The sequence below is a fragment of the Pseudomonas sp. GW822-FHT04H02 genome (assembly GCF_058800645.1).
On the sequence record NZ_JBXAMM010000002.1, the window covers coordinates 1 to 112,071 of the forward strand.

At 63.0% G+C, this 112,071-nt stretch carries 104 protein-coding genes, 2 tRNA genes, 1 rRNA gene, 1 other RNA gene and 1 pseudogene (1 of these 109 only partly in view); 58 read left to right on the plus strand and 51 right to left on the minus strand.

Annotated features, from left to right (window positions below; genetic code table 11):
* Window positions 1-85 precede the first annotated feature (85 nt).
* The 7 genes from rrf (at window position 86) to yfiB (ending at window position 12,056) form a co-directional block, all read left to right on the plus strand.
* A 5S ribosomal RNA gene (gene rrf, locus AC1RMG_RS06700) occupies window positions 86-201 on the plus strand.
* Window positions 202-364: 163 nt separating this feature from the next.
* Entirely contained in the window at window positions 365-3,817 is a 3,453-nt protein-coding gene (gene recC / locus AC1RMG_RS06705; protein ID WP_493168796.1) for an exodeoxyribonuclease V subunit gamma, read from the plus strand.
* Window positions 3,814-7,506 carry an exodeoxyribonuclease V subunit beta gene (gene recB, locus AC1RMG_RS06710; protein ID WP_493168798.1) on the plus strand — a complete coding sequence of 1,231 codons (3,693 nt, stop codon included), beginning with the start codon at window positions 3,814-3,816 and terminating at the stop codon, window positions 7,504-7,506. Before recC ends, recB begins: the two co-directional genes overlap by 4 nt.
* Window positions 7,503-9,584, plus strand: a complete 2,082-nt coding sequence (recD, locus tag AC1RMG_RS06715) for an exodeoxyribonuclease V subunit alpha (protein ID WP_493168800.1) — start codon at window positions 7,503-7,505, stop codon at window positions 9,582-9,584. The genes recB and recD overlap by 4 nt, the downstream gene beginning before the upstream one ends.
* A gap of 116 nt (window positions 9,585-9,700) precedes the next feature.
* Window positions 9,701-10,282, plus strand: coding sequence for a regulatory sequestration protein YfiR (gene yfiR / locus AC1RMG_RS06720; protein WP_026020227.1), 582 nt, complete (start codon window positions 9,701-9,703; stop codon window positions 10,280-10,282).
* Entirely contained in the window at window positions 10,279-11,547 is a 1,269-nt protein-coding gene (gene dgcN, locus AC1RMG_RS06725; protein ID WP_041115800.1) for a diguanylate cyclase DgcN/YfiN, read from the plus strand. Before yfiR ends, dgcN begins: the two co-directional genes overlap by 4 nt.
* Before the next feature lie 14 nt (window positions 11,548-11,561).
* Complete coding sequence (gene yfiB / locus AC1RMG_RS06730; RefSeq protein WP_015634043.1) at window positions 11,562-12,056, plus strand: outer membrane lipoprotein YfiB; 495 nt, start codon at window positions 11,562-11,564, stop codon at window positions 12,054-12,056.
* Window positions 12,057-12,102: 46 nt separating this feature from the next.
* On the opposite strand, the gene AC1RMG_RS06735 is transcribed toward yfiB, so the two are convergent.
* Window positions 12,103-13,053, minus strand: coding sequence for a LysR family transcriptional regulator (locus tag AC1RMG_RS06735; protein WP_011059110.1), 951 nt, complete (start codon window positions 13,051-13,053; stop codon window positions 12,103-12,105).
* A gap of 149 nt (window positions 13,054-13,202) precedes the next feature.
* Here AC1RMG_RS06735 and AC1RMG_RS06740 point away from each other — a divergent pair, with 149 nt between their 5' ends.
* Together AC1RMG_RS06740 and mmsB are read left to right on the plus strand one after the other, a co-directional pair.
* Window positions 13,203-14,729, plus strand: a complete 1,527-nt coding sequence (locus AC1RMG_RS06740; RefSeq protein ID WP_019096001.1) for a CoA-acylating methylmalonate-semialdehyde dehydrogenase — start codon at window positions 13,203-13,205, stop codon at window positions 14,727-14,729.
* Between the two features lie 10 nt (window positions 14,730-14,739).
* On the plus strand, window positions 14,740-15,627 hold the full coding sequence (gene mmsB / locus AC1RMG_RS06745; protein WP_053156260.1) for a 3-hydroxyisobutyrate dehydrogenase: 888 nt from the start codon (window positions 14,740-14,742) through the stop codon (window positions 15,625-15,627).
* A gap of 331 nt (window positions 15,628-15,958) precedes the next feature.
* On the opposite strand, the gene AC1RMG_RS06750 is transcribed toward mmsB, so the two are convergent.
* The 3 genes from AC1RMG_RS06750 to AC1RMG_RS06760 all read right to left on the minus strand — a co-directional run bounded on the left by AC1RMG_RS06750 (window position 15,959) and on the right by AC1RMG_RS06760 (window position 17,430).
* Window positions 15,959-16,477, minus strand: a complete 519-nt coding sequence (locus AC1RMG_RS06750) for an RES family NAD+ phosphorylase (RefSeq protein ID WP_011059113.1) — start codon at window positions 16,475-16,477, stop codon at window positions 15,959-15,961.
* A complete protein-coding gene (locus tag AC1RMG_RS06755) occupies window positions 16,474-16,959 on the minus strand; it encodes an Xre family toxin-antitoxin system antitoxin (protein ID WP_015634047.1) in 486 nt (161 codons plus the stop codon). Before AC1RMG_RS06755 ends, AC1RMG_RS06750 begins: the two co-directional genes overlap by 4 nt.
* A 126-nt stretch (window positions 16,960-17,085) precedes the next feature.
* A complete protein-coding gene (locus tag AC1RMG_RS06760) occupies window positions 17,086-17,430 on the minus strand; it encodes a cupin domain-containing protein (protein ID WP_011059115.1) in 345 nt (114 codons plus the stop codon).
* Window positions 17,431-17,716: 286 nt separating this feature from the next.
* On the opposite strand from AC1RMG_RS06760, the gene kynB reads away from it, so the two are divergent.
* The 3 genes from kynB to pdxR all read left to right on the plus strand — a co-directional run bounded on the left by kynB (window position 17,717) and on the right by pdxR (window position 21,080).
* Window positions 17,717-18,370: an arylformamidase gene (gene kynB / locus AC1RMG_RS06765; RefSeq protein WP_368994782.1), complete on the plus strand. Its 654-nt coding sequence runs from the start codon at window positions 17,717-17,719 to the stop codon at window positions 18,368-18,370.
* Between the two features lie 93 nt (window positions 18,371-18,463).
* Window positions 18,464-19,315, plus strand: a complete 852-nt coding sequence (gene kynA, locus AC1RMG_RS06770; RefSeq protein WP_011059117.1) for a tryptophan 2,3-dioxygenase — start codon at window positions 18,464-18,466, stop codon at window positions 19,313-19,315.
* A gap of 265 nt (window positions 19,316-19,580) precedes the next feature.
* The gene (gene pdxR / locus AC1RMG_RS06775; RefSeq protein ID WP_065364673.1) at window positions 19,581-21,080 is read left to right on the plus strand and encodes a MocR-like pyridoxine biosynthesis transcription factor PdxR; all 1,500 of its coding nucleotides are present in this window, start codon (window positions 19,581-19,583) and stop codon (window positions 21,078-21,080) included.
* Window positions 21,081-21,107: 27 nt separating this feature from the next.
* On the opposite strand, the gene AC1RMG_RS06780 is transcribed toward pdxR, so the two are convergent.
* From AC1RMG_RS06780 to antA, 5 genes are all read right to left on the minus strand, one after another.
* Complete coding sequence (locus tag AC1RMG_RS06780; RefSeq protein ID WP_493168803.1) at window positions 21,108-22,316, minus strand: benzoate/H(+) symporter BenE family transporter; 1,209 nt, start codon at window positions 22,314-22,316, stop codon at window positions 21,108-21,110.
* A 186-nt stretch (window positions 22,317-22,502) separates the two neighbouring features.
* Window positions 22,503-23,903: an amino acid permease gene (locus AC1RMG_RS06785; protein ID WP_011059120.1), complete on the minus strand. Its 1,401-nt coding sequence runs from the start codon at window positions 23,901-23,903 to the stop codon at window positions 22,503-22,505.
* A gap of 67 nt (window positions 23,904-23,970) precedes the next feature.
* On the minus strand, window positions 23,971-24,993 hold the full coding sequence (gene antC / locus AC1RMG_RS06790) for an anthranilate 1,2-dioxygenase electron transfer component AntC (RefSeq protein WP_065364671.1): 1,023 nt from the start codon (window positions 24,991-24,993) through the stop codon (window positions 23,971-23,973).
* A 17-nt stretch (window positions 24,994-25,010) separates the two neighbouring features.
* The gene (gene antB / locus AC1RMG_RS06795; RefSeq protein WP_011059122.1) at window positions 25,011-25,502 is read right to left on the minus strand and encodes an anthranilate 1,2-dioxygenase small subunit; all 492 of its coding nucleotides are present in this window, start codon (window positions 25,500-25,502) and stop codon (window positions 25,011-25,013) included.
* A gap of 2 nt (window positions 25,503-25,504) precedes the next feature.
* Window positions 25,505-26,893, minus strand: a complete 1,389-nt coding sequence (gene antA / locus AC1RMG_RS06800; RefSeq protein ID WP_493168805.1) for an anthranilate 1,2-dioxygenase large subunit — start codon at window positions 26,891-26,893, stop codon at window positions 25,505-25,507.
* 369 nt (window positions 26,894-27,262) lie between these two features.
* On the opposite strand from antA, the gene AC1RMG_RS06805 reads away from it, so the two are divergent.
* Window positions 27,263-28,276: an AraC family transcriptional regulator gene (locus AC1RMG_RS06805; protein ID WP_011059124.1), complete on the plus strand. Its 1,014-nt coding sequence runs from the start codon at window positions 27,263-27,265 to the stop codon at window positions 28,274-28,276.
* A gap of 6 nt (window positions 28,277-28,282) precedes the next feature.
* Here AC1RMG_RS06805 and AC1RMG_RS06810 read toward each other — a convergent pair whose 3' ends face one another.
* Window positions 28,283-28,756, minus strand: coding sequence for an Lrp/AsnC family transcriptional regulator (locus tag AC1RMG_RS06810; RefSeq protein WP_011059125.1), 474 nt, complete (start codon window positions 28,754-28,756; stop codon window positions 28,283-28,285).
* Window positions 28,757-28,943: 187 nt separating this feature from the next.
* On the opposite strand from AC1RMG_RS06810, the gene kynU reads away from it, so the two are divergent.
* Together kynU and AC1RMG_RS06820 are read left to right on the plus strand one after the other, a co-directional pair.
* Entirely contained in the window at window positions 28,944-30,194 is a 1,251-nt protein-coding gene (kynU, locus tag AC1RMG_RS06815) for a kynureninase (RefSeq protein ID WP_011059126.1), read from the plus strand.
* 110 nt (window positions 30,195-30,304) lie between these two features.
* Entirely contained in the window at window positions 30,305-31,708 is a 1,404-nt protein-coding gene (locus AC1RMG_RS06820) for an amino acid permease (RefSeq protein WP_125063627.1), read from the plus strand.
* A gap of 21 nt (window positions 31,709-31,729) precedes the next feature.
* On the opposite strand, the gene AC1RMG_RS06825 is transcribed toward AC1RMG_RS06820, so the two are convergent.
* The 3 genes from AC1RMG_RS06825 to AC1RMG_RS06835 all read right to left on the minus strand — a co-directional run bounded on the left by AC1RMG_RS06825 (window position 31,730) and on the right by AC1RMG_RS06835 (window position 33,679).
* Complete coding sequence (locus tag AC1RMG_RS06825; protein ID WP_019095167.1) at window positions 31,730-32,101, minus strand: MerR family transcriptional regulator; 372 nt, start codon at window positions 32,099-32,101, stop codon at window positions 31,730-31,732.
* 64 nt (window positions 32,102-32,165) lie between these two features.
* Window positions 32,166-32,741 (minus strand): NAD(P)H-dependent oxidoreductase, encoded by a 576-nt coding sequence (locus AC1RMG_RS06830; RefSeq protein ID WP_015634061.1) that lies wholly within the window; start codon window positions 32,739-32,741, stop codon window positions 32,166-32,168.
* A gap of 56 nt (window positions 32,742-32,797) precedes the next feature.
* On the minus strand, window positions 32,798-33,679 hold the full coding sequence (locus tag AC1RMG_RS06835) for a LysR family transcriptional regulator (protein ID WP_072442959.1): 882 nt from the start codon (window positions 33,677-33,679) through the stop codon (window positions 32,798-32,800).
* A gap of 214 nt (window positions 33,680-33,893) precedes the next feature.
* On the opposite strand from AC1RMG_RS06835, the gene AC1RMG_RS06840 reads away from it, so the two are divergent.
* Window positions 33,894-34,658 (plus strand): sulfite exporter TauE/SafE family protein, encoded by a 765-nt coding sequence (locus AC1RMG_RS06840; RefSeq protein ID WP_065364667.1) that lies wholly within the window; start codon window positions 33,894-33,896, stop codon window positions 34,656-34,658.
* 7 nt (window positions 34,659-34,665) lie between these two features.
* On the opposite strand, the gene AC1RMG_RS06845 is transcribed toward AC1RMG_RS06840, so the two are convergent.
* Entirely contained in the window at window positions 34,666-34,980 is a 315-nt protein-coding gene (locus AC1RMG_RS06845) for a putative quinol monooxygenase (RefSeq protein ID WP_410036411.1), read from the minus strand.
* A gap of 203 nt (window positions 34,981-35,183) precedes the next feature.
* Between AC1RMG_RS06845 and mdaB the strand changes: the two genes are divergently transcribed.
* The 8 genes from mdaB (at window position 35,184) to AC1RMG_RS06885 (ending at window position 44,669) form a co-directional block, all read left to right on the plus strand.
* Entirely contained in the window at window positions 35,184-35,774 is a 591-nt protein-coding gene (mdaB, locus tag AC1RMG_RS06850; RefSeq protein ID WP_015634065.1) for an NADPH:quinone oxidoreductase MdaB, read from the plus strand.
* 67 nt (window positions 35,775-35,841) lie between these two features.
* Window positions 35,842-36,753: a LysR family transcriptional regulator gene (locus tag AC1RMG_RS06855; protein WP_011059134.1), complete on the plus strand. Its 912-nt coding sequence runs from the start codon at window positions 35,842-35,844 to the stop codon at window positions 36,751-36,753.
* 220 nt (window positions 36,754-36,973) lie between these two features.
* Window positions 36,974-38,641, plus strand: a complete 1,668-nt coding sequence (ggt, locus tag AC1RMG_RS06860) for a gamma-glutamyltransferase (RefSeq protein ID WP_011059135.1) — start codon at window positions 36,974-36,976, stop codon at window positions 38,639-38,641.
* A 228-nt stretch (window positions 38,642-38,869) separates the two neighbouring features.
* Window positions 38,870-40,315 carry a SulP family inorganic anion transporter gene (locus tag AC1RMG_RS06865; RefSeq protein WP_011059136.1) on the plus strand — a complete coding sequence of 482 codons (1,446 nt, stop codon included), beginning with the start codon at window positions 38,870-38,872 and terminating at the stop codon, window positions 40,313-40,315.
* 190 nt (window positions 40,316-40,505) lie between these two features.
* Entirely contained in the window at window positions 40,506-41,855 is a 1,350-nt protein-coding gene (locus tag AC1RMG_RS06870; protein ID WP_011059137.1) for a GntT/GntP/DsdX family permease, read from the plus strand.
* On the plus strand, window positions 41,856-42,716 hold the full coding sequence (locus AC1RMG_RS06875) for a MurR/RpiR family transcriptional regulator (RefSeq protein ID WP_053156278.1): 861 nt from the start codon (window positions 41,856-41,858) through the stop codon (window positions 42,714-42,716).
* Window position 42,717: 1 nt separating this feature from the next.
* Window positions 42,718-44,184: an N-acyl-D-amino-acid deacylase family protein gene (locus AC1RMG_RS06880; RefSeq protein ID WP_258611453.1), complete on the plus strand. Its 1,467-nt coding sequence runs from the start codon at window positions 42,718-42,720 to the stop codon at window positions 44,182-44,184.
* A 116-nt stretch (window positions 44,185-44,300) separates the two neighbouring features.
* Window positions 44,301-44,669, plus strand: a complete 369-nt coding sequence (locus AC1RMG_RS06885; protein ID WP_011059140.1) for a glyoxalase superfamily protein — start codon at window positions 44,301-44,303, stop codon at window positions 44,667-44,669.
* A 6-nt stretch (window positions 44,670-44,675) separates the two neighbouring features.
* Here the strand turns inward: AC1RMG_RS06885 and gliR are convergent, their stop codons facing one another.
* The 4 genes and pseudogenes from gliR to AC1RMG_RS06905 all read right to left on the minus strand — a co-directional run bounded on the left by gliR (window position 44,676) and on the right by AC1RMG_RS06905 (window position 48,122).
* Window positions 44,676-45,704 carry an AraC family transcriptional regulator GliR gene (gene gliR, locus AC1RMG_RS06890; protein ID WP_053156284.1) on the minus strand — a complete coding sequence of 343 codons (1,029 nt, stop codon included), beginning with the start codon at window positions 45,702-45,704 and terminating at the stop codon, window positions 44,676-44,678.
* A gap of 172 nt (window positions 45,705-45,876) precedes the next feature.
* A complete protein-coding gene (locus AC1RMG_RS06895; RefSeq protein WP_370059467.1) occupies window positions 45,877-46,740 on the minus strand; it encodes a methyl-accepting chemotaxis protein in 864 nt (287 codons plus the stop codon).
* Window positions 46,735-47,796, minus strand: a pseudogene (locus AC1RMG_RS06900) (methyl-accepting chemotaxis protein); the annotation flags it as partial. The pseudogene AC1RMG_RS06900 and the gene AC1RMG_RS06895, both read right to left, overlap by 6 nt.
* Entirely contained in the window at window positions 47,793-48,122 is a 330-nt protein-coding gene (locus tag AC1RMG_RS06905) for a hypothetical protein (protein WP_146043145.1), read from the minus strand. The gene AC1RMG_RS06905 and the pseudogene AC1RMG_RS06900, both read right to left, overlap by 4 nt.
* Window positions 48,123-48,156: 34 nt before the next feature.
* On the opposite strand from AC1RMG_RS06905, the gene pmrG reads away from it, so the two are divergent.
* The gene (gene pmrG, locus AC1RMG_RS06910) at window positions 48,157-48,834 is read left to right on the plus strand and encodes a lipopolysaccharide core heptose(II)-phosphate phosphatase PmrG (RefSeq protein WP_493168811.1); all 678 of its coding nucleotides are present in this window, start codon (window positions 48,157-48,159) and stop codon (window positions 48,832-48,834) included.
* 50 nt (window positions 48,835-48,884) lie between these two features.
* Here pmrG and AC1RMG_RS06915 read toward each other — a convergent pair whose 3' ends face one another.
* The 3 genes from AC1RMG_RS06915 to AC1RMG_RS06925 all read right to left on the minus strand — a co-directional run bounded on the left by AC1RMG_RS06915 (window position 48,885) and on the right by AC1RMG_RS06925 (window position 50,672).
* The gene (locus tag AC1RMG_RS06915) at window positions 48,885-49,466 is read right to left on the minus strand and encodes a DUF2589 domain-containing protein (protein ID WP_053148965.1); all 582 of its coding nucleotides are present in this window, start codon (window positions 49,464-49,466) and stop codon (window positions 48,885-48,887) included.
* Between the two features lie 80 nt (window positions 49,467-49,546).
* Window positions 49,547-50,206 (minus strand): DUF2589 domain-containing protein, encoded by a 660-nt coding sequence (locus tag AC1RMG_RS06920; RefSeq protein ID WP_011059145.1) that lies wholly within the window; start codon window positions 50,204-50,206, stop codon window positions 49,547-49,549.
* 82 nt (window positions 50,207-50,288) lie between these two features.
* The gene (locus AC1RMG_RS06925; RefSeq protein ID WP_011059146.1) at window positions 50,289-50,672 is read right to left on the minus strand and encodes a hypothetical protein; all 384 of its coding nucleotides are present in this window, start codon (window positions 50,670-50,672) and stop codon (window positions 50,289-50,291) included.
* Between the two features lie 168 nt (window positions 50,673-50,840).
* Here AC1RMG_RS06925 and AC1RMG_RS06930 point away from each other — a divergent pair, with 168 nt between their 5' ends.
* On the plus strand, window positions 50,841-51,398 hold the full coding sequence (locus AC1RMG_RS06930) for a pesticin C-terminus-like muramidase (RefSeq protein WP_011059147.1): 558 nt from the start codon (window positions 50,841-50,843) through the stop codon (window positions 51,396-51,398).
* 42 nt (window positions 51,399-51,440) lie between these two features.
* On the opposite strand, the gene AC1RMG_RS06935 is transcribed toward AC1RMG_RS06930, so the two are convergent.
* From AC1RMG_RS06935 to AC1RMG_RS06955, 5 genes are all read right to left on the minus strand, one after another.
* Window positions 51,441-51,899, minus strand: a complete 459-nt coding sequence (locus AC1RMG_RS06935; RefSeq protein WP_493168813.1) for a hypothetical protein — start codon at window positions 51,897-51,899, stop codon at window positions 51,441-51,443.
* A gap of 85 nt (window positions 51,900-51,984) precedes the next feature.
* Window positions 51,985-52,182 (minus strand): hypothetical protein, encoded by a 198-nt coding sequence (locus AC1RMG_RS06940; RefSeq protein WP_053148968.1) that lies wholly within the window; start codon window positions 52,180-52,182, stop codon window positions 51,985-51,987.
* A 148-nt stretch (window positions 52,183-52,330) separates the two neighbouring features.
* Complete coding sequence (locus AC1RMG_RS06945) at window positions 52,331-53,797, minus strand: ArnT family glycosyltransferase (protein ID WP_493168816.1); 1,467 nt, start codon at window positions 53,795-53,797, stop codon at window positions 52,331-52,333.
* Window positions 53,798-53,930: 133 nt separating this feature from the next.
* Complete coding sequence (locus tag AC1RMG_RS06950; protein WP_169893843.1) at window positions 53,931-54,296, minus strand: hypothetical protein; 366 nt, start codon at window positions 54,294-54,296, stop codon at window positions 53,931-53,933.
* 20 nt (window positions 54,297-54,316) lie between these two features.
* Complete coding sequence (locus tag AC1RMG_RS06955; protein WP_015634075.1) at window positions 54,317-54,670, minus strand: winged helix-turn-helix transcriptional regulator; 354 nt, start codon at window positions 54,668-54,670, stop codon at window positions 54,317-54,319.
* 106 nt (window positions 54,671-54,776) lie between these two features.
* Between AC1RMG_RS06955 and AC1RMG_RS06960 the strand changes: the two genes are divergently transcribed.
* The gene (locus tag AC1RMG_RS06960; RefSeq protein WP_370058611.1) at window positions 54,777-55,811 is read left to right on the plus strand and encodes a zinc-binding alcohol dehydrogenase family protein; all 1,035 of its coding nucleotides are present in this window, start codon (window positions 54,777-54,779) and stop codon (window positions 55,809-55,811) included.
* A 100-nt stretch (window positions 55,812-55,911) separates the two neighbouring features.
* On the opposite strand, the gene AC1RMG_RS06965 is transcribed toward AC1RMG_RS06960, so the two are convergent.
* Together AC1RMG_RS06965 and AC1RMG_RS06970 are read right to left on the minus strand one after the other, a co-directional pair.
* A complete protein-coding gene (locus AC1RMG_RS06965; RefSeq protein ID WP_212805919.1) occupies window positions 55,912-56,430 on the minus strand; it encodes a hypothetical protein in 519 nt (172 codons plus the stop codon).
* Window positions 56,431-56,515: 85 nt separating this feature from the next.
* The gene (locus AC1RMG_RS06970; RefSeq protein WP_015634078.1) at window positions 56,516-56,986 is read right to left on the minus strand and encodes a hypothetical protein; all 471 of its coding nucleotides are present in this window, start codon (window positions 56,984-56,986) and stop codon (window positions 56,516-56,518) included.
* Window positions 56,987-57,351: 365 nt separating this feature from the next.
* On the opposite strand from AC1RMG_RS06970, the gene AC1RMG_RS06975 reads away from it, so the two are divergent.
* Entirely contained in the window at window positions 57,352-57,669 is a 318-nt protein-coding gene (locus AC1RMG_RS06975) for a hypothetical protein (RefSeq protein WP_011059155.1), read from the plus strand.
* 26 nt (window positions 57,670-57,695) lie between these two features.
* Here AC1RMG_RS06975 and AC1RMG_RS06980 read toward each other — a convergent pair whose 3' ends face one another.
* Window positions 57,696-58,478: an AraC family transcriptional regulator gene (locus AC1RMG_RS06980; RefSeq protein WP_015634080.1), complete on the minus strand. Its 783-nt coding sequence runs from the start codon at window positions 58,476-58,478 to the stop codon at window positions 57,696-57,698.
* Between the two features lie 115 nt (window positions 58,479-58,593).
* On the opposite strand from AC1RMG_RS06980, the gene AC1RMG_RS06985 reads away from it, so the two are divergent.
* The 3 genes from AC1RMG_RS06985 (at window position 58,594) to AC1RMG_RS06995 (ending at window position 61,936) form a co-directional block, all read left to right on the plus strand.
* Window positions 58,594-59,478, plus strand: coding sequence for an EamA family transporter (locus AC1RMG_RS06985; RefSeq protein ID WP_123473946.1), 885 nt, complete (start codon window positions 58,594-58,596; stop codon window positions 59,476-59,478).
* 268 nt (window positions 59,479-59,746) lie between these two features.
* Entirely contained in the window at window positions 59,747-61,387 is a 1,641-nt protein-coding gene (locus AC1RMG_RS06990) for an ArnT family glycosyltransferase (RefSeq protein ID WP_493168819.1), read from the plus strand.
* A 69-nt stretch (window positions 61,388-61,456) separates the two neighbouring features.
* Window positions 61,457-61,936, plus strand: a complete 480-nt coding sequence (locus AC1RMG_RS06995; RefSeq protein WP_041115866.1) for a GNAT family N-acetyltransferase — start codon at window positions 61,457-61,459, stop codon at window positions 61,934-61,936.
* A 1-nt stretch (window position 61,937) separates the two neighbouring features.
* On the opposite strand, the gene AC1RMG_RS07000 is transcribed toward AC1RMG_RS06995, so the two are convergent.
* The 6 genes from AC1RMG_RS07000 to AC1RMG_RS07025 form a co-directional block, all read right to left on the minus strand.
* On the minus strand, window positions 61,938-62,297 hold the full coding sequence (locus AC1RMG_RS07000; RefSeq protein ID WP_176707075.1) for a RidA family protein: 360 nt from the start codon (window positions 62,295-62,297) through the stop codon (window positions 61,938-61,940).
* Between the two features lie 43 nt (window positions 62,298-62,340).
* Entirely contained in the window at window positions 62,341-62,994 is a 654-nt protein-coding gene (locus AC1RMG_RS07005) for a DUF3726 domain-containing protein (RefSeq protein WP_065364649.1), read from the minus strand.
* Window positions 62,975-64,669 (minus strand): hypothetical protein, encoded by a 1,695-nt coding sequence (locus tag AC1RMG_RS07010; RefSeq protein ID WP_210482664.1) that lies wholly within the window; start codon window positions 64,667-64,669, stop codon window positions 62,975-62,977. The genes AC1RMG_RS07005 and AC1RMG_RS07010 overlap by 20 nt, the downstream gene beginning before the upstream one ends.
* The gene (locus AC1RMG_RS07015; protein ID WP_019092820.1) at window positions 64,670-66,229 is read right to left on the minus strand and encodes a BCCT family transporter; all 1,560 of its coding nucleotides are present in this window, start codon (window positions 66,227-66,229) and stop codon (window positions 64,670-64,672) included.
* A gap of 122 nt (window positions 66,230-66,351) precedes the next feature.
* Complete coding sequence (locus tag AC1RMG_RS07020; RefSeq protein ID WP_493168822.1) at window positions 66,352-67,401, minus strand: membrane dipeptidase; 1,050 nt, start codon at window positions 67,399-67,401, stop codon at window positions 66,352-66,354.
* The gene (locus tag AC1RMG_RS07025) at window positions 67,398-68,849 is read right to left on the minus strand and encodes an aldehyde dehydrogenase family protein (RefSeq protein WP_493168824.1); all 1,452 of its coding nucleotides are present in this window, start codon (window positions 68,847-68,849) and stop codon (window positions 67,398-67,400) included. The genes AC1RMG_RS07020 and AC1RMG_RS07025 overlap by 4 nt, the downstream gene beginning before the upstream one ends.
* Window positions 68,850-69,000: 151 nt before the next feature.
* On the opposite strand from AC1RMG_RS07025, the gene AC1RMG_RS07030 reads away from it, so the two are divergent.
* The gene (locus AC1RMG_RS07030) at window positions 69,001-69,876 is read left to right on the plus strand and encodes a LysR family transcriptional regulator (protein WP_011059166.1); all 876 of its coding nucleotides are present in this window, start codon (window positions 69,001-69,003) and stop codon (window positions 69,874-69,876) included.
* 78 nt (window positions 69,877-69,954) lie between these two features.
* On the opposite strand, the gene AC1RMG_RS07035 is transcribed toward AC1RMG_RS07030, so the two are convergent.
* The 3 genes from AC1RMG_RS07035 to AC1RMG_RS07045 form a co-directional block, all read right to left on the minus strand.
* Window positions 69,955-71,010 (minus strand): YkvI family membrane protein, encoded by a 1,056-nt coding sequence (locus AC1RMG_RS07035; protein ID WP_493168826.1) that lies wholly within the window; start codon window positions 71,008-71,010, stop codon window positions 69,955-69,957.
* Window positions 71,011-71,109: 99 nt separating this feature from the next.
* Entirely contained in the window at window positions 71,110-71,487 is a 378-nt protein-coding gene (locus tag AC1RMG_RS07040; protein ID WP_015634090.1) for a RidA family protein, read from the minus strand.
* A gap of 26 nt (window positions 71,488-71,513) precedes the next feature.
* The gene (locus AC1RMG_RS07045) at window positions 71,514-72,650 is read right to left on the minus strand and encodes an NAD(P)/FAD-dependent oxidoreductase (protein WP_493168828.1); all 1,137 of its coding nucleotides are present in this window, start codon (window positions 72,648-72,650) and stop codon (window positions 71,514-71,516) included.
* Window positions 72,651-72,815: 165 nt separating this feature from the next.
* Between AC1RMG_RS07045 and AC1RMG_RS07050 the strand changes: the two genes are divergently transcribed.
* Entirely contained in the window at window positions 72,816-73,445 is a 630-nt protein-coding gene (locus AC1RMG_RS07050; RefSeq protein ID WP_065364643.1) for a helix-turn-helix domain-containing protein, read from the plus strand.
* Between the two features lie 98 nt (window positions 73,446-73,543).
* Here AC1RMG_RS07050 and AC1RMG_RS07055 read toward each other — a convergent pair whose 3' ends face one another.
* On the minus strand, window positions 73,544-73,981 hold the full coding sequence (locus AC1RMG_RS07055) for a GNAT family N-acetyltransferase (RefSeq protein ID WP_019094137.1): 438 nt from the start codon (window positions 73,979-73,981) through the stop codon (window positions 73,544-73,546).
* 282 nt (window positions 73,982-74,263) lie between these two features.
* A complete protein-coding gene (locus tag AC1RMG_RS07060; protein WP_015634094.1) occupies window positions 74,264-74,812 on the minus strand; it encodes a GNAT family N-acetyltransferase in 549 nt (182 codons plus the stop codon).
* A 156-nt stretch (window positions 74,813-74,968) separates the two neighbouring features.
* Between AC1RMG_RS07060 and AC1RMG_RS07065 the strand changes: the two genes are divergently transcribed.
* A complete protein-coding gene (locus tag AC1RMG_RS07065) occupies window positions 74,969-75,823 on the plus strand; it encodes a helix-turn-helix domain-containing protein (protein WP_493168831.1) in 855 nt (284 codons plus the stop codon).
* 508 nt (window positions 75,824-76,331) lie between these two features.
* Here AC1RMG_RS07065 and ssrA read toward each other — a convergent pair.
* The 7 genes from ssrA to AC1RMG_RS07100 all read right to left on the minus strand — a co-directional run bounded on the left by ssrA (window position 76,332) and on the right by AC1RMG_RS07100 (window position 84,901).
* Window positions 76,332-76,725: a transfer-messenger RNA gene (gene ssrA / locus AC1RMG_RS07070) on the minus strand.
* 88 nt (window positions 76,726-76,813) lie between these two features.
* Window positions 76,814-77,101, minus strand: a complete 288-nt coding sequence (locus AC1RMG_RS07075; protein WP_015634102.1) for a PA2433 domain-containing protein — start codon at window positions 77,099-77,101, stop codon at window positions 76,814-76,816.
* Between the two features lie 210 nt (window positions 77,102-77,311).
* On the minus strand, window positions 77,312-80,122 hold the full coding sequence (locus AC1RMG_RS07080) for an FAD-binding and (Fe-S)-binding domain-containing protein (protein WP_368994647.1): 2,811 nt from the start codon (window positions 80,120-80,122) through the stop codon (window positions 77,312-77,314).
* A complete protein-coding gene (locus AC1RMG_RS07085) occupies window positions 80,119-80,790 on the minus strand; it encodes a LutC/YkgG family protein (protein WP_077933336.1) in 672 nt (223 codons plus the stop codon). Before AC1RMG_RS07085 ends, AC1RMG_RS07080 begins: the two co-directional genes overlap by 4 nt.
* The gene (locus AC1RMG_RS07090) at window positions 80,790-82,244 is read right to left on the minus strand and encodes a LutB/LldF family L-lactate oxidation iron-sulfur protein (protein ID WP_065364634.1); all 1,455 of its coding nucleotides are present in this window, start codon (window positions 82,242-82,244) and stop codon (window positions 80,790-80,792) included. The genes AC1RMG_RS07085 and AC1RMG_RS07090 overlap by 1 nt, the downstream gene beginning before the upstream one ends.
* On the minus strand, window positions 82,241-83,065 hold the full coding sequence (locus AC1RMG_RS07095) for a (Fe-S)-binding protein (RefSeq protein ID WP_060837473.1): 825 nt from the start codon (window positions 83,063-83,065) through the stop codon (window positions 82,241-82,243). The genes AC1RMG_RS07090 and AC1RMG_RS07095 overlap by 4 nt, the downstream gene beginning before the upstream one ends.
* 141 nt (window positions 83,066-83,206) lie before the next feature.
* Entirely contained in the window at window positions 83,207-84,901 is a 1,695-nt protein-coding gene (locus AC1RMG_RS07100) for a lactate permease LctP family transporter (RefSeq protein WP_373940329.1), read from the minus strand.
* A 261-nt stretch (window positions 84,902-85,162) separates the two neighbouring features.
* Here AC1RMG_RS07100 and AC1RMG_RS07105 point away from each other — a divergent pair, with 261 nt between their 5' ends.
* Complete coding sequence (locus AC1RMG_RS07105) at window positions 85,163-85,930, plus strand: FCD domain-containing protein (RefSeq protein WP_072451306.1); 768 nt, start codon at window positions 85,163-85,165, stop codon at window positions 85,928-85,930.
* An 81-nt stretch (window positions 85,931-86,011) separates the two neighbouring features.
* Here AC1RMG_RS07105 and smpB read toward each other — a convergent pair whose 3' ends face one another.
* Window positions 86,012-86,494 (minus strand): SsrA-binding protein SmpB, encoded by a 483-nt coding sequence (gene smpB / locus AC1RMG_RS07110; protein ID WP_011059180.1) that lies wholly within the window; start codon window positions 86,492-86,494, stop codon window positions 86,012-86,014.
* 117 nt (window positions 86,495-86,611) lie between these two features.
* Here smpB and AC1RMG_RS07115 point away from each other — a divergent pair, with 117 nt between their 5' ends.
* Genes AC1RMG_RS07115 through AC1RMG_RS07125 form a run of 3 tightly spaced genes read left to right on the plus strand, consistent with a single transcriptional unit; the run spans window position 86,612 to window position 88,764 of the window.
* A complete protein-coding gene (locus tag AC1RMG_RS07115) occupies window positions 86,612-88,015 on the plus strand; it encodes a sodium-dependent transporter (RefSeq protein WP_011059181.1) in 1,404 nt (467 codons plus the stop codon).
* A gap of 7 nt (window positions 88,016-88,022) precedes the next feature.
* Window positions 88,023-88,457 carry a type II toxin-antitoxin system RatA family toxin gene (locus tag AC1RMG_RS07120; protein ID WP_011059182.1) on the plus strand — a complete coding sequence of 145 codons (435 nt, stop codon included), beginning with the start codon at window positions 88,023-88,025 and terminating at the stop codon, window positions 88,455-88,457.
* Window positions 88,450-88,764: an RnfH family protein gene (locus AC1RMG_RS07125; protein WP_053149012.1), complete on the plus strand. Its 315-nt coding sequence runs from the start codon at window positions 88,450-88,452 to the stop codon at window positions 88,762-88,764. The genes AC1RMG_RS07120 and AC1RMG_RS07125 overlap by 8 nt, the downstream gene beginning before the upstream one ends.
* 60 nt (window positions 88,765-88,824) lie before the next feature.
* Here AC1RMG_RS07125 and AC1RMG_RS07130 read toward each other — a convergent pair whose 3' ends face one another.
* Window positions 88,825-89,352: an outer membrane protein assembly factor BamE gene (locus tag AC1RMG_RS07130; protein ID WP_011059184.1), complete on the minus strand. Its 528-nt coding sequence runs from the start codon at window positions 89,350-89,352 to the stop codon at window positions 88,825-88,827.
* Between the two features lie 98 nt (window positions 89,353-89,450).
* Here AC1RMG_RS07130 and fur point away from each other — a divergent pair, with 98 nt between their 5' ends.
* A complete protein-coding gene (gene fur, locus AC1RMG_RS07135) occupies window positions 89,451-89,855 on the plus strand; it encodes a ferric iron uptake transcriptional regulator (protein ID WP_011059185.1) in 405 nt (134 codons plus the stop codon).
* Window positions 89,856-89,949: 94 nt separating this feature from the next.
* Here fur and recN read toward each other — a convergent pair whose 3' ends face one another.
* Complete coding sequence (gene recN, locus AC1RMG_RS07140; protein WP_011059186.1) at window positions 89,950-91,623, minus strand: DNA repair protein RecN; 1,674 nt, start codon at window positions 91,621-91,623, stop codon at window positions 89,950-89,952.
* 250 nt (window positions 91,624-91,873) lie between these two features.
* Between recN and grpE the strand changes: the two genes are divergently transcribed.
* The 8 genes from grpE to AC1RMG_RS07180 all read left to right on the plus strand — a co-directional run bounded on the left by grpE (window position 91,874) and on the right by AC1RMG_RS07180 (window position 102,373).
* A complete protein-coding gene (gene grpE, locus AC1RMG_RS07145; protein ID WP_011059187.1) occupies window positions 91,874-92,440 on the plus strand; it encodes a nucleotide exchange factor GrpE in 567 nt (188 codons plus the stop codon).
* A gap of 102 nt (window positions 92,441-92,542) precedes the next feature.
* The gene (gene dnaK, locus AC1RMG_RS07150) at window positions 92,543-94,459 is read left to right on the plus strand and encodes a molecular chaperone DnaK (RefSeq protein WP_011059188.1); all 1,917 of its coding nucleotides are present in this window, start codon (window positions 92,543-92,545) and stop codon (window positions 94,457-94,459) included.
* Between the two features lie 322 nt (window positions 94,460-94,781).
* Complete coding sequence (dnaJ, locus tag AC1RMG_RS07155) at window positions 94,782-95,906, plus strand: molecular chaperone DnaJ (protein WP_015634112.1); 1,125 nt, start codon at window positions 94,782-94,784, stop codon at window positions 95,904-95,906.
* A 10-nt stretch (window positions 95,907-95,916) separates the two neighbouring features.
* Window positions 95,917-96,723, plus strand: a complete 807-nt coding sequence (gene dapB, locus AC1RMG_RS07160; protein ID WP_493168835.1) for a 4-hydroxy-tetrahydrodipicolinate reductase — start codon at window positions 95,917-95,919, stop codon at window positions 96,721-96,723.
* 256 nt (window positions 96,724-96,979) lie between these two features.
* A complete protein-coding gene (gene carA, locus AC1RMG_RS07165) occupies window positions 96,980-98,116 on the plus strand; it encodes a glutamine-hydrolyzing carbamoyl-phosphate synthase small subunit (RefSeq protein WP_011059191.1) in 1,137 nt (378 codons plus the stop codon).
* Window positions 98,117-98,245: 129 nt separating this feature from the next.
* Window positions 98,246-101,467: a carbamoyl-phosphate synthase large subunit gene (carB, locus tag AC1RMG_RS07170; protein WP_011059192.1), complete on the plus strand. Its 3,222-nt coding sequence runs from the start codon at window positions 98,246-98,248 to the stop codon at window positions 101,465-101,467.
* The gene (gene greA, locus AC1RMG_RS07175; RefSeq protein ID WP_011059193.1) at window positions 101,464-101,940 is read left to right on the plus strand and encodes a transcription elongation factor GreA; all 477 of its coding nucleotides are present in this window, start codon (window positions 101,464-101,466) and stop codon (window positions 101,938-101,940) included. Before carB ends, greA begins: the two co-directional genes overlap by 4 nt.
* 28 nt (window positions 101,941-101,968) lie before the next feature.
* Window positions 101,969-102,373 (plus strand): hypothetical protein, encoded by a 405-nt coding sequence (locus AC1RMG_RS07180; RefSeq protein ID WP_011059194.1) that lies wholly within the window; start codon window positions 101,969-101,971, stop codon window positions 102,371-102,373.
* Window positions 102,374-102,385: 12 nt separating this feature from the next.
* Here the strand turns inward: AC1RMG_RS07180 and AC1RMG_RS07185 are convergent, their stop codons facing one another.
* Window positions 102,386-102,694 (minus strand): YhbY family RNA-binding protein, encoded by a 309-nt coding sequence (locus AC1RMG_RS07185; RefSeq protein ID WP_007920867.1) that lies wholly within the window; start codon window positions 102,692-102,694, stop codon window positions 102,386-102,388.
* A 104-nt stretch (window positions 102,695-102,798) separates the two neighbouring features.
* Between AC1RMG_RS07185 and rlmE the strand changes: the two genes are divergently transcribed.
* From rlmE to infB, 11 genes are all read left to right on the plus strand, one after another.
* Window positions 102,799-103,428 carry a 23S rRNA (uridine(2552)-2'-O)-methyltransferase RlmE gene (rlmE, locus tag AC1RMG_RS07190; RefSeq protein ID WP_011059196.1) on the plus strand — a complete coding sequence of 210 codons (630 nt, stop codon included), beginning with the start codon at window positions 102,799-102,801 and terminating at the stop codon, window positions 103,426-103,428.
* A 201-nt stretch (window positions 103,429-103,629) separates the two neighbouring features.
* Window positions 103,630-105,534 carry an ATP-dependent zinc metalloprotease FtsH gene (gene ftsH / locus AC1RMG_RS07195; RefSeq protein WP_011059197.1) on the plus strand — a complete coding sequence of 635 codons (1,905 nt, stop codon included), beginning with the start codon at window positions 103,630-103,632 and terminating at the stop codon, window positions 105,532-105,534.
* Window positions 105,535-105,542: 8 nt separating this feature from the next.
* Entirely contained in the window at window positions 105,543-106,394 is an 852-nt protein-coding gene (gene folP, locus AC1RMG_RS07200) for a dihydropteroate synthase (protein ID WP_015634117.1), read from the plus strand.
* A 16-nt stretch (window positions 106,395-106,410) separates the two neighbouring features.
* A complete protein-coding gene (gene glmM / locus AC1RMG_RS07205; protein ID WP_019095644.1) occupies window positions 106,411-107,748 on the plus strand; it encodes a phosphoglucosamine mutase in 1,338 nt (445 codons plus the stop codon).
* A gap of 66 nt (window positions 107,749-107,814) precedes the next feature.
* Entirely contained in the window at window positions 107,815-108,570 is a 756-nt protein-coding gene (gene tpiA / locus AC1RMG_RS07210; RefSeq protein WP_015634119.1) for a triose-phosphate isomerase, read from the plus strand.
* Window positions 108,571-108,574: 4 nt separating this feature from the next.
* On the plus strand, window positions 108,575-108,958 hold the full coding sequence (secG, locus tag AC1RMG_RS07215) for a preprotein translocase subunit SecG (protein WP_123577437.1): 384 nt from the start codon (window positions 108,575-108,577) through the stop codon (window positions 108,956-108,958).
* Window positions 108,959-108,987: 29 nt separating this feature from the next.
* Window positions 108,988-109,073, plus strand: a tRNA-Leu gene (locus AC1RMG_RS07220).
* Window positions 109,074-109,169: 96 nt separating this feature from the next.
* A tRNA-Met gene (locus AC1RMG_RS07225) sits at window positions 109,170-109,246 on the plus strand.
* 130 nt (window positions 109,247-109,376) lie between these two features.
* Window positions 109,377-109,835 (plus strand): ribosome maturation factor RimP, encoded by a 459-nt coding sequence (rimP, locus tag AC1RMG_RS07230; RefSeq protein WP_041120545.1) that lies wholly within the window; start codon window positions 109,377-109,379, stop codon window positions 109,833-109,835.
* Between the two features lie 47 nt (window positions 109,836-109,882).
* Window positions 109,883-111,364 (plus strand): transcription termination factor NusA, encoded by a 1,482-nt coding sequence (nusA, locus tag AC1RMG_RS07235; protein ID WP_011059201.1) that lies wholly within the window; start codon window positions 109,883-109,885, stop codon window positions 111,362-111,364.
* Window positions 111,365-111,391: 27 nt separating this feature from the next.
* Window positions 111,392-112,071, plus strand: partial view of a translation initiation factor IF-2 gene (gene infB, locus AC1RMG_RS07240; protein ID WP_011059202.1) — the start only. Its footprint extends 1,837 nt past the window's final position; 680 of the gene's 2,517 nt are visible here — the first part of the coding sequence; its start codon is at window positions 111,392-111,394; its stop codon lies off the right edge, out of view.

The following is a 112,071-nucleotide window of genomic DNA, read 5'->3' on the forward strand; positions in this document are numbered from 1 at the left end:
CAAACCGAAAGTTTGCGAACACACAAACCTATTACATACCCATTCGCTGGCACGTTGCACAAGCAACGGACTGGCTACCGAATTTCTTGACGACCATAGAGCGTTGGAACCACCTGATCCCATCCCGAACTCAGAAGTGAAACGATGCATCGCCGATGGTAGTGTGGGGTTTCCCCATGTGAGAGTAGGTCATCGTCAAGATTAAATTCCGAAACCCCAACTGCACATGCAGTTGGGGTTTTGTTTTTGCGCGACATAAAAGCCCGGCGCTTTCTCTGTCACTGTTTGCTCGACCTGGCTGCCACTGCCCGGTGACAGTGCTAAGGTTCCGCCCTAGCTTTTTGCATTCTCCAAGGAAGCCTTTATGCCGGACGCCTCGTCCCTCAACCCTGGTTTCATGGTGGTTCACGGTAACCGCCTGGACGAGTTGCGCAGCCTGGTGGTCAGTTGGATGCGGCGTTATCCCCTGGCGCCCCTGGAAAATGAAATTGCCCTGGTACAGAGCAACGGTATCGCCCAATGGCTGAAACTGGCCCTGGCCGAAGACCCCGAAGTGGATGACGGCGGTGGCTGCGGTATTGCCGCTGCCATTGATGTGCAATTGCCGGGCAGTTTCATGTGGCAGTTGTACCGCCTGGTCCTGGGGCGAGACGAAATCCCGCCCAAATCCCTGCTGGATAAAGCTCCCCTGACCTGGCGGCTGATGCGCCTGTTGCCGGAGTTGATCGATGAGCCGCATTTCGAACCCCTGCAACGCTTCCTGACCCACGACAGTGACCTGCGCAAGCGCTATCAATTGGCCGAGCGTCTGGCCGATCTGTTCGACCAATACCAGGTATATCGAGCCGACTGGCTGGAGGATTGGGCCGCCGGCCGCCACCAACTGCGCAATGGTCGTGGTGAAACCAAGGCCCTGACGCCTGCCAACTGCTGGCAGGCCGAGCTATGGCGCGCGCTGCTGTTGGATGTCGGCACCGAGGGGATGGCCCAGAGTCGCGCAGGCGTTCACCAGCGCTTTATCGAGCGGATCAACCAACTGGAGGTGGCGCCCAGTGGCTTGCCGTCCCGAGTGATCGTTTTCGGTATCTCTTCGCTGCCGGCCCAGGCCCTGGAGGCACTGGCCGGGTTGGCCCGCTTCAGTCAGGTGCTGCTGTGTGTGCACAACCCTTGTCGCCATCACTGGGCCGATATCGTTGCCGACAAGGACCTGCTGCGCCACCAATACAAACGCCAGGCGCGCAAGGCCGGCATGCCTCAGGCCCTGGATCCGCAAACCCTGCACCAGCACGCCCACCCGCTGCTGGCCGCCTGGGGCAAGCAAGGCCGTGACTACATCAACCTGCTGGACAGCTATGACGATCCCAACAGCTATCGCAGCGCTTTTCGCGATGGCCGGATCGATCTGTTCAGTGACAGCCAGCCGGCCAGCATGCTCCAGCAATTGCAGGACGACATTCTCGAACTGCGCCCGCTGAACGAAACACGTGAGTTGTGGCCGCAGGTCGATATCCAGCACGACCAATCGATCCGTTTTCACATTGCCCACAGCGCCCAGCGAGAAGTGGAAATCCTTCACGACCAGCTCCTGGCGCGCTTCAGTGCAGAGCCCGACCTGCGGCCCCGGGATGTGATCGTCATGGTCCCGGATATCGACAGCTACGCCCCGCATATCCGCGCCGTGTTCGGCCAGTTGGAGCGGGATGACCGGCGCTTCATTCCCTTTACCCTCACTGACCAGGGCCAGCGTGGCCGTGACCCGCTGCTGATCGCCGTCGAACATCTATTGAAGCTGCCGGACAGTCGTTTTCCGGTCAGTGAGATTCTCGACCTGCTGGACGTTCCAGCCCTGCGTGCGCGTTTTGGCGTCGACGAAGCCGACCTGCCGACCCTGCACCGCTGGATTGAAGGTGCCGGCATCCGTTGGGGAATGAATGCCGAGCAGCGCGCAGAACTGGGGCTGCCCCCGGAACTGGAGCAGAACAGCTGGCGTTTCGGCCTGCGGCGCATGCTCCTGGGTTATGCCGTCGGCCGCTCCGACGCCTGTGACGGTATCGAGCCTTATGACGAGATCGGTGGCCTGGATGCGGCGCTGATCGGTCCCCTGGTCGCCCTTCTTGACGCCCTGCAGTTCGCCTACCAGCAACTCACCCAGCCGGCGGTTCCGGCGGAGTGGGGCGAGCGCCTGCACAACCTGCTGGAACAGTTCTTCCTTGCCAGCAACGAGCACGATGATTACCTGCTGGGACAGCTCGACGACCTGCGGGAAAACTGGCTGGAAACCTGCGAGTCTGTGGGCCTGCAAGATCAGTTGCCGCTGACGGTGGTCCGCGAAGCCTGGCTGGCCGGCCTGGACCAGGGGCGCCTGTCCCAGCGTTTCCTCGCCGGAGCGGTGAACTTCTGCACCCTGATGCCGATGCGCGCCATTCCCTTCAAGCTGGTGTGCCTGCTGGGCATGAACGATGGCGATTACCCCAGGGCGCAGCCGCCTCTGGACTTCGACCTGATGGGTAGCGACTACCGCCCCGGCGACCGATCACGGCGCGAAGACGACCGTTACCTACTGCTTGAAGCCCTGCTCTCGGCTCGTGACCAACTTTATGTCAGTTGGGTTGGCCGCAGCATTCGCGACAACAGCGAGCGCCCGGCCTCGGTCCTGATCGGCCAGTTGCGCGATCACCTGGCCAGCGGCTGGCGACTGCCCGATGAGCAGGACTCCCTGCTGGAGGCCCTGACCCAGGAGCATCCCCTGCAACCCTTCAGTGCTCGCTATTTCCACGACAGCGACACGCTGTTCAGCTACGCCCGGGAGTGGCAAGTGCTGCATCAGGTCCGAGAGGAACTGGGCGCAATCGAACGCCTGGAACCCTATGTCCAGGACGAGCCCCTGAGCCTTGCCCAGTTGCAGGATTTCCTGCGCAACCCGGTGCGGCATTTCTTCAGCCAAAGGCTCAAGGTGTTCTTTGAAGCCATGGAAGCACCGCTGGCCGATGAAGAGCCCTTCGTGCTCGATGCCCTGCAGCGCTACAGCCTCAGCGACAGCCTGCTGGAAGCGGCGCTGGGCGACGCAGCGCAGCCCGAGCAAGCCTTGCAGGCCCAGGCCCGGAGGCTGCAAGCCAGTGGCCTGTTGCCCATGGCCGGTTTTGGCGAATGCCTGCAGCGCGAACTGCTGGAGCCCCTGCCGGACCTGTTGCAGCGTTATCGGCAACTGCTCGACCTGTGGCCGACCCCGGTAACCAGTGCGCTGCCGGTGAGCCTGGAACTGCAAGGCGTGCGCCTGGAAGGTTGGCTCAGCAGCCTGCACCAGCGAGCTGATGGCGGGTTGTTGGCTGTGAGCGCCATCCCCAACGGCATCGGCTCGACCAAGACCCGTAAATGGCATCGGCTGATCAAGCCTTGGGTCAATCATCTGCTGGCCTGCGCCAGTGGCTACTCCTTGACCACCGCGCTGGTGGCCAGCGATGACAGCCTGTTGTTGCCGCCGCTGGAGCAGGAGGTGGCCCGGCAGATTCTCGGCAACCTGCTGCAGGCCTGGCAGGCCGGCATGCGCCAGCCGCTGCCGGTGGCGATCAAGACCGCCTTCGCCTGGCTGGGCCAGAGCGACCCGGACAAAGCCGCGGCCGCTGCACGCAAGACCTACGATGGCGACGGCCAGAACAGCGAGGGCGAACGCCGGCAAAGCCCGGCCCTGGCCCGCCAATTCGCCGACTACAACGCACTGATCGCCGATGAAACCTTCAGCGGTTGGGCCGAGACCCTTTATCGACCCCTGTTGAATGCTCCCTGGCGTTCGGCGCTCGGCGAGGAGGCAGGCGCATGACTGCACAAGCTCCCCTGGCCCTGGCATTTCCTCTGCGCGGCAGCCAGTTGATCGAGGCCAGTGCCGGTACCGGCAAGACTTTCACCATCTCCGCGCTCTACTTGCGCCTGGTGCTGGGCCATGGCGGCGAGGCGGCGGGTTTCGGGCGTGAATTGCTGCCGCCGCAGATACTGGTGGTGACCTTTACCGATGCCGCCACCAAGGAATTGCGCGAGCGCATTCGCACGCGCCTGGCGGAAGCCGCGCGCTTCTTTCGCGATGAAACCAGCGCCCCCGATGGCCTGATCGTCGAGTTGCGTGAGCAATACCCCGTCGAGCAGTGGGCCGCCTGTGCCAATCGCCTGGACATCGCCGCGCAATGGATGGATGAGGCCGCGGTCTCGACCATCCACAGTTGGTGCCAGCGCATGTTGCGCGAACATGCGTTCGACAGCGGCAGCCTGTTCACCCAGACCCTGGAAACCGATCACAGCGACCTGCTGGGCCAGGTTCTGCGCGATTACTGGCGGCTGTTCTGCTACCCGATGCAGGGGGATGCCCTGAACTGGGTGCGCAGCCATTGGGTCGGGCCGGCCGAACTCATGCCCCGAGTGCGGGCAATGTTCGGCAACGAGCGTCGGGACCCACCCGAGCAGACGCCGAGCGAGTTGATCGAAGCCTGCCTGCAAGAACGTCGTGAAGCCCTGGTGCAGATCAAGGCGCCCTGGCGCGAGTGGGCCGCGCAACTGCGGGAGATCTGCCTGCAAGGCGTGGCCGGCAAGAGCGTCGACGGGCGCAAGATGCAGGCCCGGTTCTTCGAGCCCTGGTTCGAAAAGATCAGTGCCTGGGCCGAGGACGAATCCGTCGAGCAACTGGACATCGGCACCGGCTTCACCCGCCTGACCCCCGAAGGCATGAGCGAGGCCTGGAAAGGCGCGGCCCCCGATCACCCCGGGCTCGACGCCATGGCCGGGCTCAAGGCCAGCCTCGATGCCTTGCCCAGCCCGGATGCGGCGGTCCTGCAACACGCCGCGCAATGGGTGGGGGCACGTTTCGAAGAAGAGAAGCGGCGGCGCGCCGAGATGGGCTTCGACGACATGCTGCTGCGCCTGGACAGCGCCCTGCAGAGCGATGGCGGCGAGCGCCTGGCGACCCTGATCCGCGAGCAGTTCCCGGTGGCCCTGATCGACGAATTCCAGGACACCGACCCGGTGCAGTACCGGATCTTCGAAAGCATCTACCGGATCGAGGCCAACGACCCCGAGACCGGCCTGTTCCTGATCGGCGATCCCAAGCAGGCGATCTACGCCTTTCGTGGCGCCGATATCTACACCTACCTGCGGGCACGCCAGGCCACCAGCGGGCGCCTGCACACCCTGGGCACCAACTTCCGTTCCAGCCAGGCGATGGTCAGCGCGGTCAACCATGTGTTCCTGCAAGCCGAACAGCGGCCGCAGGGACAGGGAGCCTTCCTGTTTCGCGAAGCGGATGGCGAGAACCCGGTGCCATTCCTGGCGGTGGCCGCCCAGGGGCGCAAGGAGCAATTGCTGGTCGACGGCCAGCCGGTGCCGGCACTTAACTTCTGGCAATTGCCTTCGGAACAGCCGCTGTCCGGGGCCCAGTATCGCCAGCATCAGGCGGCGGCTTGCGCCACGGCGATTGTCGGCCTGCTCAATGGCGGCCAGCAGGGGCGCAGTGGGTTTGTCCGTGAGCAGCAAGCGCTGAAAGGCTTGCTGCCGGCGGATATCGCGATCCTGGTGCGCGATGGCAAGGAGGCCCAGGCCGTGCGCGGCGAGCTGGCCGCCCGCGGGGTGCGCAGTGTGTACCTGTCGGACAAGGACTCGGTGTTCGCCGCCCAGGAAGCCCGGGATGTGCTGGTGTGGCTCAAGGCTTGCGCCGAGCCGGACGTGGAGCGGCCGCTGCGCGCGGCCCTGGCGTCCCTGACCCTGAACCTGCCGCTGCTGGAGCTGGAGCGGCTCAACCAGGATGAACTGGCCTGGGAAGCGCGGGTCATGCAGTTCCGTGGCTACCGGGCGATCTGGCGCAGCCAGGGCGTGCTGCCGATGTTGCGGCGCCTGCTGCATGACTTCCAGCTGCCCCAGGCGCTGATGGCCCGCAGTGATGGCGAGCGGGTGCTGACCAACCTTCTGCACTTGTCCGAGCTGCTGCAACAAAGCGCCGCCGAACTCGACGGCGAGCAGGCCCTGATCCGCCATCTGGCCGAGCACCTGGCGCTGTCCGGGCAGGCGGGGGAGGAGCAGATCCTGCGCCTGGAAAGCGATGAGCAACTGGTCAAGGTGGTGACCATCCACAAGTCCAAGGGCCTGGAATACCCCTTGGTGTTCCTGCCCTTCATCTGTTCCACCAAGCCGGTGGATGGCAGCCGCTTGCCGCTGCATTACCACGATGCTGCCGGCAAGCCCCAGGTCAGCCTGCGGCCCACCCCGGAGCTGATTGCCCTGGCCGATGAAGAGCGCCTGGCGGAAGACCTGCGGCTGCTCTATGTGGCCCTGACCCGGGCCCAGCATGCCTGCTGGCTGGGGGTGGCCGATCTCAAGCGGGGCAATCACAGCAGCTCGGTATTGCACCTTTCGGCCCTGGGTTACCTGCTGGGCGGCGGCGATGTCCTGGGCGAATCCAGCGCCTTGTTGCGCTGGCTGCTGGACCTGCAGCAGGGCTGCGCTGCGATTGGCGTGTCCGAGCTGCCCGTCGTCGATGACCAGCGCTATCAGCCACCGCGCAACGAGGCCACCCTGCTGGCGCCGCTGACGCCCAGCCGCCGCGCCGCGGAAAACTGGTGGATTGCCTCCTACAGTGCCTTGCGCATCAGCGACATCCTGGGGGCGGGCAGCACCGAGGCGCCGGAAAACCCCCAGGCGCAGAAACTCTTCGACGACGAACGCCTGGACCCCGAAGCTCCGCGGGAAACCCTGGCCAGCGGCGGCGATATCCACCGCTTCCCCCGCGGCCCGAACCCCGGGACCTTCCTTCATGGCCTGCTGGAGTGGGCCGGGGAGGAGGGTTTTGCCGCTGCCCCCGAGGCGATCGAGGACGCCGTGGGCCGGCGCTGCAATCGCCGCGGCTGGCAAGGCTGGATCCCGACCCTGAGCGACTGGCTGCAGCACCTGCTGCAAGCGCCCTTGCCCCTGGGCGAGGGCCAGGCACCGGTGGTGCTCGGGCAGTTGACCCAGTACCGGGTCGAGATGGAGTTCTGGTTCGCCAGCCACAAGGTCGATGTGCTCAAGCTCGATGAGCGGGTACGCCAGCAAACCCATCAGGGCGCGCCCCGAGTTACTGCCGAGTCGGTATTGCTCAACGGCATGTTCAAGGGCTTTATCGACCTGACCTTCGAACACCAGGGCCGCTATTACGTGGCCGACTACAAATCCAACTGGCTGGGCGCGGACGACGCGGCCTACACCGAGCAGGCCATGGAACAATCGATTCTCGACAACCGTTACGACCTGCAATACGTGTTGTACCTGCTGGCCCTGCACCGGCAATTGAAGGCCCGGCTGGCGGACTACGACTACGATCGCCATGTGGGCGGCGCCTTGTACCTGTTCCTGCGGGGCACCCGTGCCGCCAGCCAGGGGGCCTACTTCGCCCGGCCGCCTCGACAGTTGATCGAGCAACTGGACCGCATGTTCCAGGGCCAGCCCGAGCCACCCAAGGCCGAGCCCGCCTGGGAGCAGGGAGTGTTGCTATGACCCAGGACCTGTTCGATGCACTGGACCAGGCGCCGCAACCGGCCTTCGACCTGGCGCCCCTGAGCCGCGCCGAGGACTTGCTGCTGTTGCTTGAACGCTGGGTCGAGCGCGGCTGGCTGCGTTCCCTGGACCGGGCCTTTGTCGGCTTCCTGCATGAGCTGGACCCGGGCTGTGATCCGCTGGTACTGATGGCCGCGGCCCTGACCAGCCATCAGCTGGGGCACGGGCATGTCTGCCTGGACCTGTTCGAAACCCTCAAGGAGCCGGACTTCGCCCTGTCGCTGCCGCCCGAAGGCGACGCACAAAACGGCGCACCGGCGCTGCCGTCCCAGGTGTTGATGGGGCTTGAAGGGGCGCACTGGTGCAAGGTCCTGGCCGGCAGCCGCCTGGTGGCCCTGGCGGCGGATCATGCCGAGTCTTCCCGGCAGCGGCCGCTGGTGCTGTCCGGCAAGCGCCTGTACCTGCGCCGCTACTGGGCCGATGAGCGGCGTATCGACAACGCCTTGCGCCAGCGCCTGGCCTTGGCCGAGGCCACGCCGGAAAACCTCGCGGCGCGCCTCGACGGGCTGTTTGGCCCGGCCAAGGCGGCGGGGCCCGTCGACTGGCAGAAACTCGCCTGTGCCCTGGCCACCCGGGGCGCCTTCAGCATCATCACCGGCGGCCCCGGCACCGGCAAGACCACCACCGTGGTACGCCTGCTGGCCTTGCTCCAGGGCCCGGCGGTGGAAGCACGCAAGCCGCTGCGCATTCGCCTGGCGGCGCCTACCGGCAAGGCCGCGGCGCGCCTGACCGAGTCCATCAGCTTGCAGGTGCGTTCCCTGGCGGTGCCCGATGAGGTGCGGGAAATGATCCCCAGCGAGGTGACCACCGTGCACCGCTTGCTGGGCAATCGCCCGAGCACCCGGCATTTCCGCCATCACGCCGGCAACCGCTTGCCCCTGGATGTCCTGGTGGTGGACGAAGCCTCGATGATCGACCTGGAAATGATGGCCAACCTGCTGGACGCCTTGCCCATCCATGCACGCCTGGTGTTGCTGGGGGACAAGGACCAACTGGCCTCGGTGGAAGCCGGCGCCGTGCTCGGCGACCTGTGCCGTGACGCCGAGGCCGGTTGGTACAACCCGCAGACCCGGGCCTGGCTGGAGGCGGTCAGTGGCGAGAACCTGGGAGCCAGCGGCCTGCAGGAAGACAGCGCCCACCAGCATCCCCTGGCGCAGCAGGTGGTGATGCTGCGCCATTCCCGGCGTTTCGGCGAAGGCAGCGGCATCGGCCAGCTGGCGCGTTGGGTCAACCAGCAGCAGGCCGATGAAGCCCGGCGCCTGCTGGCGGCTCGCAGCCATGCCGACCTGTATGGCCTGAGCCTCAAGGGCGAGCAGGATCGGGCCCTGGAGCGGCTGCTGCTGGAGGGCCATGGCGAGGGGCCGCAAGGCTACCGCCACTACCTGAATGTACTGCGCAGCCAGCGCCCGCCGCCGGGTACGCCTCTGGAGGATCGGCGCTGGACCGACTGGGCGCGCCATGTCCTGCAGGCCTTTGATCGCTTCCAATTGCTGTGCGCGGTGCGCAAGGGCCCCTGGGGTGTCGAAGGCCTGAACCTGCGGATCACCCAGGCGCTGTTCAAGGCCCGGCTGATCGACAGCGACCAGCAATGGTACGAGGGTCGCCCGGTGCTGATGACCCGCAACGATTACGGCCTGGGCCTGATGAACGGTGATATCGGCATCGCCCTGAAACTGCCTGAGCAGGAAGGCTCGGAGGCGGGGCGTCAGGTGCTGCGCGTCGCCTTTCCGCGCAACGATGGCCAGGGCGGGGTGCGGTTGGTGCTGCCAAGCCGGCTCAATGACGTGGAAACCGTTTACGCCATGACTGTGCATAAGTCCCAGGGCTCGGAGTTCGCCCACACCGCGTTGATCCTGCCCGACGCCCTGAACCCGGTGCTGACCAAGGAGCTGATCTACACCGGTATCACCCGGGCCAAGGACTGGTTCAGCCTGATCGAGCCCCGTGCCGGAGTGTTCGAAGAGGCTGTTCGGCGCAAGGTCAAGCGTCTGAGCGGGTTGATGCTGGAGTTGGACTGACGCCCATGTTTCCGGCTTTTCTCAGGCATCGTGCTCGGGCGTTGGTCTCGCTGCATTTTCCCGGGCTGTGCTATCGTTGCGGCATCATTTCCGTGAAAATCAAAGAGAATCCCTGCATGGACGTGGCTGTCTTGAGGACAGAGCGCATTTTGGGGTGGAGACAGTGTGTGCTGTCGACCATTCTCTGCCTGTTCAGCCTGTTGGCCATCGCGCAGTCGGAGCCACCGGCGTCCGCGAGCCTGGCCGAGCAACGGGCCAAGGCTGTAACCCAAGTGGTGCTGGGCATTCTCAGCTACGCTCGCTGGCCCGTGGAGCCTGCGCAACTGCGTCTGTGCGTGGTTGGCCCCACCGAATACACCGATGACCTGCTCAAGGGCGCGACCCAGGCCACCGGCCGCCCGGTGCTGGTGCGGCGTCTGCTGGCCAACAACCCGTCGTTGGCCAGTGAGTGCGATTCGGTCTATGTCGGCAAATTGTCCAATGATGAGCGTACCCGTCTGTTCAACTCGCTGATCGGGCAACCGGTGCTGAGCATCAGTGAGGGGGGCGACCAGTGCACCGTGGGTAGCCTGTTCTGCCTGCGGGTCGGCGACAGCCAGGTGTCGTTCGAGGTCAACCTGGATTCCGTGGCGCGCAGTGGGGTGAAGATTCATCCCAGCGTGCTGCAGCTTTCCCGTCGTCGTCCGGCGGCCCCATGAAACTGTTCAAGCCCAACGCCCGCCCTACACTGCGGTCGGTCATCGGTCGCGGCCACCTGATCGTCGCTCTGCTGGCGATCTCCATGGCCAGCCTGTCCCTGACCTTTCTCGGGGTGTTGGCCCTGCGCGTGTACGCCGATCACAACCTGCACCTGATCGCCCGCTCCATCAGCTACACCGTGGAAGCTGCAGTGGTGTTCAACGACAGTGTGGTGGCCACCGAGGCCCTGGCCCTGATCGCCTCCACCGAAGAGGTGGCCGACGCCAAGGTGTATGACAGCCAGGGCCAGTTGCTGGCCAGCTGGCAGCGCCCGGAAAGCGGCTTTCTGACCAACCTGGAAATGCACGTTGCCAGCGCCTTTCTGGAAAAGCCCATCAGCCTGCCGATCCTGCACCAGGGGCGGGAAATCGGCACCATCAATGTCACCGGCCATGGCGGCAGCCTGTTGCGGTTTCTCCTCAGTGGCCTGGTGGGCATCGTGCTGTGCATCGCCCTCAGCGCCTGGTTGGCGCTGTACCTGGCGCGCCGCCAGCTGCGGGGCATCACCGGGCCGTTGCGCAGCCTCGCCGATGTGGCGCACGCGGCCCGGCGCGAACGGGCCTTCGATCAGCGGGTGCCGCCTGCGGAAATCGCCGAACTGGACAACCTGGGCAACGACTTCAACGCCCTGCTCGATGAGCTGGAAGCCTGGCAGACCCATCTGCAAAGCGAGAATGAAACCCTGGCTCACCAGGCCAGCCACGACAGCCTGACCGGCCTGCCCAACCGGGCGTTCTTCGAAGGCCGGCTGATCCGTGCCCTGCGTAGCGCCAACAAGCTCAACGAGCGCATGGCGGTGCTGTTTCTCGACAGCGACCGGTTCAAGGAGATCAACGATAACTTCGGCCACGCCGCCGGCGATGCGGTGCTGGTGGCTGTGGCCACGCGGATTCGCGCGCAGTTGCGCGAGGACGACCTGGTGGCGCGCCTGGGCGGGGACGAATTTGCCGTGCTGCTGACCCCGCTGCACCGGGTCGAGGATGCCCAGCGCATCGCCGACAAGATCATCAGCAGCATGGAAGTACCGATTCAACTGCCCGGCAGCCTGTCGATCCTGACATCGCTGAGTATCGGTATTGCCGTGTACCCGGATCATGGTGCGACACCGGGCAGTCTGTTGAATGCCGCCGACGCGGCCATGTACCAAGCCAAGCGCGGTTCGCGAGGCGGGCAACACACAGTGGGGGCGGAGCTCCCTATCGTTCAGGTTCAAAACAGGAGCTAATTCCCTTGTTCTCGATGACGCAACGTTCGGTTCGACTGTTCAGCACTCTGGTGTTCATGGCCCTGCTGGCCCTGGCCGGCTGTCAGAGCGTGCCGCCCAAAGGTCTGACCCCGAAACAGATCGCGGTACTGAAACAGGAGGGCTTCGAACTGACGGATGAAGGCTGGGCCTTTGGCCTGTCGGGCAAGGTGCTGTTTGGCAGCGATGTGGAAACCCTGAACCAGGCCAGCACCGAGATCGTCCAGCGCATCGGCAAGGCGCTGCTCAGCGTCGATATCCAGAAGGTCCGGGTCGACGGTCACACCGACGCGTCGGGCAAGGAGGCCTACAACGTGCAACTGTCCGTGCGCCGGGCCAAGAGCGTGGTCAAGGTGTTGACCCAGGTTGGCATGCGTGAAGAAAACATCCAGCTGCGCGGCCTGGGCAGCAGCGAGCCGGTGGCCTCCAACAGCACCGTGGCCGGGCGTACCGAGAACCGTCGGGTGTCGATCGTGGTGATCGCCGACTGATCGACGACCTGCCGGGTTGCGGCTGCAGCCTTGCGGCCGCTAAGGGTCAGGGGGCGGCGAAGCGCATGCTGCGACTCTCGCCCATGAGCAGCGGCCGATTCTGCTCGGTCACCTCGCGGATGTAATCCCATAACAGGGTGATGCGCTTCAACTTCCTGAGATCCTCCCGGCAGTACATCCAGAATTGCCGGGTCAGGTTGATTTCCTTGGGCAGCACTGGCAGCAGGCGCGGGTCCTGGGCCGCCAGGAAGCACGGCAGGATCGCCAGCGAGCGGCCCTGCTGCGCTGCCACGTACTGGGCAATCACGCTGGTGCTGCGCAGGTTGGCGCTGGCCCCGGGCACCACATTGGCCAGGTACAGCAGCTCGGAACTGAAGGCCAGGTCATCCACATAACTGATGAATTGATGCTCGCCCAGGTCGCCGGGGCGGCGGATCGGCGGGTGGCGGTCGAGGTATTCCTGGGTGGCGTACAGCTGCAGGCGGTAGTCGCACAGCTTGCAGCACACATAGGGGCCGTGCTCCGGGCGTTCCAGGGCGATGACGATATCCGCCTCGCGCTTGGACAGGCTGATGAAGTGCGGCAGCGGCAGGATATCCACCGAGATTGCCGGGTAGGCGTCGAGGAAGTGGCTGAGTTGCGGGGTGATGAAGAAGGTGCCGAAGCCTTCGGTGCAGCCCATGCGCACATGGCCGGACAACGCCACTCCGGAGCCCGAGACCTGCTCGCACGCCATGTGCAGGGTGCTTTCGATGGACTCCGCATAACCCAGCAGGCGCTGGCCCTCGGCGGTGAGGACAAAGCCGTTGGTGCGGGACTTTTCGAACAGCAAGGTGCCCAGGGCGGTTTCCAGGGACCCGATGCGCCGCGATACCGTGGTGTAGTCCACCGCCAGGCGCTTGGCCGCGCTGCTGGCCTTGCGGGTGCGCGCCACTTCGAGGAAAAACTTCAGGTCGTCCCAGTTCAGGGTGCTTAGCGAGGTGATGTTTTTTTGCATGATGGACCGGTTTTTATGTGCGTTCTTATTAGAAGTTTGCACATCTATACTCCAAAAACCGTCCGATACCAACTCGCGACAGCCCCTCTTTCAAGGCGCTTGCCCGCCTTGGTTTCCCTGCATAAGAACTCAAGAAGTCAGGAGACCCCATGAACGCATCCCTCAAGCCCGACGGCACCACCCTGCAACAGGTCAAACTGCTGATCGACGGTGAATGGGTCCAGTCCCAGAGCCAGGAATGGCACGACATCGTCAACCCGGCGACCCAGGAAGTGCTGGCCAAGGTGCCCTTTGCCACTGCCGCTGAAGTCGACGCCGCGATCGCCGCTGCCCAGCGCGCCTTCCAGACCTGGAAACTGACCCCGATCGGCGCGCGGATGCGCATCATGCTCAAGCTCCAGGCCCTGATCCGCGAGCACTCCAAACGCATTGCCGTGGTCCTCAGCGCCGAGCAGGGCAAGACCATCGCCGACGCCGAGGGCGACATCTTCCGCGGCCTGGAAGTGGTGGAGCATGCCTGCTCCATCGGCACCCTGCAGATGGGCGAATTCGCCGAAAACGTCGCCGGCGGCGTGGACACTTACACCCTGCGCCAGCCGATCGGCGTGTGCGCCGGGATCACCCCGTTCAATTTCCCGGCAATGATTCCGCTGTGGATGTTCCCGATGGCCATCGCCTGCGGCAACACCTTCGTCCTCAAGCCTTCCGAGCAGGACCCGCTGTCAACCATGCTGCTGGTGGAGCTGGCGGTGGAAGCCGGGGTGCCGGCCGGTGTGCTCAACGTGGTGCACGGCGGCAAGGACGTGGTGGATGCGCTGTGCACCCACAAGGACATCAAGGCGGTGTCCTTCGTCGGTTCGACCGCGGTCGGCACCCACGTCTATGACCTGGCGGGCAAGCACGGCAAGCGCGTGCAATCGATGATGGGCGCGAAGAACCACGCCGTGGTGCTGCCCGACGCCAACCGCGAACAGACCCTCAATGCCCTGGTGGGCGCCGGCTTCGGCGCTGCCGGCCAGCGTTGCATGGCCACCTCGGTGGTGGTGCTGGTGGGGGCGGCGAAACAATGGTTGCCGGACCTCAAGGCCCTGGCGCAGAAACTCAAGGTCAACGCCGGCAGCGAGCCGGGCACCGATGTCGGCCCGGTGGTCTCCAAGCGTGCCAAGGCGCGGATTCTGGAGCTGATCGAAAGCGGCGTGAAAGAAGGCGCCAAGCTGGAGCTCGATGGCCGCGACATCAAGGTTCCGGGCTACGAGCAGGGCAACTTCATCGGCCCGACCCTGTTCTCCGGGGTGACCACTGACATGCAGATCTACACCCAGGAAATCTTCGGCCCGGTGCTGGTGGTGCTGGAGGTGGATACCCTGGACCAGGCCATCGCCCTGGTCAACGCCAACCCCTTCGGTAACGGCACCGGCCTGTTCACCCAGAGCGGTGCGGCGGCGCGCAAGTTCCAGAGCGAAATCGACGTCGGCCAGGTGGGCATCAACATCCCGATTCCGGTGCCGGTTCCATTCTTCAGCTTTACCGGCTCCCGCGGTTCCAAGCTTGGCGACCTGGGCCCCTACGGCAAGCAAGTGGTGCAGTTCTACACTCAGACCAAGACCGTCACCAGCCGCTGGTTCGACGACGACAGCGTCAATGACGGTGTGAACACCACCATCAGCCTGCGTTGAGGAGCCTGACATGAACATTGCATTTATCGGCCTGGGCAACATGGGCGCGCCCATGGCCCGCAACCTGATCAAGGCCGGCCATCAGTTGAACCTGTTCGATCTCAACCAGAGCGTGCTGGCCGAGCTGGCGCAACTGGGCGGGCGTATCAGTGCTTCGCCCAAGGCCGCTGCCGAAGGTGCCGAACTGGTGATCACCATGCTCCCCGCTGCGGCCCATGTGCGCAGCGTCTGGCTGGGCGAGGATGGGGTACTGGCGGGTATTGGCCGCGGCGTTCCGGCGGTGGATTGCAGCACCATCGACCCACAGACCGCCCGTGAAGTGGCCGCAGCCGCCGCCAAGCAGGGCGTGGCCATGGCCGATGCACCGGTATCCGGTGGCACCGGCGGTGCCCAGGCCGGGACCCTGACCTTCATGGTCGGCGCCAGCGCCGAACTGTTCGCCACCCTGCAACCGGTGCTGGCGCAGATGGGCCGCAACATCGTGCACTGCGGTGAAGTGGGCACCGGGCAGATCGCCAAGATCTGCAACAACCTGCTGCTGGGGATCTCGATGATCGGCGTCAGCGAAGCCATGGCCCTGGGGGATGCCCTGGGCATCGACACCCAAGTGCTGGCGGGGATCATCAACAGCTCCACCGGCCGGTGCTGGAGTTCCGACACCTACAACCCGTGGCCGGGCGTGATTGAAACCGCCCCGGCGTCCCGCGGCTACACCGGAGGCTTTGGTGCCGAGCTGATGCTCAAGGACCTGGGGCTGGCCACCGAAGCCGCGCGCCAGGCCCACCAGCCGGTGGTGCTCGGTGCCGTGGCCCAGCAGCTGTACCAGGCCATGAGCCAGCGTGGGGAAGGTGGCAAGGACTTCTCGGCCATCGTCAACAGCTACCGCAAGCCGCAGTAAGGCGTCGCTTGTCGGGAGGGGCGCTGGCGGGGTTGCGCGGCAATCTCGCCGCCAGTGGTTTCTCTGGGTATCGTCAAACAAGGTCCTGCGGCTCAGCAGCGGCTACAAGGGGCGGTGTAGCCGCTGCCGCAGGCTGCGACGGCTCCGCAGGAGACGCAGCGGTCTCAAACCCGGCAGAGGTTTGTCTGGATATCGCCAGGCAAGGCCCTTCGGTCCTTTTCGCAGCTTCGCGGGCTCAGCAGCGGCTCCACGCGTCATTGAATGCAGCCCCTTCAGCCGGGGCATTTGCGGGAACCTGCGTCGGGCAGGTTCCCGCTTTTTTTTGCCCGGCTCAGTTCGGCCGGCTGGCAACGGTGCCGGAGGGAGGGTTGAGGCGGGTGTCGAGGCCGAAGCGTTCCTGGATCACCACCTGGTACAGCCCCTTGGCCAGCAGCGGATTGATCAGGATATTCCAGCTGTGCCGGGAAACCGACGAGGGCACCAGCACGAAAGGGTGGTCCGCCAGCAACTGATCGGCGAACTTCTGCTGGCCGGCGCTGGGAATCCCCGGCACCAGCCAGTTGGGGTTGGGAATACGGTTTTCATCGACTCGGTAGATGGCGGTCGGGTCCTGGATCAGGGCGCCGGTGAGTACATGGGGCACGCTGTCCAGGGCGGCAAAACCCTTGTGCACCGCCACTTCCAGAATCGCCGTGGCCGGGTCGGCGCTGGCGTACACCGCCTTCACGCCCTTGGAGTTCCAGCGGCCGCCACACAGCTCGGCGCCAATGCCGCTGTCCCAGCTGTCGGCGTGCCGGGCGGCGTCCAGCCGCCAGAAGTGAAGGGTGCTGCTGCCCGGCACACTGATCACTGATAGACCCCGTATTCCAGGCGGGTGAGGAACTCGTCCACCAGTTCGAAACCGATGGGGTTGGTCAGCAGGTCCACCGGTTTGTGGCCGTCCAGGCCCATCACCGGCTTGGCCATCCACTCCTGGGCCTCTTCACTGCTGCCGAAGATGTCCTCGGCCTTGGCCAGCACCTGGGCGAAGCGCACCGCACGGGCGCTCTGTTCCGGGTTCAGCGGCTCGTCCGGGGTTTTCAGGCGCCGGTGCAGGGTGCGTTCGGAAAGGCCGATGATCTTGGCCAGGACCTGTTCGTCCTTGAGCATGGGTACCGAGGAGACGAACTTGATGATCGCCGTCAGCGGGATGCCCTCCTCGGTCAGGCGATAGATCGAGATACGATCGTCAAAGCGTGCCCGGCCACCCAGAAGGATGTCCGAGGACTGCTCTTTCAATACCAGTTTGCCTCGCCGCTTGGGAACGAGGCCGGTGCCTGTCAGCGCGACCATGAGTGCTGCTCCTGCCTTTTGCCATTTGGCAGTGATTATATAGACATTTGGCAAAAGACGCTGGCTTGAATCGCAACACGGCCAGGGGAGCCCGGCTGGCGCGGGCTCCCGGTATCGAGGGAGGGCTCAGGCGAAGACGAAGTACTTGCGCACGGTTTCCACCACTTCCCAGGTGCCTTTCATCCCGGGCTCCACTACGAAGATATCGCCGGCGCGCAGGTGGATGGGGTCGCGGCCGTCCGGGGTGATCACGCAGTAGCCTTCCTGGAAATGGCAGTACTCCCACTTTTCATAGGCCACCCGCCATTTGCCCGGGGTGCAGATCCAGGTGCCCATGATCTTGCTGCCATCCTCGCTGGTGTAGGCGTTGAGGTTGACGGTGTGCGGATCGCCCTGGAGTTTTTCCCACTTGCAGGCGTCGAGCACCGGCAGCGGATGAGTGTCGCGAAGAACGGTGATGGGTTGGGACATGCTGTGCTCCTAGCAGGCAGAGAACTGAAGCCGCACCCTATAGCGCCTGGCGGGCAGGGGGTTGTCTGTACTCGACCTCGGGGTATCCAGAAGCGCAGCGCGGCCCCGAATCGAGGTGGCTGGGCGCAGGGCCGGGAAGAGGCGTGGCGGTTGCAAGATTCATTCGGCAAACAGGGCTTTGTTAGCAGTAATTGCGAAATATCCGCGGCTGCCCGAGTTATTTCGCAAGAATCTTTACCGGTTTCGCTCGTATCATTCAGCTCGGAGTGACCTAAGAGCCGCACGAATGGAAAATACACCACGCTGGTGGGATATCAGCCCGCCGTTGAGTACCGCAACCCCGACCTGGCCGGGAGATACGCCGTTCCAGGAGGAGCGCGTCTGGCAGTTCGGCCCCGAGTGCCCGGTGAATGTCGGGCGGGTGACCCTGTCGCCCCACACCGGTGCCCATGTCGATGCGCCCCTGCATTACCGGCCGGACGGCCTGCCCATCGGTGAAGTATCGCTGGATGTCTACATGGGCCCGTGCCGGGTCCTGCACTGCCTGGACAGCGGTGTTCTGGTGCAGCCCGAGGCGTTGCTCGGGCGCCTCGAAAACTTGCCTGCGCGAGTGTTGCTGCGTACTTATCCACAGGCTCCGCTGAGTGCCTGGGACCCGGACTTTACTGCCGTTGCTCCAGCCACTGTCGAGCTGCTGGCCAGCCTCGGCGTGCGCCTGATCGGCATCGACACCCCGTCCCTCGACCCCCAGCAGTCCAAGACCATGGACGCCCACAACACCGTGGCCCGCCATGGCATGGCGATCCTCGAAGGCGTGGTTCTCGATGAGGTTGCCGAAGGCGACTACGAACTGATTGCCCTGCCACTGCGCTTCGCTCACCTGGACGCCAGTCCGGTGCGGGCGATCCTGCGCCCCCTGGCCGATTCATTCCTACAATAAATACACAGCTGGCCCTTCGCGCCGTTGTGCATCCCGATCCGGGCTGCGCAGCCAGCGATGGGCAACCGCTGCCTGAGGCGAGGAGCCCACGCGATGAGCCAATGTCCCTTTTCAAGCAATCCGCCGGCTGAGTGGCATAACGCCGAGCTGAATTTTTCCGACTCCATGAGCTACGGCGACTACCTGGACCTGGGGCGCATCCTCAGCGCCCAGCACCCCCTGTCGCCGGACCACAACGAGATGCTCTTCATCATCCAGCACCAGACCTCGGAGCTGTGGATGAAGCTGATGCTGCACGAGCTCAAGGCGGCCCGCGAGCATGTGCGCCAGGGCCAGTTGCCGCCGGCGTTCAAGATGCTGGCGCGGGTTTCGCGGATTTTCGATCAACTGGTGCACGCCTGGGCGGTGCTGGCCACCATGACGCCGTCCGAGTACAAGTCGATCCGGCCTTACCTGGGCCAGTCCTCGGGCTTCCAGTCGTTCCAGTATCGGGAGATCGAATTCATCCTCGGCAACAAGAGCGCGGCCCTGTTGCGGCCCCATGCCCATCGTCCCGAACTGTTGCAATCGCTGGAAGCGTCGATTGCCACCCCGTCCATGTATGACGAGGCGATTGCCCTGATGGCCCGTAGCGGCTTGAGCATCGACCCTGCGCGCCTGGCACTGGACAGCACCACCACGACTCAGCATGACCCGTCGGTGGAAGCGGCCTGGCGCGAGGTCTACGCCAACCCTTCGGCCTATTGGGACCTGTACCAGTTGGCGGAGAAGTTCATCGACCTGGAAGACTCCTTCCGCCAGTGGCGCTTTCGCCATGTGACCACGGTGGAGCGCATCATCGGCTTCCAGCCCGGCACCGGCGGCACCGAAGGCGTGGGCTACCTGCGCAAGATGCTCGACACCGTGCTGTTTCCCGAACTGTGGCGAGTGCGCTCCTCGCTCTGACCCGAAAACGCCCCGCCTGCCGGGGCGTTTTCATGTGCCTGCCGGCGTCTGACTCCCTGAGACCCTGGTGCGGCCGCTGCCGCAGACTGCGATCGGCAGCGCAGCAGACGCGCTCTTGAGGTCTGGAAGGTCCTCCGGACCTTATCGCAGCCTGCGGCAGCGGCTACAGAGGTCGTTAGAGAGCAGCGGGCGCTGGCGGCAGTTGCGCTCTGGGGATAAGGTGGCCGCCTTCGGTGCACCATTTTTACTCTCTGAGGCAGACCACATGTCCCGGACCTTCGAGCTTGAAACCCTCAAGATGCGGCTCAGCGATCCTGAGTTCCGCCCTCTGGACCTGCACCAGCGCATCCAGCGCGCCTTGCGCGGGCTGATCCTCGACGGCGCCCTGGGCCCCGGCGTGAAGCTGCCGGCGACCCGGGCCCTGGCCAAGTCGCTGGCGGTATCGCGTGACACCGTGGAAAACGCCTATGTGCAGTTGCAGCGCGACGGTTTTGTCCTGCGGCGCAAAGGCTCGGGGAGCTATGTCTGCGAAACCATCGGTGCCCAATTGCGTGGCCCGTCCCGCCGGCGCCAGCTCCAGCAAGGGTTGCCGGCCCACAGCCCGGAACCGGGAGCGGGCCTGAGCCGGCGCGGCGCGGCACTGTTGGCGCGGGGTGGGGTCAGCGATCAGCAGGCGGTCACGGCCTTCGCTACCGGTTTGCCGGAAACCCGCAGCTTCCCGCTGGAGGTCTGGGAGCGCCTGCAACGCCAGGCATTGAAGGATTACCGTGCCAGCGTGCTGCTGCATGGCGATCCCCAGGGCGCGCTGCCCCTGCGCAAGGCGATTGCCGCCTACCTCAACCTGGAACGCGGGGCCAAGGTGCAGCCCGAGCAGATCCTGGTGCTGAGCAGCACTCGCCAGGCGCTGTTCCTGTGCGCGCAACTGCTGGTGGACGCCGGCAAGCCGATCCTGATGGAGAACCCGGGCTACTTCGGCGCGCGCAAGGCCTTCGAGGCGGCCGAGGCGCGGATCGTGCCCATTGATGTGGATGGCCAGGGCATCCGCACCGACCTGTTGCGAGCCGACCGCAGCGGCGCCCGCTGTGTCTATGTGACGCCCTCGCACCAGTACCCCACGGGTGCCACCCTGTCCCTGGAGCGCCGCCTGGAGCTGACCCGCTGGGCCGCCGAGCACGACCGGTGGATCATCGAGGACGACTACGACAGCGAGTTCCACTACGAGGGCCTGCCCACCGCCTGCGTCCAGGGCCTGGACCCGTTTCGGCGCACCCTGTACATCGGCACCTTCAGCAAGACTCTCTATCCGGGCCTGCGCATGGGCTACATGATCCTGCCCGCCGAACTGGTGGGGGCCTTCAGCAGTGCCCGCAGCATCATGGACGGGCACACGCCGCAGATCCTCCAGCTGACCCTGGCGCGGTTCATGGAGGAGGGGCACTACAACGCCCATGTACGGGCCATGCGCAAGCTCTACGCCGGGCGCCGGCAGGCCATGCTCGAGGCCATAGGGCGGCATTTGCCGGGCATTGCCAGGGCCTTGCCGCCACCCGGCGGTTTGCAGGTCCCGTGTCTTCTGGAACCCGGCTGGAGCGAAGAGCTGACCCAGCAACGTGCGGCCAGGGCTGGCATCCAGTTGCCGGGGCTCAGCCGGCTTTATGCGGGCGAGCAGAAGCAGCAGGGCTGGCTATTGGGCTATGCGTCCCTGAGCGCCCATGAGATCGAGGCGGCGATGGCGCGTCTGGCCCAGGCCCTGGGAAAGCCCTAGCCAGCGGCCTTTTTCCAGCGCCGGCGGTCAGGGCTTGGCGCGTTCCAGTGCCAGGGCGCTGCGCGGGCCCAGGATCAACAGGTGCACGGTCAGCCCGGCAACCAGCCCCCAGAAGGCACCACCGATCCCCAGCAGAGTGACGTTGGCGGCAGTGGCAAGGAAGGTGATCAGCGCGGTTTCCCGGGTGGCCGTATCGGCCATGGCGTTGGCCAGGCTGCCGCCGATTGCCCCCAGCAATGCCAGGCCGGCCAGGGTGGTGATAAAGGCCTTGGGCAAGACCATGAACAGGGTCGCCAGGGTGACCCCGAAGGTCCCCACCAGGATGTAGAAAACGCCGCAGGCGATACCGGCGATATAGCGTTTGCCCGGGTCCGGGTGGGCATCCTCGCCGGTACAGATCGCCGCCGTGATCGCCGCCACGTTGAATGCGTGAGCGCCGAACGGCGCCATGATCAGCGAGCCCAAACCGGTGACCGTGAGCAGCGGGTTGGCGCTGGTCTGGAAGCCGTCATTGCGCAACACCAGCATGCCCGGCATGTACTGGCCGGTCAGGGTGATGACGAACAGTGGCAGGGCCACGCCGAGCAAGGCCGACACGGAGAACTGTGGCGCAGTGAACAGGGGAGCGGCGAAGCTCAGGTGCACGTTGGCGAAGTCGACTCGCTCCTGGACGATCAGCAACGCCAGGCCGATGAACAGGATGCCCACCACGGCAAAGCGTGAAGTGAAGCGCCGCAGCACCGCATAGGACAGTACCAGCACGATCACCAGCAGTGGATCGGCACTCGCGCCGCCAAAGGCGTTGATCCCGAACTGCAGCAGGATGCCTGCCAGCAGGCCAGCCGCGATGCCCTTGGGAATCAGGCGCACCAGCTTGTCGAAAGCCCCGGACCCGCCCAGGACGATGAACCCCAGGGCGCAAATCAGGTAGGCGCCGATCACCTCGGCATAGGGCGTGAAGGGCATCACCGTGGCCAGGAAGGCCGCCCCGGGGGTAGACCAGGCGGTAATGATCGGCGCCCTGTAGCGCAGGCTCAGCCACATGCCGCTCAGGCCCACGCCCAGGGACACGGCCCAGACCCAGGAGGTGGTCTGGGCGGGTGTCAGCCGGGCCAGTTCAGCGGCCTGGAACACCAGGATGAAGGTCCCGCCATAGTTCACCAGCACTGAGATCAGTGCCGCCACGGTGGGAGAGAAGATATCGGCCGGTCTAAGGCCTGTCGCGGTTCTGTTCATAAGCCACTCTCCGTCAAGGAACAGGCTCCCTGGCCCAAGCGCCGGGAGAGGCCCGATTCTAGGTAACGGATGGACTATCGTTTCGAGCCACATTCTTGTTTGCTGGCAGACCACTTTGGCGGCGCCGACAAAAAAGCCCGGCCTTGGATAAGGCCGGGCTCGGGGGTGTGGCGTGAACCTGTGGGCTTAGCGCAGGGCGGGTTGCGAAGCTTTCTTCGCCCGGCTCAGGAGGTAGAAGCCCCAGATCACCAGGACCCACACCGGGATCGCGTACACCGAGGCACGGATGCCGGGGATCATCCACATCACGCCGACGATCATCACCATGAAGGCCAGGCACAGGTAGTTGCTCAGCGGCGACCAGAAGGCCTTGAACGAAGGCACCACGCCCTGCTCGGCCATGGCCTTGCGAAAGCGCAGGTGGGTCAGGCTGATCAGCGCCCAGTTGATCATCAATGCGGCCACCACCAGGGCGAACAGCAACTCCAGCGCTTCATGGGGCGCCAGGTAGTTGACCAGCACGCAGAGCAGGGTGATCAGCGCGGAAATGCCCAGGGCCAGGATCGGCACGCCCTGCTTGTTGAGCTTCATCAGCGCCTTGGGTGCGTCACCCTGTTCGGCCAGGCCATAGAGCATGCGGCTGTTGCAGTACACGCCGCTGTTGTACACCGACAGCGCCGCAGTCAGGACCACGAAGTTGAGGATCTGCGCTGCGGCATCACTGCCGATCAGCGAGAAGATCTTCACGAACGGGCTGCTGCTGTAGGCGTCGCCGCCAGCGTTGAGGCTCACCAGCAGTTCGTCCCACGGGTACAGCGACAGCAGCACCGCCAGGGCGCCGACGTAGAAGATCAGCACCCGGTAGACCACCTGGTTGATGGCCTTGGGAATGACCTTGCGCGGTTCGGCGGCTTCGGCGGCAGTGATGCCCACCAGTTCCAGGCCGCCGAAGGAGAACATGATGAAGGCCATGGCCATCAGCAGGCCGGTGCCGCCGTTGGGGAAGAAGCCGCCGTGTGACCACAGGTTGCTCACCGAGGCCTGGCTGCCGCCGCTGCCGCTGAACAGCATGTAGCAGCCGAGGACGATCATGCCGACGATGGCCACTACCTTGATAATGGCGAACCAGAACTCGGCCTCGCCGAAGAACTTCACGTTCATCATGTTGATCAGGTTGACCAGCACGAAGAACACCGCTGCGCTGACCCAGGTGGGGATCTCCGGCCACCAGAACTGCACGTACTTGCCCACCGCAGTGAGCTCGGCCATGCCCACCAGGACATACAGCACCCAGTAGTTCCAGCCCGCGAGAAAGCCGAAATAGCCGCCCCAGTACTTGTGCGCGAAGTGGCTGAAGGAACCGGCCACCGGCTCCTCGACAATCATTTCCCCCAGCTGGCGCATGATCAGGAAGGCAATGAACCCGGCAATCGCGTAGCCCAGGATCATCGAAGGTCCGGCGGATTTGAGAACCCCGGCCGAGCCGAGGAACAGTCCGGTGCCGATCGCCCCGCCCAGGGCGATCAGCTGAATATGGCGGTTCTTCAAGCCACGCTTGAGTTCACCCTGCTTCAAGGTTTGATCCACTAATGTGCGCTCTCTTCTAGTTGTTATCAGGATCGATCGGGGTCGATCACGGCGAATGCTGACGGGATCAGATATTACTCTCGGTGAACCGCTCGTAATACAGCTGAACGCGGTTAAGTTGCTGTTCTTGCAGCCAGATCCGGATCGAGTCGACCATTGGCGGCGGCCCGCACACATACATGTCGGTGTCCTGGTCCCGCAGTTCGCTGCTGTCAAAGTGTTCGCTGATGTAGCCGCGCTTGCCCGGCCAATCCGGGTCGGCGTCGCTGATCACCGGGGTGAAGCGAAAGTCCGCCAGGCGTTCGCCATGGGCCTGGATCCGCTCCAGCTCGCACAGGTCGCGGCTGTGGCGCACGCCGTAGTACAGGTGCACCGGCTGCTGGCAGCCCTGCTCGACGATCTGTTCGAGCATCGCCAGCAGGGCCGAGAGCCCGGTGCCACCGGCCACCAGGATCAGCGGACGGCTGATCTGGCGCAGGTAGAAGGCCCCCAGCGGCGCCTCCAGCTGGAGGGTGTCGCCCACCAGGCAGCGCTCGCGGATGTAGTTGCTCATCACCCCGTCGGGCAGCAGGCGGATCAGGAACTGCAACTGGTTGTCCGCCGCCGGCCGGTTGGCGAAGGAGTAGGCCCGGCTAGTGCCGGTACCGGGGATGCTCAGGCGGGCGTACTGGCCCGGGAGGAAATCCAGTGGCGCCTGATGGCCGCCCAGATCCAGGTGGAGGATGGCGGTGCTTTCGGACACCTGGCGCACGTCGATCACCGAGCCCTGCAACTGCACCGGGTCGGCGCTGTGGCACAGGCTGGAGTCGAAATCGAAATAGAACGCTGCGTCGGACTGCACCCGGGTCTGGCAGGTGAGCATCTTGCGCTGTTCCAGGTCCTGGGCGCTGAGGGCTTCTTCGTCCACATAGTCCTGGCTGTACTGGCCCGACTCGCAACGGCCCTGGCAGGTGCCGCACACCCCTTCGCGGCAGTCCAGGGGGATCTTGATGCCGTTGCGCAGGGCGGCGTCGAGCAGGATTTCATTGGCCTTGACCGGGAAGAACAGGGTCTTGCCGTCGGCAAAGCTGAACGCGACCTTGTGCGTCATGGGAGAACTTCCGTGGGTCAGAGGTGATAGAAATCGAGCACCGAGTTGATCGTGTCGTTGAGCAGCAGCACGTGCTTGCGCTGGATCAGCCAACTGTCGCCCTGGGGCTTGAGGTCGTAGGTGGCGTGGCCGTAGAACTCCTCGGAAGTGGCCAGGCGATAGAACAGCGTGTGCCAGTTCAGGCGTACCCGCAGCAGGCCGTTGTCGCCCTCGGCAATGCGCAGGTTGCTGACCATGTGCAGGGTGCGCGGCATAGGGATGGTCGAGGCCGCCTTGCCGGTGCGCAGGCGGAACACCCGGTCCTCCAGCCCCGAACGGTTGGCGTAGTAGATCAGCGACATCTCGCGTTTCGGGTCCCGGGTGTAGACGTGTTCCGAGTCCCACTGGGGCAGGTGGAACTCGCTGTCCACGGCAAACAGTTGCAGGTAGGCGTCCCAGTCCTGGGCATCGCAAAGCTCGGACTTGCGGTAGAAGAATTGCTCGATCTGGTACTGCAATTGCGCATTCATGCTTACACCTCACGCAGTTTCAGGGGCCGGCGCTGCAGGCCGTCCAGGAGGAACTTCTGCCAGTTCTGGTGCTGGTTGACGTACAGCCCCTCATGGGTGATTTCGGTGCCGGTCATGGCCGGCTGGATGCCCAGGTTCTCGCTGTTGGCGGTGGGGCCGCTGACCCAGCGGTGATGGCCGCGCGAGACATCGCTCCAGCGCTCCAGGCGCCCCTGGAAACCGCGCTGGGCCTCGCGAAATTCCACCAGGTCGTCCGGCGTGCCCATGCCCGAGACGTTGAAGAAATCCTCGAACTGGCGGATGCGGTTTTCCCGGTCGGCGTCGCTCTCGCCCTTGACCCCGATGCACTGGCTGATGATCTCGGTCTTGTTCCAGGCGATGGGGCGGATGATCCGCAACTGGGAACTGATCTGGTCGAGGAAGAACAGGCTGGGGTAGATGTTCAGGTTGCGCAGGCGGTGCATCATCCACTCGGCCTTGGCCTGGCCGTGCTCGGCCACCAGGCGCGGCATGATGCTGGCGTAGCCGGAGCGCACCGCCGGGTTGGGCATTTCGCTGAACAGCACGCTGTGGCCGTTCTCGAAGGCGAACCAGCCATCGTCGGTGCTGGCGTCGCCGGCGCCGAGCTTGCTGTAGTCCAGGGTGGCGCTGCTGCCGGCGCCGCTGTCGGCGTTGACCTGCTGGCGGTGCTGCACCGTGGCCACGTAGTTGTAGTGCACGGTGCTGACGTGATAACCGTCCAGGCCGTTCTCGTTCTGCAGCTTCCAGTTGCCGTCGTAGGTGTAGGCGGACTTGCCCGGCAGCACCTCCAGTTCACCGTCGGGGGACTGGGCGACCATCATGTCGAAGAAGATCCTGGCGTCGCCGAGGAAGTCTTCCAGGGAATTGTCGGCGGCCACGTCCAGGCTGATGAAGACGAAGCCCTTGTAGCTCTCGATGCGGGCCTTCTTCAGGCCGCGGGCGGCCTTGTCGAAGCCCTCGTCGTATTCCCCTGGCGCCTTGACCTTCACCAGGCGCCCGTCGCTCTTGTAGCACCAGGCATGGAAGGGGCAGGTGAAGGTGGACTGGTTGCCCTTGCCGACCCGGGTCAGGGTGGTGCCGCGGTGCTGGCAGGCGTTGACCAGGGCATTGAGCCGGCCCTCGCCGTCGCGGGTGATGATCATCGGCTGGCGCCCGGCGCGCATCGTGATGAAGTCGTGGTTGTTGGGCAGCTCGCTTTCGTGACAGGCGTAGATCCAGTTCTTCTCGAAGATCAGCTCCATCTCCAGGTCGAACAGCTCGGGCTCGGTGAACATGTCCCGGGCGATACGGAACACCCCGTCCGCGGGACGAAAATCCAGGCAGCTGCCGATGAAGTCTTGCCACTGCTCGACGTTTCTTGCACCACTCATGAGTCGGTACCTTTTTTATTCAGGCCAATCGGGTGCAGTCATTAGAGAGAGGGGAGGGGGCCTGCGGCTATCCGCTTAGTCGGCCAAGGTCATCCACAAAATTGCCCGTTCCCGGCAAGGCATGGAGCAGCAGGCCCTTGGGTAGCATCTACCCAGCATCGTGCAGGCAAGCGATGGATGGCTGCCTGTTGGTGCGCTGATCGGCTACTGTGAGCGCAGCCAATGAGAGTGATGGGGCCCGGTTATCCACTTAGTCGACGATTGCTATCCACTGGGTTGGCAGCGCCGTCGGCTGGCGCAAAACTTGCCCTGTCATACAAGACGCGCCGTCAGAGCGCGCTGAATAAAAATTGCCGTGGGTGCGCCGTGATGAATAGCAAGGCTGATGGGCAGTTTCGCGAGATTCGTATCGATCGCTTTGACCTTGAAGGGGCCAGGAACTGGATGGCGGGAATCTGTGGGCCTCACCGCCTGGAAACCGCCAACCCCGAACGCATTCGGTTCCACCACAGTGCCAACGTGCTCAGGTCCCGTTCCACGACCCTGGGCATCATCGAATACGGCACCGATGTGGTGGTGGATATCCAGGACACCGAGCGCTTCAGCAGCTACAGCCTGAGCCTGCCGTTGTGCGGCGAGCAGGAACTGAGCAAGGACGGGCGTCTCTTGCGCTCGGACCGCGGCCAGGGGGTGATCATCGCCCCCAACGAAAGCCAGGTGCTGGCCATCTCCGGAGACTGTCGCAAGCTGCAGGTGGTGATTTCCCGGCCGGCCATGAGCGAGGCCCTGGAAGGCCTGTTGCAGCGCCCGGTGCTGGAGCCGCTGCGTTTCGAGCCCGGCATGGATGCGCTGCACGGTGCCGCCGCGGCCTGGTGGCGCATGGCGCAGCATTTCATCGGCGAACTGGCACAGGGCAACGAGCTCTATGAACAGCTGGCCTTCACCCGGGAAATCGAAAGCTCATTGATCAAGGGCCTGATCCTGGCCCAGCCCAACAACTACTCCAGCGAGTTGCGGGCGATGCTCGGGGTCAAGCTGCCCCACTATCTGGTACGGGCCCGCCAGCACTTGCATGAACATGCCCGCGAGACCGTGCACCTGGAAGACCTGGAGGCCGCCGCCGGCGTCTCGCGCTTCAAGCTGTTCGAGGCCTTTCGCAAGTACTTCGCCCTGTCGCCCATGGCCTACCTCAAGCGCCACCGGCTCAATGGCGTGCGCCAGGAAATTCTCGAGCACGGCTCGGCGCGCAACATCTCGGAGATTGCCCTGGGCTGGGGCTTCACCCACCTGGGGCGGTTCTCCGCCGAGTACCGCAAGCTGTTCGACGAAACCCCGAGCGTCACTGCCCAGCGTCACCCCGCGCGGCGACCGGCCGGGTTCTAGGACGCCTTACTTGCGCTGCACCAGGTCCAGCAGGCTGTTCTGTTCCTTGATCTTCTGCAGGACGATTTCCGAGCGGATGTCGGTCACGCCCGAGGCGCGGTTCAGATGGTTGACGATGAAATCCGAGAAGTGCTTGAGGTTGCGCGCCTGGATGCGCAGCACGTAGTTGCTGGCGCCGGTGATCACGTAGGCGGCCACCACTTCCGGCCACTGCTGGACCTTGCCGATAAAGGTCTCGTGCCAGCCTTCCACGTCCTGGCGCAGGGATACGTGGACGATCGCCTCCAGCTCGATGCCCAGGCGCTCGGCATTGAGCTGGGCGCGATAGCCGCTGATGATCCCCTCCGTTTCCAGCAGGCGCAGGCGGCGCAGGCAGGCCGAGGGCGAGAGGGCGACTTTCTCCGCCAGTTCCTGATTGCTGATACGCCCGTCCTGTTGCAGGAAGTAGAGGATGCGCAGGTCCGTGGAGTCGAGGGTCATGGTTGGCATAAATCCGCGTTTTTTATTGGAGGATTAGAATTTTATTCGAGATTAGTACGACAGCGCGCTGCACTTTGCACGAAAATTCTCCCGGTCTTCGTCCATTATTTCTCAAGTTTTCGGGTTTCCAGGACCCCGTGCCCGGCCCCTTCCGGTGGGCATGACATTGACCAAGACAGGACTGCCAATGATCGATAAAAACCACTGCCTGCGTCTCGATGAACAGGACCCCCTGGCGCCGCTGCGCCAACAGTTCAGCCTGCCCGAAGGGGTGATCTACCTCGATGGCAACTCGCTTGGTGCCCGCCCCGTGGCGGCTGCCGAGCGGGCCCGGCAGGTGATCGAGCAAGAGTGGGGCGAGGGCCTGATCCGCAGCTGGAACACGGCCGGCTGGCGTGACCTGTCCCAGCGCCTGGGGGATCGGCTGGCGCCGCTGATCGGTGCGGGTGCTGGTGAGGTGGTCATCACCGATACCACTTCCATCAACCTGTTCAAGGTCCTCAGCGCCGCCCTGCAGGTCCAGGCCGGACGTGCGCCCCAGCGGCGGGTGATCGTCTCCGAAAGCAGCAACTTTCCTACCGACCTGTACATAGTCGAAGGCCTGACGCAGCTGCTGCAGCAGGGGTACTCCCTGCGCCTGGTGGACAGCCCGGAACAACTGCCGGCGGCCATCGACCAGGACACCGCGGTGGTGCTGCTGACCCACGTCAACTACAAGACCGGCTACATGCACGACATGCAGGCGACCACCGGGCTGATCCACGAGGCGGGCGCCCTGAGCATCTGGGACCTGGCCCACTCGGCCGGTGCGGTGCCGGTGGACCTGGGCCGCAGCGGCGCCGACTACGCCATCGGCTGCACCTACAAGTACCTCAATGGCGGCCCCGGCTCCCAGGCCTTCGCCTGGGTCGCTCCGGCGCTCTGCGACCTGGTTACCCAGCCGCTGTCCGGCTGGTTCGGCCATGCCCGGCAGTTCGACATGGCTACCCGCTACGAGCCTTCCAGCGGCATTGCCCGCTACCTGTGCGGCACCCAGCCGATTACCTCTCTGGCCATGGTCGAATGCGGCCTGGAAGTCTTCGAACGGACCGACATGCAGAGCCTGCGGCGCAAGTCCCTGGCGCTGACCGACCTGTTCATCGAACTGGTGGAGCAGCGCTGCGCCGGTCACGAGCTGAAGCTGGTGACCCCGCGTGAGCATGCCAAGCGTGGCAGCCATGTGAGCTTCGAGCACCCCGAAGGCTACGCGGTGATCCAGGCCCTGATCGCCCGGGGCGTGATCGGCGATTACCGCGAGCCGCGGATCATGCGTTTCGGCTTCACTCCGCTGTACACCCGCTTCAGCGAGGTATGGGACGCGGTGCAGATCCTCGGTGAAATCCTCGACCAGAAAACCTGGGCCCAGGCGCAATTCCAGGTGCGCCACAGCGTGACCTGAGGCGTGTTTCACCCCCTGGTTGCCGCCCTGTGCGGCGACCAGGCCAGCGGCACAAGGACGGGCCGTCACAACGATTTATACGTGCACACAACAATAAAGAGGCACTCAAAGTGACCACCTCCAATAAGGGTTTCGAAGCGATATCCAATCGCGAGCACGGCCTCAGGCGGCAGTTGACCGCCGGCCAGATGAGCATGATCGCCATCGGCGGGGCCATTGGCACCGGGCTCTTCATGGGCAGCGCCTACGCCATCGGTTATGCCGGCCCCAGCGTGCTGCTGAGCTACGCCATCGGCGCGTTGATCACCCTGATCCTGATGGGCTGCCTGGCGGAAATGACCGTGGCCCATTCCACCTCCGGCTCCTTCGGTGCCTACGCCGAGTTCTACGTCAGCCCGCTGGCCGGCTTCCTGGTGCGCTATGCCTACTGGGCGGCCATCGTGCTGGCGGTGGGTGCCGAAGTCACGGCCATCGCCATGTACATGAAGTACTGGTTCGCCAACGTTCCGGAGTGGGTGTGGATCATCTCCTTCTCCAGCGTGCTGATCGTGCTCAACGGCATCAGCGTGAAGACCTTCGGCAACTTCGAATACTGGTTTTCCACCATCAAGATCGCCGCCATCGTCGGCTTCATCATCCTGGCGGTGTACGTGGTGTTCGGCTCTGGCAACCCCGACTACGGGCTGCACAACTACAGCGCTCACGGCGGCTTCTTTCCCAACGGTTTCGAAGGCATGTGGATTGCCGTGATTGTGTCGATCTTCAGCTACCTGAGCGTGGAGATGATCGCGGTGGCGGCGGGCGAGGCCAAGGACCCGCAACGCGCGGTGAAACAGGCCTTTCGCGCCACCATCGTGCGCCTGGTGGTGTTCTATCTGCTGACCCTGGCGCTGATGCTGGCCATCGTGCCCTGGGCCCAGGCCGGCAAGGTCCAGAGCCCGTTCGTCACGGTGATGCAGACCATCGGTATTCCCGGGGCCACCGGGGTGATGAATTTCGTGATCCTGATCGCCGCGCTATCGGCGATGAACAGCCAGCTCTACATCACCACGCGGATGATGTTCAGCCTGTCCCGCGCCGGCTATGCGCCCAAGTCCATGGGGGCCCTGAGCAAGAACGGGATTCCGCTCAATGCCCTGCTGCTGTCCAGCTCCGGCATCGCCCTGGCGACCCTGGTCAACGTGCTGTACCCCGAGAGTTCGTTCACCCTGATGATGGCGATCTCGATGTTCGGCGCGATCTTCACCTGGTTCATGATCTTCCTCACCCATTACTGCTTCCGCCGCTATCACCAGCGCCACGGCGAGCAGCAGTTGTCGTTCCGCATGCGCCTGTTTCCCTACAGCACCCTGCTGGGGCTGGTGCTGATGGGGGCGGTGATGATCACCACCTTCTTCACCGAGGCGTTCAAGATGACCCTGGTGTTCGGGGTGCCGTTCCTGCTGTTGCTGACCCTGGTCTATTACCTGTGCTTTCGTAAGCCGCGGGTGGTCGCCGGCTTGTCGGAGGTCTGAAGCAAGGCCGCCCGGGCGGTCCTAGCGGCTGCCCAGGGGGCATTCCTCTCGCGCCTGTTGCAGGCTGGTCTCGAACAGCTCGAGCCGGCCCTGCAACTGCTGCAAATCCTCGATCTGCTGTTGCAGCTCGCGCTTTTTCTGCGCCAGGGCCGCCTGGGCCCGGTCCCAGGGGAAGGCCTGCCCCTGGTGGGTGGCGAACACCTGCTGCAGTTCCTTGAGCTTGAAGCCCAACTGCTGGGCGCACTTGATGAATATCAGTTGCTCGACGCTCTGCGCGTCATACAGGCGGTAGCGACCCTGGCGTGGCGCTTCGGGCAAGAGGCCGATGGCCTCGTAATGACGGATGCTCTTGACCGTGGTTCCGGACAGTTGCGCGGCTTGGCCGATGTACATGAAGGCTCCTTTTCCAGTACCGGGTCGTCGGGCGGTGGACGGCGTTGCGCATTATCCGGCGCTTTCACTGCCTGGCAAGGTGCTCCACTTGCAGCAGCCAGTCGGCCCGGCGTTCCTGGCTGGCGTCCAGCACCGGGCCGAAGGTCAGGGTGCGCAAGGGCTTGATGCCGCAGAAGGCCAGGGTGGTGCGGCGCATCTGCTGCAAGCCGGGCATGCGGTAGAACCAGCGGAAGTACCAGGGCGGTGTATCCATGGTCACCAGCAGGTGGGCGCTGCGGCCCTTTAGCAGCTGCTCCGGAAAGGCTTTGCCGGGGCGGTACTTGAAGGCGAAGCCCGGCAGCAGCACGCGATCGAGAAAGCCCTTCATCAGCGCCGGAATGCCGCCCCACCAGATGGGGAAGACCCAGGTCAGGTGTTCGGCCCAGAGGATGTCGGCCTGGGCCTGCTGCAGGTCTTCTTCCAGGGGCTGGATCTGGCGATAACCTTCGCGCAGCACCGGGTCGAAATGCAGGTCGCCGAGCCTGAGCTGGCGCACTTCATGGCCGGCTTCCTGCGCCGCCTTCACGTAGCGCTCGCTCAATGCCGCGCACAGGCTGTGGCGCGAAGGGTGGCCGAGAATCACCAGGATGCGTTTGCTCATTGCCGTGGTCCTTGAGGAATAAACCCCAAGGCTAAAGTCTGCCCCTAAGGGGAGAGTCAAGGCTCCAGCAGCGCACGGCACAAGCCCTGGGCATACAGGGGCAGGGCGTTGAAGTCGCGGGCGCACAGCAGCAAGCGGCGGCGTGCCCAGGCCTCGTTCAAGGGGCGGCTTTGCAGAGCCAGGTGCAGGTTGCGTTGCAGGGCCGCCAGGGGCACCAGGGCCAGCCCGGCGCCGCGGGCCACCATGCGCAGCACGGCGTCGAAGCCTTCGGCGCGGATGCGCAACTGCATGCGCCGGCCAAGGTGCAGGGCCTGTTCCTCCAGGTACACCGCCAGGGCGCTGTGGCTGGCCAGGCCGACATAGTCGTGGGCCAGGCTGTCGCTGAAGCTGGGGGCCGCCAGGGCACCCAAGGGGTGGTCCGGGGGCATCACCAGCACCAGGGGGTCGTCGCGAAAGGCCCGGGTCATCAGACCCTGGGTGTCCACCGCATCGGAGACGATCCCCAGGTCCGCCGCGCCCTGGCGCAGGGCGTGGGTGATGCGCTGGCTGGGCAGCTCCTGCAGCTCGATATCGACATGGGGCTGGCTGTGCAGGAAGTCTGCCAGCAGCTCTGGCAGGTACTCGCTGAGTGCGGTGGTGTTGCACAACAGGCGCACCTGGCCCTTGACCCCCCTGGCGTATTCGCCAAGGTCCTGCTGCAGGTGCTCGGCGTACAGCAGCAGCGTTCGCGCGTGCTGGGCCAGGGCCTTGCCTGCGGCTGTCGGGCGGATGCCACGACGCCCGCGTTCGAGAAACTCGATGCCCAGCGAGGCCTCCATGGCTCGGATTCGAGCGCTGGCGGCGGCCAGCGACAAGTGGCTGCGAGCGGCACCGGCGGTGATGTTGCCGGCCTCCAGAATGTTCAGGTACAGGCGCAGGTCGATCAGGTCGAAGTGCATGGGGCATCTCTCGGGGGGCGTCATTTTTGCAGGAGCCGGCTTGCCGGCGAAGAGGCCGCTGGGTTCTGCGCAAATCTCGAAATCGCTTTCGCTGGCAAGCCAGCTCCTGGGGCGGTACGGGCCATAGGTTTTTGTATGTGCCTATTGCCGGGCAAGAGGCTGGCTCAGTATATGGCAGATTTTCAGCAGGGCGAGCAGGGCGCAGGATAGGCCCATGAACAGCTCGCTCGCGTTTTATCAGAATCTCGGAATGGCCCTTTCCCTGTTGGTGATCGGCACTTTTGTGCTGGCCGGCATGGTCAAGGGGGTGATCGGTCTTGGCCTGCCCACCGTGGCCATGGGCCTCTTGGGGCTGGCTATGGCACCAGCGCAGGCTGCGGCCCTGCTGATTATCCCGGCGACCCTGACCAATCTCTGGCAACTGGCCTTTGGCGGGCATCTGCCGGCCTTGCTCAAGCGCCTGTGGCCGATGCTGCTGGCGATCTTTGCCGGCACCGCCGCCGGCTCCCTGTGGCTGGGAATCGACGCCGGGCATTGGGTGGTGCGGGGCTTGGGGGCGGCACTACTGCTATATGCCCTGAGCGGCTTGCTGTTGCCGACCCTGCGAGTGTCGGCGGCCCAGGAGCGCTGGCTGGGGCCGCTGTGCGGGCTGGTCACCGGGGTCATCACCTCGGCCACCGGGGTGTTCGTGATTCCGGCGGTGCCCTACCTGCAAGCCCTGGGGCTGAACAAGGATCAGCTGGTGCAGGCCCTGGGCCTGTCGTTCACCGTCTCGACCCTGGCCCTGGCCGGCGGCCTGCTGTGGCGCGGCGCCCTGGGCGGCGCCGAGCTGGGGGCCTCGCTGCTGACCCTGGCCCCGGCGCTGCTGGGCATGTGGCTGGGGCAGTGGTTGCGCCAGCGCATCAGCGCCCAGTTGTTCAAGCGGGTGTTCTTTGTCGGCATGGGCCTCTTGGGCGGGCACTTGCTGATCAGCGGCTAGCTTTTGCTCAGCGGCCAGCCGCGGCCGGGCTGAGCATGTCGATGGCGCGGATCTCGAAGTCGCGCTCCAGGTAGTCCATGCGCGCGTCGAGGAACTGCTGCATGTGCGGCAGGCTGGAGTGGCTATCCAGCGCCTCCTGGGAAGCCCAGACCTCGTAGAAAATGAACAGGCTCGGGTCCTGTCGGTCCCGCAGCATGTGGTATTCGATGCAGCCGGCTTCAGCGCGGCTGGCGGCTACATGGCCGAGAAAGAACGCCTCGAAGGCATCAGCCCGTTCCGGGCGGGTCTTGGCGTGAAGGATGAAGGCCGAGGGTGTGGGCATAAGGAGCACTCTTGCTGATGGGGAGGTCGGCAAAAATTCTAAGGCAACAATCCACCATTGATTCGTGCGTTTGAGTCAAATGTATTTTGAACAACCCGGGCTTATTCTCCGGCCCTGGCCTGGTTAACCTGCCGCCATCGTTTTCAATCTTCACAGCCCGCCGCCATCGATGCGCAACGGGTTGTTCCCGATGAGGCTGGATCATGAAAAAAGTACTGCTGCTCAATGGCGCCAAGCAATTCGCCCACTCCGATGGCCGCTACAACGCGACCCTGCACGACACCGCCCTGGCGGTACTGGATCGTGGCGGCCTGGAGGTCAAGGTCACCCATATCGACGAGGGTTATGACATCCAGGAAGAAGTGGCGAAGTTTCTCTGGGCCGACGTGATCGTCTACCAGATGCCCGGCTGGTGGATGGGCGCGCCGTGGATCGTCAAGAAATACATCGACGAAGTCTTCACCGAAGGCCACGGCAGCCTCTACGCCAGCGACGGCCGGACCCGCTCCGATGCCTCGCAGAAGTACGGCAGCGGTGGCCTGATCCAGGGCAAGCAGTACATGCTTTCGCTGACCTGGAACGCCCCGCAGCAAGCCTTCGACGATCCCACCGACTTCTTCGAGGCCAAGGGCGTGGACGCGGTCTACTTCCCGTTCCACAAGGCCAACCAGTTCCTGGGCATGAGCGCCCTGCCGACTTTCCTCTGCGTGGACGTGATGAAACGCCCGAACATCGAAGGCGATGTGCAGCGTTACGAGGAACACCTCAAGGCAGTGTTCAATCTGCCGGGCTGAATCCGGCTACTATTGAGTGCCTTGAAATTCAGGGGCGATGTTGCCCCGCTGCCGCCAGAGGACTCATGTGAAAGCCCGATCCGACGAGTTGCAAGTCTTCGTCTGTGTCATCGAGTGCGGCTCGATTTCCGCCGCCGCCGAGCAGTTGGCCCAGACCCCTTCGGCGGTCAGCCGCAGCTTGTCGCGGCTGGAGGCCAAGCTCGACACCACGCTGATCAACCGCACCACGCGACGCATGGACCTGACCGAGGAAGGGCGCTACTTCTTCGAACAGGCCAAGCTGATCCTCGATCAGATGGACGAGCTCGAAGAGCGCCTGTCCTCGCGCCAGCGCAACCCGTCCGGGCGCCTGCGGATCAACGCTGCGTCGCCCTTCATGCTGCACGCCATCGTTCCCTATGTGGCCGAGTTCCGCAGCCTGTACCCGGATATCCAGCTGGAACTCAACAGCAACGACCTGATCATCGACCTGCTGGAGCAGAGCACCGATATCGCCATCCGCATCGGCGTGCTGGCGGACTCGACCCTGCATGCCCGCTCCCTGGGCTGCAGCCCGCTGCACATCCTCGCCAGCCCTGACTACCTGGCCCGCCACGGTACGCCGCAGAGCGTGGCCGAACTGGCCGGGCACACCCTGCTGGGCTTCACCCAGACCGAGACCCTCAACCACTGGCCGCTGCGCCATGTGCATGGCGACCGCTGGCAGATCCAGCCGGGCATCAGCGCCTCCAGTGGCGAGACCCTGCGCCACCTGGCGCTGGAAGGGCAGGGCATTGCCTGCCTGTCGCACTTCATGACCATCGACGACATTCGCGCCGGGCGCCTGCAACCGGTGCTGGCCTCGTTCAACAGCGGCTATCGCCAGCCAATCAACGCCGTGTACTACCGCAACTCGCAACTGGCCCTGCGCATCCAGTGCTTCCTGGATTTCATCCAGGGCAAGCTGGCCGATTACGCCAACCCCGAGTTCCAGGGCTGAAGGCTCCCCCATTCCCCGCCTATCCCCCGTAGGAGCCGGCTTGCCGGCGAAGGGGCCCCCGGGTTTTGCGCAACTCTTGAAACTGCATTCGCTGGCAAGCCAGCTCCTACGGTTATCCATGGCGGAGGCTTGGGACGTTCGTGCCACGATTGGCGATTGCTCAACCCCCCGTCTCGGGCCTAAGGTTCTTGCCGTTCAATAACAAGAAAAGGAAGGACCTATGCGCATTCTGTTGTTCAAGACCCTGGCCCTGACGGCCGCTATCGCCGCCAGCAGCTCGGCCTTCGCCGTGACCCTGGAAGGCGGCGCGGTGGCCGCGCCCAACCAGTACGGCGCCGATGTCGCGGCGCAGATCCTCAAGAAGGGCGGCAACGCGGTGGATGCCGCGGTGGCCACGGCCTTCGCCCTGGCCGTGACCTACCCCGAGGCCGGCAACATCGGTGGCGGCGGGTTCATGACGATGTACATCGACGGCAAACCCTACTTCCTCGACTACCGGGAAACCGCGCCCAAGGCCGCGACCCGGAACATGTACCTGAATGAAAAGGGCGAGGTGATCGAGAACCTGAGCCTGGTGGGCGCTCGCGCCGCCGGGGTGCCGGGTACGGTGATGGGCCTGTGGGAGGCGCACCAGAAGTTCGGCAAGCTGCCGTGGAGCGAGCTGATCACCCCGGCCGTGGGTTATGCGAAGAACGGCTTCAAGGTGGCCGACAAGCAGTACCAGTACCGCGAGGATGCGTTGAAGCTGTTCAACGGCACCACCAACTTCGGCGACTACTTCGGCAGCATGAAACCGGGCGAGACCTTCCGTCAGCCGGAACTGGCCGCGACCCTGGAGCGCATCGCCGACCAGGGCGCCAAGGAGTTCTACAGCGGCAAGACCGCCGACTTGCTGGTGGCGCAGATGCAGGCCGACAAGGGCCTGATCACCAAGCAGGACCTGCAGGACTACAAGGTCCAGTGGCGCCAGCCGCTGCAGGTGACCTTCCGTGGCAACACCCTGTACACCGCGCCGCCGCCCAGCTCTGGCGGGGTGGCCCTGGCGCAGCTGATCAGCATCAAGGAAGAGCGCGCGGCGGACTTCAAGGGTGTGGAGCTCAATTCGGCCAAGTACATTCACCTGCTGGCGGAAATCGAAAAGCGGGTGTTCGCCGACCGCGCCGACTACCTGGGCGACCCGGCGTTTTCCGATGTTCCGGTCAAGCAACTGACCGACCCGGCGTATCTGAAAAAACGCGCCGCCGAGGTCAACCCCAACGCCATCTCGGCTACCGAGAAAGTGCGCCCCGGGCTTGAGCCGCACCAGACCACCCACTTCTCCATCGTCGATGCCCAGGGCAACGCGGTGAGCAACACCTACACCCTGAACTGGGACTATGGCAGCGGCGTGGTGGTCAAGGGCGCGGGCTTTTTGCTCAACGACGAAATGGACGACTTCAGCGCCAAGCCGGGCGTGGCCAACGCCTTCGGCGTAGTGGGCGGCGACGCCAACGCCATCGCCCCGGGCAAGCGCATGCTGTCCTCCATGAGCCCGAGCCTGGTGACCCGCGATGGCAAGGTCACCCTGGTGCTGGGCACCCCCGGAGGTTCGCGGATCTTCACCTCGATCTTCCAGGTGCTGAACAACCTCTACGACTACCACCTGCCCCTGGAAAAGGCCGTGGCCGCGCAGCGCGTGCATCACCAGCTGCTGCCCAAGGACACGATCTACTACGACGCCTATGCGCCGCTCACCGGCAAGGTGGCCGACGAGCTCAAGGCCATGGGCTACACCCTGGAAGACCAGGGCTGGGAGATGGGCGATATCCAGGCCATCCGGGTCAATGGCACCGCGCTTGAAACCGCTTCCGACCCACGCGGCCGCGGTGTCGGCAAGGTCGTCAAATAACCGCTGAACCCCTGTAGGAGCTGGCCGGGCGGCGTTCCGCTTGCCGGCGAAAGGGCACGCAAGCCTGGCGCCAGGTCGAGCGGCCTCTTCGCTGGCAAGCCAGCTCCTACCTTCGTTGTGCAGGCGCCGACGGCCGGCTGGTCGGAGGCGGCTCAATTCCGTAACATTCCCCGCCTTCTTTCCGCACTTCCCAGGGCCGCGCCTGCCGGTCCGTCTATCAGGTCAATCATGAAAGCAAAACGTCTGCGTGCCGATGTCCTGGCCGGACTCACCACCTCCTTTGCCTTGCTGCCCGAATGCATCGCCTTCGCCCTGGTGGCCCACCTCAACCCGTTGATGGGCCTGTATGGCGCGTTCTTCATCTGCACCCTGACGGCGCTGTTCGGCGGGCGGCCGGGCATGGTCTCCGGCGCGGCCGGCTCCATGGCGGTGGTGATCGTCGCCCTGGTAGTGCAGCACGGTGTGCAGTACCTGTTGGCCACGGTGCTGCTGGGCGGGCTGGTGATGGTCGCCTTCGGCCTGCTGCGCCTGGGCAAGCTGGTACGCATGGTGCCGCACCCGGTGATGCTGGGCTTCGTCAACGGCCTGGCGATCGTCATCGCCCTGGCCCAGCTGGAACATTTCAAGAGCGGCGAACACTGGCTCAGCGGCCAGCCGCTGTACCTGATGGCCGGGCTGGTGGCATTGACCATGGCCATCGTCTACCTGCTGCCGCGCCTGACCCGGGCGGTGCCACCGGCCCTGGTGGCGATCCTCGGGGTCGGCGCGCTGGTGTACCTGCTGGGCCTGCCGACCCGCACCCTGGGGGACATGGCCCACATCGCCGGCGGCCTGCCGAGCCTGGCGCTGCCCCAGGTGCCGTGGAACCTGGAGACCCTGGGCATCATCGCGCCCTATGCGTTCCTGATGGCCATGGTCGGCCTGCTGGAAACCCTGCTGACCCTCAACCTCACCGACGAAATCACCGAAAGCCGCGGCTACCCGGACCGTGAATGCGTGGCCCTGGGCGCGGCCAATGTGGTCTCGGGAATGTTCGGCGGCATGGGTGGCTGCGCGATGATCGGCCAGACCGTGATCAACCTCAGCTCCGGTGGCCGCGGGCGTTTGTCGGGCGTGGTGGCGGGCGCTCTGATCCTGCTGTTCGTGCTGTTTCTCTCACCGCTGATCGAGCGCATCCCCCTGGCGGCGCTGGTGGGGGTGATGTTCGTGGTGTCGCAGCAGACCTTCGCCTGGGCGTCCCTGCGGGTGATCAACAAGGTGCCGCTCAACGATGTGCTGGTGATCCTCGCGGTGACCGTGATCACCGTGTTCACCGACCTGGCCATGGCGGTGTTCTGCGGCATCGTCATTGCCGCCCTCAACTTCGCCTGGCAGCAGGCCCGCGAGCTGTACGCCGACAGCCACCTGGAAGCCGACGGCAGCAAGCACTACCAACTGCACGGCACCCTGTTCTTCGCCTCCACCACGCCGTTTCTCAACCAGTTCGATCCGGCGGGCGATCCTCGGCACGTGACTGTCGACTGTCGCCACCTGAGTTTTGTCGACTACTCGGCCATCGCCGCGCTGAAAACCCTGCGCGAGCGTTATGCCAAGGCCGGCAAGCAGTTGCGGGTGCTGCACCTGTCCGAGCGCTGCAAGAAGCTGCTCAAGCGTGCCCGAGAGCATCACGACTGAGATCGGCCACCGCGGCAGTGGATGAAAATACCCACTGCCGATTTTCATAAGCCGGCCTTTCACTTAGCTGTTCGCGACAAAGCCTGCCTCTTTACGAAAATAAGTTTCACTCGGTTTGAAGTTTACTTCCTTAAGTGATTAATGAATTTCACAACCATTCGAAAGTGACGCTGTTTTCAAGGAGGACGCCATGGCTCCCGCTACGGGTTCTTGGCTGCTGGGCTACGCCGCAGTCGCCATCATTGCGCTGATCGTGTTGATCGCCCGCTACCGACTCAACCCCTTTATCGTCATCACCCTGGTGTCGGTGGGCCTGGCGCTGATGGCCGGCATGCCGCCTTCCGGAGTGGTGAGCGCCTACGAGGCCGGGGTTGGCAAGACCCTGGGGCATATCGCCCTGGTGGTGGCACTGGGCACCATGCTCGGCAAGCTGATGGCCGAATCCGGTGGTGCCGAGCAGGTGGCGCGCACCCTGATCGACCGCTTCGGCGAACGCAACGCCCACTGGGCCATGGTCTGCATCGCCTTCCTGGTGGGGCTGCCGCTGTTCTTCGAAGTGGGCTTCGTACTGCTGGTGCCAATTGCCTTTACCGTGGCGCGGCGGGTCGGGGTGTCGCTGCTGATGGTGGGCTTGCCGATGGTCGCCGGGCTCTCGGTGGTGCACGCCCTGGTGCCGCCGCACCCGGGAGCGATGCTGGCGGTGCAGGCCTATCAGGCGTCGGTGGGGCAGACCCTGGTGTATGCGCTGCTGATCGGTGTGCCCACGGCGATCATCGCCGGGCCGCTCTACGCGCGGTTCATCGTGCCGCACATCCACCTGCCGGCGCAGAACCCCCTGGAGCGCCAGTTCATCGCCCGCGAGCCGCGCCTGCGCCTGCCGAGTTTCCGCCTGACCTTGGCCACCATCCTGCTGCCGGTGGTGCTGATGCTTCTCGGCGGCTGGGCCAACCTGCTGGCCGAGCCCGGCACCGGCCTCAACCAGTTCCTGCTGTTTATCGGCAACTCGGTGATCGCCCTGCTGGTGGCCACCCTGGTGAGTTTCTGGACCCTGGGGCTGGCCCAGGGCATGAACCGCGAATCGATCCTCAAGTTCACCAACGAATGCCTGGCGCCCACCGCCAGCATCACCCTGCTGGTGGGGGCCGGCGGCGGCCTCAACCGCATTCTCATCGACTCCGGGGTGACCGAGCAGATCGTCGGCCTTGCCCATGAGTTCCAGCTCTCGCCGTTGTGGATGGGCTGGCTGTTCGCGGTGCTGATGCGGGTCGCCACCGGTTCGGCCACCGTGGCCCTGACCACCGCTTCCGGGGTGGTGGCGCCGGTGGCCGTCGGCCTGGGCTACCCGCACCCGGAACTGCTGGTGATCGCCACCGGCGCCGGCTCGGTGATTCTTTCCCACGTCAACGACGGCGGCTTCTGGCTGGTGAAGGAATACTTCAATATGACCGTCATCCAGACCTTCAAGACCTGGACCGTGCTGGAGACCCTGATCTCGGTGATCGCCTTCGGCCTGACCCTGGTCCTCGCGGAGTTTTTGTAGATGGACATCCTTTACCAGATCCGCTCGCGCCTGGATTTTCTCAGCGCCGGGGAAGGGCGGATCGCCCGGCTGATGCTCGACGATGTGGGCTTTGCCGCCTCTGCCAGCCTCGACGAACTGGCCCGCCGCGCTGAAGTCAGTGCCGCCACCCTGTCGCGCTTTGCCCGCAGCGTCGGCTGCCGCGACTTGCGCCAGTTGCGCCTGCAACTGGCCCAGGCCAGTGGGGTGGGCAGCCGTTTCCTGGACCCTGCCGGCACCCCGGAACAGTCCGGGTTCTACCGGCAGATCGTTGGCGATATCGAAGCTGCGCTGCACCAGCATCTGGCAGGTTTCGAGGAGGCCCAATTCGCCGATGCGGTGCGCCTGCTGGGGCGCGCGCGGATGATCCACGCCTTCGGCATGGGCGGCTGCTCGACCCTGTGCAGCAGCGAGTTGCAAGTGCGCCTGGTACGCCTGGGCTACCCCATTGCCGCCTGCCACGACCCGGTGATGATGCGTGTCACCGCCGCCGCCCTGGGGCCGCAGCACGCGGTGATCGCCTGTTCGCTGACCGGTATCACCCCCGAGCTGCTGGAGGCGGTGGCCCTGGCCCGTACCTACGGCGCCGGGATCCTGGCCATTACCTTGCCCGACTCGCCCCTGGCGCAATTGGCGGATGTGCTGCTGCCGCTGCACAGCGCCGAGACCTCGCTCATCTACAAACCCACCGCGGCCCGCTACGGCATGCTGTTGGCCATTGATGTGCTGGCCACCGAGCTGGCCCTGGCCCTGCCCGATGACAACCAGGAGCGCCTGCGACGGATCAAGCTGGCCCTGGACCATTACCGTGGCGGCGACGATTGCCTGCCCCTGGGAGACTGACATGCGCTACCACACGCTGATCCGCAACGCCCTGATCATCGACGGCAGCGACCGTCCCGGTTACCCCGCCGACCTGGCCATCCTCGACGGGCGCATCGCGCGCATCGGCGATCTGTCCGCGGCCAGCGCCGAGCAAGAGATCGACGCCGCCGGGCGGGTGCTGGCCCCGGGTTTCATCGATGTGCATACCCATGACGACACGGTGGTGATTCGCCAGCCGCAGATGTTGCCCAAGCTCAGCCAGGGGGTGACCACGGTGATCGTCGGCAACTGCGGGATCAGCGCCGCGCCGGTGACCCTCAAGGGCGAGCCGCCGGACCCGATGAACCTGCTGGGCGAGCGCTCGATGTTCGTCTACCCGCGTTTTCGTGACTACCGCGCGGCGGTGGATGCCGCGCGCCCGGCGATCAACGTGGCGGCGCTGGTGGGGCACACCGCGCTGCGCAGCAACCATCTGCCGGACCTGTTTCGCACGGCCACGGCCGATGAAATCAGCGCCATGCGCGGGCAACTGCGCGAAAGCCTGGAGGACGGCGCCCTCGGCCTGTCCAGCGGGCTGGCCTACGCCAGCGCGTTTTGCGCCGAGACCGATGAAGTGCTGCAACTGGCCCAGGAATTGACGGCGTTCGGCGCGGTGTACACCACCCATTTGCGCAGCGAGTTCGAGCCGGTGCTGGAGGCCATGGACGAAGCTTTTCTGATTGGTCGCGCGGCCCGGGCACCGGTGATCGTCTCGCACCTCAAGTGCGCCGGCGCCGGCAACTGGGGGCGCAGCCCGCAACTGCTGGCGGCCCTGGAAAACGCCGCCCGGGAACACCCGGTGGGCTGCGACTGCTATCCCTACGCCGCCAGTTCCTCGACCCTGGACCTTAAGCAGGTCACCGATGCCTACCGCATCACCATCACCTGGTCCACACCGCACCCCGAGCAGGGCGGTCGCGACTTGAGCGAGATCGCCGCCGACTGGGGCGTCAGCCTGCTGGCCGCCGCCGAGCGCCTGCAACCGGCGGGGGCGGTGTACTACGGCATGGATGAAAACGATGTGCGGCGCATCCTCGCCCATCCGCTGTCGATGATCGGCTCCGATGGCCTGCCGGAAGATCCTTTCCCCCATCCAAGGTTGTGGGGCGCCTTCCCCCGGGTACTGGGGCACTTCAGCCGCGACCTGGGCCTGTTCCCGCTGCACACTGCGGTGCACAAGATGACCGGGCTGTCCGCGGCGCGCTTCGGCCTGCACCAGCGTGGCGAGATCCGCGAAGGGCACTGGGCCGACCTGGTGCTGTTCGACCCGGCGCGGGTGCGCGACGTGGCGGATTTCAAGGAGCCGCAGCGCGCCGCGCAAGGCATCGATGGGGTCTGGGTCAATGGCGTGTGCAGTTTTGCCCAGGGCCGGGCCAACGGTGAACGCCAGGGGCGCTTCCTGCCCCGGGAAGGTGACCTGCGCCCAGGATTTGCATCCGCTGGCTGATTTGTTGACCTCCATCACAATGATGGCGCTGTGCTATTAAAGAATCCCCGAGCGGCGCCGAACTGCTGATAATCGCCGTCTGTATAGTCGGCTCATTTCAGTCAGGGAGTCGCGCAATGAGCTTTGGCAAAACCACCCCCATCCTGCGGATCTTCGATGAAGCCAAGGCCCGGGAGTTTTACCTCGATTTCCTGGGTTTCTCCCTGGATTGGGAACACCGCTTCGAAGCCGATTTTCCGCTGTACATGCAGGTCTCGCGGGGCGAGTGCGTGCTGCACCTTACCGAGCACCATGGCGACTGCTCGCCGGGTGCGGCCCTGCGGATCGAGACCGATGAACTGGAAACCTTCCAGCAGCAGTTGCTGGCCAAGCAGTACCGCTTCTCCCATCCGCAGATCCAGGCCATGCCCTGGGGCAGTCAGGACATGACCATCAGCGACCCGTTCGGCAATCGCCTGGTGTTCACCAACGCCATCAGCGTGTAACGGGTTTCAGGCCTTGCCGGAGCTCTGCGCGCTCAGGCGGAACTGCCCCGGGGTCAGCCCGGTGCGGGTCTTGAAACTGCGGTGGAACGAGCGCGGTTCGGTGAACCCCAGGCAATCGGAGATGCCCTGGATCGACAGCTCGCTGTGGCGCAGATAGTGCTCGGCCAGCTCCTGGCGCAGGTCGTCGAGAATCTGCTGGTATGAAGTGCCAGCCTGTTGCAGTTGGCGCTGCAGGGTGCGTACCGACAGGTGCAGGTGCTGCGCCACCTGCTCCTTGCGCGGCAGGCCGTCCTTGAGCAACTGGCGCAGCACGTTGTGCACCTGCAAGGCCAGGGGCGCATCGCCCAGGGAAGCCATCATCGCCTGGGCATGTTCTTCCAGGGTCTTGAGCAGGCGCGCGTCGGCCTGGCGCAGGGGCATCTGCAGGTACTCCAGCGGCGCCACCAGCGCCGAGCAGGGTTGCTGGAACAGCACCGGGCAGCCGAACAACGCCTCGTACTGCGCCGCCTCGACGGGTTCCGGCAGGGCGTGTTCGAACCACACCGCGCTGGGCGACAACTGCGAATCGGCGATCCAGCGCGCATACAACAGCCAGGACGCCAGGACGTTTTCCACCAGGTGCCGGCGGATGTCCGGGCGCTGATGGCGGCAACTCCAGATCAGCCGCACCTGGTTGCCAGCGACTTCGGCGCGGCTGGTGCCCATGTCCCCCACCAGTTTTTCGAACGGCATGATGCGGCCCATGGCTTCGCCGAGGGTCGCGCAGTTCATGGTGATGTAGCCCAGCACATTCCACGAGCTGGGTTTGACGAAGCGCGCCGAATTGAGCCCGAACAGCGGATCGCCCGAGTGCTGGCAGAAGTAGTCCAGCAGCCGCTCATGCACCTCCATCGGCAGGCGCAGGCTGGTGTCGTTCAACTGCGCGGCGCTAAGCCCGGCCGCCGCCAGCGCCGGCTCGGTGGCAATACCCAATTGCTCCGCATAGAGCAGGTATTTCAGCAGGGGCGGGACCGAAGTAAAACCGAGGCTGGGCATGAACGGGTTCCTGGTGACTAATCCCTAGGACAGCAGGACGAAGACCGGGAAAGGTAAGGGCAAACCCTGATGGGTGTAAATGCTCGGGTCCGGGGATTGGCGCCTTTCGCCGGCAAGCCAGCTCCTACGGAGGGTGTAGGAGCCGGCTTGCCGGCGAAGGGGCCGCGGCGAATCAGACGCGGAAGTGGCTGACCATCATCTGCAACTGGCCGCCCAGGCGCGCCAGTTCAACGCTTGCGGCTGCGGTTTCATCGCTGGCGGCGGCGGTCTGTTCGGAGACGTCGCGCACGTTGATGATGCTGCGGCTGATCTCTTCGGCCACGGCGCTCTGTTGCTCGGCAGCGGCGGCGATCTGCTGGTTCATCGACTGGATGTTGGACACGGTGCGGGTGATGCTTTCCAGCGAGGCGCCGGCCTTGCGGGTCAGTTCGACGCTGCTGTCGGTCAGGCTGCGGCTGTTGTTCATCACGGTAGCCACTTGCTGGGTGCCGTTCTGCAGGCCGGCCACCAGTTCCTCGATCTCTTCGGTGGACTTCTGGGTGCGCTGGGCCAGGGCCCGCACTTCGTCGGCGACCACGGCGAAACCACGCCCGGCTTCACCAGCGCGGGCGGCTTCGATGGCGGCGTTGAGCGCCAGCAGGTTGGTCTGTTCGGCCACGGCCTTGATCACGTCCATGACGCTGCCGATCTTGTCGCTTTCCTGTTGCAGCACGGTCATGGCGTCGGTGGAGCGCACCACTTCACTGGCCAGGCGCTCGATCTGCTCGATGGCCTGGGCCACCACCTTGTCGCCCTGGCGGGCTTCGCCGTCGGCGGCGGCCGCGGCCTGGGAGGCTTCTTCGGCATTGCGCGCGACTTCCTGCACGGTGGCGGTCATCTCGTGCATGGCGGTGGCCACCTGGTCGGTCTCGACTTTCTGGCTGTTGACCCCGGCGCTGGTTTCTTCGGTCACCGCGGACAGTTCTTCGGCGGCGCTGGCGATCTGGGTCACGCCGTCGCGGATGCCGCTGATCAGCTCGCGCAGGGTCACGCCCATGCGCACGATGCCTTGTTGCAGCACGCCCAGTTCGTCGCGGCGGGTGACCCGCAGGTTCTCGGTCAGGTCGCCGGAGGCGATGCGCTCGACCACGGCCAGGGTTTCCTGCAGCGGGCGGGTGATCTGCCGGGTGATGATCACGGCGGCCAGTACACCGACCAGCAGCGCCAGCAGGGTGCTGATCAGCTGCAGGCTGCGGGCCTGAGCGCTCTCGATGTCGCGGCGGTCCAACTGGATCTGGTACAGGGCGTCACTGCGGCTGACGATGTCGGCGCCCTGGTCGGTCATTTCCTTGCGCGCCTCTACGGCGTTGGTGAAGGCGACCTTGAAGGCCTGCAGCGAGCTGCGGTAGCCGCTCAGGGCGGTTTCGAGCTGTTGCAGGGCATCGCGCTGGGTGCTGCTGAAATGGGACTTGAGCTGATCCATTTCGGCAATCGCAGCGTTGAGCTGGGTGACGGCTTTCTGTTCGGTGTCCGGGTTGTTGGTGGTGACGTAGCCGCGCACTTCATAGCGCGCCAGCTGGAAGGCTTCCTTGGCCTGGGTGATGGCCTGGAACTGCGTAAAGCGCTCGTCGCTCAGGGGCAACTGCTTGACCCAGGAGTTGATCCCGTTGATCAGGTCATTGGCGCGTTCGGCGTTCTGGTTCATCGCCAGTCGTGCGGCGTCGCCGCTGCGGTAGGCGTTGCGCATCTTGTTCAGCGAATCCTGATAGGCACTGATGGTCGCGCCCAGGCCTTGCAGGAGCTTGATGTTTTCCGGGCTCTGGAACGAGGCCAGGAGTTTTTTCTGCTGGGCGCTGAAATCGTCCAGGGTGTTCTGCACGCCTTGGGCGGCGGTTTCGTCGCCGTTGGCCAGCATGTACTGCAGGCGGGTGACCCGCAGCTTGGTCAGGCCGCTGTTGAGCTGAGTGATGTCGCTCATCCAGTTGCTGCGGTCGATCAGGCTGCCCAGGCTGGTCCAGCCGGTCAGTGCAAGGACGGTGGTCAGGGCCAGGACCAGGCCGAAACCCAGGCCCAGCTTAAGGTTGACGCTGATGTTGGCAAACCAACTACTCATTGAATTCCTCCAGGAACGTAGCTCTTCTTGATCTTGAGTTGGCTGGAAGATTGTTGTTGTTGGTGACCAGCAAGGTGTTTTGTAGGGGGTGTATCGGCGGGATGTGCCATAGCTGAAACGATTTCGTCGGCATTGTCCCAAGACAATGTTTTAGGCGATGGACGGCTATTTTGCGGGATGTGCCGCCGGTCCGTTGAGCTTTTTTTCACATTGATTTCACTCGGGCCCCACGCCCGGCGCCCTAGAGTCTGGGCGGTCGATGCCATAGGCATCGGCCAGCGTTCAATTGTCATCAGGCTTTCGTAGCCTTGCTGTGCGCTGCTCAAGACATAGGAACATTCTCGTAAGGGCGGCTGGGAATTGACTACAAGACTGGTGTTGCCGGCGAGCAAGCGGCCCTTCCTGGGGCGCGTCCTGGTCCGTTACAAGAGCCTGCTGGCGCTGCTGCTGGGCGCCTGCCTGGTGATTCCCCTGGGGCTGTTCCTGCTCCGGCCGGCCTCGGTGCCCGACCTGAGCCACGGCAACGGGGCCGGGCTCCAGGCCCTGACGGCCGCCTGGGACAAGGGCGAAATGATTGTGCTGGTGCGCCACATGGAGCGCTGCGACCGCTCCAATGCCGCGTGCCTGGGCCCGGCCGATGGCATTACCGACCGGGCCCGAGAGGTGGCGGTGGGGCTCGGCGCGCAGTTCGAGCACCTGGGCCTGGAGCGTACCGATATCTACAACAGCCCGTTGACGCGTACCGCGCAGACCGCGAGCTACATGTTCAGCAAGGTCAGCAGTGGCGATGGCTGGCTGTTCAACTGCAAGAACTCCATGTTGCGCGATGTCATGGCGCACAAGGTCGCCGGGCGCAACCTGGTGCTGGTGACCCACAGCGAATGCATGGCGCAGATGGAACAGGACCTGAAACGGGCGACCCCGACCCTGGGGTACGGCGCTTCCCTGTTCGTCTCCACCGATACCCTCAATGGCGCGCCGAAGATGCTCGGCCTGATCGAGGCCAGTGACTGGCGCTCGGTGAACCTCAAGCCCTGACCGCAGGCGGCCGCTCCGTGTGGCTGGCCTTCAGGGGCATAGGAAGCGGCTCAAGGTGCCAGCAGGTCCGGCTCGGCCGGTGGTGTGCCAGCCGCTGGCGGGGTGGCTGCCGGGCCGTCGTTGATGCGCTGCGGGCTGATCAGGTTGGTGAACTCCTCGATCAGGCGCTGGATCGCTTCCGGCGGCTGGCAGTCGCGAAACTCCATGCTGATCTGTACCTCGTCCGGGTCGCGTTCCTGGCCATCACGCTTGCCGCTGCCGAAGGTGACGAAAAACTTCTCGCTCTGCAGCTCGCCGTTCTCCAGGTCGTGGCTGGCCTTCTGCAGCTCGGTGGCCTGCATGCGCACCGACAGGTCGACAGTCATCTTGTGCAGGGCCAGGCCCTTGGGCGAGACCAGGGCAATCAGCGGCACATTGATGATGTGGTCTTCGTTGAGCGCCACCTCGACCATCTTGGCCTTCATCGGCGTGCCCAGGTCGTCGACGTTGTAGTCGAAGAACTGGTCGAACAACTTGATGTACTGCTGGGCGATCAGGTTGTGGGTGGCGGCTGCAGCCTGATGCATGCCGCGGGTGATATGGCTCAGGTCGCTGGCGGACATGGGCTCCTTGCTGCGAGAAAAAAACGCCATGGATCACGCTCCTTGTTCGGTGGCTGAAGTGCCCCGCCATGAAGGCGGGGCGGGTTACTGGGGCGAAGGCGCGGTGTGGATCAACCGCCGGTGCCGGTTTTCTTCTCGTCCGCGGCATCGGGCATTTTCAGCGCGTTGGCGGTGGGCAGCTTGTCGGTGTCGGTCGGTTGAGTGCTAGGCAGCCGCACAGGCTTGGTGGCTGCGTCGGTGAGGAAGTCGATGACCCGCATCAGGGCTTCCGGTGGGTCCTGGCGGACGATCTTGGTGCTGATGGCGTAGCGGGCACGGGTGTCGGTCTTGCGGGTCTGGGTCGATTTGTGGCTCGCCGCGCCCTTGACCGAAACGCTGAACGGGCCCCAGCCCATCTTCGCCTCGAAACTGCCGGAGGCTTCGGTGCTGCTGGTGTCCTCGGCCATCTGGCTGATGGTCAGCTCGAACTCGATGGAGCCTTCCTCGATGGTGATGTTGGGGTGACTGATGGCCGCCAGCAACGGGATGCGCATCGACTTCTTCACGGTGCCCTTGTACACCCCCTGCTCATCCACCAGGGTTTCGTCATAGTCGAACTGCACCGAAACCGCCTGGCCGTTCTGAATGCACACGCCCATCAGGAAGTCCGCATAGGCTTTGCTCGCGGCGACCTGCGCCTGAATCATCGCCATCAGTGGACCGGTGATCATCTTGTCCAGGGGCAGGGCGGCGATCACGCCGCCAATCAGGCCCTTATCGATATCTGCCATGGTCTAGCTCCTTGTTCTTTGTTGCGCGAAATGCGCCCTTGCAGGTTAAGAAAGCCGTGAAGGCCGATTCAGCAGGAATCGATTACCGGTGAGTGTTGGCATCCAGGCGGCGGATGTTGCCGATCTGCCGCAGGCTCAGGCCGTACTTGTCCGCCAGCACACTGCGGGAAATACCGCCCAGGCTTTCCAGTTGAATGTGCTGGTTGCGGATCTGCCGGCAGAAGTGGTCGGCCTTGGGGATCTCCAGGGCCAGGCCGGCGAAACGCTCGATCAGCGCGTTGAGGGCGTCGGGCGGCAGGATCAAAGCCAGGGAGGTACGTTCGGCGTGCTTGGGGATGTACTTGGGGCGGCCGCCGTATTCACGGGTCAGGCGGTAGGCATTTTCCAGTCCGATGCAGTCGATGAGGGCCTGGAGCGAGTGAGGGAGCTGGCGAACATCGATGAGTACGAGGTCTTTCACGTCCATTTGGTACCTCCTTGGAATTATGGATAAGGCTGGTTTGATCCTAAGGAGGTGTCTCGTCCTCTGTTCAGTGGGAAATTTCCCCCCTATTAAGGGGAACTATTACATTCTGATGTTGTATCGGTCGCTGGTGGTGCACTGGATTTTCCTAAACTGGATGAGGAAAAATCCATGTCACGCTACGCGATTGATTTCAGTTTTATCGCCGCTCTGGAAGGAGCTGCCATTACCCGCGGTTATGTGCCCGATCCGGACAAGAGCAAGAGTGGCGTCACGGTGGGCACAGGCTTCGATCTGGGGCAACGGAACGTAGAGGACCTGCAGGCGCTCAATCTGCCGGCGGACCTGATCCGGCGACTGACCCCCTACCTGGGGCTGAAGGGGCTCAAGGCCAAGGCGTTTCTCGACGGCCAGCCCTTGAACATCAGCAGTGACGAGGCGCTTTTGGTGGACGAGGCATTCAAGGCGCCCTTCGTCGATCTTCTGGCAGCGAACTACACCCAGGCCAGCGGAGTGGACTTTGCCCAACTGCCGGCACCGATGCAGACCGTTATCGCCTCGGTGGCCTTTCAGTACGGCAACCTGGCCAGTCGCACACCGAACTTCTGGGCCCAGGTGGTGGCCCGCGACTGGAAGAGTGCCCTGGCCAACCTGCGCAACTTTGGCGACAGCTACGGCACTCGCCGGCGCAAGGAGGCTGATCTGCTGGGCTCGCAGCTAACCTCGTAAGTGCTCGCCGCCCAGGCTCAAGGCCTGGGCGGCTTGCCGGTTTCAACGGCAGGGGTAGGTTTGCAGCAGGCTGGCGTTGCCCATGTGGCTGGTGTCGTCGGGTTGTGTGCCGCTGGGCAGCGAGCGCCAGTCCACCAACAGGCACATGGCCTTGAGGGAAATGCCCTTGGCCTGGCCGATGGGGTTGGAAAACTCATAGCGGTACAGCGCCTGGGTGGTGTTCTGCGGGGTTACGCTGCTGGCATTGATCAAGGTGCTGCGAGCCATGTCCGGCAGTTTGTCCTGGGTGATGGTGAAGCGCGGTTGTTCACCCTGTTGGGTGAACGCGCCCTGGTCCCGAGAGCGTTTCCACAGCTGCTGCCACTGGCTGTTGCCGGCGGCGGTGCTCAGGGTGGCGGCGTAGGCCTTGAGGGTGGCGGGTGGGAGATTGGTGGTTTCCAGGGCTTGGGCAGCGCTGGCCAACAGGCTCAGGCCGAGGATCAGTGAACGCAGAATCAACATGGGAATATCTCCTTTTCCAGGCCGCAAGGGCCTGACACGAACATAGGGAAGATCCCGGCAACGAGGGTATCGCCGGGGGCAAGGCTCAGCGGGCGTCGAGGTAGTCCCGACGCAGGCCTTCCTTGCTGCTCTTGGCGATCAGTTCCTTGGCCACGGTGTTCTCGATGGCGTTGTCGTTGATGTTTTCCACCCCAAGGATGTTTTGCGCCGCCAGTTGCTGGCGCAACCCGGCCTTCTGGGCAACGGCCCGGCTCAGGGTGCTACTGATAACGGTGATGCTCATGTCTGACTCCTTTTCGGGGAAAGCCCGTCGTTGGGCAGGAGTCATGGTTTCAAGGGCGGCGGGCGGGTATCAGCGGGAAAGGGTTCAAGGGGCATGGGCGGCAGGGATGGGCAAACGGCACCTGATTCAGGTGCCGTTTTTTTTGCGTTCAGCCGGCCGGAGCCAGGTTGACGAAGTAGTAGGCCTGGCGGCCCACCATGAGGGTCTGCTGGATCTGCAGCGGCGGCTTGGGCGCCTCGGCGCCACCCAGTACCGCCATGTGCTGCGGTGACTCGCGCAAGAAGGCCAGCAGTTGCGCCTCGTTCTGCAGGTCCTTGAGCAGGCTCTGGGTGTAGAACACGCTGGCGCCGGCGATGCGCTCGTTGGCCTGGTACAGCGCCAGCTGGTGCCCGCTACCCAGCAACGCCATGATCCGGTCGGTCACTGGAACGAACGACAGTTCGCGGTCGGCCCTGGGCGCGGCCCATTGGGCGTTGACCAGATAGCCGCCGATCACCAGGGCCATGAGCGCTATCAGCCACCCCCTGCGCTGGCGCCCCACGGTACTCCAGAAACCCGTGCCCGGGGCCCGCTTGGCCAGGCGCTGGTAGAGCACTGCGCCATATTCCGCCGCCAGCACCGCCGCGGCCGGGGTCAGGGACATCAGGTACACCGTGCGCTTGCTCGAAGCCAGGCACAGCAAGGCGAACTGCGCCAGCAGCCAGAGGCTGAAAAACAGCAGGTAGCGGTTCTGCACCAGGGTTTTACGGAAATGCCACAGGCCCAGGTAAACCAGGATGTTCCACGGCAGGAAGGCCTGGGGCAGCTTGGCCAGGTAGTAGTAGAAGGGCTCGTAGTGTCCGGCCTCCTCGAAGGAGCCGTCGAAGCGCCCGACGCTGTTGGTCCACAGCACTTCCCCCAGGGCCTGCAGGCCGCCGCGCTGGTAGAGCATGTACAGCCAGATCATCAGCGGCACCAGCCCCAGCAGGGTCAGCAGGCCCGGGCGCAGCCAGTGGCTGAAGGTGAAGCGCTTGTCGATCAGGCTGTCGGCCAGCAGGTAGGCGAAGATCACCACCCCGGGCATGGCCAGGCCGAGCACGCCCTTGCTCAGGGTGGCGATGGCGATCCCGCCGGCGAACGCCAGCCAGGAGAGCAGCGCCGGCTGCTGCGCGGCCTGGCGTCGATGGGCCTGGAAAAACGCCAGCAGGGCCAGGGTTACCCCGAGGCTGAGCAGGGCATCTTCGCCCACGCCGCGCACGTTGCTCCAGTAACTGGCCATGGTCGCCAGCATCAGCCCGGCCATGGCCGCCAGGGCTGCCGGCCGGCCAAAGCGGCGCAGCATGGCGTACAGCAGCATCACGCTGAACAGCCCGGCGAAGGCCGAGGCCAGGCGCACCGCCAGGGGCGTGCCGCCGAAGGCGCGGATGGCCCCGGCATCGAGCCACAGGCTCAGCGGCGGTTTTTCCAGGAATGGCGTGCCGAACAGGCGCGGCGTGACCCAGTCATCGTCCAGGTGCATTTCCATGGCGATCCCGGCCACCCGGGCTTCGGTGGAACCTTGCAACTGGTGGTTGCCCAGGGCGAAGAAGAACAGCAGGCAGGCCAGCAGAAACAGTAGCGGAGCGGGTCGTGACATGAGTTGTGCGCCGGCAGGTCGAGGGGCGCAGCCGGAAGGCCGCGGGCAAGCCCGAAAGTATACGTAGGCAAGTCTTAACGAATTGTGAACAAGTAGGGGTAAAACGTGCGGATGTTCTCCGGCTGTGCGCGGGTTAGCCCATGGCCTGCTGGTAGGCGGCCACGGCTTGCGGGAACAGCTGTTCGTAGAGGGGGTAGGCGATGCCCAGCACGGTGATCTCGATGGCATCGGCGCCACATTCGGCGGAGTAGTCCTGAATGCTCACGCCCAGGGCCGGCACGGGTTGGTCGAGGTGGTGTACTACTAGGTGCAGCCCGCTCTGGCTCGCTCCTGCCAGTGCACGAACCTGCTGCTGGAGGCCGGCATAGGCCGGGGCGGCGATGAATTGGCCGAAGGCCACACCCATGGGCGGGTCGGCCGACTCCAGGGCCGACCAACCGAGCAGGGTCGAGCCCTGGTAGACCTTGAACCTTGCTGGAGCATCCGGGTGGGTGGGCATGGGAGGGCTCTGGTGAGGGATCAGGTGAGGGCGCTTTCCTGCTGTTGCCGGCTGATGCGCCCGCGGCCCCAGGCCGACAGCGCCTCGATTACCGGCTGCAGCGATTGCCCCTCGTCGGTCAGGCGGTATTCCACCCGCGGCGGCACCTCGGCGTACACCGTGCGCGCCACCAGGCCGGCGGCTTCCAGGTCCCGCAACTGCTTGGTCAAAAGACGTTGGGAGATCCCCGGCAGGCGCCGTTGCAGTTCGTTGAAGCGCAGGAACTCGTTGGCCAGCAACTGGTGCAGGACCACGCCTTTCCAGCGGCCGTCGATCAGGTCCAGGGTGACCTCCACCGGGCAGCCTGGAATGTCCTGATAGTGTTTGTGTTTCATTGCCTGACGACCCTTTTGCGTAGCTGGTACGCAAAAGTACCCTACTTGTGCGGGCAGGGCATGAGGGATTTAAGTGTGCGCTTTCAACCGCCAAGGAAGCTCTGCAATGAAGGCCATCGCCTACCTCAAAGGCTCGCACCTGTCTGACCCCCACGCGTTCTGCGAGGTGCAACTGGACCCGCCGCCACTGGAACCTCATGACCTGCTGGTGGCGGTCGAGGCAGTGTCGGTCAACCCCCTGGATACCAAGGTCCGCGCCGGCCAGGTGGCGGTGCCCGACGAGGTGCGGACCCTGGGCTGGGACGCCAGTGGCGTGGTCCGCGCGGTGGGTAGCGCGGTGACCCTGTTCGCCCCTGGGGACGCGGTGTTCTATGCCGGCACCTTCACCCGCGATGGCGCCAATGCCGAGCTGCACCGGGTGGACGAGCGCCTGGTGGGGCACAAGCCGGCCAGCCTGTCCTTCGCCCAGGCGGCCGCCATGCCGCTGACCTCGCTGACCGCCTGGCAATTGCTCTTCGAGCGCCTGGGCCGGGTGCCCGGTGACCTCGCTGAACAGGGCACGCTGCTGATTGTCGGCGGTGCCGGTGGCGTTGGCTCGGTGCTGATCCAGCTGGCGCGCCGGCTGACCGCAATGACCGTCATCGCCACGGCTTCGCGGCCGGACAGCCGCCAGTGGTGCCTGGACCTGGGGGCCCATCAGGTGCTGGACCATTCCCGTTCGCTGGTGGAGCAACTGGCGGCCCTGGACCTGCCGCCCGTGACCCATATTGCCGCCCTGACCCATACCCAGCGGCACTATGCCGAGCTGGCCCGGATCATCGTGCCCCATGGCCATATCGCGCTGATCGACGATCACGACTTCTTCGATGCGGTGCCACTCAAGGCCAAGAGCGTATCCCTGCACTGGGAGATGGTGTTCACCCGCGCCCTGTTTAAGACCCCGGACATGATCGAGCAGCACCACATCCTCAACCGGCTGGCGCAGTTGCTGGACCAGGGATTGATCCGCTGCACCCTGAATGAAGTCTTCAGCCCGTTCAACGCCGACAGCCTGCGCCGGGCCCATGAGCGCGTGGAGCAGGGCGGCCTGCCGGGCAAGGTGGTAGTGGCCCGCGACGCCCAGCCCATCGCCTCCTTGTAGGCGCTGGCTGGGTGGGCGCTGATTGGGTGCTGGCTTGCCAGCGAAGGCGGCACCACCTCTGGCGCAGGGCCGCAGGGCCTCTGCGCCGGCGAGCCGGCTCCTATGGAAGTGGAGTGTCGGGGAGGGCTGATCGGCGCAGGTGGCGCCCGCTGCGCCACCAGAAGATGCCGCCGAGGAAGGCCCCAGAACAGCCGAACAGCGGTGCCACCGGCAGGTAGCGCGCCAGCCCTTCGGGCTCGGGTTCTTCATCCGGCGAGTCGGTGTAGAAGCTCGACGGGGCCAGGCTCATCACCAGCGGAATGGTCGGCATCGCCGCCAGTGCACCGCAGAACAGATAGATCAGCACATTGCGCCAGGCAAAGCGCTGGGCCAGCCAGAAGAACAGCACACAGGGCAGGACCGTGAAAATGCCGATCAGCACACCGCTCAACACCAGGGTCAGCAGGCCCACGAACAGCGTCTGGAGAATGATGTCCGTGTTCAACGAGCCGGCACCGGCCAGCATCCCCAGCATCATCAGCACGGCCACGAGCGTGGCCAGGGCCGTGACGCCGATGAAGTAGGCGGCGAACCAGTCTTCAGGCTGCACGGTACGAAGGGTTGGCGTTTTTGCGGGCATGGGAAATATCGCTTCTTGAGGTGAGTGACAAGGCCGGGGCCGTGGGAGCTTTCTTTGCCGGCATGCCGGCTCCTGCAGGAATTAGTCAGCGCAGATGACGCCCGCTGAGCCACCAGGACATCGCTCCCAGAAAGGCCCCGCAAGCGCCGAACAAGTGTGCCAACGGCGCATAGCGCTCAAGGATGTTGACGCCGTGCGGGAGGTTGAAAAAGCCGGGAGACAGGCCCACCACCATGGGAATGGCGGGCAGCGCCGCCAGGGCTCCACCCAACAGGTAGATCCACAGATGGCGCCAGGTGAAACGCTGGGCCAGCCAGAAGAACAGGATGCAGGGCAGGGCGGCGACGGCGCCTATCACCGCCACGCTCACCAGCAGTGCCACCACGCTGAAAGACAGGACATCGAGCAGATTGCTCCACGGGTCCCGGCTGCTGAACTGCACGACCAGGTTGACCAGCAATGTCAGGACCAGGGCCAGCGTCGCGACGCTGATGAAATAGGTGGCAACCCAATCAGAGGGCTCAACGGTGCGAAGGGATGTGGACGGCTGGGGCATGGTGGCAGTGGCTTCAGGCTGAGAATGACCGGAGCAAGGCTATCGGCAGCGAGCCTGTCTGTTTGTGGAGTTTGCGTGGTTTTTTCGCGGTCGACGCGCTCTGGTGGATGACGCCGGGGCAGAAAATCCCTTATACAGGCAGCGGCCCGTCGGTCGTGCACGGGCCCGGTTTGTACCCCCACCCAGAAGGAGATGGACATGTTCAAGTTCCTGGATATTACCGAGTTGCCTCGTACCCCTGCGCATCGAGATACAGGCTCCGTCAGCGGAGCGATCAATGCCTGGGAGCTGAAAAATCGGGCTCTCAATACGAAGGGGTTTGTTACATGTCCAAAGAATTACTCGGAGTTTCTGCTGTAGGGCTGATGGTGCTGGGCGAGTTCTGTGCCATCTACAGTGAAGTGGTGGTGGCGCGGCTGGCCCATTCCGGCAACACCTCCGGTGCCGAACTGGCGTTGCCAGTGCTGATCATGTGCCTGGGCGGTATCTGCCTGCTGGCGGCCTACTGGCTGGGCTATGTGGCGGTTGGCGACATCTGGATCATCACCGTGGTCTCGGTAACGTCGCTGCTGCTCCTGGAGCCGCTGGTGATCTGGGCGCTGTTCCAGCAGGCGCCCGGCCGCGGTGCCTTGATCGGCTTCTGCCTCGGTGCGCTGGGGATGTTGTCCGCCGTGTTCCTCTAGCACGGCCTCGCTCCGGCTCGGGTCCTTCAGGCCCGGGCCCGGGCAAAATAGCGGCTGGGCGTCTCGCCCAATACCTTGCGAAACACACCGCTGAACGCACTCGGGCTGCTGTAGCCCAGGTCGCTGGCGACCCGGGTCACGGCTTCGCCCTGGCCCAGGCGCACCACGGCAGCCAGCAGGCAGGCCTGCTGGCGCCACTCGACGAAGCTGATGCCGGTGTGCTGGCGGAACAGCCGGGTGAAGGTGCGGCGGCTCATGCCGGCGCGCTCGGCCATTTCATCGATCCCCAACTCCAACGAAGGTTGCTCCAGCGCCTCGCGGCAGGCCCTGGCCAGCCGTGGCTCGCGGGGAAGCGGAGCATTGAGGGCAAGGGCCGGCATGGTCGCGACTTCATGCAGCAGCAGGTTCATCACCTGGCCCTGCACGCTGCCCACGGCGTAGCGCGGGGGAATGGCCGTGGCCCGCAGCAGCAACTGGCGCAGCAGCTCGGACACCTCCCGCACCTGGCATTGCTCCGGCAGGCCCAGGCGCTTGGCTGCCCGGGGCCGTATATAGGTGTTGAGCATGGTCACCGGCCCGCTCATGTGCATGGCGTGGGGCACGCCGGCCGGCACCCAGATGGCCCGCTGCGGCGGCACCACCCAGTTGCCCTGGTCGCTGAAGACGCTGATCACCCCCGTAGCCGCATAGGCGAACTGCCCGCGCCGGTGCTGGTGCTCGGCGAAGTACAGGCCGTCGGGGTAGTCGATGGCGGTGACCACCACATCCCGCGGGGTATTTTCGTAAGGGTCGATATCGATGGGTTGCATGGCCCGAATCTACTGATAATTGACCTGATACTGCAAGCGGGCCATGGCGCGCGGGGGCGATAGTTCGGCCCCGGCCGGGGAATGACCTGCGGCCGCCTGTCCTGGACCGCGCGACATGCAGAAAAAACACCTGTTCCTGGCCCTGTTGGTGACGGCCTTGTGGGGCCTGAACTTTCCCATCACCAAACTGGGCCTGGCCAGTATCGATCCGTTGCTGCTTACCGCCCTGCGTTTCACCCTGGCGGCGCTGCCCTGGGTGTTCCTGGTGCCGCGTCCGCCGGTGGCATTCGCCTGGCTGGCGGCCTACGGGCTGATTTTCGGCGTCGCCATGTGGGCGCTGATCAACCTGGGGATCGATCACGGCGTGGCGCCGGGCACGGCTGCACTGTTGATCCAGTTCAGTGCCTTTTTCTCCCTGGGCTGGGGCGTGCTGCTGTTCGGCGAGCGCCTGCGCCTGCAACAGGTGCTGGCCACGGCCATTGCCCTGTGGGGGCTGCTGCGGATCATTGGCGACAGCCCCGGGCATGCCACCAGCCTGGGTTATGCCCTGCTGCTGGTGAGTGCATTCAGCTGGAGCGTGGGCAACGTCATCATCAAGCGCTGCGGGGTGCGCGAGGTGTTCGCTTTCGTGGTCTGGGCGAGCCTGTTTGCGCCATTGCCGCTGCTGGCATTGACCTGGATAAGCCATGGTGCGGCGCCGTTTCTGCAACTGGCCGGGCAAGTGTCCGCCGGCGCGGCCTTGTCGCTGATGTTTCAGGTCTATGCTGCAACGCACTTTTGTTACTGGGGCTGGAACCTGTTGCTGCGCGAGTATCCGGTCTCCCGGGTGGCGCCCTTGTCGCTGCTGATCCCGGTGTTCGGCATGGCCGGTTCGGTGTTGATCCTGGGGCAGCGGCTCGGGGCCGAGGAGGGCATTTCCATGGGCCTGATCCTGCTGGCGCTGGCGGTGGGGCAGTTCGACTGGCGCCGGTTTTTCACCCTGGGTCGCCGTTCCCTGTAGCCGCTGCCGCAGGCTGCGAACGCTCTGGGGGCACTGTCGCAGGAAGCGCAGGGACCCTGAGGCCGCCAGAGGTTTGCCAGGAGATCGCCAGGCAAGGCCCTGCGGGCCTTTTCGCAGCCTCGCGGGCTCGGCAGCGGCTACAGTCGGTGACAGTCGGCTGTGCGGAGCGGGTTTTTTATCCTTGTTCAGGCACCGTTCAGGGGCTGCGCGAGCAACATGTCCAGCCTTATGCCTCGCTTTGGGTGCGGCGCTTTCTGGTGGGGCGAAGATGGTTCGAGAAACGCGTTTGAGTATTGAGGCCTGGGGTATTTACCTGGTGGCCCTGCTGCTGTTCACCTTTGGCATCTGGGACCAGCAGCCCCAGGGTTTCGACGGCCGTTGGGCGCTGTTCCTGCAGGAAATGTTCCGCCACGGCGCCAGCCTGTTCCCCACCACCTACGGCCAGCCATACCCGGACTACCCGGGCACTGCGACCTTCTTCAGCTACCTGTTCGCCCAGGCTTTCGGCGCCCCCAACCACCTGGCCAATATCCTGCCCACCGCGCTGGCCTCTGCCGGGGTGCTGGCGCTGCTGTATCGCTTGCTGGCGCCTTCGGGGCGCACTTGGGCACTGCTCGCGGTGCTGCTCACGGCGCTGACCAGCCAGCTGTTGGACAAGTCACGCTCGGTGTGCCTGGACCAGATGGTTTCCCTGCTGTGCCTGGGCACCTTCTACCTGCTGCACAGCGGCGAGCAACTGGGCTCCCGGCTGCGGTTGTGGGCGGTGCTGCCGCTGCTGGTGCTGGCCTTTGCCATTCGCGGGCCCCTGGGGCTGGTGGAAGTCTGCGGGGTGGCCTGCACCTACTGGCTGCTGGGGGACAGCCGCACCCGCGAGGCGCGGCTGACGCTGATCAAACGGGTGCTCGCCTATGGCGTCAGTGGCCTCCTGTTGCTGGCCGGCTGCTGGTGGCTGCTGATGCAACTGGCCTATCTCGCTGGTGGCGAAGATTTCGTCCGTCAGGTCTACAACATGCAGGTGGTCGGGCGCCTGGATGAAAGCGGCGAGCCGTTCTACTTCTACTTCCAGCTGGCGCTGTACCGCTACTTCCCGGTGGTGCCCCTGGCCCTGGCGACGCTCTGGGTATTGCGCCGGCAATGGTCGCAGCGCCATGTGAACCCGCAGCTGCGCCTGGTACTTCGGCTGGGGGCCTGTGGCCTGATGATCCTGCTGGGCCTGTCGGTGCCGCACTTCAAGCGCGCCTATTACATCCTGCCCATGGTGCCGATGTTCGCTGCGGTGGCGGCCTACGGCCTGCTCACGGCCCGGGGCTGGCTGGGCAAGGTGCGCAGCGGCTACCTGTGGCTGGTGGGTTTGTTGCCGGGGTTGTGCATCCTGGTGCTGTTCGTCCTGCGCCACAGCTGGCACAAGCACGGTTACTGGCCGCCGGTGTCCATGCCGTTGCTGATCGCGATCTTCGTCGTGTTGCAGCTGCTGGCGCTGTATGGCTGGCGCAAGACTCTGGGCAGTTTCGGGCGGCGTCTGGTGCTGCTCAGCGGCTTGGCCCTGGCGGCGCAATGGACGCTGCTGGTGGCGGTGGTGGACCCGGCCAAGGACCTGCAGTTCGACACTAAGGCCTTCGTTTCCCAGGTGGAGCAGTTGCGCCAGGCCAGCCCCGGGCCGCTGGTGTTCTTCAACCTGGGCCAGGACACCTGGGCGGTGCGCTACATGATGAACCTGGACCACGACGAACAGCCGCTGTTCGTCAGCGGCGACGACCCCGGGCACCTGGACTCGCTGCCCCATGACTCCTGGGTGATCATCGCGCGCAAGGACCGGGGGCTGCTGGATAACACCTCCCTGGAGAATCAGTTGCCGGTGTTCGAGGGGCGGCTCAACGACAACCCCTGCCTGGTGTTCCAGTTGCAATAAGTGCTTGGCAGGGCCTGGGGCGGGCCGTATTTTGGCCACTGTCATCCGCGGGATAACCAGGGAGTGGTCATGCAATATCAGGTTCGTCCGGCCGTACCGGCCGATGCTCCACAGGTCAGCCAGGTGATCCTGGCGGCCTTGCTCGCCAGCAATGCCCAGGACTACCCCGCCAGTGTGATCGAGCGGGTCCAGGCCAGCTTCACCCCCGATGCAGTGCGCCAACTGATGCAGCGCCGGCAGATGTTTGTCGCCCTGGTGCACGGGGAATTGCGGGGCACCGCCAGCCTCGACGGGCGTGCGGTGCGTTCGGTGTTTGTCGACCCGGCCTACCACGGCCAGGGCCTGGGGCGGCAACTGATGGCCGCGGTCGAGCAGGCGGCGCTGGATTCGGGCCAGACCTCGCTGGTGGTGCCCTCGTCGGTCACCGCTGAAGGCTTTTATGCCCGCCTGGGCTTTGTCCGGGTGCGCGAGCATTACGAGGGCGAGGAGCTGACGCTGATCATGGAGCGGGCCCTGGTGGCCGCCGAGACCGGGCCAGGGCTGGGCTGATTCAGGCCGGTTGCGCAGCAATCACCAACACTTCGATGCGGTAGTGCGGCTTGGCCATGGGCGCCTGCACGCAAACCCGCACCGGTGCCTGGACACCTTCGAGCCAGGCATCCCAGAGCAGGTTCATGGCCGGGTAGTCGGCCATGTCCTTGAGCCAGATCTGCGCGCTGAGCAGGTGGCCCTTGTCGGTGCCGGCCCTGGCCAGCAGGGCGTCGATCTGTTGCAGCACATCCTGCGTCTGGGCGCGGATGTCCCCTTCGGTCAATTGCGAAACCTGGCCTGCCAGGTAGACGGTCCGGTTGTGGATCACGGCCTGGCTGAAGCGCGCGGTGGTGCCGATTCGCTGGAGGGATGAGGTCATGTCGAGGTCCATTGGTTCGTCCATTGGTTCAAGGGTGGAAAGGTCAGTTGTTGTCGCTCAGGCCGGCCCCGGCGCCCAGCAGGCGCGAGGCTTCGGAGGCCGGCACGTAGGTGCGGGCGGCCAGGTGATCGAGCTCGTGCTGGGGGCTGTCGCCCAGGTCCGGAATGCTGCCCGCCAGAGGCTTGCCGAGGGTGCCGGCAGGATCGGTGCAAGCGCAGCGCACCTGGGCGGCTGTGGCGGCGCCGAGGTTCTGCGCACGTACCAGCCAGGCTTCGCCCGAGGGGGAAAACTTCAGGCAGCAGCCGTTCCAGGACAGCTCCAGCCACAGGCCGAGCTGGCGTGCGGTGGCGCTGGCAAAGGGCAGCAGCAGTTGCGGGTGCGCCACCTGCCGGAGCTCGATGCGGCCGTTGCTGCGCAGCAGGTAGGCGTGGTCGCTCAGGGTCGCCCCGGCAATCAGCGGGCACAGGGCATGCCCGGGCACCTGCCAGGGCTCGGCGCTGACATCCGGGGCCAGTTGCTGGTAGGCACAGCCGTCATTCTGTCGCAGTTGCGTGGCCAGCAATCCGGGCCCGTCGAGGCCGTGGGCCGAGAGCCAGCGCGCGGCCTTGCCGGCTTCCTCCGCCAGTCCCCAGGACAGCCCGGCACCGCGGGCGGCTTTCTTGCACAGGCTTTCGATTTCATTCAACGAGGCATGCACGGCGCTGCTCCTGGCTGTCGAGGTTGGGGTAGGACCAGTCGTCCGCGGCCATCTGCCCCAGCTCATGGGGGAAGGGCGCGTTCTGGTAGAGGGTGATGCGTACCCAGCGATCCGAGCGCGGGTCGAAGTGGGTGGCGCCGAAGAACGACAGCTTGCAGCGCAGCAGGTCGATGGGCAGCAGCGCCTGGTCGATCAGGTTGTCCTGGATGTCGGCGTAGGGGAACGCTGGCGCCAGTTGCACCCGGCGCAGGCTGTGGCGGTGTTCCGGGTGCCGCAGCAGGAAGCCGGCGACGCTTTGCGCGTCGCTCCAGCCGGGCAGGGCGGCCTGCAGCTGAGCGATGTCCCGGGCCACTGCCAGGGGCTGCTCCAGGTCTTGCCCGGGCTCGGCAAAGCGCTGGCCGATCCGCGGTTCGAGTTTTTCCTCGGAGACGTACCAGAACAGCGCGCGGCTGGCTTGGCTGGAGAAGTCGATGGCCGCGACCCAGGAATAATGCTCGTCGAGTATCTGCCGCAGGCGGCCGATGCTCATGCTGCCGTCGACGCTGAAGCTGGCCTGCTCATCGGCCTGCATACCGGCGCCCAGCTCATCCACCAGGTGGCCGTAGGGCTCCAGCAGCAGCGACACCAGGCATTCCTGCGCCTCCAGCGACAGCGCGCCTTCGGCCCAGCGATAGAGTTCGTCCCAGGGGGAATCCTGCTCCAGGATGCCGCTGGCGAGATGGTGCTCCAGGCGCTGCAGGTCACCTTGCAGTTGCAGGATGCGGCCGTGTTGCAGTTCGTGCTCGGAGTGCCAGTGGCCGATGCCGGCCTGGGCCCGGGTGAGGAATTCGACGAACCGCTGGCGCTCCGCAGCCGATGGCTGGCGCACGGCGCGCACCCGTTGCAGGGCGGTTTCCCGGGCCTGTACCCAGTTGTTCAAGAGCACCGGATGGTTCAGCAGGAACGGCGCCATGCCCAGCCCCGTGGAGTTGCCGATGCCCAGGCGCCGGCGCAGTTGCGGCTCCAGGGTCACCGCCTGCCGGGGCGCCCGGGCCTGGGCCAGGTGCTCCACCAGGTCCAGGGTGAAGGCGCGGATCAGGAACACGGTGAGCATTTCCGCCTGGAAGGGTGCCGCCAGCTCCGGCCGCTGGGCGATGCTTTCACGGTCGGCAGCGCCGAACTTGCCGCTGCCGTAGACCGCGGTGGTGCGCATCAGGTAGCCGACTTCATCGATGAATTCGCGTTGCGGCTGGCGGCCGGCAGCCAGGGCCTCGATCACATGGTCGAACAGCCGCACCGAACGGTTGGCCCGGGCCATGCACAGCTCGCGGGAGGAAATGCGCCCGGCTTCCTGCTTCGGCACATTGGCCTCCAGGCGGTCCAGGTCGGCGGCATCGGGGATGCCGTCGAAGAGGGCGAAGGTGGCATCCCAGGCGGTGGCGATGACCCGGTCCGAGCGCAGTGCCGGGTCCAGGTCATGGGCGAAGGCCACCAGGCTGTAGCTGCGCTGCGGGCCGGTGGCGGTGTACACCGCACGGCCCACGCCCTGGCTGTCGAGGGTCCATAGCGGGCGCTGGAACTGCCAGTTTTCAGCCTTGAGGCGGCGCAGCAACTGGCGCATGAACGACAGCCGGGATTGGTGGAAGGCCCCCAGGCGCGCCGCCTTCATGACGCTGGCGGGTGGTCGCAGGTTCATTCAGAGCACCCCCTGTTCACGGGCCATTTGCCGGGCAATGCGGATCGCGTCCCAGACCGCCGGGAGGATCAGCAGCGACACCGGCACCGCAGTGATCACGATGAACGACTGCAAGGCACTGATGCCGCCCTCACCGAGGGTGATCAGGGTAGCCCCCACCAGGCCCATGCCGGCGCCCCAGAACACCCGCAGCCAGGCCGGGGATTCGGCGTGGTTGCTGCTGATGGCCATGGCCACGGTATAGGACATGGAGCCGGCGCTGGTGACCACCGAGAAGAAACTGAGGAACAGGAACAGCGCCGAAATCAGGTTGGGCAGCGGCATCGACTGGGCCACCCCGAGCAGCAGCGCCTCAGGTTGCACGCCGTGGCTGATCACGCGGCCCGGCGACTGCAGTTCGATACCGATCCCGGTGCCGCCCACCAGGGTGAACCAGAGCATGGTGATCAGCGGGGCGGCCACCGACATCAGGGTGATCACCTCACGGATGCTGCGCCCGCGGGAGACCTTGGCCACGTAGATACCCATCATCGGCGCGTAGCCGATGAACCAGCCCCAGTAGAACAGGGTCCAGCTGTTGAGCCAGGCGTTGTCATCGCGGTACAGGGCGGTCTGGAAGAAGCTGGTGACGTGCACCGCCAGGCTCTGGGCCAGGGTTTCGCTGAGGAACAGGGTGGGGCCGAAGATGAACAGGAACGCCGCCAGGCCCAGCATCAGCCACACGTGGACCTTGCTCACCAGCCGCAGGCCGCCCAGGCCCACCACACAGGACAGGGTGTAGATTACCGTCACCGAGAGAATCACCATGGCCTGGACCATGATGGTGTTCGGCACGCCCCACACCGAGTGCAGGACGAAGGCGATCTGCAGGCCGAGAAAACCCACCGGGCCGATGGTGCCGGCCACCACCGCGATGATCGCCGAGGCATCGGCGAACACGGCGATCGGGCCCTTCAGGGCACGCTCGCCCAGCAGCGGATAGAGCAGGGTGCGCGGCATCAGCGGCAGGTTCTTTTCGTGGTGCAGGTACATGTAGACCACGGTCAGCAGGCTGCCGAGCACCGCCCAGGCCATGAAGCCCCAGTGCAGGAACGACTGGGATAGCGCGGCCACGCCGGCGGCGTCGCTCTTGGCCACGGCGCCGAAGTACGGCGGTGGGGCGATGAAATGCATCATGGGTTCGGCAGCGGCCCAGAAGGCGCCGCCCCCGGCCAGCAGGGCGCACATGATCATCGATACCCAGTTGAAGGTGCTGATGCTGGGCTTGTGCCCGACGCCGCCCAGGCGCACCCGGCCCAGGCGGGTGAAGCCGATGTACAGGCTGGCGCCGAAGGTCGCCAGCATCAGCACCTGCCAGTACAGGCCGAAGTAGTGGGTGCTCCAGGTGAAGGCGTGGCCGATCAGGCTGGAAAGGGTGTTCAGGTCTATCAGGGCAATGACCAGGAACAGCAGGAAGAAACCTCCGCTGATCCAGAAAATCGACCAGTCGAGGGTTCCAGCGGCGCGGCTGTGCAGCGAGCGGGTGTCGATCCCCGCTTTGATTTCGCCTGGAATTTCCATGGTGCCTCCGTGTTGCGTTGTCGATCGCTAATAATTGTTATGGGCGCATTTGTTGTTGTTAGTGCTTGGCGATGACCCTGTTCAGGCCGGACGTCAGGACAATCAGGAAACAGTCGGGGGCCTCAGACCGCGATCTCGTGAGGGTGGACGGCGGCACCTGCCTGGGCCTTGGCCGGAACAAAATTGTTCTCGAAGAAGCGCAGCCAGTTGCCGCCCATGATCGCGGCGACCTCCTGGGCGCTGAAACCCACGCCGTGCAGGCCCGCCTCGATGTTGGGGAAGTCGCGGTTGTCGCGGAACCAGGCCGGCTGGTCGGGGAAGCCCGGTTGCGCCTTGGAGCCTTCGCCGTAGTCGACATCCAGGGTCCAGCGGCCGACGCGCATCCAGTCCACCACGCTGTTGGGCTGGTCCTGGCACAGGTCGGAACCCAGGCCCAGGTGCTCGACGCCCATCAGCTCGGCGGTGCGCGCGATCATGTCGCAGAAGCTCTGCACGCTGCAGGCGCTCTTGTCCTTGAGGTGGTGCGGGTACAGCGAGAAACCGAACATGCCGCCGCTCTGGCCCAGGGCCTTGAGCACGGTGTCGGACTTGTTGCGCAGCGCCGCGTGCCAGAACGCCGGATTGGCGTGGGTGATGGCGATCGGGCGCTCGGAGTGCTCGATGGCTTGCAGGGTCGAGCGTTCGGCGGAGTGGGACATGTCCACCACCAGGCCGACCCGGTTCATCTCCCGTACCACCTGCTTGCCCATGCGGGTCAGGCCCGGGTCTTCCTGTTCATAGCAACCGGTGGCCAGCAGCGACTGGTTGTTGTAGGTCAGCTGCATGAAGCGTGCGCCGAGGCTGTGCACCACTTCCACCAGGCCGATGTCGTCCTCGATGGGCGAGGGGTTCTGGAAGCCGAAGAAGATCGCCGTGCGCCCGGTCTGCCGTGCCAGGGCGATGTCGCTGGCCCACTTGCCGTGCAGGATCAGGTGCGAGTAGCGCTGGAACCTGCGGTTCCAGGCTTCGATATTGGCCACCATTTCGCGGAAGGTCTCGTGGTAGGCGATGGTCACGTGGACCGCATCGACGCCGCCTTCGCGCATCTGCTGGAAGATCTTTTCCGACCAGTTGTCGTACTGCATGGCATCGATGCGCGGGCCGCGGCTGGCGAAGGTCTGGGGCAGGCTCATAGTGGCGCCCCCGCGGCGATGTAGCCGGTCTTCACGTGGGTGTAGAACTCCACCGCCGAGCGCCCCTGCTCGCGCGGGCCGTAGCTGGACTCGCCACGGCCGCCGAAAGGCACGTGGTAGTCGGTGCCGGCGGTGGGCAGGTTGACCATCACGCAGCCGACCCGGGCATGGCGGCGAAAGTGGCTGGCGCGGGCCAGGGAGCGGGTCATGATGCCGGCGGTGAGGCCGAAGCGGGTGTCGTTGACCAGGCTCAGGGCCTCTTCGTAGCTGCCGGCCTTGATCACGCAGGCGATGGGTGCGAACAGCTCTTCGCGGTTGATGCGCATGGCATTGCTGCCGCCAATGAACAGCGCCGGTGCCTGGTAGTAACCGGGGCTTTCAAGCTCCAGGCGCTGGCCGCCGGTGAGTAGTTCGGCGCCTTCTTGCTGGCCCAGTTGCAGGTTCGCCAGGTTGGCCTCCAGCTGTGCGGCGCTGGCCACCGGGCCGATCTGGGTGCCGGCTTCCAGGGCGTGGCCGACCTTGAGCGCCTGGGTTGCCGCCAGCAGTTTTTCCACGAAGGCATCGTGGATGCCTTCATGCACGATCAACCGCGAGGAGGCGGTGCACTTCTGCCCGGTACCGCCAAAGGCGCCATTCACCGCGCAGCTCACCGCCAGGTCGAGGTCGGCGTCATCCATCACTGCCAGGGCATTTTTCGAGCCCATTTCCAGTTGCACCTTGGTCAGGTTGGCGGCGGCCGAGGCGGCGATGCCCTTGCCCACGTCCACCGAGCCGGTGAAGGAAATGGCGTTGATGCCCGGGTGCTCGATCAGCGCCTGGCCGATCTCGGAACCGGCGCCCATCACCAGGTTGAACAGGCCCGCGGGCAAGTCCTGGCGGGCGATGATCTCGCTGAGAATCACCGCGCTGGCCGGGGTCAGGTTGGCCGGCTTCCACACCACGGCGTTGCCGAAGGCCAGGGCCGGGGCGATCTTCCAGCAGGCGGTGGCCATGGGGAAATTCCATGGCGAAATGATCGCCACCACGCCGATGGGTTCACGGCGGATATCGATCTCGATGCCGTCGCGCACCGAGTCGGCGGTCTGCCCCAACTGGCGCAGGGTTTCCGCAGCGTAGTAGGTGAAGAACTGCCCGGCGCGGTACACCTCGCCAGCACCTTCGGCCATGGGCTTGCCTTCTTCCCGGGACAGGGTCATGCCGATTTCCGCAGAACGCTGCATCAGCTCCTGACCGATGGCCATCAGCACCTTGTAGCGTTGCTCGAGGCCGCTGCGGGCCCAGATTCGCTGGGCCTCGCTGGCGGCGGCAATGGCACTGTCCAACTGCGCCCGCGAGGCCTGGGCGTAGAGGCCGATCAGGTCGCGGGTGTCGGACGGGTTGCGGTTCTCGATCTCGCTGGCGCCCTTGAGCCATTGGCCGGCGATGTAGTTGTGATGGTTGTCGCTCATGAAATCCTCCAGGGCGGCACGCCAGGCGGGGCGTTGCCTTTGTGCGGTTCTGGGAGGATTATGAGTCGGCCTTGTATTAAGTAAATCTAATAAATTTTAAGGTTGTTTAAGTAAAATTTAAGCTATGCCTTTGCCAGCAGGACGCGCCGCCATGAGCATCAAGATCTCCAATTTGCAGTTTTTCGTCGCGGTGGCCACCAGCCAGAGCCTGACCCAGGCTGCCCAGCGCCTGCACCGCACACCGGCAGCGGTATCGCTCTCGCTCAAGCAACTGGAAGAGGAACTGGGCGGCGCCTTGTTCGAAGGCGAGCGCAAGAACCAGCTCAGCCCCCTGGGGCGTTTCGTGCTGCTGGAAGCCCAGCGCGAACTGGCGCATTTCGACCGCACCATCAGCACCATCAAGACCTACGCCAAGGCCGAGACCGGCCTGGTGCGGGTGGCGGCGGTGCCTTCCTTCGCCATCACCCTGCTGCCGCCGCTGCTCAAGCAATTCCATGAACAGCACCCGCAGTTCCACCTGGATATCCGCGACATGGATTCCGAGCGAGTGGTGCAAGCGGTGCTCAGCGGCGACGTGGACATCGGCATCGGCACCGTACCGGCGAGCATCCCCAACATCGACCAGGACTTCCTGTTCTCCGACGCCTTCTGCGTGGTCTGCGCCAGCGACAACCCCCTCAACCGCCTGGCGCGCCCGCTGCGCTGGAGCGACCTGGACGGGCAGAACTTCATCAACAGCGGCCTGGGCGCCGAGATCAACGCCGCCGAGTTCCGGCACATCCGCGACCACTCGACCCTCAGCGTCAGAAACACCACCTCCTTGCTGGCACTGGTGGCCCAGGGCATGGGCGTGACCTTGCTACCGGAACTGCTCAGCCGTTCGGCAGCGGGTGACCAGCTGAATTTCCTGCGCCTGGAAGACCAGCGCATCGTGCGCTCGGTGAGCGTGATCACCGCCCCGCGAGAGACGTTGAACCATGCGTCCTATACCTTTTTGAAGGCGCTCAAAGGGAGCCGGTTTGCTTGAGCGGGCCGCTCCTACGGCACCGGGCTTGACTCAAGGCACCTGGGATGACTCCCGGGTGCCTGCCCCATCGAGCGACGCCTACGCCACCACCACCCGCCGTGGTCGCAGCCAGCCGATCACCACCGCGGCAATCAGCAGGAACCCCAGGTAGCCGAAGAACGGATAGACCTGCCCCACCAGGCTGATAAAACCCACCAGGCTGCCGACAAACGCCAGGGCGCCGGCGGCTATCGAACCGAGGCGGAACTGTCGGGTGCCCGCTGGAAACAGCCGCGCAGAGAAGGAGTACAGGGTGCCCACGGCGGTGTTGAGGATCATGCAGAAGATGATCAGCGCCATCAGCAGCCCCAGGGCCGGGGAGACTTCGCTGGCGATCGACAGCATGGGCATCGGCAGGTCCGCCACGCTGTCCAGGCGCGACAGCAGGCCGAGGCTCATCACCAGCATCAGCACGCCCAGCAGCGCGCCGCCGAGGATGCCGCCCCACATCGCCTGTTTTTCACCCTTGGCCGCGCCGCCCATGATCGCCAGGATCGGCACCCCGGCCACGATGTTGTAGGACACGTAGAGCAAGGCGCCCAGCAGCCAGTGGCTGGCACCGGCCTGTTGCTTGGCGGCCAGTTGGTTGAGCTCGCCGAAGCTCAGGTCGCGGGTCGCGGCGCCATACAGTGCGACGCCGACCGCGGTGATGATCAGGAAGGGCGTCACCGCGCCGATCATGCCGATGACCTTGTGCACGTCCAGGCACACGATGGCGACCACGATCAGCGTCACCAGTACGCTGCCGGCGATGGCCGGAATACCGAACTGCTGCTCCAGCAGGGCACCGCCACCGGCCAGCATCACCACGGTCACGGCGAACATGAAGAAGGTGATCATCAGGTCCACCAGGGCACCCAGGTGTTTGCCGCACAGGGCATGCACCACGTCCTTGTGCGACGCCGCCCGCAGGCGGCTGCCCATGCCGGCCAGGGCCATGCCGAGGAAGGTGAACAGCGCTGCGCTGACCACCGCACCCGCCAGGCCCCAGACGCCGAAGTCGACGAACATCAACAGCAGTTCACGACCGGAGGCGAACCCCGCGCCGACTATCACACCGACGAAGGCGCCGGCGATCTTCAGACTTTCTTTCATGACGATTAGCCTCGATTTTTTGTTGTTATGTGGGGTGGACCACCACATTCATGGCTGTGGCGGCCCTGGGCATCGCACTTGAGGGCTGGGGCGGGTGACTCAGTTTTCGCCGACCCAGGCCTGGACTTCGATCTCGACATCGACCCCCAGCGCCAGTTGGGCGCTGACGGTGGAACGCACCGGGAAACCGTTCTTGAAGTGGCGCTGGTAGACCTCGTTGAAACCGGCGAAGTGCTGCATGTCGGTGAGCCAGACGGTGCTTTTCACCACCTGATCGAAGCTGGCGCCGCATTCGGCCAGGGTCTCGCCGATGCGCGCCAGGGCGGCTTCGGTCTGCACGCGGATGTCGCCGTGCACCACTTCGCCTTCGGCGCTCATGGGCACCTGGCCGGAGAGGAACAGAAAGCCGCCGACCCGGATCGCCCGGGAAAAGGGGTAGGGCAGGTGGCTGGGGTAACGCTGGATGTCATTGGACATGGCAAGGGCCTCGTGGGCTGGGTGGGTTAACGCAAGCGAGCGGGGGCCAGGGCCTGGGCATCGACGCCCTGGCTCAGCAGTTCTTCGGGGACCGGTTGCCCCAGCAGCAGGGCGCAGGCCAGTTGCGAGACGCCGGCCGCCGACTGGATGCCGTAGCCGCCCTGGGCGGCGAGCCAGAAAAAGCCTTCGCAGCTGTCGTCCCAGCCCACCACCAGATCGCCGTCGGCGACGAAGGAGCGCAGGCCGGCCCAGCTGTGGCGCGGGCGGCGGATGCTCAGGGAGGTGACGTTCTCGATGTGGTAGATGCCGGTGGCGATGTCCAGTTCTTCAGGCATCACGTCCTGGGGCGGCACCGGGTCGGCATTGGCCGGGGAGCCGAGCAACTGGCCGGCGTCGGGCTTGAAGTAGAAGCTTTCGTCGATGCCGATCACCGCCGGCCAGCAGCTGAAGTCTTCATCCGGTGGGCCGTCGAAGGTGAAGGCGCTGCGCCGGCAGGGTTGCAGGCCGATGGGGGCCACGCCGCACAGCTGGGCCACGTCATCGACCCAGGCGCCGGCAGCGTTCACCAGATTGCGCGCCTGCAGTGCGCGGCCATCACTGAGTTTGAGGTTCCAGTGGCGGTCTTCGCGGCTGGCCTCGACTATGTGCAGGTCGCACTCCAGCAGCCCACCGGCCCGGCGCATGGCCCGCAGGAAGCCCTGGTGCAGGGCGTGCACGTCCAGGTCCTGGGCGGCGGTTTCCAGCATCGCCCCGGCGACGGCCTCTGGGCGCAGGCAGGGCACCAGGGCCCGGGCCTGCTCGGCCGTGATCAGGCGCACATTGGCGGAGCGGGCGCGGGTTTCATCGTAGGTTTGCTGCAATTGGTCCAGCTGTTCCTCGCTGGCCACGTACAGACAGCCACGGGGTTCCATCAACGGGTGTTCGCAGAAACCTTGCGGCGGCCGTTGGTAGAAAGCCCGGCTGGCGCGGGTCAGGGCCTGGATCTGCGGGGTGCCGTAGGCCTCCATGAACATCGCCGCCGAGCGCCCGGTGGCGTGATAGCCCGGCTGCGATTCACGTTCCAGCACCAGCACGCTGGCCTGCCCGGCCAGGCGATAGGCCAGGGAAGCACCGGCAATACCGGCGCCGATGATGACGAAGTCGAAGCATTGGTTCGCGTGCATGCCGGGGTTCCTGAATCGCTGGGAAATGACAGGGGTCAAAATTCTCACATACGAGAAATGTAAGATATGAGAATTTTCCAGTCAACCCGGGGTCATGGGTTAATATTTCGCCACGTGCCCCGGCCAGCGTCGCGGTTGCCCTTATTTGCCAGACAGAGATCCCCAATGAGTTCCGACCGAGCCCAGCCCGCCTCGAGCTCCCACGCCCATCCACTGATCGACCGGACCCAGGTCGGCGCACGCCTGCGGACCATTCGCAAAAACCAGAAGCTGACCCTCAAACAGCTCTCGGAACGCTCCGGTGTGGCGCTGTCGACCCTGTCGAAAATGGAGCTGGCCCAGGTCTCGGTCAGCTACGAAAAACTCGCCGCCGCGGCCCGCGCCCTGGGCGTCGACATTGCCCAACTGTTTAGCCCGGCGCCGAACCTGATCCAGACCCGCAGCGCCCAGGTGCAACCGACCGTGGTCAGCACCACCATCGCCGACGCCCCCGGCTACAGCACCGGCAACTACGACTACCACCCCATGGCCGGGGACTTTCCCGGGCGCAGCATGACCCCCATGTACGCGCGGATCTTTGCCCGCGAGCTGCAGCAGTTCGAGGATTACATCCGCCACCCCGGGCAGGAATTCGCCCTGGTGCTGTCGGGGCGTGTGCGAATCCAGTTCGAGACCGGAGAAGCCGTGAGCATTGGCCCGCAGGAAACCGCCTACTTCAACAGCAGCATTGGCCATATCTACCTGGCGGAAGGGGATGAGGATGCGGAAGTGATGGTGGTGATGTCGGAGCGCTGAAGCCCCTGATCATCCTCTGCGCCCTCCTGAGTCATAAGCGGTTGGAGTTGAAGGTAATTAGAACTGTTGTGCAAAGCCCGGATTGTATTTGGTGCAGTTCAAATCCTGATCCTCGCCAGCATATCTTCGCCGTCTGCATCCATACCAACCTCGACAAACCCGAAACTGGAGTAAAACCCTTTAGCTACGATGTTGTTGGGGTTGTAGCAAATTTCAATTTCTTTCAAATCCGCGATCTGTTTTATTTCATGTAGGGCGAGGCCCAGCGCTACTCTACCGATGGATTTCTGCTGATGTTCTTTGTCCACCATAAAGCGCCAGATAGAAACTTTGCCTTTTGACTCTTGCACCCACATAAAGAAGCCTACAGGCTCTCCATCCGCGATTATGGCGCGTGTGAAGTAACCTGGGTTGTACGCAGCCTCAACGAGCGACCAGGTATTACTTGCCACGTAGTCTTCCTGCTCTTCAGTGACCTCCAGTTCACAAATCGCTTCATAGTTTTTTTGCGTTACTTGGGTAAGTGAGATTTTCATAAGTCTCCTGAACTGGGGTGTGGATAAGGCTCAATTAACTTTCACGGCCATTCAGTTCCTCCTGCGCCTTCGCCAGCAGCGCGGCGCTGTCCTGCGGCAGGCTTCGCACTCTAGCTGTTGCAGTTCGCGGCAGTGCTGGGGCGGCGGGGGATTCCGGTTAGCTCTCCGTGCAGCTCCAAGTAAGGTTTGAACTCCTCTGCGGCGTTCGTGCGGTATACGTCGTCACGCAGACTGCGTCCGCCGGTCGTTGCCTCCGCACCCCGGTATCTTTGGTTTGTGTCCTTACTCTTTCGTATGGTCCAGCCATTCTTGGTAGGTGATACGGCTAATGTGTTCTGTCCGATAGTCTTGGAGGAACTGGTTGTATTTGTTTTCTTCCGTGTGATGAAAGCGAAAGCCACACTTGGATTGAGCCGCATAGGACTGGATGTTGTTGGCGAAGTAACCACACCAAAGTGCTTTGAGATTCAGGTTTTCAAAGGCGTGTCGCATCACTTCACGCACGGCTTCCGGAGTCAGGCCTTTGCCCCAGTACGGCACACCGATCCAGTAGGCGATTTCACCTTCCTGCTCACTGATTTCAAAATTGCTGTTGCTGCCTATGAGAATGCCCACACAACCAACAGCACGGCGATTTTCCTTCAGTTCGACCGCGTACACCTCGGGGTGATTGAAGACCGTACGGATGATGTCGGCACTGTTCTCCACACTGGTATGGGGGGGCCAGCCAGCGATGGGACCGACTCGGGCGTCTTTGGCATATTCGTATAGATCGGCGGCGTCTGTGGCCTGCCAGGGGCGAAGCAAGAGTCGTTCTGTTTCAAGTGTCATGTCCTGTACCCGAATGGATTGGTTCGTTCGGGACAGAGTATTGGGAGACAGATCATCGGTACACGCCAGTACCTCGGCTTTTTCGGTACTTTTCGAAACAGCTGCGCCAAGCGGTGATAGGATTTTGGCTCTTGTTTGTTGTAGCGCTGGGGCACTATGCATCACATTCCGAAACTTTCCGCTCCTGACGACTCGATGCGGATGGGAGAAACCACGCTAGCGGAAGGGCAAGGTTTGCCGCTCTCCTTCGGTCATGCTTACTTGACGCTACTGGTATGCCTCTGCGGTAGTGCCCACTTCACTCTTAACTTCAAAGAGCATGCGGTTAAACGTGGTGCTGTGATGCTGCTGGCTGAGGACACTATTGCCTTGCTCAAACGTCGCTCGCGCCGCTTCAAGGTGTTTTTCTGCCTTATGCCGAAAAGTTTTGCCGCAGAGGTTGCCTACCCACTACCCAATACCTTGTTCGTATTTCTGCATGACCATCCTCATTGCGTTCCATCCAAGGACGACATGCCGCTGATAGAGGGGTGGGTGACGCAGATGCGGAACATTGCGCAGACCTGTCCCACCTACCAACGCATCATGTTGCGCAATCAGCTACAGAACCTCTTTTTGAAAATAGCCGAGCAACTTCCAGCCAACCAGATAGAAAACAGGGGATTCAGCCGGAAGGAAATGCTTAGTTGGCGCTTCTGGGAATTGATAGGCAAACATTGTGTGCGCCACAGAGATGTGAAGTTCTACGCCGACGCACTGAATATCACGCCGTTCTATCTGTCGCAGTTGACCAAAGCGTTTTTCAATGACACTCCCAAGGGCCTGATCGATCGGCAGGTAACCTTGGAGATCAAGGCTCTTCTTTCATACAGTGACTTGGCTATTGGCCGTGTGGCCGACGAACTGAACTTCGTCGACGCGTCTTACTTGTGTCGCTACTTCAAGCGCCAAACGGGAATTTCGCTCTCCCGTTATCGTAAGCACAAGAGAGAGGAGGGGGGGCTGGACTGACCTGCGGTCGGAATAGAGAAGGGAAGGCGCACTACATTTTGATTACATATATAGCGTTCACTTTAGGTCGGCTGCCATATTTCACAGCAAGCATCATTCGGCAGACTCAGTTGAGAATCGGGCTGCCTGAACGGATTGAATAGTGGCTGGTTAAAACGCCTTTTTTGCAAACGACTAACTGAAATCTGAGTTCGGAAGCCTTTGCCGACGTAAAGAATTCAACTTCGAGCGCATTATTTTCTTCTGCAGAAACCATGGGCGAATTTTTCAACGGAGTCAGCCAAATGCAGTCACTCGAATGCGTCTACTAAACCAGGGCGCTTTAGTATTCCATGACATCATTCGGTATTCCAAAAATCACCCCTGAAGGGCTTGGAACACCCTGTCGAAAACAAGTAGGTGTGGATTTTGTCGGACGTCTGCGGGCAGCTAATAGAGGTCAAGGCCCTGCATTTTCTGAATTCCAGGCACAAAAAAAGACGTCCATGGACGTCTTTTCTTGTTGAGTTGGTGGAGCCGGGGGGATTTGAACCCCCGTCCGCCAGTACTCCGCTGTCGGTACTACATGCTTAGCCGTGTCTATTGAGTTAACCCTCAGCGACCCGACGGGCAGGGTGCTTTGGGCGAGTTGTGTAAGTTTTAGCCGCTTCGTCCACAACGTACTGCACGGCGATTCTGTTCTATATGACAATCATTTTGGGTTTACAGACATCCCCTGATGATTGCTGGACCCGAAGGTACCAGGGGGGAAGGGCTAAGGCTGCTTACGCAGCGAGAGCGTAATCCCCGTAGGTTTCGTCATTGGCAACTATAGGAAGTTGCAACAGTGGATTTACGAGTTCTGTTACCAACTCGGCATGCACCTAAAGTTTCGCAACCGGCGTCGAATCCTAAACGGCCCCGAACCTGTTGTGCATTACCAACAGGTGGACGGATTCTACGCTAACCGAGGCCAGAAGGCCAACCCGAAGGTTGGCCCAGTGCATCGGCCTACTGATCGCCCTTGGTGTTGTTCTGCAATTGCTGGATGGCCTGGGTGGTCAGGGAGATGCAGTTCTTGGTGCCTTCCTCGGTGCCTTTGGCGTGTTCGGCGGTGGCTTGCTGGACCTTGGCGTCGATGTCGCTGCTCAGGTCCGAGCTCATGGCTTCGGTGCTGACCTTGGCATCCTTGATTTTTTGCAGGTTGATCTGGCACAGGTCCTCTTGCCCGGCGGCAAACACCGGGGAGGCCAGCATCGCGGCGGTAATGAACAGTCCAGCCAGTGCGGAACGCTTCATGGTTATCTCCTTGATCGCAGGGGCTCGGTGTTGCCGGTCAACAGGGCCGGCTGCCGAGTGGGCTAAGCCCTTTTTTGCGGGCCTAGAAAATGGACTGTAGCCGCGCTCTGGGGTTCTGTTTTTTTTTCGAAGAAATGAAAAAGCCAGGGGCGTTTTCCGCCAGGCACAAAAAAGGGGCGAAAACGCCCCTTGGTTGCGCGATTCGATGGCTCAGACCGCCTTGGCCCGGGTGACCCGATCCACCAGGTAGACCAGCCCGTGATAGTCGATCCCGCCATGCTGGCTGAGGCCGATTTCACAGGTGCGGCTTGTGGAGATGCCTTCGCTGCAATACTGCACCGCGTCCTTGAGGCTGCGCAGGGAGTGGGCGTTGAGTTCCGGGGTGGTGAAACCCTTGTCGCCGGCGAAACCACAGCAATGGATGTCTTCGGGGATCACCACGTTGTTGCTGCAACGCCGGGCCAGGTCGATCAAGGCCTGGCTCTCGCCCAGGTGCTGGGTGCTGCAGGTGACGTGCACCGCGATCGGCGCTTCCTGCGGCGTGAACTCCAGGCGCTCCAGCAGGTGGGTGCGGATGAAGCGCACCGGGTCGTAGAGGTCCATGCGCACGTCCCCCAGGTCCTGCACCAGGCGCAGGGTGCAAGGGCTGGTGTCGCAGTAGATCGGGTCGAGGCCGCCCCGGCTGGCGTGGAGCAGGGCGCCGATCAGTTCCTGGCGCTTGTCCTCGGCCTGGGTGGCGTAGCCCTTGGAGGCGAACGGCTGGCCGCAGCAGAGGTTGTCCAGGTTGTCCGGCAGCACTACTTGATAACCGGCCTTTTCCAGCAGACCGCGGGTTTTCTCGTAGAGCGAGCTTTGCTCCTTGTCGCCCGCCGCTGGCCCCATGACCCGGGACACACAGGCTGCCAGGTACACCACCCGCGGACGCGCGTCGCTGACGCTCGGGCTGAAGCGAATGGCCTTTTCCGGCTGAGGCATGGCACTGCTCCACTGCGGCACCTGGCCTTTGGATAGGCGTGTCAGGCTCGCCGACAGCTTGCTCAGGCGCGGCGCGCCCAAGAGCATGCGCGCACCGTTGGCCACGTGCAGGGTGAAGCGGGCGCCCTGCAAGGTGGTGGCGAAGTGTGAGCCGAGCCAGTCGGCGGTGCCGTTATGGGTGGCGTGTTCACTGCGCAGTTTCTTCACCAGCTCGCCGGTGTTGATGCCCACTGGGCAGCGCTGGGCGCACAGCCCGGTGGCGGCGCAGGTGTCGATGCCCTGGTACTGATAGGCCGCTTCCAGTTCCGTGGTGTCGATGCCGGCCCGTTTGCGTGCCTGGATATCACGCCAGATGACGATGCGCTGGCGCGGGCTCAGGGTCAGCCCCTTGGACGGGCACACCGGCTCGCAGAAGCCGCACTCGATGCACTTATCCACAATCTCGTCGGCCGCCGGCAGTGGCTTGAGGTGCTTGAGGTGGATCTGCGGGTCTTCGCTGAGCACCACGTCCGGGTTGAGGATGTTGTTGGGGTCCAGCAGGCGCTTGAGTTGCCACATCAGCTGGTAGGCATCGCTGCCCCATTCCAGCTCGACGAAGGGTGCCATGTTGCGCCCGGTGCCGTGCTCGGCCTTCAGCGAACCGCCGAATTCCACCGCCACCAGTTGCGCCACGTCGTCCATGAACGCCTGGTAGCGGTTCACTTCCTCGCTGCTGTTGAAGCCCTGAGTGAAGACGAAGTGCAGGTTGCCCTCCAGGGCGTGGCCGAACAGGATCGCTTCGTCGTAGTGGTGCTTGTCGAACAGCTCGATCAGGCGGTTGACACCGATGGCCAGCTGTTCCACGGGGAAGGTCACGTCTTCGATGATCACCGTGGTGCCGGTCTTGCGCACCGCGCCCACCGCCGGGAAGGTGTCCTTGCGAATCGCCCAGAGCTTGGCGTTTTCCTGCGGGTCTTCAGTGAAGTCCACCTGTTTTTCCACCGGGAAGGTGGCCAGGGAATTCATGATCTGCGCCAGTTGCTCGTGCAGCAGTGATGAGGACGCGGCGCGGGATTCGATCAGCAGCGCGCAAGCGTTGGCCGAGAGTTGCTGGACGAAGGCCGGCATGCCGGGCTTGTCCTGCACCGAGCGCAGGCTGCGGCGGTCCAGCAGTTCCACAGCAGATACCGGCTGGCTCTTGAGCACGGTCACCGCGTTGCAGCAGGTGTCCACATCGGGAAAGACGATCAGCGCCGACGCCTTGTTCGGGTGGTCGATCACCGTGTCGTAGGTCACTGCGCTGATAAAGCCCAGGGTGCCCTCGGAACCCACCAGCAGGTGGCTGAGGATGTCCAGTGGCTCGTCGAAATCCACCAGGGCATTGAGGGACAGGCCGGTGGTGTTTTTCAGCCGGTATTTGTGGCGGATCTTCGCTGCCAGCTCGCTGTTGGCGCGGGTGCTGCGGCCCAGTTCGGCCAGGCGCTCCAGCAGCGGACCATGGCTGGCGCGGAAGGCGGCGACGCTGGCCTCATCCTCGGTATCCAGACGCGTGCCATCGGCCAGTACCAGGCGAATGCCGGCCAGGGTGTGATAGGTATTCTGCGCGGTACCGCAGCACATGCCGCTGGCATTGTTGGCGACGATGCCACCGATCTTGCAGGCGTTGATCGAGGCCGGATCGGGGCCGATCTTGCGCCCGAAAGGTGCCAGCCAGGCATTGGCCTGGGCGCCGATCACACCAGGCTGCAGACGAATCTGCGCACCCTGGTGGCGAATCTCCTTGCCGTTCCAGTTATCCCCCAGAACGATCAGCACCGAGTCACTGATGGCCTGCCCGGAAAGGCTGGTGCCCGCCGCACGGAAGGTCACCGACACCCGGTCGCGCTGGGCCAGCTGGAGCAGGGCGACCACTTCGTCCTCGGACTCGACGCGGATCACCAGCTTGGGGATCAGCCGGTAGAAGCTGGCGTCGGTGCCGAAGGCCAGGGTCGAGAGCGGGTCGTCGAAGCGCCGCTCCTGGGGAATCAGTTGCTGGGCATCACGCAGAAAAGCGGCCGGTAGGCTCATTGGTCCTCCAGGATCAGCACCACCAGGTCTTTCGGGCCGTGGGCGCCGTAAGCCAGGACTTGCTCGATATCAGCGGTCTTCGATGGGCCGGACACCAGCAGCGCGTTGGTCGGCATGCCGGCGGCCCAGTTCATCTGTTGCTGCACCTGATAGAAGTTGTCGCGGATCTCGCTGGCCTTGAGCAGGGCGAAATGCACCGGCGGCACCAGGCTCATCAGCCGCGGTTCTTCCCGGGTTGGCCAGAGGATCAGGCTGCCGGTGGCGGCGATCGCGCCCAGGGTGGTCGTGAGGCTGGCCGGGGTGTCGTTGAACAGCTCGGCTTTCCATTCTTCCACCGGGCGGTCGTAGGCCTTGAGCGCTGGCAGTTGCGGGTGCTCGGCCCAGTACTGGGTGACCAACTGGCCGTGGGGCGTGCTCGGGGCGATCAGCAGGCTGGGCAACTGGCGTTCCTGCAGCAGGCGGGCCAGCAGTTCGGGCCAACCGGCGCCGGTGCTCAGGTGGATTTCGGTGTGCACTGCTTCCATCTGTTTGCGCAGCTGCGGGATGCGTTGTTCCGCGCTGTAGCTGTAAGGCTCGGTGACCAGCGCCTCATCGAAGTTATCCACAATCGGCGTGGTGCCGGTCAGGCTGTTGCGCAGCTTGGCGAGGATGTTGTGTTTCGCGCTCATCAGCGGTCTCCCTGCTTGTCCAGGTGCTCACGGGCCAGGTCGTGCAGCGACCGGGCGGCGGGTTTTGGCGCACTGTGGTTCTGCGTCCAGGGGCCGACCTTGCTCGGGGCGAGGGCGCGCAGCCGGGTGGCGGCCAGGGTGAACAGGCGATACAGGGTCGGCGAGCTATTGAGGCGGGCCCAGGCGTTCCAGATGAAACGTTCCTTGCGCGAGTACTTGCTGCCCTGGCCGCGCATCACTTGATGGGGGCTGTCCGGGGCCTTGACGTTTTCTTCCCGCAGTCGGCGCAGCAGGGCCGGGATCGGGATCTTCACCGGGCAGACTTCGCCACAGGCGCCGCACAGCGACGAGGCGCTGGGGTGGTCCGGTACCTTGGCCAGACCCACCATGTGCGGGGTGATGATCTTGCCGATCGGCCCCGGGTAGACCTCGCCATAAGTGTGGCCGCCGACCCGGGTGTAGACCGGGCAGTGGTTCATGCAGGCGCCGCAGCGGATGCAGTTCAGGGTCTGGCGCAGTTCGCTGTCGGCAAACGCCTGGCTGCGGCCGTTGTCCAGCAGCACCAAGTGCACTTCCTGGGGGCCGTCCAGCTCATGCTCTTTGCGCGGGCCGGAGATCATGTTGACGTAGGTGGTGATGGGCTGGCCCAGGGCCGAGCGGGTCAGCAGCGAGAGCAGCGGCACCACGTCCCGCAGGTTCTCGACGACTTTCTCGATCCCGGTGACGGCGATGTGCACTGGCGGCACGGTGGTGGACATGCGCCCGTTGCCTTCGTTTTCCACCAGCAGCAGGGTGCCGGTCTCGGCCACGGCGAAGTTGACGCCGGAGACGCCGATATCGGCTTCGAAGAATTTCTGCCGCAAGACCTTGCGACCGATCTGAATGAGTTGGTCAACGTCCTTGGTGTACTCCACGCCGAGTTTGTCGTGGAACAAGGACGCGACCTGACCGGCATTCTTGTGGATCGCCGGCATAATGATGTGTGAAGGCTTCTCGTGGTCGAGCTGGACGATGAACTCGCCCATGTCCGACTCAAGGCATTCAATGCCTTGTTCAGCGAGGACATGGTTCATTTCCATCTCTTCGCTGACCATCGATTTGCCCTTGATCACTTGCCGCGCCTCGTGAGCGCGGATGATCGAGAGGACGATGCCATTGGCTTCGTCCACCGTTTCCGCCCAGTGCACTGTCACACCGTTGCGGGTCAGGTTCTGTTCCAGGCGCTCGAGCAGGTCGGGCAGCTTGGACAACGCCCGGGCGCGAATCGCATTGCCCAGGGCGCGCAGGTGTTCTCTTTCGTGGGCATCGCTGAACGAGGCCGCACGCTTGGCCATGAGTGAATCCATGGCACTGCGAAAGTTGTTTCGCAGTTGTTGGTCACCCAGGGCCTGGTGGGCCCGGGTGCGAAAATCGTCCGCCACGTTGGTGGTCGGAATCAGCTCTGGGGTGCTCATTGCGCACCTCCAGTACGTTGCCAGAGGAAGCTCGCCAGGTGCTGGCCGCGCAATGCCTCTTGTTGTTTCTCCAGCGCGCCGTTGATGTTCATCAGGCAGCCGCAATCGGCACTCAGTACCTGGTGGGCGCCGGATTCCTTCAGCGCCCGGGTCTTGTCCGCCACCATGGCGCCGGAGATGTCCGGCATTCGGACGCTGAAAGTCCCGCCAAAGCCACAGCATTCGCTTTCGTGGCTGTGTTCTACCCGTTCTACGTTGCTCAGCTGTGACAGCAACTCACGGCCGTGCAGGTGGGTGTTCATTTCCCGGCGTGCCGAGCAGGAGGTGTGCAGCGCCACCTTGACCGGGGCGCCGCTGTCCTTGAGCTGCACCTTGCACACGTGCAGGAGGAACTCGGCCAGTTCATAGGTGCGGGCGGCCAGGGCCTGCACCTGTTTCAGCGTTTCGGGCTCGTCCTTGAACAAGTCCGCGTAATGCTCGCGCAGCATGCCTGCGCAGGAACCCGACGGCACCACCACCGGATAGTCGCCGGCAAACAGCGCCAGTTGCGAGCGGGCCACGGTGCGCGCCTGCTCGGTGTAGCCCGAGGTGTAGGCCGGTTGTCCGCAGCAGCTTTGCCCTTGCGGGTAGTCCACGCGAATACCTTCGCGCTCCAGCAGGTGAATCGCGTCCATCCCGGCTTCGGGATAGAACAGGTCGACCACGCAGGTGCCGAACAGGTAGACCCGCGCCGGTTTCGCGCTGGGGTACTGCCGGGGTTCGGCCAGCGGCGGTGCGACACGGGTCGCATTGGGCACGGCGTTGTAGAAAAGCTCGCTCATCAGGCGTGTCTCCGGGTGGTCCCGGTTATTCGTCCGTTGCGGCGGCTGAAAGATAAACCAGCAAGCTTTCAGCAGCCTTGCAGACCGGGTGGTGAATGCGGACGCCGCGGGTGAGGGCGGCGTCGGTTCTTTCGGTGTTGCTTAGTGCACCAGCATGCCGGTGAACCAGTAGGCCTGGGCCAGGGTGATCAGACCGACAATAGTGGCAAAGAACAGACTGTGCTTGAGGGTGAAGCGGAACAGGTCCGATTCCTTGCCCACCAGGCCGGTGGCGGCGCAGGCCACGGCGATCGATTGCGGCGAGATCATCTTGCCGGTTACGCCGCCGCTGGTGTTGGCCGCGACCAGCAGGGTGTCATTGACCCCGATCTGGTGTGCGGTGGTGGCCTGCAGCGAGCTGAACAGGGCGTTGGACGAGGTATCGGAGCCGGTGAGGAACACCCCGAGCCAGCCCAGGAACGGCGAGAAGAACGGAAACGCCGCGCCAGTCGCTGCCAGGACCAGGGCCATGGTCGAAGACATGCCCGAGTAGTTGGTGACGAAGGCGAACGCCAGCACCATGCCGATGGACAGGATCGGCCAGCGCAGCTCGTAGAAGGTCTCTTTCAAAGTGGTCAGACCAGTTTTGAAGTCGATCTTCAGTACCACCATGGAGATCAGCGCGGAGAAGAAGATCGCCGTGCCGGTGGCCGAGATCGGGTCGAGCTTGAACACCGCCGGGATGGCCGTTGGCGTGGTCACGATCGGTGCCATCTTGATCACCAGCTGATCCAGGTGCGGGATGGCGAAGTTGAACACCCAGCCGTACATCGAGCCGCCGGCAGCGAACATCGCCTTGAAGGGCTTGAGGGTCCAGATGGTCACCAGCACGGTGAGGATCAGGAACGGCGACCAGGCCTTGAAGATCTGGCCCAGGCTGTAGGGTGAGGCCTGGGTTTGGCGTGGCTGGCCGAAGCCACCGGCACTGGCGGTGATGGCCGCGCTGGAGGTGGCACCGGCAATCTGCGCGCCGGCGGTGCGCTTGGGCTGCCAGATTTTCAGGAACAGGGTCAGGGAGATCAGGCTGGCCAGGGCCGAGGTGATGTCCGGCAGTTCCGGGCCGATGAAGTTCGAGGTGAAGTACTGGGTGACGGCGAAGCTCAGGCCTGCCACCAGAGCGGCCGGCCAGGTCTCTTTGACGCCACGCATGCCGTCCATCATGAACACCAGCCAGAACGGCACGAAGAGCGACAGCAGCGGCAGCTGGCGGCCGGTCATGGCGCCGATCTTGAAGGCGTCGATGCCGGTCACCTGGCCGGCGACGATGATCGGAATCCCCAGGGCGCCGAAGGCCACTGGCGCGGTGTTGGCGATCAGGCACAGGCCGGCGGCGTACAGCGGGTTGAAGCCCAGGCCCACCAGCAGGGCGGCGGTGATCGCCACTGGCGCGCCAAAGCCGGCAGCCCCTTCAAGGAAGGCACCGAAGCAGAAACCGATCAGCAGCACCTGCAGGCGCTGGTCGTCGGTGATCGACAGCACCGAGCTGCGAATGATTTCGAACTGGCCGCTCTTCACGGTCAGCTTGTAGAGGAAAACGGCGGCGACAATGATCCAGGCGATGGGCCACAGACCGTAGGCAAATCCATAGCCAGCGGCAGCGAGGGCCATGTCGGCGGGCATCTGGAAGGCGAAGATCGCCACCAGGATCGACAAGGCCAGGGTGATACTCCCGGCGACGTGTCCTTTGAGACGGAACACGGCCAGAGCCAGGAAGAAGAACACGATCGGGATGACGGCGGCGAGGGCGGACAGGCCGAGGCTGCCAAGCGGGCTATAGAGCTGTTGCCAGGTTTGCATAATGGGGTGGCCCCTAATTGTTGTTGGTCAGGCACTGCTAGCGTCTTGGTTAATTGGTAAGACCAATTTACAATCGCTGTTGGCTAGGGTAAAAGCCTTGTGCTCGGTGTGTCAATTTGCCGCCCTAAAACTTTTGTCGAATGCGCTATGGCGCGGGCATCTGATCGGTGCAAATGGCCGTGTTCTGACAGGTGTTGGCGCGCCATGAATAGGCCAGAATAGAGCCCCCCGGCGAAGGGTCGGGAGGGTGGAGAGTGAGTTATGGGGTTTGATCAGATACGCCAGCGCCGTTTGTCCGACGATATCGTCGAGCGTCTGGAAGGGATGATTCTTGAAGGCACCTTGACGGCCGGCGAGCGGCTGCCGGCCGAGCGCGCCCTGGCCGAGCAGTTTGGTGTCTCCCGGCCCTCACTGCGCGAGGCGATCCAGAAGCTCACGGCCAAGGGGCTGCTGATCAGCCGCCAGGGTGGCGGCAACTACGTGGTGGAATCCCTGGGCTCGACCTTCAGCGATCCTCTGCTGCACCTGCTGGAAAACAACACCGATGCCCAGCGCGATCTGCTGGAGTTCCGGCATACGCTGGAAGCGTCCTGCGCCTATTACGCGGCGCTGCGGGCGACGGCAGTGGATCGTGAGCGACTGACTCAAGCCTTCGAGGAGTTGCAGGATTGTTATTCCCGTTCCGACGATGTCAGTCGTGCCGAGGAGGGGGCGGCGGATGCCAAGTTCCACTTGGCGATTGCCGAGGCCAGCCACAACGCCGTGCTGCTGCACACCATCCGCGGGCTATTCGACCTGCTCAAACGCAACGTGGTGACCAACATTGGCGGCATGTACAAGCAGCGCACGGAAACCCGCGACATGCTGATCAGCCAGCACCGCGACCTGTACCAGGCGATTATCGAAGGGCGGGCCGAAGAGGCGCGGGAAATCTCCAGCCGGCACATTCTCTATGTGCAGGAGGTGCTCGAAGAAGTGCGTCAGGAAGTGCAGCGAGTGGCCCGGGCCGAACGGCGCAAGGGCATGTAATGCAAATCGCCGGCAAGCCGGCTCCTACCTGGGTGTTGTAGGAGCCGGCTTGCCGGCGAAAGCGACCTCAAGGCAGGAAGATCAGTCTTCCTTGCCCTTGGTGCGCACCGCACGCTGCAGTTCGCGATCGGAATCGCGCTCGCGTTCGGTATGACGCTTGTCGTATTCCTTCTTGCCCTTGCCCAGTGCGATCTCACACTTGACCAGGTGCTTGCTCCAGTAGAGCGAAAGGCATACGCAGGCATAACCCTTCTGTTGCACGGCGGCAAACAGCTTTTCCAGCTCGCGCTGGTTGAGCAGCAGCTTGCGCGAGCGCGTAGGGTCGGCAATGACGTGGGTGCTGGCGGTGGTCAATGGCGTGAAGTGGCTGCCGAGCAACCAGGCTTCACCATCCTTGAGCAGCACATAACTGTCCACCAGCTGTGCCTTGCCTGCACGCAGACTCTTTACTTCCCAGCCGGCCAGGACCATGCCAGCCTCGAACCGATGTTCGATGAAGTAATCGTGACGCGCCTTTTTATTTTGCGCGATGGTCCCTGTTGGGTGTTTCTTCTGTTTAGCCATAGGGGCGGCATTATAGGGAGTTGCGCGCGCGTCGGCTACGGTGACGCAGCGTGCTTGAGCAGGTTGATTGAATCCCGGACAATGCGCGCTCTTTTTTTTCGGTTGGGCGTGTTAACGATGTCGACAGACAGGGTCTCTGTCCACGGCGGCTGGGCAAGCCGCTGGGTCTTTATACTCGCTGCAACTGGTTCGGCCGTGGGCCTGGGGAGTATCTGGAAATTCCCCTACATGGTCGGCGTCTATGGTGGTGGTGCCTTTGTCCTGGTGTTTCTGGCGTGTATTGCGTTGATCGGGTTGCCGGTGATGCTGGCGGAAACCCTGATTGGCCGCCGCGCGCGGCAAAGCCCGGCGAATGCCCTGAAGGTGCTGGCCCTGGAGGCCGGGCATTCGGCCAGGTGGTCCTGGGGCGCCTTTGCCGGAATGATCACGGCGCTGCTGATTCTCTCCTTCTATAGCGTGGTGGGTGGTTGGTCCCTGGACTACATCATCGACATGGGGCGCGGCGATTTTCAGGGTGTCACGGCGGATCAGGTTGGTGCCTATTTTTCCGCGGTGACGGCCGACCCCTGGCGCCTGACCCTGTGGCACACGCTGTTCATGCTGTTGTCGGCGCTGGTGATTGCCAAGGGTGTGGTGGCCGGGCTTGAGCGCAGCCTGCGGGTCATGATGCCGCTGCTGTTCGTGATGTTGCTGGTGCTGCTGGGCTACAGCATGACCACCGGGCATTTCATGCAGGGCCTGCACTTCATGTTCGACTTCAGCCTGGAGCGTTTGCTGGACGGGCTGTTACCAGCCATGGGGCACGCGTTCTTTTCCCTCAGCGTGGGAGTGGGCTCGATCATGATCTACGGCGCCTACATGCCCAAGCATTCGTCCCTGGCCGGCACCGTGGTCGGGGTGGCGCTGCTGGATACCTTCGTTTCGCTGGTGGCTGGGATGGCCCTGTTCCCCATTGTATTTGCCGCCGGGCTGAACCCCAGCGAAGGGCCGGGGCTGATGTTCATCAGCCTGCCGTTTGCCTTCGGGAATGTGGCGTTCGGCCAGCTTATGGGCGTAGTGTTCTTTATCCTGGTGGCGATCGCTGCCTGGAGTTCGGCCATTTCCTTGTTGGAGCCGATGGTGGCTTATCTCGTCGAGAGGACTAAAATCCGCCGCGGCTGGGTGACATTCTGGCTGGCATTCAGTTGCTGGTTTGTGGGATTGGGAACGGTGTTCTCTTTCAACATCTGGCAACAGGCCAAATTTTTCGTGAACGAAGGCGGCGTTTTTCATCTCTACCAATGGGGCGCGGCCGGCGGTCTGGACTTCTTTGGTGTGATCGACTTTTTCACCTCGCGGATCATGTTGCCTCTTGGCGGTTTGTGCTTCGTGGTATTTGCAGGTTGGGTGATGGGCCGTGAGGCAGTTCGTGATGAGCTGTCGTTACGTAGCCCGCTGTTGTTCGCTCTGGCCTTGTTTTTGATGCGCTATGTGGCGCCCGTCGGCATTCTTGTGGTGTTTGCCGCCCAGTTGTGGAAATGAAGCTCACATGACGACCCATATTCAACGTTCGGCCCTTCTGCCCTATCCGGCGCAGTTCCTTTACGACCTGGTCAATGACGTGGCCCGGTACCCGGAGTTTCTGCCCTGGTGCTCGTCGGCCGAGGTGCTGGAAAGCAGCGAAGAGCGGATGCGCGCGAGCCTGGCGGTGGCCAAGGGCGGCATGAGCCAGCGCTTCGTTACCTGCAACAATCTGGTGCCGGGGCAGTCGATCGAGATGAATCTGGAGGAGGGGCCATTCAATCAGTTGCATGGCGTGTGGGTGTTCAAGCCGCTGGGCGAGAAGGCCTGCAAGATCAGCCTTGATCTGTCTTTCGATTATGCGGGGCCTTTGGTTCGAGCGACCTTGGGGCCGCTGTTCAACCAGGCGGCGAATACCCTGGTGGACGCTTTCTGCCAGCGGGCCAAGCAGTTGCATGGCTGAGCCGATGATTTCGATTGAGGTGGCCTACGCGGCTGTCGATCGCCAGGCGTTGATCAGTGTGCAGGTGCCCCAGGGGTCGACGCTGCGTGCAGCCTTGCAGGCTTCAGCCATCGGGCAGCAGTTTCCCGAACTGGATCTGGCGGCTTGTCCGGTGGGGATCTTCGGCAAGCAGGTCAGTGACCCTGAACAGCATGTGATTCAGGCGGGGGATCGGATTGAGGTCTATCGCCCATTGCTGGCCGATCCGAAAGAGGTTCGGCGTCTGCGGGCGGCGAAAGCGGCCGAGGCACGCAAGCGCGAATCGTGATTGATGGTGACAGGCAATAAAAAGCCCGGGCATGCCCGGGCTTTTTTATTTCGCCACAAATTATTCCGGCGAAGTATCCAGTGGTTCAGGCGTAGGAACTGGCACGGTTTTCACGCCATCCACGTCCTTCTGGATCTGGTCGAGCAGCGAGCCAGGCTTGGCTGGTTTCTCGGCTTTTGGTTTCTCGACGTTCTCGGCAGGCGCTGTCACGGTGTTGGCGCTGTCCTTGCCCAGCAGGGCTTCGTCGCGGCTTACACCTGGCATGAAGTCACCGGCCAAGCTGACCAACTGGTCGTTGCCGTTGAAGATCAGGCTCACGCGTTCCTGTTGGCGTTCACCACCACCAGGCTGCAGGCTGTAGAGATAATCCCAGCGATCGGCATGGAACGTGTCGGTCAACAGAGGGTTGCCCATGATAAACCGTACTTGCCGTCGGGTCATTCCGGGGCGCAACTGGTCTATCATGTCCTGCGTGACGACATTGCCCTGCTGGATGTCGATTTTGTAAACCCCGGGGAATGAACAACCGGCGAGTGCGAGCAGTCCCACGAAGGTGAAACTGGTTAGCAAGAGCTTGGTGTTTTGCATCGGTGGGCGACTTCCACTATCTTGGCTGGGACAACGTAAACCCCGATCATACCCGCATTAAGAGAAGCTGCGAAGCAGCATCGGCGAGAAAGCTGACCATGGTTGAAAATAGCGAACTACGTAAAGCCGGCCTCAAAGTGACTCTGCCACGAGTCAAAATTCTACAAATGCTCGATTCCACCGAGCAGCGGCACATGAGCGCCGAGGATGTCTACAAGGCGCTGATGGAAGCTGGTGAGGATGTGGGTCTGGCCACGGTTTACCGTGTACTGACTCAATTCGAAGCAGCCGGACTGGTGGTACGCCATAATTTTGATGGCGGTCACGCTGTATTCGAGCTGGCGGATGGCGGTCACCACGACCATATGGTCAACGTGGAGTCTGGTGAAGTGATCGAATTCTTCGACGAAGAAATCGAAAAGCTTCAGAAGGCGATTGTCGAAAAGCACGGTTTCGAGTTGGTGGATCACAATCTTGTGCTGTACGTGCGCAAGAAGAAGTAAGCCCCTCACGCGGCGTTTATCGTCGTGAAACGATCGAAGGCGACCCTAGGGTCGCCTTCGTGTTTTGTGCCTATATAAAAGAAGCGCTGAAGGTTCAGGCCTTGGCGGTCACCACCATTTTCTTGGCGTGGGCCAGAGACTCCTTGGTCAGGTCGATGCCGCCGAGCATCCGCGCCACCTCCTCGACCCTCTCATTCTTGCCCAGCTTGGATACTGCGGTATGAGTGGCATCGCTGCCGCGCACCTTGTGCACGAACAGATGCTGATGCCCCTGGGCGGCGACTTGCGGCAGGTGTGTCACGGTCAATACCTGGCCGCGTTCGCCGAGGCGGCGCAGCAGCTGGCCGACGATCTCGGCTGTCGGGCCGCCAATCCCCACGTCGACTTCGTCGAATACCAATGTGGGAACCCGCGAGGTCTGCGCGGTGATGACCTGGATCGCCAGGCTGATACGTGACAGCTCACCGCCGGACGCGACTTTCGCTAGGGCCTTGAGGGGTTGCCCGGGGTTGGCACTGACCAGCAGTTCCACCTGCTCCAGGCCGTTGGGCAGCAGTTCATCGCTGCTGTTGGCGCGCAGTTCGATGGTGAAGCGCCCTCCGGGCATGCCCAGGCGCTGGATTTCCTGCTCCACTGCGCTGGCCAGGCTGGTCGCGGCCTGCTGGCGCAACTGGCTCAGTTCCTGGGCTTTCTCCTGATAATGACGAGCGAAGGATTGCAGCTCTTCGCCCAACCGTTCGATGGATTCGTCATTGGCGTCCAGAGTCTCGATTTCATCCAGCAGGGTTTGCTGCATGGCGGCGAGTTCGAAGGGCTGGATGCGATGCTTGCGCGCCAGGGTATAGATGGCGTCGAGGCGTTCTTCGAGTTGTTGCAGGCGTGCCGGATCAGCGTCGAAGTGGTCAAGGAAACGATTCAACTCGCCCACGGCCTCTTCGACCTGGATCTGCGCGCTGGCCAGCAGGTTGGTGGCCTCGCCCAGGGAGCCCGAGGAGTTGCCGATGCTCGACAGGCGGTTGAGGCTGACAGTCAGGGCGTTCAGGACATTGCCTGAATCACTTTCGCTGCATTGCTCCACCACCTGGCGGCAGATGCCCAGCAGGGTTTCGGCATTGGTCAGGTTCTTGTGCTCCTGCTCCAGCTGTTCGAGTTCATTTTCCCCGAGCCCCAGGTTTTCCAGTTCTTCGAGCTGGTAGCTGAGCAGTTGATGGCGAGCGCGCTGCTCGTCGCCGGAGTTGGACAGGCGCTCCAGCTCCAGGCGGGTCTGGCGCCAGCGCTGAGCAGCCAGTTGCACCTGGCGCGCCAGGTCGGTTGCGCCGGCGTACTCGTCCAGCAGGCGCCTATGGGTATCGGTCTTGAGCAGCGACTGGTGTTCATGCTGGCTGTGGATATCGATCAGCAGTTCGCCCAGGGCTTTCAAGTCTCCGAGCGGGCAGGGCGTACCGTTGATATAGCCGCGGGAACGTCCTTCTGCCGTGATGACTCGACGCAGGATGCACGGGCCGTCAGTGTCCAGGTCGCGCTCGGCCAGCCAGGCGTGGGCCTCGGGGATATCCGCCAGATCGAAGGTGGCGAGGATATCGGCCTTGTCGGCTCCGGGGCGTACCACGCCGCTGTCGGCACGATCACCCAGGGTCAGGCCGAGCGCGTCGAGCATGATCGACTTGCCGGCACCGGTCTCGCCGGTAATGACGCTCATCCCGCGATCGAGTTCCAGATCCAGGTGTTCGACGATGGCGTAATTGTGTACGGACAGGTGCACCAGCATTAAGGCCGCTCCCAAACTAGATGTCTGGTTATTTATACAGTGTTTTGTTTCGGGCTGACAATGCTTTCCCTTAGCTCGATTTGCTTGGTCGTTCTGGCTTTTTAGTGCGCTCGGTAATGTCCACATACAGGATTTATCGGGTCGGAACGACTTTTGCTGTGGCTGCGGACTTGAACCTTGAAAATGCGACCCCATATAGCTGGGCAGAAGAGTGAGCCCGGCTCACAGACGATATTGAAAGGAGAATTTCATGGCTGACGAACAGACGCTGGATACGCAAAATCTAGACGCCAATCAGGCTCCCGAGGCATCGGGTGATGACCTGGCGGCTCGTGTACAAGTGCTCGAAGAGCAACTGGCTGGCGCGCAGGATCAGGCTTTGCGTGTTGCTGCCGATCTGCAGAACGTCCGCCGCCGCGCCGAGCAGGACGTGGAGAAAGCTCACAAATTCGCGCTGGAGAAGTTTGCCGGCGACCTGCTGCCGGTGATCGACAGCCTGGAGCGTGGCCTGGAGCTGTCCAACCCGGACGACGAAAGCATCCGCCCGATGCGTGAAGGCATCGAGCTGACCTTGAAGATGTTCCACGACACCCTCAAGCGTTATCAGCTGGAAGCCATCGATCCACACGGCGAACCCTTCAACGCTGAACAGCATCAGGCCATGGCCATGCAGGAAAGCGCGGATGTCGAGCCGAACAGTGTTCTGAAAGTGTTCCAGAAGGGTTACCAGCTCAACGGTCGCCTGCTGCGCCCGGCCATGGTCGTGGTCAGCAAGGCTCCTGCACCGGTTTCGCCTTCGATTGACGAAAAGGCTTGAAAACGGCTGTAGAGCCCCCATTTATCAGTCAAGCGTTTAAGTGCTACCGCAGTTTGCCACCACAGCTGCGGCATCCAAATCCAAAGTTTCGGGAGAGTTAACATGGGCAAGATTATCGGTATTGACTTGGGGACCACCAACTCGTGCGTCTCCATTCTTGAAAACGGCAACGTAAAAGTTATCGAAAACGCTGAAGGCGCGCGTACCACGCCGTCGATCATCGCGTACGCCAACGATGGCGAAATCCTGGTAGGTCAGTCGGCCAAGCGTCAGGCTGTCACCAACCCGCACAACACCTTGTACGCAGTAAAGCGTCTGATCGGTCGTCGCTTCGACGAAGAAGTTGTGCAGAAAGACATCCAGATGGTCCCTTACAAGATCGTCAAGGCTGACAACAACGACGCCTGGGTTGAAGTGAACGGCCAGAAAATGGCTCCGCCACAGATCTCGGCTGAAATCCTCAAGAAAATGAAGAAGACCGCCGAAGACTACCTCGGCGAAGCCGTGACCGAAGCGGTCATCACTGTTCCGGCCTACTTCAACGACAGCCAGCGCCAGGCGACCAAAGACGCCGGCCGCATCGCAGGCCTGGACGTCAAACGTATCATCAACGAACCAACCGCAGCCGCTCTGGCCTACGGTATGGACAAGGCCAAGGGCGATCACACCGTGATCGTTTACGACCTGGGCGGTGGTACTTTCGACGTTTCGGTGATCGAAATCGCTGAAGTCGATGGCGAGCACCAGTTCGAAGTGCTGGCCACCAACGGTGACACCTTCCTCGGTGGTGAAGACTTCGACATCCGCTTGATCGACTACCTGGTTGATGAGTTCAAGAAAGAAAGCGGCATGAACCTCAAGGGTGACCCGCTGGCCATGCAGCGCCTGAAAGAAGCTGCCGAGAAAGCCAAGATCGAGCTGTCCTCGAGCCAGCAGACCGACGTCAACCTGCCGTACATCACTGCAGATGCCACCGGTCCTAAGCACCTGAACGTGAAGATTTCCCGCGCCAAGCTGGAGTCGCTGGTTGAAGACCTGGTTCAGCGCACCATCGAGCCTTGCCGTATCGCGCTCAAAGACGCCGGTATCGACGTGGGTTCGATCAACGACGTGATCCTGGTCGGCGGCCAGACCCGTATGCCGCTGGTACAGAAGACAGTAACCGACTTCTTCGGTAAGGAAGCCCGTAAGGACGTCAACCCGGACGAAGCTGTTGCCATGGGTGCTGCCATCCAGGGTGCGGTACTGGCCGGCGACGTGAAAGACGTACTGCTGCTGGACGTCAGCCCGCTGACCCTGGGTATCGAAACCATGGGTGGCGTGATGACCGCGCTGATCGAGAAAAACACCACGATTCCTACCAAGAAATCCCAAGTGTTCTCGACTGCCGACGACAACCAGGGCGCAGTGACCATTCACGTACTGCAGGGCGAGCGCAAGCAAGCCGCGCAGAACAAGTCCCTGGGCAAGTTCGACCTGGCCGACATTCCACCAGCTCCACGTGGCGTGCCGCAGATCGAAGTGACCTTCGACATCGACGCCAACGGCATCCTGCACGTAGGTGCGAAGGACAAGGCTACCGGCAAGACTCAGTCGATCGTGATCAAGGCCAACTCGGGTCTGTCGGATGAAGAGATCCAGCAGATGATCCGTGACGCTGAAGCCAACTCGGAAGAGGATCGCAAGTTCGAAGAACTGGCCACCGCCCGTAACCAGGGTGATGCGCTGGTGCACTCGACTCGCAAGATGGTGGCTGACGCCGGTGACAAAGTGACCGCGGAAGAGAAAACCGCAATCGAAGCCGCCGTGGTTGCCCTGGAAGCTGCCGTCAAGGGCGACGACAAGGCCGCCATCGACGCCAAGGTCGAAGAGCTGTCGAAAGTCTCGGCCCCGGTTGCCCAGAAGATGTACGCCGAACAGGCCCAGCCTGCAGAAGGCGCGGCACCGCACGCCGAGTCCGCTGAAAAAGCCGACGATGTCGTCGACGCCGAGTTCGAAGAAGTAAAAGACCACAAGTAATGGCTTGTTGGTCGGCCGGTTGACTGCCTTTGGGCGGTGACTGGTAGGATGTCGCCGCGCGGGAGCTTGCTCCCGCGTTGGCGTGTCTGGAGTTAGCGAAATTTTGACGGCGTACAAGCTCCGTTTGTGCGCTGGCGGTCGGGTCGGAGAAGCTCCTGCTTTCCGGCTGTGATGACTGCAATGGTCGGCCCGCAACCGGGTTGGCTTTCCAAGACCAGGATCGTTGAATTGACGTGAGTTGGGTCCGGGCCTGTATTGGGGCTCAGCGAGTTTGGCAGAGCTCAGGAGGGTTTGCCGGACGTCCTTAAGAGTGCAAAGACTTATGGCAAAGCGTGACTATTACGAAGTGTTGGGTGTGGAGCGTGGCTCCAGCGATGCGGAGCTGAAAAAGGCTTACCGTCGCTTGGCGATGAAGCATCACCCGGACCGTAATCCCGGCGACAAAGCGTCGGAAGACATGTTCAAGGAGGCCAACGAGGCCTACGAAGTACTGTCCGATTCCAGCAAGCGTGCCGCGTATGACCAGTACGGCCACGCTGGTGTCGACCCGAGCATGGGTGGCGGGGGTGCCGGCTTCGGCGGGCAGAACTTCTCCGATATCTTCGGTGACGTGTTCAGTGATTTCTTCGGTGGCGGTCGCGGCGGTTCCCGTGGCGGTGCGCAGCGCGGCAGCGACCTGCGTTACACCCTGGAGTTGAACCTGGAAGAGGCGGTGCGTGGCACCACGGTGAATATCCGTGTGCCGACACTGGTCAACTGCAAGCCATGCGATGGTTCGGGCGCCAAGAAGGGGTCTTCCCCTGTCACTTGTCCGACCTGTGGCGGTATTGGTCAGGTGCGCATGCAGCAGGGTTTCTTCTCGGTGCAGCAGACCTGCCCGCGCTGCCATGGCCAGGGCAAGATCATTTCCGATCCGTGCGATTCGTGCCACGGCGAAGGTCGGGTCGAAGAGTACAAAACGCTGTCGGTGAAAGTGCCGGCAGGTGTCGATACCGGCGACCGTATTCGTCTGTCCGGCGAAGGCGAGGCGGGGACCCAGGGTGGCCCGACTGGCGACCTGTATGTGGTGATCAATGTGCGTGAGCACGCGATCTTCCAGCGTGACGGCAAGCACCTGTTCTGTGAAGTGCCCATCAGCTTCGTAGATGCGGCGTTGGGTGGCGAGCTGGAGATTCCGACCCTGGATGGTCGGGTCAAGCTGAAGATTCCCGAAGGAACACAGACCGGCAAGCAGTTCCGGATTCGTGGCAAGGGCGTTGCTCCCGTGCGTGGCGGCGGTGCCGGCGACCTGATGTGCCGGGTTGCGGTGGAGACGCCAGTGAACCTGAGTCGTCGTCAGCGCGAGCTGCTGGAAGAGTTGCGTGGTTCGCTGGACGACGACAATTCTCACTCGCCGAAAACCACCGGCTGGTTCGAGGGCGTCAAGCGCTTCTTCGGCGACCTGTAAGGAGTAACGCATGCGACGTATAGCAGTGATGGGCGCCGCCGGGCGCATGGGCAAGACCCTGGTCGAGGCCGTGCAACTGCGTTCGCCGCTCTCCGGGCTGACCGCGGCGATCGTGCGTCCGGGCAGTTCTCTGGTGGGGGCGGATGCGGGTGAGCTGGCATCCCTGGGGCGTCTTGGCGTGCCGATGTCCGACAGCCTGGAGAAGGTGGTTGATGAGTTCGATGTGCTGATCGATTTCACCTTGCCGGAAGTGATGCTCAAGAACCTGGCGTTCTGCCGCAAGGCAGGCAAGGCCATGGTGATCGGTACCACCGGCCTGGGTGCCAGGGAAAAGCAATTGCTGACCGAGGCGGGCAAGGAGATTCCGATCGTCTTCGCTGCCAACTTCAGTGTTGGGGTCAACCTGTCGCTGAAGCTGCTGGATATGGCGGCTCGGGTGCTGGGTGATGATGCGGATATCGAGATCATCGAGGCGCATCACCGACACAAGATCGATGCGCCATCGGGCACCGCCCTGCGCATGGGTGAGGTGATTGCCAGCGCCCTGGGGCGCGATCTGCAGCAGGTCGCGGTGTATGGTCGTGAAGGCCATACCGGCGCCCGTGAGCGTGAAACCATCGGCTTCGCCACGGTTCGTGGTGGCGATGTGGTGGGGGATCACACCGTGCTGTTTGCCACAGAGGGCGAGCGCCTGGAGATTACCCACAAGGCCTCCAGTCGCATGACCTTCGCCAAGGGCGCGGTGCGTGCCGCGCTGTGGCTGGACGGGCGCGAGGCCGGCCTATACGACATGCAGGATGTGCTGGATCTGCGTTGAGATGCATCTGAAGTGGGGTTGAGGCTGTCCTTTAACCCCACTTCGTACCGCTAGGCGATGTTCTGTCGCATTCCTCTGCCTTTAGGGCTCATTAGCGGTGGACCGAAAAAGCCTTTTTCTGTAAGCTACAGCTTTAGTGTGTCCACTAAAAGCGCGCAGATAATTCGACGAAGAAGCGGGGTGACGTGTCTATACGTCATTCCGCTTTTTTGCAACCTGCGATCGCCCTTTCAGGCTCTATTTACGGGAGGTCTTCTTGACTAAGCCAGCCATACTCGCCCTTGCTGATGGCAGCATTTTTCGCGGCGAAGCCATTGGAGCCGACGGTCAAACCGTTGGTGAGGTGGTGTTCAACACCGCAATGACCGGCTATCAGGAAATCCTTACCGATCCTTCCTACGCCCAACAGATCGTTACCCTGACTTACCCTCACATCGGCAACACCGGCACCACGCCGGAAGATGCCGAGTCCGACCGTGTGTGGTCGGCCGGCCTGGTCATCCGTGACCTGCCGCTGGTAGCCAGCAACTGGCGTAACACTCTGTCCCTGTCCGATTACCTGAAAGCCAACAACGTGGTGGCGATCGCTGGTATCGACACCCGTCGCCTGACCCGTATCCTGCGTGAGAAAGGTGCACAGAACGGCTGCATCATGGCCGGTGACAACATTTCCGAAGAAGCGGCGATCGCTGCAGCGCGCGGCTTCCCTGGCCTCAAAGGCATGGACCTGGCGAAAGTCGTCAGCACCAAGGAAAGCTACGAGTGGCGTTCGACTGTCTGGGATCTGAAGACCGACAGCCACGCCACCATCGAGGCTTCCGAGCTGCCGTATCACGTGGTTGCCTACGACTACGGGGTCAAGCTGAATATCCTGCGCATGCTGGTGGAGCGCGGTTGCCGCGTCACCGTGGTGCCTGCCCAGACCCCAGCGAGCGATGTGCTGGCTCTCAAGCCTGACGGTGTGTTCCTGTCCAACGGCCCAGGTGACCCCGAGCCTTGCGACTACGCCATCAAGGCGATCAAGGAAATCCTCGAAACCGAGATTCCGGTGTTCGGCATCTGCCTGGGTCACCAACTGCTGGCCCTGGCCTCTGGTGCCAAGACCCTGAAAATGGGCCACGGCCACCACGGTGCCAACCACCCGGTGCAGGATCTGGACAGCGGCGTGGTCATGATCACCAGCCAGAACCACGGTTTTGCGGTGGATGAAGCCACGCTGCCGGGCAACGTCCGGGCGATCCACAAGTCGCTGTTCGACGGCACCCTGCAGGGTATCGAGCGTACCGACAAGAGCGCGTTCAGCTTCCAGGGCCACCCGGAAGCCAGCCCGGGCCCGAACGATGTGGCGCCGCTGTTCGACCGCTTCATCAACGAGATGGCCAAGCGACGCTAAGCGCTCGCCTTGAAAGTGTAGCGAGCAGCGCTTGAGGGCGGCCCCGGCAAATCCGGCGGAACCCCTCGGGCGCCTCAGAGAATGTTCAAGACGGCTTGCCGACTGACCTGCGGATTTGAGTGACAACCCATGCCAAAACGTACAGACATTAAAAGCATCCTGATTCTTGGCGCTGGCCCGATCGTGATCGGCCAGGCCTGCGAATTCGACTACTCCGGCGCCCAGGCTTGCAAGGCCCTGCGCGAAGAGGGTTACCGGGTCATCCTGGTGAACTCCAACCCGGCCACCATCATGACCGACCCGGCCATGGCCGACGCCACCTACATCGAGCCGATCAAGTGGCAGACCGTTGCCAAGATCATCGAGAAAGAGCGTCCGGACGCGCTGCTGCCGACCATGGGCGGCCAGACTGCGCTGAACTGCGCCCTGGACCTGGAGCGTGAAGGCGTCCTGGAGAAGTTCGGCGTAGAGATGATCGGCGCCAACGCCGACACCATCGACAAGGCTGAAGACCGTTCGCGCTTCGACGCTGCCATGAAGTCCATCGGCCTGGCGTGCCCGCGCTCCGGTATTGCCCACAGCATGGAAGAGGCCAATGCGGTCCTCGACAAGCTGGGCTTCCCTTGCATCATCCGTCCATCCTTCACCATGGGTGGCACCGGTGGTGGCATCGCCTACAACCGCGAAGAGTTCGAAGAGATCTGCGCCCGTGGTCTGGACCTGTCGCCGACCAAGGAACTGCTGATCGACGAATCCCTGATCGGCTGGAAAGAGTACGAGATGGAGGTGGTCCGCGATAAGAAGGACAACTGCATCATCGTCTGCTCCATCGAGAACTTCGACCCGATGGGCGTGCACACCGGTGACTCCATCACCGTGGCTCCGGCACAGACCCTGACCGACAAGGAATACCAGATCCTGCGTAACGCCTCCCTGGCGGTGCTGCGCGAGATCGGTGTGGAAACTGGCGGTTCCAACGTGCAGTTCGGTATCTGCCCGAACACAGGCCGCATGGTCGTGATCGAGATGAACCCGCGGGTATCCCGTTCCTCGGCGCTGGCTTCGAAAGCCACCGGTTTCCCGATCGCCAAGGTCGCGGCCAAGCTGGCTGTCGGCTACACCCTGGACGAGCTGTCCAACGATATTACCGGCGGCAAGACCCCGGCGTCCTTCGAGCCGTCCATCGACTACGTCGTGACCAAGCTGCCACGCTTCGCCTTCGAGAAGTTCTCCAAGGCCGACGCGCGCCTGACCACCCAGATGAAGTCGGTGGGTGAGGTCATGGCCATCGGTCGGACCTTCCAGGAATCCCTGCAGAAAGCCCTGCGTGGTCTGGAAGTGGGCGTTTGCGGCCTGGATCCCAAGCTCGACCTGAGCAATCCGGAAAGCATGAACGTGCTCAAGCGCGAGCTGACCGTGCCCGGCGCCGAGCGTATCTGGTACGTGGCTGATGCCTTCCGTGCCGGCATGACCGTCGAGCAGATCTTCGGCATGAACATGATCGATCCTTGGTTCCTGGTGCAGATCGAAGACCTGATCAAGGAAGAAGAGAAGGTCAAGACCCTGGGCCTGTCGGCCATCGACCGCGACCTGATGTTCCGCCTCAAGCGCAAAGGCTTCTCCGACCAGCGTCTGGCCAAGCTGCTGGGCGTGACCGAGAAGAACCTGCGCACACATCGTCAGAAGCTGGAAGTGTTCCCGGTCTACAAGCGCGTCGACACCTGCGCCGCCGAGTTCGCCACCGACACCGCGTACCTGTACTCGACTTATGAAGAAGAGTGCGAAGCCGCACCTTCGACCCGTGACAAGATCATGATTCTGGGCGGTGGTCCAAACCGTATCGGCCAGGGCATCGAGTTCGACTACTGCTGCGTACACGCCGCCCTGGCGCTGCGCGACGATGGTTACGAAACCATCATGGTCAACTGCAACCCGGAAACCGTTTCCACCGACTACGACACTTCGGATCGCCTGTACTTCGAGCCAGTGACCCTGGAAGACGTGCTGGAAATTGTCCGTGTCGAGAAGCCAAAAGGCGTGATCGTGCAGTACGGCGGCCAGACTCCGCTGAAACTGGCTCGTGCCCTGGAAGCCGCCGGCGTGCCGATCATCGGCACCAGCCCAGACGCTATCGACCGCGCCGAAGACCGTGAGCGCTTCCAGCAGATGGTCGAACGCCTGAACCTGCGTCAGCCACCAAACGCTACCGTGCGCAGCGAAGACGAAGCAATTCGTGCCGCCGCCAAGATCGGTTACCCGCTGGTGGTGCGTCCGTCCTACGTGCTGGGCGGCCGGGCGATGGAAATCGTCTACGAGGAAGATGAGCTCAAGCGCTACTTGCGCGAAGCGGTGCAAGTGTCCAACGACAGCCCGGTGCTGCTGGATCACTTCCTCAACTGCGCCATTGAAATGGACGTGGATGCGGTCTGCGACGGCACCGACGTAGTGATCGGCGCCATCATGCAGCACATCGAGCAGGCTGGCGTTCACTCCGGTGACTCTGCGTGCTCGCTGCCGCCGTACTCGCTGCCGGCGCACATCCAGGACGAGATGCGCGAACAGGTCAAGAAAATGGCCCTGGAACTGGGTGTGGTTGGCCTGATGAACGTGCAGCTGGCCCTGCAAGGCGATCAGATCTACGTCATCGAAGTGAACCCGCGCGCTTCCCGGACCGTGCCGTTCGTTTCCAAGTGCATCGGTGTCTCCCTGGCGATGATCGCTGCTCGTGTGATGGCCGGTAAGACCCTGAAAGAGCTGGGCTTCACCAAGGAAATCATTCCGAACTTCTACAGCGTCAAGGAAGCGGTATTCCCGTTTGCCAAGTTCCCGGGCGTCGACCCGATCCTCGGCCCAGAGATGAAGTCCACCGGTGAAGTGATGGGCGTGGGCGACACCTTCGGCGAAGCCTTTGCCAAGGCCCAGATGGGTGCCAGCGAAGTGCTGCCGACCGGCGGTACTGCGTTCATCAGCGTGCGCGACGATGACAAGCCTCTGGTTGCAGGCGTGGCCCGTGATCTGATCAACTTGGGCTTCGAAGTGGTCGCTACTGCGGGCACCGCCAAGCTGATCGAGGCGGCCGGCCTGAAGGTGCGTCGTGTGAACAAGGTGACTGAAGGTCGTCCGCATGTGGTCGATATGATCAAGAACGACGAAGTCACTCTGATCATCAACACCACCGAAGGCCGTCAGTCGATTGCTGACTCTTATTCCATTCGTCGTAACGCCTTGCAGCACAAGATCTACTGCACCACCACCATTGCTGCTGGCGAAGCTATCTGTGAAGCGTTGAAGTTCGGTCCGGAAAAGACCGTGCGTCGCTTGCAGGATCTACACGCAGGATTGAAGGCATGAATAAATACCCAATGACCGTCCAGGGCGCGCGCGCCCTGGAAGAAGAGCATGCTCACCTGACCAAGGTCGTGCGTCCGAAGCTCAGCCAGGACATCGGTACGGCCCGCGAGTTGGGTGACCTGAAGGAAAACGCCGAATACCATGCCGCTCGCGAACAGCAGGGCATGGTAGAGGCGCGGATCCGCGATATTGAAGGCCGCCTGCAGAACTCGGTGGTCATCGATGTCACGACCATTCCCCATACCGGCAAGGTGATCTTTGGCACCACGGTAGAAATCGCCAACGTCGAAACTGACGAAAGCGTCACCTACCAGATCGTGGGTGAGGACGAGGCTGACATCAAACTCGGTAAAATTTCCGTCGGCTCGCCGATCGCTCGCGCCTTGATTGCCAAGGAAGAGGGTGATGTGGTGGCGGTCAAAACGCCTGGTGGCGTTATCGAGTACGAGATTGTCGAAGTCCGTCACATCTGAAAGAAGGCGCCCGCTGCACGCGGGCGCCATGCTTTGGCAGCTGGCCCAGATGTTGTGGGTCGGCGGCTTGTGGTTGTTGCATCTCGGCTTGCTGCCCGCCCTGGGGCAGATTGGCCTTGCCCCCTTGCTGATCGAAGAAATCTCGTCACTGCTCAGTGCGTTGCTGGTAGGTTTTTCGGCGGCGTGCCTGGTCCTGCAGATACTGGTATTGATCCAGTCCGAAGGGCTGAGGAGCTTGTGGCGGGATATTCGGGGGCAACTGCTATTGATGGCGATGTATGCGTGTGCGATGTATTTCGTCGTACGCATCTTGTTGCCGGAAGCTCAGCGCTGGCAGTTGTTCAGCTATCTGGTCCTGGGTTTTTCCGGGCTGGTACTGGTGTTGCAGCCAGTGCCAGGATGGGGTGGCAGGGTGCGCCAGGCACACCCTTGACCCGAGTCGACGTCAGTGGAAACGATGGACGTTCGACAATTGCTTGTTTACCTTGGCGTTCTTGCGGTAGATCAGCGCCATCTTGCCGATGACCTGCACCAGATCCGCTTTGCCGGCCTTGCACAATTCGGCAATGGCTTCCAGGCGCGACTCGCGCTCGAGGATGTTGAGCTTGATCTTGATCAGCTCGTGATCGCTCAAGGCGCGTTCAAGTTCGGCTAATACACCTTCGGTCAAACCGTTGTCAGCCACAGTCAATACTGGTTTCAGATGGTGGCCAATGGATTTGTACTGTTTCTTCTGCTCTTGAGTGAGCGGCATAATCTGACCCCTGCGTCTGATCTTGTAAAAAGCGGCGGCCAGTTTACCCGAGCGAGTCCGGGACCGCCCAGTTAATCACGACCCGTTTTATTTTGAGGTGGCCCGTGGCCCGTTCCAAAACTAGCCATAACTGGCTGAAAGAGCACTTCAACGACCCATTCGTCAAAATGGCGCAAAAAGATGGGTACCGTTCCCGTGCCAGCTACAAACTGCTGGAGATCCAGGAAAAGGACCGCCTTATCCGTCCTGGCATGAGTGTGATCGACCTGGGGGCCGCCCCTGGTGGCTGGTCGCAGGTGACCAGTCGTCTGATTGGTGGCCAGGGGCGCCTGATTGCCTCGGACATCCTGGAAATGGACAGCATTCCCGATGTGACCTTTATTCAAGGGGACTTCACTGAGGATGCAGTACTGGCGCAGATCCTCGAGGCGGTCGGAAATTCTGAAGTTGACCTTGTGATTTCCGATATGGCCCCCAATATGAGTGGGTTAGCAGCCGTGGATATGCCGCGAGCGATGTTCCTGTGCGAGTTGGCGCTGGATCTTGCTGGTCGGGTCTTGCGTCCAGGTGGTGATTTTCTGATCAAGATCTTCCAGGGTGAAGGCTTCGATGAGTACCACAAGAGCGTGCGGCAGATGTTCGAGAAAGTGCAGATGCGCAAACCGTCATCATCCCGTGACCGTTCTCGGGAGCAATACCTGCTGGGGCGCGGCTTCCGTGGTCGTAGTGAGTAAGTAAGAGTTTTGACTGGGGTGATAGGATTTTCGTATTTCGCCCCGTCAGATTAAGCGCATATTGTGTAGTCTAAGTTTCACATAGGGTTACAGACAGCGCCTGCCAGAGCTGTAGGTAATGTAGTAAGTTAGGCCGGTGAATATCATGCGAAGCGCGCGCCAGTAGCGGAGCTTGCTTCAGAGGGTAGTTAATTGAACGACATGGCAAAGAATCTGATCCTGTGGTTGATCATCGCCGCCGTCCTGGTGACGGTGATGAACAACTTCTCCAGCCCTAACGAGCCGCAGACCCTCAACTATTCCGACTTCATCCAGCAAGTTAAGGATGGCAAGGTCGAGCGCGTAGCGGTTGATGGCTACGTGATTACCGGCAAGCGCAACGATGGCGACAGCTTCAAGACCATTCGTCCTGCCATTCAGGACAATGGCCTGATCGGCGACCTGGTGGACAACCACGTGGTGGTCGAAGGCAAGCAGCCTGAACAGCAAAGCATCTGGACTCAACTGCTGGTGGCCAGCTTCCCGATCCTGGTGATCATCGCGGTGTTCATGTTCTTCATGCGCCAGATGCAGGGTGGTGCCGGAGGCAAGGGCGGGCCGATGAGTTTCGGCAAGAGCAAGGCGCGCTTACTGTCTGAAGATCAGGTGAAAACTACCTTGGCTGACGTTGCCGGTTGCGACGAGGCCAAGGAAGAAGTAGGTGAGTTGGTTGAATTCCTCCGTGACCCAGGCAAGTTCCAGCGTCTGGGCGGTCGTATTCCTCGCGGCGTGTTGATGGTGGGCCCACCAGGTACCGGTAAGACGTTGCTGGCCAAAGCCATCGCTGGTGAAGCCAAGGTGCCTTTCTTCACCATTTCCGGTTCCGACTTCGTCGAGATGTTCGTCGGTGTGGGTGCCAGCCGCGTCCGTGACATGTTCGAGCAAGCCAAGAAGCATGCTCCTTGCATCATCTTCATCGACGAGATCGACGCCGTCGGTCGTCACCGTGGCGCCGGCATGGGCGGCGGTCATGATGAGCGTGAGCAGACCCTCAACCAGTTGCTGGTTGAGATGGATGGCTTCGAAATGAACGACGGCATCATCGTGATCGCCGCGACCAACCGTCCTGACGTACTGGACCCGGCCTTGCTGCGTCCGGGCCGTTTCGACCGTCAGGTCGTGGTTGGCCTACCGGACATTCGCGGTCGCGAACAGATTCTCAAGGTGCACATGCGTAAAGTGCCAATGGGCGACGACGTCGCACCTGCGGTAATCGCCCGCGGTACCCCGGGTTTCTCCGGTGCCGACCTGGCGAACCTGGTCAACGAGGCCTCGCTGTTTGCGGCGCGTACCGGCAAGCGCATCGTTGAAATGAAGGAATTCGAACTGGCCAAGGACAAGATCATGATGGGCGCGGAGCGCAAATCCATGGTCATGTCCGAAAAAGAGAAGCAGAACACGGCTTATCACGAAGCTGGCCACGCCATTGTTGGTCGTGTCGTGCCCGAGCATGACCCGGTCTACAAGGTGTCGATCATTCCTCGCGGCCGGGCCTTGGGTGTCACCATGTTCCTGCCGGAAGAAGATCGTTACAGCCTCTCCAAGCGTGCCTTGATCAGCCAGATCTGCTCGCTCTACGGCGGTCGTATCGCTGAAGAAATGACCCTTGGCTTCGACGGCGTGACCACCGGCGCCTCCAACGACATCATGCGTGCCAGCCAGATCGCGCGGAACATGGTGACCAAATGGGGTCTTTCCGAGAAGCTTGGTCCGCTGATGTATGCCGAAGAAGAGGGTGAGGTGTTCCTGGGGCGCAGCGCGGGTAGCCAGCATGCGAGCCTGTCTGCGGAAACGGCGAAACTGATCGACTCCGAGGTGCGCAGCATCATCGATCAGTGCTACGGCACCGCCAAGCAGATCCTGACGGACAACCGCGACAAGCTGGACGCCATGGCAGACGCCCTGATGAAGTACGAAACCATCGACGCTGATCAGATCGACGACATCATGGCAGGGCGTACTCCACGCGAACCTCGTGATTGGGAGGGCGGCTCGGGTACTCCTCCTCCAGTAGTGCAGAATGAGCGTCCGGAAACACCCATTGGCGGCCCAGCAGCCGACCACTAAGGTTTTAAATGACTTCTGTTCCTTCCTCCACCCGGTTGCCTTGCGGCAACCGGGTTCTTGATTTGGCCCGTGCGCATGTCATGGGCATCTTGAATGTAACTCCCGACTCCTTCTCTGATGGTGGCCGCTTCAGCCAGCTTGATCTGGCTTTGCAGCATGCCGAGGCCATGGTTGCGGCCGGTGCTACGCTGATTGATGTCGGTGGCGAATCCACTCGCCCGGGTGCCCGTGCGGTATCGCCGCTGGAGGAGTTGGAGCGAGTCGCGCCTGTGGTCGAGCGCATCCACCGTGAGTTGGATGTGATCATTTCTGTTGATACCTCGACACCGGCGGTGATGCGTGAAACCGCTCGCCTCGGTGCAGGGCTGATCAATGACGTTCGTTCATTGCGCCGGGAGGGTGCCCTGGATGCGGCGGCGGCCACTGGCTTGCCGGTGTGTCTGATGCACATGCTGGGTGAGCCCGGTGATATGCAGGACAACCCGCATTATCAGGACGTGACCCGAGAGGTTGCCGAGTTCCTGGTTGAGCGCATGGCCCAGTGTGCGTCAGTGGGCATCGGTCCAGAGCGGATTGTGCTCGATCCGGGCTTTGGCTTTGCCAAGACCCTGCAACACAACCTGAGCCTGTTCAAGCATATGGATGCCTTGCATGCCCTTGGGCGCCCGTTGTTGGTTGGGGTGTCGCGCAAGAGCATGATTGGCCAGGCCTTGAATCGCCCCGTAGGTGAGCGATTGCACGGCAGTCTGGCGCTAGCGGCGCTGGCAGTGGCCAAGGGCGCGAAAATTATCCGTGTCCATGATGTCGCCGAGACCGTGGATGTGGTGCGAATGATTGCGGCAGTGGAATCCGCCGAATAAGAATGATGGAGTACTTATGACTAAAAAATACTTTGGCACCGACGGCATCCGCGGCCGTGTAGGCGAATTCCCTATCACTCCTGATTTCATGCTCAAGCTCGGCTGGGCCGCCGGCATGGCATTTCGCAGCATGGGCGCCTGCCGCGTGCTGGTGGGCAAGGACACACGTATCTCCGGGTACATGTTCGAGTCTGCACTGGAGGCCGGGTTGTCTGCAGCCGGTGCCGATGTGATGCTCCTGGGACCGATGCCGACTCCGGCCATTGCTTACCTGACGCGTACCTTCCATGCGGAGGCGGGCATCGTTATCAGTGCCTCGCACAATCCTCATGATGACAACGGCATCAAGTTCTTCTCGGGTGAGGGCACCAAACTGCCTGACGAGGTCGAGCTGATGATCGAGGAGTTGCTGGATGCGCCGATGACCGTGGTGGAGTCGAGCAAGCTCGGCAAGGTGTCGCGGATCAACGACGCTTCAGGGCGTTATATCGAATTCTGCAAAAGCAGCGTGCCTTCCAGCACCAGCTTCGCTGGTTTGAAAGTTGTTCTCGACTGCGCTCATGGTGCGACCTACAAGGTGGCGCCAAGCGTGTTCCGCGAGTTGGGGGCGCAGGTCACTGTGCTGTCCGCGCAACCCAATGGCTTGAACATCAACGAGAACTGCGGCTCGACCCACATGGGCCAATTGCAGGCGGCTGTCCTGGCCGAGCATGCGGACCTGGGGATCGCCTTTGATGGCGATGGTGACCGGGTGCTGATGGTCGATCAGACTGGTGCGATCGTGGATGGTGATGAGCTGCTGTTCATCATCGCTCGCGACCTGCATGAGCGTGACAAGCTGCAAGGCGGCGTGGTCGGAACGCTCATGAGCAACCTGGGGCTGGAGCTGGCCCTGGCGGACTTGGGTATCCCCTTTGTCCGGGCCAACGTCGGTGACCGTTATGTGATCGCCGAGCTGCTGGAGCGCAATTGGCTGGTAGGTGGCGAAAACTCCGGGCACATCGTGTGCTTCCGTCATGCTACTACCGGGGATGCGATCATTGCCGCGCTGCAGGTGCTGATGGCGCTCAAGGCTCGTGGTGAAAGCCTGGCCCAGTCCCGTCAGGGGCTGCGCAAGTGTCCTCAGGTGCTGGTCAATGTGCGCTTTGGCGGCGGTGAGAACCCGGTCGAGCATCCTGCGGTGAAAGAGGCTTGCGAGCGTGTCACGGCCGCTATGGCTGGGCGTGGTCGGGTTCTGTTGCGCAAGTCGGGTACCGAGCCTCTGGTGCGCGTGATGGTTGAAGGCGACGACGAAGCTCAGGTTCGCGCTTACGCCGAAGAGCTGGCGAAACTGGTTGCTGAAGTTTCTGCCTGATTTCGGCTTGCCAGTGTTGTTTTGGTTGGGTAACATCTGCGCCCACTTTGACCGACGAGGTACAGCATGCGTCGCCCTATGGTAGCTGGTAACTGGAAGATGCACGGTACCCGCGCCAGCGTCGCTGAGCTGATCAACGGCCTTCGTCATCTGGCCTTGCCAAGCGGTGTTGATGTCGCGGTATTCCCGCCTTGCTTGCATATCAATCAAGTGATTGATGGCTTGAAGGGTAAGTCGATTCAGGTCGGCGCGCAGAACTCTGCGGTGGAATCCATGCAAGGTGCATTGACGGGCGAGATCGCCCCGAGTCAGTTGGTGGATGCAGGTTGTTCCCTGGTGCTGGTTGGGCACTCCGAGCGCCGCCTGATCATGGGTGAGCGTGACGCGACTCTCAATCGCAAGTTCGCAGCGGCGCAGGCTTGTGGCTTGAAGCCGGTTCTGTGCGTAGGGGAGACCCTCGAGCAGCGCGAAGCCGGGAAGACTCTAGAGGTTGTCGGGCGTCAGCTGGGCAGCATCATCGAAGAGTTGGGTGTTGGTGCGTTCGCCAATGCTGTTATCGCTTACGAGCCGGTCTGGGCCATTGGTACCGGGCTGACTGCGACACCGCAGCAGGCGCAGGATGTGCACGCAGCTATCCGCGCGCAGTTGGCGGCAGAAAATTCTGAAGTGGCACGAGGTGTGCGGCTTCTATACGGCGGCAGCGTGAAGGCGGCCAATGCGGTCGAACTGTTCGGCATGCCGGATATCGATGGGGGGCTCATTGGTGGAGCTTCCCTGAATGCAGATGAGTTCGGTGCGATCTGTCGCGCCGCGGGAAACTGAAAAAATGCTGGAAACAGTCGTAGTCGTTTTTCATCTGCTGGGTGCCCTGGGCGTAGTTGCTCTGGTTTTGCTGCAGCAGGGTAAAGGTGCGGATGCTGGCGCGTCTTTCGGTGCAGGTGCTTCAAATACTGTGTTCGGAAGCCAAGGTTCCTCTACCTTTCTTAGTAAGTTTACTGCTATACTTGCCGCCGGTTTCTTCATAACCAGCTTGGGGTTAGGTTACTTTGCTAAAGAGAAAGCTCACCAGCTGACTCAAGTAGGTTTGCCAGATCCAGCAGTGCTTGAAGTACCAAAGCAAAAACCGGCTTCTGATGATGTCCCGGTGCTCCAAGAGCAAAAGTCGGCCAGCAGCGCGACTGACGTACCTCCAGCTCCAGAGCAGAAGTAAGAAGAGTTTCACGCAGTAACGTAGTCTATGCCGAGGTGGTGGAATTGGTAGACACGCAACCTTGAGGTGGTTGTGCCCATAGGGTGTAGGGGTTCGAGTCCCCTTCTCGGTACCAATTATCAGGAGAGCCCGCTGTTGCGGGCTTTCTTGTAGGTGGAAGGTTACATTGACCCAAAAAGGGATCAGTCGTATACTTCCGCCCCAGCTTTGTCGCGGGGTGGAGCAGTCTGGTAGCTCGTCGGGCTCATAACCCGAAGGTCGTCGGTTCAAATCCGGCCCCCGCAACCAGTTTTAGCGGAGCCCCTTTTCAGGGGCTTTTTGTTAGCTGGACACTTTACAACGCCGCTATTCAACGGCGTTTCCGGGATGGGCGCTTCGCCCATTTTTTATTTGCACAAGCATGCACGAGGGGGTTCAGGTGTCGAGCAAGCTAGAACAGTTGCAGGCCTTGTTGGCCCCGGTGGTCGTGGCCCTTGGCTATGAATGCTGGGGTATTGAGTTTTCGGCTCAGGGTCGCCACTCATTGTTGCGAGTTTATATCGATAAAGAAGGCGGCGTGCTGGTGGACGATTGCGCCATCGTCAGCCGTCAGATCAGTGGTGTTCTCGACGTAGAAGATCCGATCTCCGTTGAATACACCCTTGAAGTTTCCTCTCCTGGCATGGAACGCCCACTGTTCACTCTTGAACAGTTTGCCAAGTATGTCGGTGAGCAAGTGAAGATCAAACTGCGCTCGCCCTTCGAAGGTCGGCGTAATTTTCAGGGCCTTCTCCGCGGGGTGGAGGAACAGGATGTCGTGGTGCAAGTGGATGACCATGAGTTCCTGTTGCCGATCGATATGATCGACAAGGCCAACATAATTCCCAGTTTTGACTGAGACGCGGATCCCGCGGATCCAATGGCTTGCGAAAGGCGAGGCGTACGATGAGCAAAGAAGTACTGCTGGTTGTTGAGTCGGTATCCAATGAAAAGGGTGTACCGGCAAGCGTAATTTTTGAAGCGCTGGAGCTGGCCCTGGCCACTGCTACCAAGAAGCGTTTTGAGGACGAAGTAGACCTGCGTGTGGAAATCAATCGCCACACCGGTTCCTACGAAACTTTCCGTCGCTGGACGGTGGTCGAAGAAGCCGACCTGGATGATCCAGCGGTCGAGACCTGGTTGAGCAAGGCTCGCGAAACCCATCCCGACGCCAAAGTCGGTGATGTGATCGAAGAAAAGATCGAATCCATCGAGTTCGGCCGCATCGCTGCCCAGACCGCCAAGCAGGTCATCGTGCAGAAGGTTCGCGAAGCCGAGCGCGCACAGGTAGTTGATGCCTATCGCGAGCGCCTGGGGGAAATCATCTCCGGCACCGTGAAAAAAGTGACACGTGACAACGTGATCGTCGACCTGGGTAACAACGCCGAGGCGTTGCTGGCCCGTGAAGACATCATCTCCCGTGAGACTTTCCGGGTTGGCGTGCGCCTGCGCGCGCTGCTCAAGGAAATCCGCACCGAGAACCGCGGCCCGCAGCTGATCCTGTCGCGTACCGCGCCGGAAATGCTGATCGAGCTGTTCCGTATCGAAGTGCCGGAAATTGCCGAAGGCCTGATCGAAGTAATGGCCGCCTCCCGTGATCCGGGTTCGCGGGCCAAGATCGCAGTTCGCTCCAAGGACAAGCGCATCGACCCGCAGGGCGCGTGCATTGGTATGCGCGGTTCGCGCGTCCAGGCCGTTTCCGGTGAGTTGGGTGGCGAGCGTGTGGATATCGTCCTGTGGGATGAGAACCCGGCGCAGTTCGTGATCAACGCCATGTCGCCGGCCGAAGTCGCGGCAATTATCGTCGACGAAGATGCCCATGCCATGGACATCGCCGTTGGCGCAGACAATCTGGCTCAAGCCATCGGTCGTGGTGGTCAGAACGTGCGTCTGGCCAGCCAACTGACTGGCTGGACCCTGAACGTGATGACCGAATCGGACATCCAGGCCAAGCAGCAAGCAGAAACCGGCGACATCCTGCGCAATTTCATCGACGAGCTGGAAGTCGATGAAGAACTGGCACAGGTTCTGGTTGATGAAGGCTTCACCAGCCTGGAAGAGATTGCCTACGTACCGCTGGAAGAAATGCTCAACATCGACGGCTTTGACGAAGACATCGTCAACGAGCTTCGCGCTCGGGCCAAGGATCGCTTGTTGACTAAAGCCATCGCTACTGAGGAAAAGCTGGCAGACGCCCATCCGGCCGAAGACCTGCTCTCGCTTGAGGGTATGGACAAGGATTTGGCGATGGAACTGGCGGTGCGCGGCGTAATTACCCGCGAAGACCTGGCCGAGCAGTCTATTGACGACCTGCTCGACATCGACGGCATTGACGATGATCGTGCCGGCAAGTTGATCATGGCCGCCCGAGCCCACTGGTTCGAGTAATTAGGCGCGGCCTGAGGAGAGAAGTGCATGACGCAAGTCACGGTGAAACAACTGGCCGATGAGGTCAAAACACCGGTAGAGCGCCTGCTGCAGCAGATGCGTGAGGCAGGTCTGCCGCACACCGCCGCCGAGGAACATGTGAGCGACAGTGAGAAGCAGTCGTTGCTGACTCACCTGAAAAGCAGTCACAAGGCGAAAGTGGAAGAACCACGCAAAATTACTTTGCAGCGCAAGACCACCAGCACCCTGCGGGTTGCTGGCAGCAAGAGCATCAGCGTTGAAGTGCGCAAGAAGAAAGTCTTCGTACAGCGCAGCCCGGAAGAAATCGAAGCCGAGCGTCAACGCGAACTGGAAGAACGTCGCGCAGTAGAAAATGCTGCTCGTCAGAAGGCTGAAGAAGAAGCCAAGCGTCGCGCCGAAGAAGAAGCGCGTCGCCAGCCTGCTCCGGTTGCCGAGCCGGTTGCTGCGCAAGCAGCAGCTCCTGCTCCAGCGCCTGTAGTCGAGCCTGTGCAGGAAGCTCCGGTGGCCACTGCGGCTCCAGCAGCTGACGCGCGCAAGAAAGACGAACAGCGTCGTCCGGACAAGACCCGCAACGACGACAACCGTCGTGGCGGCGATGGCGAGCGCAAAAATGCTCCGCATCGTGCTTCGGTCAAGGAAAAGGCCCCAGCTCCGCGCGTTGCCCCACGTACCACCGACGAAGAAAG

Coding starts and splice junctions, on each gene's coding strand:
- recC (WP_493168796.1), top strand. CDS start 365: ATGCCGGACGCCTCGTCCCTCAACCCTGGTTTCATGGTGGTTCACGGT.
- recB (WP_493168798.1), top strand. CDS start 3,814: ATGACTGCACAAGCTCCCCTGGCCCTGGCATTTCCTCTGCGCGGCAGC.
- recD (WP_493168800.1), top strand. CDS start 7,503: ATGACCCAGGACCTGTTCGATGCACTGGACCAGGCGCCGCAACCGGCC.
- yfiR (WP_026020227.1), top strand. CDS start 9,701: ATGGACGTGGCTGTCTTGAGGACAGAGCGCATTTTGGGGTGGAGACAG.
- dgcN (WP_041115800.1), top strand. CDS start 10,279: ATGAAACTGTTCAAGCCCAACGCCCGCCCTACACTGCGGTCGGTCATC.
- yfiB (WP_015634043.1), top strand. CDS start 11,562: ATGACGCAACGTTCGGTTCGACTGTTCAGCACTCTGGTGTTCATGGCC.
- AC1RMG_RS06735 (WP_011059110.1), bottom strand. CDS start 13,053: ATGCAAAAAAACATCACCTCGCTAAGCACCCTGAACTGGGACGACCTG.
- AC1RMG_RS06740 (WP_019096001.1), top strand. CDS start 13,203: ATGAACGCATCCCTCAAGCCCGACGGCACCACCCTGCAACAGGTCAAA.
- mmsB (WP_053156260.1), top strand. CDS start 14,740: ATGAACATTGCATTTATCGGCCTGGGCAACATGGGCGCGCCCATGGCC.
- AC1RMG_RS06755 (WP_015634047.1), bottom strand. CDS start 16,959: ATGGTCGCGCTGACAGGCACCGGCCTCGTTCCCAAGCGGCGAGGCAAA.
- AC1RMG_RS06760 (WP_011059115.1), bottom strand. CDS start 17,430: ATGTCCCAACCCATCACCGTTCTTCGCGACACTCATCCGCTGCCGGTG.
- kynB (WP_368994782.1), top strand. CDS start 17,717: ATGGAAAATACACCACGCTGGTGGGATATCAGCCCGCCGTTGAGTACC.
- kynA (WP_011059117.1), top strand. CDS start 18,464: ATGAGCCAATGTCCCTTTTCAAGCAATCCGCCGGCTGAGTGGCATAAC.
- pdxR (WP_065364673.1), top strand. CDS start 19,581: ATGTCCCGGACCTTCGAGCTTGAAACCCTCAAGATGCGGCTCAGCGAT.
- AC1RMG_RS06780 (WP_493168803.1), bottom strand. CDS start 22,316: ATGAACAGAACCGCGACAGGCCTTAGACCGGCCGATATCTTCTCTCCC.
- antC (WP_065364671.1), bottom strand. CDS start 24,993: ATGACGCACAAGGTCGCGTTCAGCTTTGCCGACGGCAAGACCCTGTTC.
- antB (WP_011059122.1), bottom strand. CDS start 25,502: ATGAATGCGCAATTGCAGTACCAGATCGAGCAATTCTTCTACCGCAAG.
- antA (WP_493168805.1), bottom strand. CDS start 26,893: ATGAGTGGTGCAAGAAACGTCGAGCAGTGGCAAGACTTCATCGGCAGC.
- AC1RMG_RS06805 (WP_011059124.1), top strand. CDS start 27,263: ATGAATAGCAAGGCTGATGGGCAGTTTCGCGAGATTCGTATCGATCGC.
- AC1RMG_RS06810 (WP_011059125.1), bottom strand. CDS start 28,756: ATGACCCTCGACTCCACGGACCTGCGCATCCTCTACTTCCTGCAACAG.
- kynU (WP_011059126.1), top strand. CDS start 28,944: ATGATCGATAAAAACCACTGCCTGCGTCTCGATGAACAGGACCCCCTG.
- AC1RMG_RS06825 (WP_019095167.1), bottom strand. CDS start 32,101: ATGTACATCGGCCAAGCCGCGCAACTGTCCGGAACCACGGTCAAGAGC.
- AC1RMG_RS06830 (WP_015634061.1), bottom strand. CDS start 32,741: ATGAGCAAACGCATCCTGGTGATTCTCGGCCACCCTTCGCGCCACAGC.
- AC1RMG_RS06835 (WP_072442959.1), bottom strand. CDS start 33,679: ATGCACTTCGACCTGATCGACCTGCGCCTGTACCTGAACATTCTGGAG.
- AC1RMG_RS06840 (WP_065364667.1), top strand. CDS start 33,894: ATGAACAGCTCGCTCGCGTTTTATCAGAATCTCGGAATGGCCCTTTCC.
- AC1RMG_RS06845 (WP_410036411.1), bottom strand. CDS start 34,980: ATGCCCACACCCTCGGCCTTCATCCTTCACGCCAAGACCCGCCCGGAA.
- mdaB (WP_015634065.1), top strand. CDS start 35,184: ATGAAAAAAGTACTGCTGCTCAATGGCGCCAAGCAATTCGCCCACTCC.
- ggt (WP_011059135.1), top strand. CDS start 36,974: ATGCGCATTCTGTTGTTCAAGACCCTGGCCCTGACGGCCGCTATCGCC.
- AC1RMG_RS06865 (WP_011059136.1), top strand. CDS start 38,870: ATGAAAGCAAAACGTCTGCGTGCCGATGTCCTGGCCGGACTCACCACC.
- AC1RMG_RS06870 (WP_011059137.1), top strand. CDS start 40,506: ATGGCTCCCGCTACGGGTTCTTGGCTGCTGGGCTACGCCGCAGTCGCC.
- AC1RMG_RS06875 (WP_053156278.1), top strand. CDS start 41,856: ATGGACATCCTTTACCAGATCCGCTCGCGCCTGGATTTTCTCAGCGCC.
- AC1RMG_RS06880 (WP_258611453.1), top strand. CDS start 42,718: ATGCGCTACCACACGCTGATCCGCAACGCCCTGATCATCGACGGCAGC.
- AC1RMG_RS06885 (WP_011059140.1), top strand. CDS start 44,301: ATGAGCTTTGGCAAAACCACCCCCATCCTGCGGATCTTCGATGAAGCC.
- gliR (WP_053156284.1), bottom strand. CDS start 45,704: ATGCCCAGCCTCGGTTTTACTTCGGTCCCGCCCCTGCTGAAATACCTG.
- AC1RMG_RS06895 (WP_370059467.1), bottom strand. CDS start 46,740: ATGGGCGTGACCCTGCGCGAGCTGATCAGCGGCATCCGCGACGGCGTG.
- AC1RMG_RS06915 (WP_053148965.1), bottom strand. CDS start 49,466: ATGGCGTTTTTTTCTCGCAGCAAGGAGCCCATGTCCGCCAGCGACCTG.
- AC1RMG_RS06920 (WP_011059145.1), bottom strand. CDS start 50,206: ATGGCAGATATCGATAAGGGCCTGATTGGCGGCGTGATCGCCGCCCTG.
- AC1RMG_RS06925 (WP_011059146.1), bottom strand. CDS start 50,672: ATGGACGTGAAAGACCTCGTACTCATCGATGTTCGCCAGCTCCCTCAC.
- AC1RMG_RS06930 (WP_011059147.1), top strand. CDS start 50,841: ATGTCACGCTACGCGATTGATTTCAGTTTTATCGCCGCTCTGGAAGGA.
- AC1RMG_RS06935 (WP_493168813.1), bottom strand. CDS start 51,899: ATGTTGATTCTGCGTTCACTGATCCTCGGCCTGAGCCTGTTGGCCAGC.
- AC1RMG_RS06940 (WP_053148968.1), bottom strand. CDS start 52,182: ATGAGCATCACCGTTATCAGTAGCACCCTGAGCCGGGCCGTTGCCCAG.
- AC1RMG_RS06945 (WP_493168816.1), bottom strand. CDS start 53,797: ATGTCACGACCCGCTCCGCTACTGTTTCTGCTGGCCTGCCTGCTGTTC.
- AC1RMG_RS06950 (WP_169893843.1), bottom strand. CDS start 54,296: ATGCCCACCCACCCGGATGCTCCAGCAAGGTTCAAGGTCTACCAGGGC.
- AC1RMG_RS06955 (WP_015634075.1), bottom strand. CDS start 54,670: ATGAAACACAAACACTATCAGGACATTCCAGGCTGCCCGGTGGAGGTC.
- AC1RMG_RS06960 (WP_370058611.1), top strand. CDS start 54,777: ATGAAGGCCATCGCCTACCTCAAAGGCTCGCACCTGTCTGACCCCCAC.
- AC1RMG_RS06965 (WP_212805919.1), bottom strand. CDS start 56,430: ATGCCCGCAAAAACGCCAACCCTTCGTACCGTGCAGCCTGAAGACTGG.
- AC1RMG_RS06970 (WP_015634078.1), bottom strand. CDS start 56,986: ATGCCCCAGCCGTCCACATCCCTTCGCACCGTTGAGCCCTCTGATTGG.
- AC1RMG_RS06975 (WP_011059155.1), top strand. CDS start 57,352: ATGGTGCTGGGCGAGTTCTGTGCCATCTACAGTGAAGTGGTGGTGGCG.
- AC1RMG_RS06980 (WP_015634080.1), bottom strand. CDS start 58,478: ATGCAACCCATCGATATCGACCCTTACGAAAATACCCCGCGGGATGTG.
- AC1RMG_RS06985 (WP_123473946.1), top strand. CDS start 58,594: ATGCAGAAAAAACACCTGTTCCTGGCCCTGTTGGTGACGGCCTTGTGG.
- AC1RMG_RS06990 (WP_493168819.1), top strand. CDS start 59,747: ATGGTTCGAGAAACGCGTTTGAGTATTGAGGCCTGGGGTATTTACCTG.
- AC1RMG_RS06995 (WP_041115866.1), top strand. CDS start 61,457: ATGCAATATCAGGTTCGTCCGGCCGTACCGGCCGATGCTCCACAGGTC.
- AC1RMG_RS07000 (WP_176707075.1), bottom strand. CDS start 62,297: ATGACCTCATCCCTCCAGCGAATCGGCACCACCGCGCGCTTCAGCCAG.
- AC1RMG_RS07010 (WP_210482664.1), bottom strand. CDS start 64,669: ATGAACCTGCGACCACCCGCCAGCGTCATGAAGGCGGCGCGCCTGGGG.
- AC1RMG_RS07015 (WP_019092820.1), bottom strand. CDS start 66,229: ATGGAAATTCCAGGCGAAATCAAAGCGGGGATCGACACCCGCTCGCTG.
- AC1RMG_RS07020 (WP_493168822.1), bottom strand. CDS start 67,401: ATGAGCCTGCCCCAGACCTTCGCCAGCCGCGGCCCGCGCATCGATGCC.
- AC1RMG_RS07025 (WP_493168824.1), bottom strand. CDS start 68,849: ATGAGCGACAACCATCACAACTACATCGCCGGCCAATGGCTCAAGGGC.
- AC1RMG_RS07030 (WP_011059166.1), top strand. CDS start 69,001: ATGAGCATCAAGATCTCCAATTTGCAGTTTTTCGTCGCGGTGGCCACC.
- AC1RMG_RS07035 (WP_493168826.1), bottom strand. CDS start 71,010: ATGAAAGAAAGTCTGAAGATCGCCGGCGCCTTCGTCGGTGTGATAGTC.
- AC1RMG_RS07040 (WP_015634090.1), bottom strand. CDS start 71,487: ATGTCCAATGACATCCAGCGTTACCCCAGCCACCTGCCCTACCCCTTT.
- AC1RMG_RS07045 (WP_493168828.1), bottom strand. CDS start 72,650: ATGCACGCGAACCAATGCTTCGACTTCGTCATCATCGGCGCCGGTATT.
- AC1RMG_RS07050 (WP_065364643.1), top strand. CDS start 72,816: ATGAGTTCCGACCGAGCCCAGCCCGCCTCGAGCTCCCACGCCCATCCA.
- AC1RMG_RS07055 (WP_019094137.1), bottom strand. CDS start 73,981: ATGAAAATCTCACTTACCCAAGTAACGCAAAAAAACTATGAAGCGATT.
- AC1RMG_RS07060 (WP_015634094.1), bottom strand. CDS start 74,812: ATGACACTTGAAACAGAACGACTCTTGCTTCGCCCCTGGCAGGCCACA.
- AC1RMG_RS07065 (WP_493168831.1), top strand. CDS start 74,969: ATGCATCACATTCCGAAACTTTCCGCTCCTGACGACTCGATGCGGATG.
- AC1RMG_RS07075 (WP_015634102.1), bottom strand. CDS start 77,101: ATGAAGCGTTCCGCACTGGCTGGACTGTTCATTACCGCCGCGATGCTG.
- AC1RMG_RS07080 (WP_368994647.1), bottom strand. CDS start 80,122: ATGAGCCTACCGGCCGCTTTTCTGCGTGATGCCCAGCAACTGATTCCC.
- AC1RMG_RS07085 (WP_077933336.1), bottom strand. CDS start 80,790: ATGAGCGCGAAACACAACATCCTCGCCAAGCTGCGCAACAGCCTGACC.
- AC1RMG_RS07090 (WP_065364634.1), bottom strand. CDS start 82,244: ATGAGCACCCCAGAGCTGATTCCGACCACCAACGTGGCGGACGATTTT.
- AC1RMG_RS07095 (WP_060837473.1), bottom strand. CDS start 83,065: ATGAGCGAGCTTTTCTACAACGCCGTGCCCAATGCGACCCGTGTCGCA.
- AC1RMG_RS07100 (WP_373940329.1), bottom strand. CDS start 84,901: ATGCAAACCTGGCAACAGCTCTATAGCCCGCTTGGCAGCCTCGGCCTG.
- AC1RMG_RS07105 (WP_072451306.1), top strand. CDS start 85,163: ATGGGGTTTGATCAGATACGCCAGCGCCGTTTGTCCGACGATATCGTC.
- smpB (WP_011059180.1), bottom strand. CDS start 86,494: ATGGCTAAACAGAAGAAACACCCAACAGGGACCATCGCGCAAAATAAA.
- AC1RMG_RS07115 (WP_011059181.1), top strand. CDS start 86,612: ATGTCGACAGACAGGGTCTCTGTCCACGGCGGCTGGGCAAGCCGCTGG.
- AC1RMG_RS07120 (WP_011059182.1), top strand. CDS start 88,023: ATGACGACCCATATTCAACGTTCGGCCCTTCTGCCCTATCCGGCGCAG.
- AC1RMG_RS07125 (WP_053149012.1), top strand. CDS start 88,450: ATGGCTGAGCCGATGATTTCGATTGAGGTGGCCTACGCGGCTGTCGAT.
- AC1RMG_RS07130 (WP_011059184.1), bottom strand. CDS start 89,352: ATGCAAAACACCAAGCTCTTGCTAACCAGTTTCACCTTCGTGGGACTG.
- fur (WP_011059185.1), top strand. CDS start 89,451: ATGGTTGAAAATAGCGAACTACGTAAAGCCGGCCTCAAAGTGACTCTG.
- recN (WP_011059186.1), bottom strand. CDS start 91,623: ATGCTGGTGCACCTGTCCGTACACAATTACGCCATCGTCGAACACCTG.
- grpE (WP_011059187.1), top strand. CDS start 91,874: ATGGCTGACGAACAGACGCTGGATACGCAAAATCTAGACGCCAATCAG.
- dnaK (WP_011059188.1), top strand. CDS start 92,543: ATGGGCAAGATTATCGGTATTGACTTGGGGACCACCAACTCGTGCGTC.
- dnaJ (WP_015634112.1), top strand. CDS start 94,782: ATGGCAAAGCGTGACTATTACGAAGTGTTGGGTGTGGAGCGTGGCTCC.
- dapB (WP_493168835.1), top strand. CDS start 95,917: ATGCGACGTATAGCAGTGATGGGCGCCGCCGGGCGCATGGGCAAGACC.
- carB (WP_011059192.1), top strand. CDS start 98,246: ATGCCAAAACGTACAGACATTAAAAGCATCCTGATTCTTGGCGCTGGC.
- greA (WP_011059193.1), top strand. CDS start 101,464: ATGAATAAATACCCAATGACCGTCCAGGGCGCGCGCGCCCTGGAAGAA.
- AC1RMG_RS07180 (WP_011059194.1), top strand. CDS start 101,969: ATGCTTTGGCAGCTGGCCCAGATGTTGTGGGTCGGCGGCTTGTGGTTG.
- AC1RMG_RS07185 (WP_007920867.1), bottom strand. CDS start 102,694: ATGCCGCTCACTCAAGAGCAGAAGAAACAGTACAAATCCATTGGCCAC.
- ftsH (WP_011059197.1), top strand. CDS start 103,630: ATGGCAAAGAATCTGATCCTGTGGTTGATCATCGCCGCCGTCCTGGTG.
- folP (WP_015634117.1), top strand. CDS start 105,543: ATGACTTCTGTTCCTTCCTCCACCCGGTTGCCTTGCGGCAACCGGGTT.
- glmM (WP_019095644.1), top strand. CDS start 106,411: ATGACTAAAAAATACTTTGGCACCGACGGCATCCGCGGCCGTGTAGGC.
- tpiA (WP_015634119.1), top strand. CDS start 107,815: ATGCGTCGCCCTATGGTAGCTGGTAACTGGAAGATGCACGGTACCCGC.
- secG (WP_123577437.1), top strand. CDS start 108,575: ATGCTGGAAACAGTCGTAGTCGTTTTTCATCTGCTGGGTGCCCTGGGC.
- nusA (WP_011059201.1), top strand. CDS start 109,883: ATGAGCAAAGAAGTACTGCTGGTTGTTGAGTCGGTATCCAATGAAAAG.